Raw genomic sequence first — 114,410 nt, forward strand, 5'->3', positions numbered from 1 at the left:
GTCGGCGTGTTCGCCATCGTCATCAGGTCCACATGAGTCCAGACGGTCGTGTCGGAGAACCGGACGGTTTCGATATTGAAGGTTTCAGAATAGGCTGAATCCTCAAGTGTGACCGTGTCGCCCGTGCCGGTGATCGTAAGCACGATGTTCCGGCCGCTGTTGGTCAAGCTGACCGCAACATCTCCCGGATCAATTCCGGCCGCGAATACGAGAGAATCGGTGCCGCCACTTCCCCAGGAATAATTGCCACCGAACTCGCGGATCACGTCTTCTCCGTCACCGCGAGCGAACAGATATTGATCGTCACCGCCCGATCCGCTGAGCTGATCGTTCCCGGTGTCACCTGAGATTACGTCGTCTCCCATCCGGCCTTCAATCGTGTCGTTACCGGCCCCACCCGAAATCGTGTCGGCAGAGTTTGTGCCGATGAGATTGTCGTCACCGGATGTCGGCATCTGCAATTGCAGAATCGGGTTCCAGATGGTGCTGTCGTCGAACTCGATCTCCTCGATCGCGCTGTCTTCCAACATGCCATTTTGGATCGTGAGGCTTCCGCCACCCGCGAAAGTGAGGATGATGTCCTCGCCATCGACGGATAGGGTCACGTCGCCCGGAACGATGCTGGAGCCGAGAATGATCTTGTCGGTACCGGCATCGTCGCGAACCTGATCGACGCCGTCACCGGCGTTGTAGACGTAGCTATCGTCACCATCCACGTCCCATGCGACGTCGTTTCCGGTACCGAAGATGGTGGTGTCGTTGCCAGTGCCCCCGTAGAGACTATCGTGGCCGCTGCCTCCGTCGAGGATATCGTCGCCAGCACCGCCTTCCAGTTCATCCCCTCCGTCGCCGCCGATGAGGTGATCGTCGCCCGCCAGGCCGAACAGATAATCTGCCCTTGTCGATCCCGTGATCATGTCATTGCCGCTCGTGCCTAGCGGCGGAAGTGCCGAAACATTGATCGTTACGCTGTCTCCATCGAAATGGAGCACCTCGACATTTTCAAGCCAGTCGATGCCATCGGAGCCGTAGAGATCTTCGACAACCAGCCCACCAAACGGGCTATGGTATATCCGATAGTCCTCCGAATTGCCTGAGAAGTAAGCCGTGTCCAATCCATCGCCGCCGTCGAGGAAATCATAGCCTCCTCCGCCGCGAAGATTGTCATCACCCCCGAGGGCCCGGATGATATTTTCCGATCCATCACCGTCGATCATGGCATCGTTGCCAGCGGTTCCAGAGATGAAGATGGACAGGAGATCGGATAGCGAAAAGATCCCACCGCCCCTGAACTCGACGACTTCGACATTCGTCAGTTGCACCGAGTTCGTTCCATCGGTGATCGTCGCAACACCAAAACCGTCGACAGAATAGGTGTAATCCTCGACCGTCCCCGAAAGCAGCAGCTTATCGTATCCGTCGCCGCCATCGACGATGTCGGAGCCGCCTATAACGGCAAATCTGTCATCGCCATCATCTCCCGATAGCGTGTCGTTTCCTGCACCGCCGATGATGTCATTGTCGAGTTGATTGCCTGTCCCGACAAAGCTGCCCGAGCCGGTAAAGACCAGTCCTTCGACATGATCGCCGAGCGTATAGGACGCCAGTGATGTGCGAACCGTATCGTTGCCTTCGTCGGCATTCTCGATAACGATATCGCCGACGGAATCGACGATATAGACATCGTCGAAATCACCGCCTGACATAATGTCGTCACCTCCGCCGCCATCCAGCAGGTCCGCGCGATCAGACGATCCGGTCAGGACGTCGTTGCCGCTCGTGCCCATCGGCAAATCGATGACATTTACGATATCGCCGTCGAGGGACAGCGTTTCGACGTTGGTGATGGTATGGAAGTTATCCGGGTTGTCACGATTTTCTACAATGACTGTGCCATCAGGCTTTCGATAGACGCGCGACCAGTAGAGCGAGGTCGAGAAATAGGCCACATCGTCACCATCGCCGCCATCGATCGTGTTGCGCCCTTCCTCGCCATAGAGATGATCGTCGCCATCGCCGCCCGTGAGTGTGTCGTCGCCAGAGCCTCCATAAAGCTGATCGCTACCTGTGCCGCCGATCAAAGCATCATCGCCCTCGTTCCCCACGAGAAAATCTTCGCCTGCGCCACCGTCCAGCAGATCATCTCCCGGACCGCCGTCGAGATAGTCGTCCCCGTCATTGCCTTCGATCGTGTCATTTGCCCAGCCACCCTGGAGTTCGTCGGCTCCGGCTGTTCCGCTCAGTTCTCTGGGGCCGCTGAAATAGGCGTCCCAATCGAAGCCCTCTCCGCCGGGGATCGGACCGCCACCGCCACCATAGCCGTCGCTATTTTCGAAGGTAATACCGGCATCGCCATTGTTGAAACCGGAAATGACCAGCATGAGTTGTTCATCGGTGTCCGAAAGCGGATTGAGTTCATAGCTCCCGAAGCCGCCCCACATCGCAGAGCGGTCTCCCGGCAAGGCGGTGATGGTACGGGACGAGAAACTGAATGCGGCCAGACCAGGCTCGATTTCGTGGTAGCCGACGTCGCGAACTTCACCATCTTCATATACGGTCCCGCCAAAAGGCTTCCCGGCCCAGTTCATGCCCGCGACCTCGAACTTGGCGTTCGCGTACGTCGTTCCGTAGCTGCTGTCGCCAGTGAGACTGCCGTTAAAAGCAGGCATATCGCCATTGCGGTCCCATGTTGCGTCAGCGATCAGCGCATTATTAGAAAAGACCCGATTGCCGTCAAATAGCACACCATTGATATAGAGCAGGTCTTCGCTGCCCCAGTTTCCAATTAGGCTCGTGTTACGTTCTAGGTAGTCTTTGACCGACTCATCGGAGACAATGTCCTTCGTCGTCGAAAGCCGATAGATATCCTGAACACCCGCATGTCCGAATGCACGATCGCCAGCGCTCAAAGTAAAGTCGCCGCCTCCCGATCCGGCGACAAATACGCTGCCTTCGCCATTGCCCTTGAATGTTGTTTTCGCGGAGTTTCCGACAAAGACTTCGATGCCTTTGACTTTCGAGGTTCCGCTACCGACCGCAACGGAGGAATAGTCGCCGTCTTTTAAGCGAAGATTTATCGTTACCGAGCCCAGCGAATCTGCGACGACCAACGTGTCGATGTCTGTGCCATCACCACCTTCGATGATGTCCGCGCCGAGCGATAAAAAGACCGTATCCGCGCCACCGCCGCCCTTGATCTCGTTATCCTTATCATTTCCTTTTATGATGTCGTCGCCAGACCCGCCCCAAACCCGTTCTGCTCCCAGAATAGTGAGTGACTTATTTCCAGAGCTATCATCTCGAGCCTTAACATTGCTCGACGTCGCAGCGAGGTCAATCGAAAGGTTAGTAGAGTTGCGGGAGGCATCTATAAGATCGCCTTTTCCTGGCCCCGTCGCGTTGTCCTCCATTTTGATCTCGGCAACGCCACCGTTTCCATCTAAGCCAGCCAATTGATCGCCTTCGATGATATCAAGGCGGACGATGTCGTCTACATCAGTCAGTTTGATATGCTCGATTGAGACCAACGTGTCATTCCCGAATGACCCCGATATGCTTGAACTAATCTGATCTAGGACGAAGATTGCAGAATTCTTGTCGCCAGCATCAATCGTTCCAAACGTCCACGCCGGCGCTTCCACGGAACTAGCGGGGCCGATAAGAACGGTTAGACCTGCGCCAAGGAGATTTCTAAACCCAGCCGTCTCATATTGAACGGTATCGTCCCCATCATCCTCTAGGTCGATCCGGCCACTTCCGGTATAGTCACGAAAATCGCCTCCGTGCAGAAGGTCATCGCCGTTTCCTGCGCTCAACGTGTCGTCGCCGTCGCCACCAAAAAGTCGATCAGATGCCCACCAAAGTAACATGTCGCCATCAGAGAGCTGGTCATCACCTCCGCGGCCCAGCACGATATCCGGACGATAGGTCCCTTTCGCCGCACCTGATCCAGTGTCTGCAGTTGTTCTACCAACGATGAGGTTGGTTGGCTCCGATTCGGTAACGTCACCAGTCGCCTGCCGATACGCAAGCATGTCATTCAAAGTGTAAAATTCATGTGATGAGATGTAGCTTGAATGACTTATAGTTGAAGTATTTGAACTTACATTATTTCCAACTATAAATTGCTTCCCCTCAAATTCAATCCAGTTGCCTCCTCCACTATCCCCTGGCTGAGTGATCGCCCCAGTGTCAGTGATCGACAGCCCCACGCTACCTGTTTCAAGATACCCTGAGCTAACCTCCTTAGTTGAAGTTGTCATTCCCCAGCGCTTAAACTTTGTTCCCGATATCAATGAAAAATTCGCCAAAGTAATATCGGATGATTCGAGATAAACAGCCATCCCCGCGTCGTTTTTATCTAAACTTCCACCATATTCTACAAATATCATATCACTGCTGGTTATATGAGGTTCTATAAATTGACCGCTTACGCTAAATCCCGCTGCAGGAATTGGAAGAGGGTCGCTCAAGCCAGCGACCCGAGTAACATATTGCGAATGGTAAGAGCGAGGATCATAAAAAGACGTGGCCCCGATTAAATGACGAATTTGACGATTCGTATTGTTCTCGTTGAATTCATACATCACGTGACCTGCCGTCAGCATAATGCCGTCACCAATCATGACGCCTGAACCGTCTCCCGTGCCCGAGTTTCCGATAGGTGCTGCAAGGCTCTTGTTATCGGGCATTAAAAGCTCTCCTACGGCAGTAGATTCCGTTAATCGCGCGCGATTCCGGATTAAAGAGAACTGGTATTATCTCTTCGTCGACGGATGTTTGGCCCAGTTGACGACCATAGCCCAATCCCTCCGGCCAAGCGCACCAATCGGGCACTCTTCGTTCTGTGCAGTAAAAGCCATATCGATCTGACTTATTGCCAAATTTTTTCTTTGCCAATACTGGAGTCCATTTTGCACACCACGGATGGCGGCGCTCTTCAAGAACTAGCCCACTGAACGGCCGCGAGAGTTCCCGGCTGCAGTTGTCACCGTTAGAGCTATGCCCCGATGCCATGCGTTGACAGAAGCGCTTTTGCGACAACCGTTCAGCTTGCGAGGCGCTTGGGTCATTGTCGTCGTACGGCTGATCCGTTCTAGCAACGCAGAATGGAACTGAAGGACGGACAGGCACTGATGAAGAAATACAGTGTGTCGCACCATCGACGCCTGTCCGTGAGCACATTTTTTGCCAATTGGTCCAGAGCTGACAGCTTGGATTTTTGATGTCAAAACTGGTTAGGGCGGCGTTGGCCGCGACATCAGAATGATAAAAGATTTCGGGATTTTCTCTGGCCCCTGGCAGGAGGCAGAGAATAACGCTGGACAATATGGCAACCGACCCGATCCTCATCCGATCCCCCGATCCTGCTCAATTTCTTCCAGATACCATAATCATATAGCAGCTCAGCAATAACACCACACGTCAGGCGCCCTAGCCACACGCACTCAGGCACCACCCTGCAAAGCATTGCTTGGCATTTAACATATGGAATCAGCTAAGACTCCTTGCCCTTGAGCAGCCTAAAATGTCACAGCTCTGCGAACATGCAACTGATATTTTTAGAGCCGAACCGCCGTAGCCTCTCTTCAGATCTCTGGTAATTATAATATTAACCGAGATCTCGGATAATTTTTGAAGGCTTTTTTTCCACAAACATGGGGTAATGGAAAAAGTTCTAATAGCGCATCGAAAACGTTGCAAATTTTGGCATCAGCAATGACGGAAAATGCGTTATTTCGTCAGAAGTGGCAAGAAATAGTAGAAAATTCGCTATATACGGTCAATTATACGAATAATCACATAGTCCGACCTTCTCTCGAAGATGAACTTTATAGCATACTGCACTGCGCGCGATGACTGGTCCGGTTGCATAGTTAGTTGAAGATCGCCTCCGATGCCAGCCTGGGCGGGAGGCGGAGCGCGGCGGAGCCGAGCGGCCAGGCTGGCATCTTGATCGTTTCCGGAGCTGGTGGTCGATATCCGAGGCTGCTGTGCGGCCGGAGGCGATTGTAATGATCGCGCCACCAGCCGGTGACGCACCGGACCAGTCATCGCGGGCAGTCCATCGACCAATATTAATTGGGATAGTTCCACGAAAACTTATGACCTGTTGGCCATAATCAAATCCAGAGACGCCCAGCGTTTGATAACTGATCGCATAAAATCCCTGAGATTCCGCTAAACCAGCAGGCAAAAGGGAAATAGCGTCCTCCCCGACACGGACATGGCCAATGCGCGAATTTATCCCGCCAAGCCCATTTACTCCAGGATCGTATCCTCGATTGTAAGAGTCCATAGCGAGTAATGACATCAAAACATCTGACTGCATATTTAAATTCCCTTCATGCCCCGCTGAAGGCCTGAAATCGCTATCCTACTTTCGTATGGAAGTTTCTGCCAATACGACTGATCTTTAATCATGCTGCCGTTTATCCAGCTAATTTTATTATGCAGTCTTCTTGTGACAGGTGCCTCTGTTAATTGAACCGTGATACTATTTATGCTGGCCGGATACCCAAACCCCAATTCAAGTCGATCAGGTTCAACAATCTTCACGCCCGCCGGGTCTTTATTGTCTTCGAAAAGGATCATCATCGGGTAGTTATCGACAGATTCTCTGCCGCTTGGGCCGCCCTTTACTGTCCGCGGAATTTGCCGAGGCTGAGCGAGAAACTCGGCACGTCTTCGCCATTGCTCGTCTCGATCATGAGAATCTGCCTTAGCTGAGCGCGGCATAACAGGGCTGGACGCTAAGTAGTTAGCCAAATCCGGATCATCCTTGCCCCGCAAAAGCGCAAACAAGGTCTGCCCATCCGGCATGTCCACCGTGACGGCCTCACCACGCGCATGACATCCTGATCCACCCATGGCAGAGAGTCGAACTATCCCACATTTCACAGCGATCACGCTTGACCCCGTTCGAAGACCCTGCGGCGTTTCGATCTCGATGGTCAGGCGGTAACGGTAGTTGGGGCCTGTTTCGACAACTCCGCAGGCGCTGAGAACGGTCAATGCTATCGCAAAAAGAAGAGACCGGGGGACGAATGCGCGCCAAAAGCGCCAATTCATCTTCTCGCTCCGAGCGCGCCGCGCTCTCAAAACGATGCCGCCAAAAACAACTTGCGCCTATAGCTTGAGACTCGAAGCGTCATATCCACGACCTCTCCTTTGAGTGACTGACAGATCACCCAATTCTTTAATGATCTCTAGATGTAATCATGCCCAGATTGGCGCTTTTTGGCGTTTCCATACAATGGCTGGGGAGAATGGGTGGCTCTTTCAATTTTCTTGCCCCAGATCGGGGCAGTATCAAGTGGATGCGACCGACCAACCTTCGCGATCTCAACGCTCGCGCATCGCCTCGTCGACCGATTGGGCAATCGGAGAAAGTAGATACTGAATGATCCGCCGGTCGCCGGTCTTTATCTCGGCTTGTACTGCAAGTCCTGGCCCGATCGGCTGGTCGCGCCCGGCGACACGGATGGTACGCTTCAGCAAACGGATGCGCGTCGTATAGAAGAGCCCCGGCTGAACGACGCGACCGTTGCGGTCACGTTCCTCCGCGGTACCTGGCTCGCTAGTGTCGACCGCATCACGGCTGATGCTTTCGACGACGCCCGGCACGATGCCATAATCGGTGAAGGGATATGCTTCGAGCTTGACGCGTACCGGCTGCCCTTCGCGGATGAACCCGATGTCCTTGTTCTGAATGCGGGCTTCGACCACTGGAGCAGCGTTGTCGGGCACGATGATCATCAGCGTCTGCGCTGGCTGCACAACTCCGCCGACAGTCGAGATCGCGAGCTGCTGGATCGTCCCCGATACCGGCGCACGCAACTGAAGATAGGCCTGCCTTCTCTGGGACTTTCTGACCTCCTCCCGGGCCAAGCCCGCTCGTTCCTGATTCTCGACAAGTTCGGTCGCCGCGGACTTGCCAAAACTCCCTCGCAGCCGCGCGAGCTGCGCGTCGATACTGGCGATCGTCGCGCGGGCACGAGCGGCATTCGCTTGCTGCACCGTGATGTTCTGGACATGCTCGATCTTGAGCTGCTCATATTCGAGCAGGCGGATCTTCGAGAAATAACCCTTGTCCGCGAGCTCTCGGCGGGCCGCGAGCTGCTGCTCGACAATCGGCAGGGTTTGCTTGAGTTTCGCTATCTCGGCTTCGACGCCTGCCAGTTCGGCGGCCTTTTCGGCGCGCTGCTGCATCAGGCTCGCTCGCTCGCCTTCATATTCGGCGATGGCCGAGCGGACATATTGCGCCTGGGTCGAAGCAATGTCGGGCGGCGTGCCGGTGGGCACGGCAAAGCGCGGCGACCGCCCTTCAAGGTGCCGCAACAACGCCGCGTTTCGCGCGGCATCGACCTCGGCGCCCATCAGGCTCTTGTTCGCCTGTTCGGCTTCCGCGCCGACTACGGTGGGGTCGAGTTCAACCAGGATTTGACCCGCCTTGACGTGCTGGCCGTTCCTGACATGGATAGCCCGCACATAGCCGATTTCGATCGGCTGGATTTGCTTGACGTTCCCCGACGGGACGACTTTCCCGCTGGCCGTGGCAACGACATCGACGCGTCCCACGATCGACCAGATCAGAGCAATGACGATCAAGCCGCACAGCGAGAGCATCAGCCATCGCAGGCCGGGGCTCGGCGGCTTTACCATGATTTCGAGCGCGGCGGGCAGGAACTCATGGTCGCTACGCGGACGCGCCTGCCGGTCGGCGTCATTTTGTCGCCGCCAGCTTTCGCGCAGGATCGCCATATGCCGAGCTACATTGGGAAAGCGCTGCGACACATTTTCGCGCCAGCTCATGCGCCGCCGCCCATCTGTTTGGCGTGGAGCTGCGCATAGCGCCCGCCCGCGCGGAGCAATTCGGCATGGCTGCCCATTTCGGTGACTTCGCCCGCCTCGACGGTGATGATGCGGTGACACTGGCGCACCGCAGACAGACGGTGGGCGATGATGATGACCGTGCGGCCTTTTGCGATCCGCGCCAGATTGCGCTGGATAATCTCTTCGCTCTCGGCATCGAGCGCCGAGGTCGCCTCGTCGAGGATCAGGATGCGCGGATCGTTGATCAATGCGCGCGCAATCGCCATCCGCTGGCGCTGTCCGCCCGAAAGATTTCCGCCGCGCTCGTCGATCACCGTGTCATAACCATGGTTGAGTTCGAGAATGAACTCGTGCGCACCCGCGAGTTTCGCCGCTTCGATCACCGCGTCCATCGGCCGCGTCGGATCGCCAAGCGCGATGTTCTCACGGACCGTTCGATTGAACAGGATATTCTCCTGGAGCACGACCCCGACCTGCCGTCGCAACCACGGCGGATCGACCAGCGCGAGATCGACCCCGTCGACCAGCACGCGCCCCTGTTCGGGCACATAAAGGCGCTGCACAAGCTTGGTAAGCGTCGATTTGCCCGAACCCGAAGGGCCGACAATCCCGAGCATTTCTCCCGCCGCGACGTCGAGACTGACCCCGCGCAGCGCCTCGGGCGCGTCGGCCCTATACCGAAAGCGTACCTTGTCGAAACGGATCGCGCCGTTGATCGGCGGCAGGCTCGCCCGGTTCGGATTATATTCGGGTTCGGCCGGCGCGTTGAGTACGTCGCCGAGCCGCTCGACCGAAATGCGCACCTGCTGAAAATCCTGCCACAGCTGCGACAGTCGCAGGATCGGCGCCGCGACGCGTCCGGACAGCATGTTGAACGCAACGAGAGCGCCCACCGTCAGATCGCCTGCAATCACCGCCTTGGCCCCGAAATAAAGAATTGCCACGGTCGTCAGCTTCGACACGAGCTGGATCAGGTGACTTCCCCAGTTCGCCAGCTTGGCGACATCGAAGCCGGTGTTCGTATATCCCGCGAACAGCTTTTCCCAGCGGTCGCGCATCTGCGGTTCGACCGCCATGGCTTTCAACGTGCCGATCCCTGTCACACTTTCGACAAGGAAAGACTGATTTTCGGCGCCGCGCTGGAATTTCTCTTCCAGCTTGCTGCGCAGGCTCGGCGAGATCAGCACCGAGATCAATATGTAGCAGGGAATCGAGAGGAGCACGATCAGCGTCAACAGCGGCGAATAGAAGTACATCACCGCGAAGAAAACGATCGTGAAGAAGAGATCGATCACGACCGTCACCGCATTGGATGTCAGAAACTCTCGGATACTTTCGAGTTCGCGCACGCGTGCGATGCTGTCGCCGACACGTCGCGCTTCGAAATAGGAGAGCGGCAGGTTGAGAAGATGCCGGAACATGCGAGCCGACAATTCGCTGTCGACGCGATTGGTCGTGTGCGCGAAGAGCCAGTTACGGAGACCGGACATCAGAGTTTCGAAGACGAGCACCGTGGCAAGCCCGAACGCGAGGACGTCGAGCGTCGTCATCGATTGGTGAACGAGCACCTTGTCGATGACGAGCTGGAAGAAAATCGGCGATACCAGCCCCATCAACTGGAGGAAGAAGGAGGCGATCAGCACGTCGCGTAGCGGCCCGCGATAGCGAACGAGCGCTGGGATGAACCAGGCGATGTCGAACGGTCGCTTGTCACCGACCATTTTTTCGCGGCTGGTCATCAAGAGAAAACGGCCGGTCAGGCGCTCGGTCGCCTCGGCATGGTTCCATATTTCCGGCCGCTCGGCATCGCCGCGCTGGACGAGGTATCGCGGGTTGAGGCTTGCATCCTCGATTTTGAGCAGAATGATCGTTTCGGTGTCGGCCGTTTCCGCAAGAGCCGGCAAAGGCAGTTTTGCGAAGCCCGGCCCTGGCACCTGCCGGATGCGCGCCGACAAACCGACCTGTTTGGCAATCCGCGCTAGATCTTCGAGCAGGAACGGCGCGTCGCCCCTTCCGCGATCATGGACGATCTGTCCTGCGTCGGCAGGCACGCCGAGAAACTTTGCGAGCAGAAGAAATGACGCGAGCGACCGATCGATTCGGCCGGGCTCATCGTCTTTTTGGCCATCGGATGACGGCATATCGGCCGCTGAGTGCATGGGGCGGGGAGAACTCCCGTGAGTTTTCTTATTGTAGTTCGCACGACTATTAGGTCGCGCGGAACGGCACGCAACTCAAAAATCCATTGAAATTAAAACCAAATTGGCGGGAATAACTCAGCCAGGGTGAGGTCGAGACTGCCAGTCTCTTCGCGTTGAACGGATCGCGGCTATTGAGACGCTACCAATTGAGCTCCACGGCTTGGCCGTCACCCCCATCCTGCCTCTGCCGGCAGAGGTGGCGGGGATTCAGATTGAAACCTCAAGCGAGTTATAACAATGGTGTGCCCGGGAAGGCCGGGATGACGGAATAGACTTATCGCGCGCCACGCGGCTTCCTCCGCTCCATCGGCCCCTTCGGCATATGCGCATCCGACAGCGTCTTCGCCTCGCCCGGCGCCACGCCCAGGTCAATTAGCACGCGCTCCAGCGCCTCGGCGGGCGGCACCGCGATGTCGGGCAGCACCCCCTCGCCCTCCCAATCCTTGCCGGTCACGGGATCGTAAGTACGCCCCACCGGGATGAACGCGCCATAACCGCCGCCCAGATCCTCGCCGCGCCCGAAATGATTGGCCCCCGCGGTCGGCGCGCCGACCAATGTCCCGCGCCGCGTATGCTTCATCGCCAGCGCGAAATGCTCGGCCGCCGACGCGCTCGCGCCCGATGTCAGCACATAGACTTTCGCATCGCGCAGCCGCGTGTCGGCGTTCGGCGTCGCCCAATGCTCGCGCGCGACCATGCCTGCATCGCCCTTGACCATCCGCATCGAGGGGATGCCGGCGATCGGCGATCCGCCTTCGGCATCGACCGACGCGCGCGTCGCCATTGTGACGAGCCGCGTTTCCTTTCCGAACAGCCACGGAAAGATGACGTCCATCTGATCGAGCCCGCCGCCATTATGCGTGCGGATGTCGAAAATGATCGCTCTAGCATCGGCATGATTGGCCATGAATTTCGCCGTCTCGGCGGTCACTGCCGGGTCCATAGGAAAGACATTGAAGCGCACGAAGGCGATCCCCGGCGCGATCCAGCCCGCCTGCTCGACCGGCACCTTCGGCGACCGCCGCACCGGTCCGGCACCACCCGGCGTGGGCGCGGCGCCCGCCGCGGGTTCAGGCAGGCGCAGCCGCAAATGGCCGTCGGGCGCCACGCCGTTGATGTCGGCATCGATGGCGGCGGCCAGCGCCTCGCCCGCAAGCCCCTTGTAGCGGCCTGCGGCGATCGCAGCGCGCAGGGCAGCGGCGTAACGCGCGCCCGTTTCGGGATAGAGGTAATCGCGTTCGAGCAACGCGGCATAGTTTTCGGCGACGTCCTCGGCGCGAACCTCGTCTTCGGCGTGCGCAGCGCGCGGCGCGAGCAGCGGCACCGTGGCCAGACCGGCGAGCGCCAGCAGCGCGGGCACAGCAAGCGAATTTCGTTTCATCCTCACCTCCAACCGATCCCCGATCGGACAAGGCGTATCACATCGGCAATACGGATCAACTACATTTGTAGTCGATTACCCTTTTCGCCGCGCGAGCCAGATCAGCACAATGCCGACCACCGCGGTGACGACGCCGTTGCGCGTCCAGATCGTGTCGCCGAGCATGAAGCTGCTCGCGGGCCAGCGCACGATGTCGAGCCCCTGCAATGCCCACAGCGTCCCGACAAGCACCAACGCCACACCGACCACCGCCAATATGCCCTTTACCGCTCCCATGGCTTCTCCCCCCTATCGGCTTTGCAGCCCGATCAACGGCCGCAGCCAACCGATGCTGCGCCCGATCGCGTAGAAAAGCCAGCATCCCGTCACCGTCGCCGCGAGCAGGATCAGGAAAGCGGGCAGTGCCGCGGTCCCGGCGCCGAGCAGAACCCAGCCAACGACGACGATGATCGTCTGGTGGATAATGTAAAAGGGAAAGACCGCCTCGGCGAGCATCGCGCGCCGCGGATGGTCGCGATTGGCATAGCGGTCGGCGATCCCGACGAGCGCGACAATCGCCGCCCAGCCCTGCACCAGCCGCGCGATGTCGAACGGCAGCCGCGCCCAGTCGGACGGATAGATGCCCTGTTGCCAAAGCCACAGGATCGCCGCCACCACGCCGAATGCGCCAAGCGCGACCACCAGCGCCGCGCGCCACCAGTGCGCCACGCTGCCAAACAGCTCCGGCCGGACGCGAAGCAGCCAGCCGACGAAGAAGGGCATCAGGTAATGAAGATGCGCTGGGCCATCGTCGAAGAGCGCGTGCGTCTCGACATGACCGTCGAACGCGGCAAAGACCAGCAGCCACCATAGCAGCGGGACGATGAGCAGCCCCGCCCCGTCCAGCAGCCGCGCCGCAGCGTCGGCAATCCGGCCGCGCGCCGCCGTGGGCACCCACGCGAACACCGCGGCGGCGAGCATCGTGTAAACCCACAGATAGACGACGAACCACAGATGCTGCCAAGTCGGCAGCACGATACCGTCGAGCGTGCCGAAGCGGAAATAATCGCCGGTCCAGAAGGCGCCGAGACTCTGCGCATAACCATGCTGCGTGACCAATTCGACCCACGGCTGCGGCGGAATGACGACGACGACGCCGAACAGCAGCGGGATCAGCAATCGCGCGCTGCGCGAACGCGCAAAGGCGCCGCTGCCGCCGAGCTTGGCGAACAGCGCGGCGCTGGCATAGCCCGACACGAGGAACAGCAGCGCCAGCCGCCAGCTGTTCGTCGCCAGCATCGGGAATTCGACCCAGTCGATCGGCTGGGCAATCTTCACATGCCATCCCCATGGCACGAAAAACATGCCAATGTGATAAAGGATGAGCAGCGCGAAGGCGCCGATGCGCAGCCAGTCCATGCCATAATGCCGTGCCGTTTTCATTGCGCCAAATCTCCTTTGCCGAGCCGCGCTGCTGCCGCTAATCGACAGGCATGACGCCGGGCGACGACGGCGGGACGAACAGCGGAGCGGATGTGACGGAAATCGCGGGGTCAGGGACGAACGGCAGCGCGGCGGGGACCAACCGCTTCAGCGCCCGCACGCTGACCTGGCTTCTGCTCGGCGCCCTCATGATCCGCGGGCTTATCCGTATCACCTCGAACGTCTATTCCTATATCGCCGACCGCGGCGCGCTCGGCGATCAGGTGCGCCCGATCTATGCCTGGCTTTATGAAGGCACGAGTTTCGCGGCGTGGATGCTCGTCCTCATCCCTTGCTGGTTCGCGGTGCGCGCGCTGCGTCCGCCGCGCCTTTCCTGGGTGTGGGCGGCGGTCGTCCACCTGCTGCTGATCGTTCCGATGTCCCTCGCCCATATTGCGCTGATGGTCGCGTTCCGGATGCTCGCCTGGCAGTTGATGGGCGAGCATTATGCGTTCGATTCGCCCGACGGCACGCCGATCGCCTATGAACTGCGCAAGGATGTTGCGACCTATGTCGAGATGGTGCTGACCGTCATCCTGATCCAGTGGCTCGTGGCGCGTTACGCCGCGTCGGTGCCTGTGGCGGCCGGTATCGCAGCGCCGCCGCGAACCCTTGCGGTCGGCGACGGATCGGTCACGCATCACCTGCCGCTCGCCGAGATCGAGCATATCGCCGCCGCAGGCAATTATGTCGAAATCGCCTGGCGCGGCGAGCGCCTGCTCCACCGCGCGACGCTGACCGCGATCGAGGCCGAGCTTGCGGGCGCCGGTTTCGCGCGCATCCACCGCAGCCGCCTCGTCCGGCGCGACGCGGTGCGGCGCGTCGTTACCGACAAGAGCGGCGATTTCGAGGTCGAACTGGCCAGCGGCGACATACTGCGCGGCAGCCGCCGGTTCCGGGGGAATGTGGAGGGGTGATAAGCCTTCCGCCTCCCAACTCTTCGTCATCCCGGACTTGATCCGGGATCCATTGCGGCGCCGTGGTCATGGATCCCGGATCAAGTCCGGGATGACAATAATGGATAATCTACAAAACCCGCCACGCCAATTCGGCAAACTCGCACAGGAGCGGCCGCGTCTCGCGCGGGTCGATAATATCCTCGACCCCGAATTTCTCCGCGGTGCGGAACGGCGACCGCACCCGGTTTAATCGCTCGCGGATCGCCTCCAGATGCGCCGCCGGATCATCGGCCGCCTCGAGCTCGCTCTTATACGCGACCTCGACCCCGCCCTCGATCGGCAAGCTGCCCCAATCGCCCGACGGCCAGGCGAAACGATATTGGAAGCGCTCCGCATTCGACATCGCGCTCCCCGCGATCCCATAGGCGCGCCGCACCACGACCGAAGCCAGCGGCACGCTCGCGCGGTAGATCGCGTTCATCGCCTGCACCCCATAACGGATCGTCCCCGTTCGCTCGGCCTCGCCGCCGATCATGAAGCCAGGGTTGTCGACCAGATGCACGATCGGCAGCCGGAACTGGTCGGCCAGCTTGACGAAACGCTCGGCCTTCTCGCTCGTTTTTGCATCCCATGATCCGCCGAGGTACGACGGATCGCTCGCGAGCACCGCGACCGGCCAGCCGTCCAGTCGCGCGAACGCCGTTATGACGGCGCGGCCCCAGCGGGCGCCCATCTCGAAAAAACTGCCCTTGTCGAACACCGCGTCGGCGATCCGCCGCATCGAATAAACCTGCTTCGCCTCGCGCGGCACGACCGACAGCAGCGACTCCTCGCGCCGGTCGACCGGATCGCTGCATTCGGTGCGGGGCGCCCGATCATGGATCGACGACGGCAGATAGGACAGAAAGCGCCGTGCCGCCGCGAACGCCTCGGCCTCGCTCGCAACCTCATCATCGACGACCCCGTTGCGCGTATGCACGTCGCTGCCGCCCAGCTCTTCACGATCAAGCGTATCGCCGATCGCCGCCGCGACCGCCGGCCCCGCCGCGAACAATTGCGACAGGCCGTGCACCATGATGCTGTAATGGCTCGCGACAACCCGCGCCGCGCCCAGCCCCGCGGTCGGCCCCAGCGCGAGCGCCACCACCGGCACCGTGTCGAGGTTCGCGATGATCTCGTCCCAGCCGGGAACGTGCGGGATATAGGTATAGCCCATATCCTCCAGCGTCTTGACCGACCCGCCGCCGCCGGTGCCGTCGATCATGCGAATGAGCGGCAGGCGATATTCATGCGCCATCGCCTCGCACTGCACGAACTTGCGATGCAGCGCCGCATCGGCCGCGCCGCCGCGCACGGTGAAGTCGTCGGCGGACGCGACCACCGGCCGCCCGTCGATATTCGCGCGCCCGAAGATGAAATTGCTCGCGGCGAGGTCTTCCAGCTCGCCGTCGGGACCATAAGTGCCGCGCCCGGCAATCTTGCCGATCTCGCGAAAGCTGCCCGCATCGACGATCGCGTCGAGGCGCGCCCGCGCGTCCATCTTGCCGCGACTGTGCTGCCGCGCGACCTTTTCCGCGCCGCCCATCTTCTCGGCCATCGCGCGGCGTTGACCCAGCTCGTCGATCTCTTTTTCCCAGCTCATGGCGCGAAAGCTATCTTACGTTGACGGAAACGTCATGCCATATTCGCGAGAACGAAAATGGGAGAGGCAGATGTCCGACAGTAATCTGGCAGGGCGCGTTGCGCTCGTAACTGGCGCCTCGCGCGGGATCGGCCGCGGCATTGCGCTGGGATTGGCGGAGGCAGGCGCCGAGGTCGCGGTCAACTACACGCGCGGCGCCGAAGCCGCCGCGGAAACCGTCGCAGCGATTCAGGCGCTGGGACGCAAGGCGAAAGCCTATCAGGCGTCGGTCACCGACGAAGCCGCCTGCGCCGCGATGGTCGCGGCGGTCGAGGCCGACTTCGGTCCCATGTCGATCCTCGTCAACAACGCGGGAATCGCGAGCCGCGGGCTCTCCGTCGCCGACACCAGTCCCGAGGAGGTCGACAAACTCTTCGCCGTCCACGCCGCGGGGCCGCACCGCCTCAGCCGCCTCGCGCTGCCGCAACTGCGCACCCACGCACGCAGCGACATCATCATCATCTCGAGCATCGCGACCTATGTGAACTCGCCCAACGGCGCCCCCTACACGATGGCAAAGGCCGCGGGCGAAGCCCTCGCGCTGACGCTTGCCAAGGAGGAGCTGAAGAACGGCGTCCGCGTCAACATCGTCGCCCCCGCGCTCACCGTCAGCGACATGGGCGAAAAACTGTCGCGCGCGGTCACTGGCAACGCCGACATCCACCATCTCGACGCCAGAATGCCCTTCGGCCGCGTCGCCGTCCCCGCCGACGTCGCGGCGGCGGTGGTCTGGTTCGTCAGCGACGCCAATTCTTATTGCTCAGGCCAGAAACTCAACATCGATGGCGCCGGGCAGGCGACGTTTCGTTAGCAAATCCCCTCTCCCCTTGAGGGAGAGGGTTGCGAAAGCTTGGTGGCTTGCCGCCTAGCTGAAGCTGGGTGAGGGGTATCGACCTCGCCGACGTACTCGACGTTTGAACCCCTCATCCAACTCCGCCTAACCGCTTCGCGGCAAGGCTGCGTATCCTTCTCCCTTAAAGGGAGAAGGTAGAATAAAGCTCACTCCATGCGCCCTGATTCGCCCTCCCCCGTCATCCCCTTCCTCGTCGCCTGCGCAGGCATCGCGACCTTTTCGGCGATGGATGTGCTGATGAAGGGCCTGTCAATCGAACTCGGTGCCTATAATGCCGTGCTGTGGCGCACCGGCGCGGGAACGATCCTCAGCGGCGCCATCTATTTCGCTTCACGCCCGGCAATGCCCGACCGCGCAACGCTGCGTATCCACGCCGTCCGGTCGCTGTTCGTTACGGGGATGGCGGTCAGCTTTTTCTGGGCGCTCGCGCGGCTGCCGATGGCCGAAGCGATCGCGATCGCCTTCATCGCGCCGCTTGCGACGCTCTACATGGCGGCGATCTTCCTCGGCGAAAAGATCGGCCCGCGTTCGATCCTCGCCTCGCTGCTCGGCCTCGGCGGGGTGCTGGTCATCGTCGCGGGCAAGCTCGGCCGCGGCGATTATGCGCCCGAAGCCTTATGGGCGGTCGCCGCGGTCGTCGGCTCGGCGCTGCTCTACGCCTATAACCTCATCCTTGCGCGGCGGCAGGCGAAGATGGCCGAGCCGATGGAGATCGCCTTTTTCCAGAATGGTTTCGTCGCGCTGATCCTCGGGCTGGGCGCCCCCTGGTTCCTCGCCGTCCCCGGCGGCGATCAGGCATTGCCGATCGTCGGTGCGGCCTTCCTCGCGGTCACCTCGCTCCTGCTGCTCAGTTGGGCCTATGCCCGCGCCGAGGCGCAGATATTGGCGACCACCGAATATACCGGCTTCCTGTGGGCGATGCTGTTCGGCTGGATGTTCTTCGACGAAGCGGTCACCTGGCCGACGATCGTCGGCGCGGCGCTGATCGTCATCGGCTGCCTGATCGTCGCGCGAAAGACCCCGCAGCTCGACCCGGTCGAACCGGCAGCGGCTTGATTACCCCTCCCGCTTGCGGGAGGGGAGAAGATCACACCGCCGCGCGCAAAAGCCGATCGTTGATTGCCGCACCCAATCCCTCGGCCGGGATTGAAGCAACCGCAATCCGCTCCTTCGCGCTCGCCGCCCCCGCGTGCAGCGCGTCGAACAGCCGCGCCGCCGCCTCGGTCAGATCACCCGCCACGCTCAGCTGATAATCGCCCGCAAGCGCCCCGAACCCGATGCCAAACTCGTCGCCCCTAAAGTCCGCCGCGCCCAGCCGCACCGGCTTGCCCGGCGCATAATGGCTTGCGAGCATCCCCGGCGCGACGATTTCCGATCCCTTGACGCCTGTCACCGGCAACCCGCTCGCCGCGCCGAGCATATCGACAGTGACTGGCCCTGGCCGCAGCACTTCGACCGCACCGTCTTTCACCCGCACGATCGTGGATTCCACCCCCGCCATGCAGGGCCCATCGTCGATCACCAGCGCAATCCGCCCTTCCAGCGTCGCCAGCACATGCTCGGCGCGTGTCGGGCTCACCCCCCCGCTCGCATTGGCGCTCGGCGCCGCGAGCGGGGCTTCGGTTGCCGCCAGCAAAGCCTGCATCGCGCGATGCCCCGGCACACGCAGCGCAATCGTGTCGAGCCCCGCGGTCGCGATGCTCGCGACCGGACACCCCGCCGTCCGCGGCACGACCAACGTCAGCGGCCCCGGCCAGAAGCGCGCCGCCAGCGCCCGCTCGGCAGCGCTAAACTGCCCCAAGGTCTCGGCAACCGCCAGCGTCGGCACATGCACGATCAGCGGGTTGAAATCGGGACGTCCCTTCGCGGCATAGATCCGCGCGACCGCCGCGGCATCGCGCGCGTCGGCCGCAAGCCCGTACACCGTCTCGGTCGGCACCGCGACCGGCTGCCCCGCCGCGATCAGCGCCGCCGCTTCGGCGATAGCTTTTCTATCGAACGCGCGAACAAGTGTAGGATTTGAGGCATCGGCCATGCCGCGCTATAGCGCCCGCGCAACGAGATTCATCAAGAAAGTCGGCCATCGCATGACCTACACGCCGCCCACCACCGAACAGCTTTTCGTCCTCAATCATATCGCGCGCATCGACGCGATGGCGCAGCATGATCGGTTCGCCGCTGCCACCCCCGACATGGTGGAGGCGATCGTCGCCGGCATCGGCGAGTTCGCGGCCGACGTCTACGCACCCCTCAACCGCGTCGGCGACACGAACAATCCCAAATGGGACGATGGCAAGGTCACCATGCCCCCGGGTTTCAAACAGGCCTATAGACAGTTCGTCGAGGCCGGTTGGGGCAGCATCGACGGTCCCGGCGAATATGGCGGACAGGACCTGCCCTTCACCCTCGCGACCGTGGTGATCGAGGCGCTCGGCAGCGCCAACATGGGCTTTTCGCTGTGCAGCATCCTCACCCCCGGAGCGATCCACGCGCTGATGGCCTACGGCACCGAGAAGCAGCGGCAGACCTGGCTGCCCAAGCTGATCACCGGCGAATGGAACGGCACGATGAACCTGACCGAACCTGCCGCGGGCAGCGACGTCGGCGCGCTGCGCTCGATCGCTGAAAAGATTACTGAGGGCGAGCACGCAGGCCTCTACCGGGTCAAGGGGCAGAAAATCTTCATCACCTTCGGCGAGCATGATCTCACCGACAATATCGTCCATCTCGTCCTCGCCCGCACCCCCGGCGCGCCCGAGGGGACGCGCGGCATCTCGCTGTTCCTCGTCCCCAAATACCGCCTCGATGTCCACGGCAACCCGACGATCAGCAACGGCGTCCATTGCGCCTCGATCGAGCACAAGCTCGGCATCCACGGCTCGCCGACCGCGGTGATGGTTTATGGCGAGGACGAGGATTGCCTTGGCGAGATCGTCGGCGAGGAAATGGGCGGGATGCGCGCAATGTTCGTGATGATGAACAATGCGCGCCTGATGATCGGTTGCCAGGGCATCCAGATCGGCGAGCGCGCGACGCAGCAGGCGCAGCGCTTCGCCGCCGAGCGTGTCCAGTCGGCGCTCGCGGGCTCGCCCGACCGCAGGCCGGTGACGATCGACCGGCACCCCGACGTCAAAAGGATGCTCTGGCGGATGCGCGCGCAGACCGAAGCCGCGCGCGCGCTCGTCTATTATGCCGCCGCGCAGACCGACTTCGGCAAGCTTGGCGACGAGGCCGCGGCGATGCGCGCCGAGGTTCTGATCCCGCTCGCCAAGGCGCATGCGACCGACATCGGCTGCGAGGTCGCGAGCCTGGGGATTCAGGTCCACGGCGGCATGGGCTTCATCGAAGAAACCGGCGCCGCGCAGCATTATCGCGACGCCCGCATTGCACCGATCTACGAAGGCACTAACGGCATTCAGGCCGCCGATCTCGTCGGCCGCAAGCTCGGCATGGCGGGCGGCGACCTCGTGCGCGGCCTAATCGACGACATCGCGCACGGCGCCGCTGATTTCCCCGAATTGCAGCAGCTGGTAGACGCCTGCCGCGCGGTCACCGACTGGATGGTCGGCGCGAACACCGCCGACCGGCTCGCGGGCAGCTATCCCTATCTCACCATGCTCGCAACGGCCACATGCGGCTGGCTGATGGCGATCCAGCACCAGGCCGCGCGCGCCGCGCTCGCCGAAGGCAATGGCGACCGCGATTTCCTGGCCGCCAAGATCGCCTCGACGCGCTTTTACCTCGAGCAGATCGTCCCCGCCGCAACCGGCCTCGCCCCCTCGGCGCTGGCCGGCGATGCGGCGCTGGAAGTGCTCCCGGCGGTCGCCTGAATTGCAGCGTCGCCCCCGCGAAGGCGGGGGCCGCCAGACGTTTACATCTTCGCGGCCAAATACGCCAAAAACCGCAGGATTTTATTCATAATTAACGTGATGATAACCACTCGAGACTAGGCATTGCCGCCAATTCGGCGGAGATGTGCGTGCTGAAACTCGGGCAAAAAATGATTATCAGCTGGCGCACTTTCCTGCTGTCACTGCTGCTGAGCATTGTCGTCGGCATCAGTGGATTCGGGGAATTGCCCGACCGTGTCATCGCGATGCTGACAAGCCGCGTCGCGTACCGCGATGTATCGGGCGACATTGTGGTCGTCGGTGTGGACGATCGCACGTTGCGCCAATCGCGCGGAGGCGAGTTTACGCGCCACGATCACGCCCGTCTGATCGCGGCGATCGATCGGGCCAACCCCAAGCGTCTCTTTGTCGATTTCGACTATGAACGACCCGATAATAATGGCGGCCTGGAAAGCGTAGCCACCGCCGTCCGAAATATGGGCGACCGCGCCGTTCTTGGTGTACCCACCCGATCGGTACCGGGCACCGACCGGGTTGTGACGATTTTTCCCCACCCAAGCTTCGGCAAGCAGGCCAAACGTGCCAGCATCGCCTGGGAGTACCAGTTCTGGCAGGTCTGGGACGTGCCGCTCATGTATCTGGCCGAAGGGCGCTTATTGCCCAGTTTTGCAGCAACCCTTGCGAACAAGTCCGGGACCGCGCCGTCGCAGTTCCGGATCGATTTTTCTTACCGCACCGACAGCATTCGCCAATATAGCGCCATCGACGTTATCGACGGGTCGGTTGGCCCCCGCGAGTTGTCGGGCAAGGATGTGATCTTCGCGCCGACCGCCTCGCGCCTTCAGGACCAGCACTATCTCCCCGGCCACGATCTGGTTCCGGGCGCGTATATCCATCTGATCGCGGGGGAAACGCTTCGCCGCGGCGAACCGATAAATTTGGGCTGGTGGCCGCTTCTGGCTATTTCGGTACTCATAGTCCTGCCGCTGCTTTTGCAAAAGCGCAGTCGCTGGTTTGGCGCCGCGAGCCTTGGGGTTGCCGCATCCCTTCTTGCTCTCCAGATCCTGCTTTCAACCCAGCTGGTTACACTGTCGATCGGCGCCAGCCTGTTCTACCTCGCAGCGATCGGTGCCAACGTATCCCGCGCAAAGCGCCGCGATTCTGCGCAGCGCGAGAATCCTGTTTCGGGCCTGCCCAATTTCGAAGCGCTCCGTTCGCAACCGTCGTTCGGCAGCGCTACGGTCATCGCCGCGAAAGTGGTCAATTTCGATGATCTTGCTGCATTCATCCCCGGCGACGGCATCAGCAAGCTGGTCGAACAGGTCACCCGTCGCCTGCAGCTCGCGTCGCAAGGCACGACGCTGCACCACGACCTCGACGGCACCTTTGCCTGGCTCGTGCCCTATTATCAGCACAGTCAAATCGAAGGACAGCTTTCGGGTCTTGCCGCATTGTTCAACGCACCGCTCACGATCGGCGAGCTCCGCGTCGATGTCGCGATTGCGTTCGGGGTCAATGACGAGTTCGACGGGTCGAACGCCCAGCGGCTCGCCGCTGCGCTCGTCGCCGCCGAACGCGCAATCCGCACGCGCGCGCTGTGGACCAAATATACCCCGCGGCAGAAGGACGACGCCGGCTGGCAGCTGTCGTTCCACTCGCAGCTCGAAGACGCGCTCACCGGCGGCGACATCTGGGTCGCCTTCCAGCCGCAGTATGAAATCGCGACCGGGCAGCTCGTCGGGGTCGAGGCGCTCGCGCGCTGGACGCATCCGACGCGCGGGCCGATTCCCCCCGATGAATTCATCGTCCAGGCGGAAAAGAGCCAGGACATCTATCGCCTTACGCTGTTCGTGATGGATCAGGCGATCCGTTCGGGCGCGCAGCTGCGCGAACGCGGCATAAATATCAACATGTCGGTCAACCTGTCGGCCAGCCTGCTCGATCATAGTGACCTCGTCGGGACGATCCGCGTCATGCTCACCGCGCACCACCTGCCGCCCGAGACGCTGACGATTGAGATCACCGAAACCGCGCAGATCGAAAACAGCCGGCAGGCGCGTCAGACGCTGGCGCAGCTCCGCCGCACGGGCATCCGCCTGTCGATCGACGATTATGGCACTGGCCAGTCGAACCTCGAATATCTGACCGAGATCGAGGCCGACGAAATCAAGATCGACAAGCGATTCGTGATGACGATGCGCGATTCGCAGCGCAACCGCGAAGTCGTCAAATCGACGATCGATCTGGCGCACCGTCTTGGCGCCGTCGCGGTCGCCGAAGGCATTGAAGATGCTGAAACAATGGCGCTGCTTGGCCAACTCGGCTGCGACGTGGGCCAAGGCTATCACCTTGGAAAACCACAATTATTTTCCGAACTCGTCGCGAAGCTTTCAACCTCCCCGCACAGCCGCACGGCCTAACTGCCAGAATGGCGATAATCTTTTATAGTTAAGACTCGATTTACCTTACTAATTAAGGTATACACTCCGTTAACTGTTCTGCATGGGCAGTCTTATCAGGAGATTTGTCATGGGTTGGTTTTGGCGCTTTATGGGCGGCGGCGGCACCGGTAGCGGTGGCGGTTCGGCCTAATCGGAAACGATTTTGAGAATGGGGCCTCGGCATCGCCGGGGCCCTTTTCTTTTGCCCGCCACGCTAGCGGCTGCCCGGTGCGGGCGGCTTTGTTGGGGGTGAGCGGACTTTGCCTCGCAACGTCGCCCCCGCGAAGGCGGGGGCCGCCATCGACCTTTTCCAGCGTCGCCGCGTAAACCGACATCGGCCCCTGCCTCCGCGGGGGCGACCGCTAGCTTCGATCGCAACCGGCCAATCTTCATCCCGGCCCGTCGGCACGCTCGGCCAAGCCTGATCTGGCTCGCATCGACCCATCGCCGGATATCGCATATTTTGCCGCCGCTTCTCGCAAGCGCCCGATAGAGCCCGGAAACGCTGGCATTCTGCCCGCCGGGCTTGCAATTCTGTCGACGAGACGAATCAAATTATCGACGAGTTGAGTCCCCGATCTGTCATTTATCGTCTTGCATCGCAGCGCCGACGTGGCACTATAGGTGGTGGGTCAACCACGGGGGCACCCCAAGAAATTGTATCAGGTGAAAGTGGCGGATTTCCGTCGCCCATCGCATATGGGCCCGGAAAAACCCTGCTTGCGTCCAAAAAAGTGCCCACGCGGACAGGTAAAGATGCTAAGACCGGGGCTTCGCCCTGAGTCGAACAAGACGGGAACAGGCGCACCCTTGTGCGCCGTCAGATCGGGGGCGAACAGGATGGATTTTCGGGAAAGCGAACGAGTGGAGACGGGCGACGTGGCGACGATGGAACTGGCAAAGAATGACGCTGCGACGGTCACCGAATCGAAAGACGATTCGGCGGGCGCTAAGCTGAACGACGGCGGCGAGCCCAAGGTTCACGCGCGCCGCTTTGCCATCGTCACCGACACGAGCCGCGACGCGCTCCTCACCGATTTCGGCAAGGAAACGCTGCAGGACCGCTATCTGCTTCCTGGCGAATCCTATCAGGATCTCTTCGCGCGCGTTGCCGACGCCTATGCCGACGACCAGGAGCATGCGCAGCGCCTCTACGACTATATCTCGAAGCTGTGGTTCATGCCCGCCACCCCGGTGCTGTCGAACGGCGGCACCGGCCGCGGCCTGCCGATCAGCTGCTACCTCAATTCGGTCGACGACAGCCTCGAGGGCATCGTCGGCACCTGGAACGAGAATGTCTGGCTCGCGAGCCGCGGCGGCGGCATCGGCACCTATTGGGGCGCGGTGCGCGGCATCGGCGAACCCGTCGGCCTCAACGGCAAGACCAGCGGCATCATCCCCTTCGTCCGCGTGATGGACTCGCTCACCCTCGCCATCTCGCAGGGCAGCCTGCGCCGCGGATCGGCCGCCTGCTACCTCGACATCTCGCACCCCGAGATCGAGGAGTTTCTCGAGGTCCGCAAACCCTCGGGCGACTTCAACCGCAAGGCGCTCAACCTCCACCACGGCGTGCTCATCACCGACGAGTTCATGGAGGCCGTCCGCGACGGCAAGGAATTCGACCTCCGTTCGCCGAAGGACAACAGCGTCCGCGGCACCGTCGACGCGCGCTCGCTGTTCCAGAAACTCGTCGAAACGCGCCTCGCGACGGGCGAGCCCTACATCATCTTCATCGACCAGGTGAACCGCATGATGCCCAAGCATCACCGCGATCTCGGCCTCAAGGTCACCACCTCGAACCTCTGCTCCGAAATCACCCTGCCGACCGGCCGCGACCATCTCGGCAACGATCGCACCGCGGTCTGCTGCCTCTCGTCATTGAACCTCGAAACCTGGGACGAATGGAACGGCGACAAGCGTTTCATCGAGGACGTGATGCGGATGCTCGACAATGTCCTTCAGGATTATATCGACCGCGCCCCGCCCGAAATGGCGCGCGCCAAATATAGCGCCAGCCGCGAACGCAGCGTCGGCCTCGGCGTCATGGGCTTCCACAGCTTCCTCCAGGCGCGCGGCCTGCCCTTCGAAGGCGCGATGGCGAAATCGTCGAACCTGCGCATCTTCAAGCATATCCGTGCGCAGGTCGACGCCGCCTCGATGCTGCTCGCCAACGAGCGCGGCCCCTGCCCCGACGCCGCCGATCAGGGCGTGATGGAACGCTTCAGCTGCAAGATGGCGATCGCGCCGACCGCGTCGATCAGCATCATTTGCGGCGGCACCAGCGCGTGCATCGAGCCGATTCCGGCGAACATCTACACGCACAAGACGCTCTCGGGCAGCTTCTCGATCCGCAACCCGCACCTCGAGGCGCTGCTCGTCGACAAGGCGAAGAACAGCGACGCGGTGTGGAACTCGATCCTCGAACGCGGCGGCAGCGTCCAGCACCTCGACTTCCTGACGCAGGACGAGAAGGACTGCTACAAGACCAGCTTCGAGATCGACCAGCGCTGGCTGCTCGAACTCGCCGCCGACCGCACGCCTTATATCGATCAGGCCGCGTCGCTGAACCTCTTCATCCCCGCCGACGTCGAGAAATGGGACCTGCTCATGCTCCACTATCGCGCGTGGGAACTCGGCATCAAATCGCTCTATTATCTGCGCAGCAAGTCGGTCCAGCGCGCCGGCTTCGCGGGCGGGGTCGAGGCCGACAACACGCCCGAGGCCGCGAAGTTCGAACTCGCGACCACCGATTACGACGAGTGCCTGGCCTGCCAATAGGGCCGCACTCCCCCCCTCCTGTCGTCCCCGCGAAAGCGGGGACCCAGGGCGGGGTTACGCAACACTGGGTCCCCGCTTTCGCAGGGATGACAAAGAAAAAGCCCGAGGATAGCCGCCATGCCGTTGTTAGAAGCCCGCAAGACCTACAAGCCCTTCGAATATCCCTGGGCATTCGATTTCTGGAAGCGCCAGCAGCAGATCCACTGGGTGCCCGAGGAAGTGCCGCTGGGCGAGGATTGCCGCGACTGGGCGCAGAAGATCAGCGACCATGAACGCAATCTGCTCACGCAGATTTTCCGCTTCTTCACCCAGGCCGATATCGAGGTGCAGGATTGCTACCACGAAAAATACGGCAGCGTGTTCAAGCCGACCGAGATCAAGATGATGCTGACCGCGTTCAGCAACATGGAAACGGTGCATATCGCGGCGTACAGCCACCTGCTCGACACCATCGGCATGCCCGAGAGCGAATATGGCATGTTCCTCGAATATGACGAGATGCGCGCCAAGCACGACTATATGGGCACCTTCGGCGTCGAAACCGACGAGGACATCGCGCGCACCCTCGCGATGTTCGGCGGCTTTACCGAGGGCTTGCAGCTCTTCGCCAGCTTCGCGATGCTGATGAACTTCCCGCGCTTCAACAAGATGAAGGGCATGGGCCAGATCGTCAGCTGGTCGATCCGCGACGAAAGCCTCCACTGCGAAGGCATCATCAAGCTGTTCCACACCTTCACCAAGGAACGCGGCTGCCTGACCAAGGCGGTGAAGGAAGACATCATCGACACCTGCCAGAAAACGGTGCGGCTCGAGGATGCGTTCATCGACCTGGCGTTCGAACAGGGCCCCGTCCCCGGCATGACGCCGAAGGAGATCAAGCGCTACATCCGCTACATCGCCGACTGGCGCCTCGGCCAGCTGGGGTTCCCGCCGATTTACATGATCGACGAACATCCCCTCCCCTGGCTCGCCCCGCTGCTGAACGGCGTCGAGCACGCCAACTTCTTCGAAACCCGCGCGACCGAGTACAGCAAGGGCGCGACGCGCGGCGACTGGAACACCGTCTGGTCCAGCTTCGACAACCGCAAGAAAGCCAAGGCCAACGACGACGGCGCGGCGACCCCCGCCGCCGAAACCGACGGCGAGGATATGTTCGCGAAAGCGGGGATTGCCGCGGAGTGACATATCCCCTCCCGCAAGCGGGAGGGGCAGCGAAACTTGCGGGCTTGCCCGCTAGTTGCAGCGGGGTGGGCCGCAAGGGGACAACGATATGCCGGTCATCTCGCTCTTCTTCGGCATCATTATCCGCATGTATCACCACGATCATGCGCCGCCCCATTTCCACGCCAGCTATCAGGGTTTTGAGGCACTGATCCGCATTGCCGACGGCGGTGTCAGGGCGGGGTCGCTGCCCAAAAAGGCGCTGCGGATCGTACAGGACTGGGCCGAACGCCACCGCGACGAACTGGACGCCAATTGGCAGCGCGGTATCGATCTGTTACCCATGGAAATGATCGCGGGAGCGGATTTGGATGATTAAGATTACGGCAATCGAAGCAGCGGGCGAGCATCGTCTGAAACTGTCCTTCTCGGACGGCAGCTTCGGCATATGGGACGCCTATCCGCTGCTCGCCGGTCGCCCGACCGTGCTGACGACCCCTCTGCTCCAACCCGATCAGTTCGCCCGCGCCTTTATCGAGGCCGGCGCGCTGGCGTGGCCCAACGGCCTCGAACTCGCACCATGGACGCTTCACGAAGAATTGGCCGAAGCGGGCCTGCTGCACAGGAAAGCCGCATGACCGAAAAGAAAAAAGAGAAACTCCTGATCCTCAGCCAGCCGCAGCGCGCCTGCCTGGAAGGCCTGTCGAACCGCCGCCCCCAACTCCCCACCGATCCCGTCCGCGACGAACTCGTCACGCTGGGGCTCGTCGTCAAGCAGGGCGCGAAGTGGGCGCTGACCCCGACAGGCAAGAAGGTGCTCGCGGCCAGCTCGAACCGGCGGAACTCGGGCGGGTTTTCGGTTTGAGGATTGAAAGCAGTCCCGCCTGAACTAGACGGCAGTCAGGATGATACCGAATAGGGTAGAGCCGTCCGCCCGGTCAGGATTGCAATAAGCACTGCGCCAAGCGGACGGCCCCTATTATGCAGCTTCCTCGCGATCAAAGCGCAATCGCCGGGGGACTACGGCAAGCAAGTCATCTTCCTCGTCGATACGAAGCATCCGCATGTCGCGGACCACTTCCCAGAACCAAGGAAACTTGTCGTGCAGTTCCAGCACCGCTTTAAAGCAAGTGGAAGCGCTTGTGTCAGGCGTACCGTAAAACACGGACCCCTGCTGCCGATGAAAACCGTACTGTGTCAGAACACGGGCAATTTTATCCCATGCACCATACTTTACGGCCGCTTCGGCGTTTAGATCATACGCAATTGCGTACACTCGATTGGTCCTTCTATTGACCGGCGCCCGGTTCCTCCCCCCGGAACGCATCGGAACTAAGGTCATACGAACTCCCATCGAAAAGCGTGGATTCCCGCAATCCGACTAGACGAGTCTCGCTCTCCATGCTAGTCAGACTGCGCCGGTTTTCTCCGGCGCAGTCCTCCTAGTTGGTTAATCTAACAAAGCGGCCTGCCACATAGGGTTTCTCTCTTTCTACCCGGTGGGGGACGATTGAGGGTTTCTCCAAGGATCGGCTGGCGGTGGTGCGCCTGCCTCTCCGGCGACAGAGCCGACAGCTTCGCTAGTCGGCTCTTTCTCTTTCAGACCACTATATTGATGCGCGATCTGAATACCCTTTTCGCGATCTATAAGAGTCCAGCCCACTTTTCCGTGGCTCTGTATATCTACACTTCTGGAGAGCAGAGCACCCAGCGCGTTGATCTTGTCCTTTCCTGTGATCTCGTGGCCCATGGCTTCTATGAACTGAACCAGTTGTCGAGATTTGACGGGACCAGCAGAGGTTCCCATCGCCATCATCGCGAGAGCAACGCTTTTACGATGATAGGCACCATAGCCAGTGATCTCGACCTTTTCACGAGCAGGAGCAGCCTTCGCCGGAGCAGACTTGGGGGCTGCGGACGGATCGAGAGGGCGTTCTCCATAGGCGATCAGTACATTCCGAACGGCGCGAAGCTTCTCCATAAGAGCCGCCTCTTCTTCACGCATCCGGTTAATGATCTCCGCGTCCATCGAGATTCCCTGCTTCCTGACGTCTGCTGACGTATAGCGGAACGTAACCGGCCCGCCAACGGAAATCTGCGGCTAACGTGAATTTGGCGTCAAGTACGCATGGAATGGGAACGTAAAGGGAACATATGATGATGGCGTCAAATCCAACTACGCAGGAGGCGCAAAAGGACCGTCGCGACCCGACCTTCGTCACCCCCGGTCCGGGGTCCATCGCCGCCCTAGCCTCCACCCCATGCACGCCGACTTCCAGCCATGCGCCTATATCATGGCGAGCGCGCGGCACGGCACGCTCTACACCGGCGTCACCTCGCACCTGATCCAGCACATCTGCCAGCATCGCGACGGCAGCTTCGACGGCTTCACTAAAGGCTATGGCGTCAAAACGCTCGTCTGGTTCAAACTCGCCGGGACGATGCACGCCGCGATCACGCGCGAGACGCGAACTGGCAGCGCAAGTGGAAGATCGAGCTGATCGAGGCGGCGAACCCCGATTGGCGCGATTTGGCGGAGGAATTGGGGTTGCCGCCGCTTCCCCCTCCCTCGTCATCCCGGACTTGATCCGGGATCCATTCCAGCGGCGCCGCATAGATGCCGGATCAAGCCTGTCCTGAGCTTGTCGAAGGGTCCGGCATGACGAAGAGGGGGGATCTTCGCGCCTTTGTGTGAAATCAAAATCACCAGCGCCCGACCTTCAAACCACCCGGCACTCAAACACGCCCCCAGACCCCGATCCACCCCCCAAAAAAAAAACGCTTTCCTACTTGTTCGCTTTATGTTCCATACTGCCCAATGAGCAACACTCTCCCCACGCCCGCCCCCGAACCCACTCCCGCCCGCGACGCGCACGGCCATGATCCGGCCGCCTACGACTGGGTTCCCGTCCTCAAAAAGCCCCGCAAGGATGGCTGGTCGCCCGCCAAGCAACGCGCCTTTATCGAGGCGCTGGCCGATACCGGCTCGGTCGTCACCGCGGCGCAGCGCGTCGGCATGTCCGAATCCTCCGCCTATCGCCTGCGCCGCTCGCCCGACGCCGCGGCGTTCGACCGTGCATGGAGCGCGGCGATCGATACGGCGTCGAAGAAATTGCTCGATACCGCCTTCGAACGCGCGATCGTCGGCAGCGAAGAGCCGGTGTTCGACCGCGACGGCAACCCCGTCGGCCGCCGCCTGCGCCACAGCGACCGCTTGCTGATGTTCCTGCTCCGCGCCTACGCCCCCGACCGGTTCCGCGAACGCGACGCGGCGCCCCCGCCCGCCGCGACCCCGGTCGCCGAGGCGCTGGTCCACCTCCACCCCGCGCCGCCCGCCGCGCCCGCACCCGCGGCCGCGGCGCTGATGGCGCCGGGCGAGTTCGCGGCCGCCGCCCCGCCCCCCGGCGCCGCGGCGCGCGACGAGGCTGACCTTCGCTGAACTTTGGCAAAGCGGGGGTGCGGCCAGGGCTGACTTTCCCTGAACTTTGCCAGACAGCGGGGCGCCGACGGGCTGACCTTTACTGAACTTTGGCGCGGCGGCAGGCTCGCGATCGGGTCAGTTCATCACCGACCCCGCCGGAAAGCCCCGTACCCCGGCCACCGCGAACATCACCCCGCCGCGCACCGCCTCGGGCGTGTCGGCCAGCAGGTACAGCTTCACCAGCTCGCGCGTCACCTCGCTGTCATCGTCGACGACCAGCCGCAGCGACGCGATGCCCAGCGCATTCTCGGCCACCACAACCTCGCGGACCAGCGCCAGCGGCCAGCGCTCGCCGCCGCCGCGATACAGCGTCGCACCGTCGTGCCAGATATAGGCATCGCGCCGGCGCCACGCGCGGTGAAAGGCGGCGAGGCCGGCGAGCGCGGCGACGATCGCGGCGCTGACCAGCAGATTGCCGAACAGCAGCGCGCGCACCACCGCCCCCGCGCCGTCGTCCCACACCGGCATCGCCTGCCGCAGCACCAGCGCCGCGGCGGCGATCGCGCACAGCAATTGCCCCACCAGCAACGGCTTGGCCTTGAGCCGGCCCAGCACCACCCTTCGCGATCCCACAGGCTTCATCGCCCCGGCCATAGCAGCCCCGCCGCCGCGGGCCAGCCCCCATCGTCGCGGCCCGGCCGCCTGCCGCCCGCCGTCTGCTGTCTGCTGCCTGCCGCCGCGCCGCTCGTCGCGCCGCGCCCGCAATTCGCCGCAGCGATGCGCCGCGGCGCGCAACATCGTCGCGCGCCCGTGCGTCTCCCGCTCACCCACGTCCGGCAACGGACCGCTGAAAAAGGAGATTATCATGCACAAATCGCTCACCCTGCTGGCGGTCGGCACCGCACTTGCCGCCGCGCCTGCCCTCGCCCAGCTCGTCCCCGGCGGCGTCGCCGACGTCAACGTCGGCGGCAATGTCGCGGTCGATCCCGGCGCCACGGTCGGCACTGTCACCGACCGCGTCGGCCAGACGGTCGACCGCGTCGACGGCACCGTCAATAATGCGGTCGACTCCACCAATCTGACGCTCGCCACCCGCGAACAGGTGCGTGCGGGCGCCGAAATCCGCGACAATAAGGGCAACAGCGTCGGCACGGTGCAAAGCATCGAGGGCGACACCGCGGTCGTGGTCCGCGGCGGCAAGCTCTATAATGTGCCGCTCGCGTCCATCTACCACGGCGCGGTCGGCCGCACGCACGGGCTGGTGACCAAGCTGCCCGCGGCGTCGATCGAGGCGCGCGCCGCCGCATCGGCCGACGCGGGCTGATCCGCCGACCCCTTACACCGAGACCGCATCGCGCCTGCGATCGGGGAGGGAGCCGGGATACCGGCTCCCTTTCGCCGTTCTGGGCAACCTTTTGCGCCCTCACCCGCGTCGGCTTTGGGTTGCGGCGACCGCTCGTCGCTCGCGCGCGCCCGTCCGTCGCATCGACGCCGGGCGGCGCGAAACCATGTCCCTCAAGCCGCGTTTCCCTGTCGATCATCACCGGCTTTCCCCCGGCCCCGGCCCGACACACAGCCCCCCGCACGGGCCGGGGCAACCGGAAGGACCGGCTCCTCACTCCCCCGGAAATTTGGATCCCGCGGTGACGTCGATCGCCGCATCACCGCCGGTGGGGATCACCGTCCGTCCGAACCAAACAAAACGCGCTGTGCGCTCGGACAGATCATTGTCGTATCGCGCCGTTACCGCCGCCGCGTCATATCCCATCCAGATCAGCGTCGCGGGAAATATCTGGCTCACCGAATGCCCCCCGAGCGGCGCATCGGCATAGCGCGCCGCGATCCGCGGAGGAAGAAACGCGAGCAGCGGTACACGAAACTCGTCGGCCACCGCCTCGGCGCTACAATGCGGCAGTGCGCCGGGCGTCAGGTTTTGCCCATGGTCGGACGTATAGACGATCGCGACGCGCTCGCGGTCGATGCCGTCCAGCAGCCGTTCGAAAAACCGGCCCTTCGACCAGCGAAGCGCCGTCGCATAATGCAGCGCGACAGGGCTATCCGCCGGGATCGCGCCAGCGGGATAATGGTCGCGATACTGAAAGTGGACGCCGCGCAGGACGGCGTAAGTAAAGGTCTTTACCTCGCCTTTCAGGTCGCGGTTGATCGCATCGGCAATTTTCAGGTCGGTATCGACCCCGCCGGGCATCGGGCGATAGGCGTCGATCAATGCGCGCTCGGGCGGCAACAGCAGGTTCTGCGGCGCCCCCGACGTCTGTCCGTCGATCATCGCCGTCCGGTATCCCGCCCCCTTGGCATAAGCCCAGATCGACGGCGTGCGGCGAAGGTCGGTGCGGGGACCGACGCGGCGCACATCGACCCCCGACCGCAACGCGACCTGCGCCGGCGCACTGCAATGCCCCATCGCCGCCGCCACACCGAAGTCGACATGCGGCGTGTTCGCCAGCTTTGGCGCGATCAGCTTTCGGAAGGGCGCTTCGGCAACGCTTTCGTCGATCACCCAGACGATATGTCGCGGCGCGTTCGCCGCGCTGTTCGGCACGATCGCCACCGCGCCGCGCGGCGGCGGCGGCGGCGCGGTCGCAAGGTCGATGGCCAGCCCGTAAAGGCTGCGCTCGGTCCCCTCGGGCCACACCGCGGCGTGGCGATAAAGGATGCTCGGCGCGATCAGCAGCGCAAGCGTCACGGCGCCCCAGCGGGTGCCCCCGCGCCAGGGCACCGCGCTCCGCGCCAAGCGCCGCGCCGCGACGAACAGCGCGAGTGCGGCTGCGACCTGCACAGCGACCCACAGCAATTCGCCGCCGAACTCGCCCGCGGCATTGCCCGCCTGTCGCACTTCGGCAATCAGCCAGGCAAGCGATCCCGCGTCGAGCAGTTCGCCAACGAGCTGCGCATAACCGATGTTGACGAGCATCGAAGCACCCGCGAGCACCAGCAGCATTGCCGCCCGGCGCCGCGAAAACACAAACAGCGCCGCCAGGAACACGGCCGCCTGAAGGGCAAGAAACAGGAACGCCGTTGCCGCGCTCTGCGGGTCGCCGGCGGCGAGGCGGTAGGCGACGGTGTGGACCAGTGGGAACCGATTTGCGATCGCATAGCCCGCGCCGAACAGCAACGCAGCGGCCAGCAGCCGCACAGTGACGGCTGTACCACGCGCCGCTCGCCTTTTGGTCCTGTTTCGCCTCATTGGCGCTGCTTTAGGACGCGAGCCTTGAAAAATCACAAAGAAATGGCCCGCGCCGCGGTGGCGGGGCGCAGGCCATATCTTCTGCGGCCGAAACGCCGCCGTCGTTGAACGCGTTCGCCGCCTATTCGGCTTCCTCGAACAGATCGATCGCGTTTGCGGCGGTCGCGGACAGACGAACCGTGTCGCCTTCGACCGCGGCAACCAGCCCGGCGGGAAGGTAATGGTGCTTGCCATCGCCGCTGTCAGCCTTGGTCAGTTTGATACGTTCGCCGTCGAGGTGATCCACCGTTCCGACATGGACGCCGTCGGCGCCGATGACGGTCATATCTTCCTTGATCGCGCTATGGTCATGCTCGGCCATCATCCGTCTCCTTCTTGCTCGGGGGTAAGCCTATCGACAATAGCTTGGAACGCGAGTCGGCTCCATGCCACGCGGCGAGCCGCGCAAAAAACGTGGCGGGCGCCCGGCGCACCGCGCGGCACCTATGCGACGAGACCGAGCACCTTCTTTTCGATCACACGAATGAACACCTCGGGATCCTGTGCCCCCGGAACCAGCATCTGTCCATCAAGGATGAAAGCGGGCACCCCGGTGATATTCCGGTCGGCCCACCAGCCTTGCTCGGTCCGCACCATCTCCCCAAACTCGCCTGATGCCAGAATCGCCGCCGCGCGTTCGCGATCGAGCCCGACCGACGCCGCGACGTCGATGAGCACGGCATGGTCGCTGACGTCGCGATTGTCGGTAAAATGCGCAGCGAACAGCGCCATCTTCAGCGCGGTCTGCACGCCGGCTGCCGCTTGCTGGTCGGGCGCCTCGCTCGCCCCCGCCCAAGTCAGCAGCCGGTGCGCGTCGAAACTGTTACGCATCCGAAAGTCCGGCCCCCGGTTGAAAACGAAGCCCAGCTCACCCGCAATTGCGGCGAGACGCCCCGTATTGGCGCGGCTCTGTTCGGCGCTGACGCCGTATTTGCGCATCACATGCGCCGCCGCGTCCTCGCCCTCCGGCGGCATGTCGGGATTGAGCTCGAACGGATGCCACTGGACGCGAAAATCCAGCCGCCCCCTGAAATGATCCACCACTCGCTGGAATTTCAGCCAGCCTATAATGCACCAGGGGCACATGACGTCGGACACAATGTCAACGCTCAGACGCGGCACATGCGGCTCGGTCACTATCCTTGTCCTTTCGGTATCCGCCGCCGCTCAGTCGCGCGGCCGGCAATGAACTGTCGACCTGACGCGAGTTTCAGCTTCCTTCTATTCCTCATTCGGTACCGGCGGTGGCGTCAACCGGTCGGCGGCGGGTCGCGACAGCACCCACCAGCTGCCCACCATCAGAAGAAGCGTCAGCGCCTCGATGATCATCGCCTGCACGATAGCTGAATTCACCGGGTCACCGTTCACCATGCCGAACAATCGGCCCAGGAACGCGGTTCCATAAAGCGCAGCAGGGACCAGCAACGCGCGCACCCAACCGGGTACCAGCGCGCCGATGGCGGCGGCGCCCGACGCAACGAGGAAGAAGGCCGACAGATCGGCGCGGATCGTGTTCGTTGCAACGCCCTCGACCAATATGCCGAAAGTTTCGCCATAGCTCGCGGGATCGAACAGCCCGCGGACACCCACGATGGCAAAAAACATCGCCCAGAGCAGGACAGCGCCGCGCAAGACCCAATTGATCATCATCGTTCTCCCTTGTCGGGAAGGCTGCGCGATCGACGGGGAAAATTCAAACTATTCCGCCGCGAACGTTTCTTCGATCCAGCCGCCGCCGAGTACGCGCGATGGATTGCCAGCGTCGTAGAGTACCGCCGCCTGTCCTGGAGCGACACCATATTCAGGGGCGGCGAAGTGCAGCCGGTCGCCGATAACGCGCGCCGGAACGGGCTTTGCCATGCTGCGCACCTTGGCCAGAACTTCCCGCGCTTCAACGCTGTCCAGCCAGTTCGCTTCGCCTATCCGCGCTCCCGACACCGCAAGCGCGTGCCGCGGCCCGACGACGACCTGTTTCTTTTCCGCATCGAGCCGCACGACGTAGAGCGGCTCAGCCTGTCCGCCGATGTCGATCCCGCGTCGCTGCCCAACGGTATAATGAATGAGGCCCTTGTGCGTGCCGAGCACCGTGCCGTCGATATGAACGATGTTGCCCCGATCATCGGCGTCAGGGCGGAGCTTACGCACCAGCGTTGCATAGTCGCCATCGGGTACGAAGCAGATGTCCTGACTATCGGGCTTTCCCGCGACGCCCAAGCCAAGGTCGCGGGCGATTTCGCGGACCACGCTCTTTTCCAGCCCGCCGAGCGGAAAGCGCAGGAAGTCGAGCTGTTCCTGCGTCGTTGCGAAAAGAAAATAGCTCTGGTCGCGCGCCGGATCGATGGCGCGGTGCAGTTCGGCACCCCTAGCGCCCATGACGCGGCGGACATAATGGCCGGTTGCAAGGCAGTCCGCACCCAATTCTCTTGCGAGGTGGAACAGGTCGGTAAACTTCACCCCCATGTTGCAACGCACGCACGGAATCGGCGTCCGGCCGTTCAGATATTCGTCGGCGAACTGGTCGATCACCGTGTCGCGAAAACGGCTTTCATGGTCATGGACGTGATGTGCGAAACCCAAACGGTCGGCGACGGCGCGCGCGTCGCGAATATCCTGCCCCGCACAACAGGCACCCACGCGCTTCGCCTTGGCTCCATGATCATAGAGCTGAAGCGTCACACCGATCACTTCCGCGCCCGATCGCGCAGCAAGCGCAGCGACCACACTCGAGTCGACTCCGCCCGACATCGCGACGACGATTCGCCGGTCCTTCATGGCGCCCGCGAGCTGAAAGTCGGCCTGGGCAAGCCCGGCGGGGGAGGGCAAACTGTCGATCATGGTCGGCGCCATCTAGGGATGCAGCACGAAAAATGCCAGCTTTTCCGCCGTGCCTGTCAATATATTGACGCGGGTTAAGCTTCGCTAACAGGTGCTGAAACCGGCATTTACGGGACCTTAGGCCCTGTGGGTTAGACGAGTCCCATGAACATCGTACCCTCCGACCTTCCCCGTATCGCCGGTGCTGCCCGGCTGTCGGCGCCCGGTTTCGACATCATCCGGGCGGTGTCCAGTGCGCGGCAGGGAGCGTCGCCGACGGTGCGACATCTTCAGAATTGGGCGCAGCGCGAAAACCACGCCGCAAAGCTTAAAAGCCTCCGGCGCATTTTGTGCGGCAACCGGCCCGCAACGGAACAAAATGCCCCCCGCGTCGTTCGTTTTTTCGACTTGTCGGCCCAGGCAAACGGCTTGCCGGAAACTATGAACGCTCCGTTTACCAGAGGATTTCAGCCGATGTTGAGCCCCTCCGATCTAGAGCCGGAGACGTCGGAAACACCCCCATCCGATTTCGAAAATATGGAATGAGCATGATCGAGAATCAGAAAATCCGGCCCGCACAGGTCATCGGCCCCTTGGGCGAACCGCTCACGCTCGACTCGCTGCCCCCGTCGACGACGACCCGTTGGGTCGTTCGCCGCAAGGCAGAGGTCGTCGCGGCAGTGAACGGCGGTCTTCTGACCGTCGACGAGGCGTGCGAACGCTATGGGCTAACGCTCGAGGAATTTGCCAGCTGGCAGCGGTCGATCGATCGCAGCGGCATGCCGGGGCTGCGCGTCACGCGCATCCAACATTACCGCGATCTGTATGAGCGCCAGCAGCGCTTCTGATTTGCGGGACCGAACCAGATTACAAAAGGGCGCCACTGGGCGCCCTTTTTTTTGCGTCGCGGCCTGAACGCAACGATTTTCAAGCAATTCGATAAGAGTGTCGATTTTATTGCAACCCTCTCGTTCACCCGGCGTTAAGCCCCCGAGTCAACTTTGGGAGTCACTCAATATGCGCAAAATGTTCATCACCCTCGCCGCCACCTCGGCCCTCGCACTCGGCGCTTGCCAGAGCCCCGCGGCCGACAAGGTCGAGGATCAGGCCGAAGCCCAGGCCGAAGCGATCGACGAGCAGGCCGACGCCATGCCCGAGGGCGCTGCAAAGGAAGCCATGGAAGAAAAGGCTGACGTCGTCGAGGAAATGGGCGAGGAAAAGGCCAACGCCATGGACGACAATGGCGAGATCGCTCCGTCCGAAACCGGCGTCGGCGATACCCAGAAGAAGTAAGGGCTGCCTCCCCTAAGGGCAGGAAGGGCGCCGGTCGATTCCGGCGCCCTTTTTTCGTGCGCCTCTGTCCAGATGTGTGATCGCCATCACCGCGGCGCTCGCCGATCAGGGTTAACGCAACGCTCGGGACGGGAACACGCTTTCAGCGGTAAGTTTCGCGGACCACCCTCCCGTCGCCCTCAGCGACCCGGGGCGGCGGGAGGGACTATATTCGCGCCTCGAACGCAGCCAAAATGTCGCAAACGCCCGGCGCATCGGCGTCGGCGCGCAGCGCAGCGAGTCCCGCGGCGACGTCGAGCCGATATTCGGCAACCCCCGCCGTTTCGCCCGCCCAGCCAGCACCGAGCATTTTGACGAGGCGCCGCGCGGCGGCGTTTTCCGACAGCATATGGATCTCGAGCTCGACCAACCCCTCGGCCAGGCAATGGACGAGCAGTGCGGCCGTCATCATCCGGGCGAGCCCCTTGCCGTGAAACGCGTCGAGGACAGCCACCGAAAATTCGCCAACGGGTCCGTCGTGACGATGCCGCACCGCATGGACAGCGCCGATCGCGGGCCGGTCGGGACATGAACTGCAAATCGCGCCCCATGCGATATGGTCATGCCCGTCGACATCGACAAGGCGCTCGATCACCGCATCAGGCAGCGACGATGCAGGGGAGAAAAAGCGCAGATAACGCGATTCGGCCGACAGCTTAGCAATGCCGTCGCGGATCAGCGGGCCGTCGTCGGGGGTGATAGCGCGCAGGCAGACCGCGGTTCCGTCGTTGAGCCGGCTGTGGATCACGACATCTTCGATCCGTCGGCCGCCTCGCGCGCCGTCGGCCTGCCCAGTCACCTGCCTGCCCGTCCCGGTCATCGCAGTCTCCCGATCAGCGGGACAGAAATACCGACCCTCTGCGTTATCCGTCGTCACCCATCCGCAGCGCGGCGATAAACGCCTCCTGCGGGATGTTCACATTCCCATATTCGCGCATCCGCTTTTTGCCCTCTTTCTGCTTTTCGAGCAGCTTTTTCTTGCGGGTCGCGTCGCCGCCGTAGCATTTGGCGGTCACGTCCTTGCGCAGCGCGGCGATGGTTTCGCGAGCGATCACCTTGCCGCCGATCGCCGCCTGGATCGGGATTTTGAACATGTGGCGCGGGATCAGGTCCTTCAGCCGCTCGCACATGCCGCGACCGCGGCTTTCGGCCGAACCGCGGTGGACGATCATCGACAGCGCATCGACGGGCTCGTTGTTGACGAGGATGCTCATCTTCACAAGATCGCCGGCGCGGTGGCCGATCTGGTGATAGTCGAACGACGCATAACCGCGGCTGATGCTCTTCAGCCGATCGTAAAAGTCGAACACGACTTCGTTGAGCGGCAGTTCATAGGTGATCTGCGCGCGGCCGCCCACATAAGTCAAATTCTTCTGCACCCCGCGGCGATCCTGGCAGAGCTTGAGGATCGGGCCGAGATAGTCGTCGGGGACGTAGATCACCGCCTCGATCCACGGCTCCTCAATCTCGTCGATGCGGTTGGGGTCGGGCATGTCGGCGGGGTTGTGGAGCTCGATCTCCTTCGCCGCCTCATTCTTGGTGTGGCTGAGCTTCAGCTTATAGACCACCGACGGCGCGGTGGTGATGAGGTCGAGGTCGTACTCGCGGGTCAGCCGCTCCTGGATAATCTCCAGATGCAGCAGCCCCAAAAAGCCGCAGCGGAAGCCGAAACCGAGCGCCGCGCTGCTCTCCATCTCGAACGAGAAGCTCGCATCGTTGAGGCGGAGCTTCTGGATCGACTCGCGCAATTTCTCGAAGTCGTTCGCGTCGGTCGGGAAGAGGCCGCAAAAGACGACCGGTTGGACTTCCTTGAACCCCGGCAGCGGCGCCGCGGCGGGTTTCTTGGCGTCGGTCACTGTATCGCCGACGCGCGCCTGCGCGACGTCCTTGATCTGCGCGGTGATGAAGCCGATCTCGCCGGGGCCAATCTCGGTCAGTTCCTCGCGCTTCGGGGTGAAACAGCCGACGCGGTCGATCAAATGGGTGGTGCCCGCCTGCATGAATTTGATCTGCTGTCCTTTTTTCAAGACGCCGTCGACGACGCGGACGAGGATGACGACGCCCAGATAGGGGTCGTACCAGCTGTCGACGAGCATCGCGAGTAGCGGCGCCGCGGCGTCGCCCTTCGGCGGCGGGATCTTGGTCACGATCGCCTCGAGGCATTCCTCGATGCCGATCCCCGCCTTGGCCGACGCGAGTACGGCGTCGTCGGCGGGCAGGCCGATGATGTCCTCGATCTCGGCCTTCACCTTGTCGACGTCGGCGGCGGGCAGGTCGATCTTGTTGATCACCGGCACGATTTCATGGTCGTGCTCGATCGACTGATAGACGTTCGCCAGCGTCTGCGCCTCCACCCCCTGCGCCGCGTCGACGACGAGCAGCGCGCCCTCGCACGCCGCGAGCGACCGCGACACTTCATAGGCGAAATCGACGTGCCCCGGCGTGTCCATCAGGTTGAGCTGATAGGTCTCGCCATCCTTGGCGGTGTATTTCAGGCGCACCGTCTGCGCCTTGATCGTGATGCCGCGTTCCTTTTCGATGTCCATATTGTCGAGCACCTGCGCCGACATTTCGCGCGCGGTGAGCCCGCCGGTGAACTGGATCAGCCGGTCGGCGAGCGTCGACTTGCCATGGTCGATATGCGCGATGATCGAAAAATTGCGGATGTGGGACAAGGGCGTGGTCATGGCGCGCCGTTAGCAGGGGAAAGCGCGGCTGTCAGCAGGAACGGGCGCCCCGGCCGGCGCCGCGGGCTTAACTTGTCAAACTTGTCACCTGATTGCACTGGAAAACGGGGAGTTGGCGGTGCGGGCCGGAGCAATGTCGCGAAGGTCACCCATGCGGCGCACACGCGCTACACATCGCAAAGATCGCACGCAGGCGCGCGACGTTTGGCGCGGCGGAAAGGCAGCGGATTCAAGCGGTCAAAGAGCGAAGAGCGGCGAGGCTGGCATAGCCGGGCGAGGTAGGAAAGCGGTTTTTGAGTGGAGGCGAAAGGGAAGGAGTTGCGCCAACTGGCGAGCCTGTGCATTAAAGCCGTTCAGAAGGGGCATTCATGACATTATCGTCGGACCAACTACAGGAAATCATTACCGAGTTGGTCACAAGACCGGGCCATGAGAAAGTCCGCGGTCTGATTTACAAGCTATTGACCGATGGCCTTGGAGCAACCTCGCGCGACATTGGTTTCGAGCAACAAACCTTCGAAATTCGGGGCAGGATCGATGCGCTGCTGGGGCGCACGGTGATCGAACTGAAATCCGATCTTCGAAAAGAGGTCTTCGCCGACCAGCTTAGCGGATATCTGAAGGACCGGCGGACGGTCACGGGGCAGGACTATGTCGGCATCGTCACCGACGGCGCGACATTCTCTGTGCATGAACTCGCCGATGGCGACACGCTAATTGAACTCGGTTCTTATACCCCAAACCCCGACGAGCCGTTCGGCCTTACACGCTGGCTGGAAAGCGTCGTCGCGCTGCAAGATCAGCTGATCCCCGACATTCCGCGTATTAAAATCGAACTCGGCCGGGAATCGGTCCTATACCGGCGAGCGCTGCGCGAGCTTCGGCTCCTTTGGGCCGACATCGGCGCCGACCCCGAAGTCGCAGTCAAGCGATCACTGTGGGACCGTCTGCTCAACACCGCCTATGGCAATGAAGTCGATGCGCCGGAACTGTTCCTGCAACACACCTATCTGGTCATCGTTGCAAAAGCGATCGCGACAGCCGCGTTCGTCCGGCATCTGCCGGCAACGGGCGAGCATTTGCTCGATGGCCGCCCTTTCAGTGACCTTGGAATAGTCGGCGCGGTCGAATCCGATTTTTTCGACTGGCTGCTAAAGGCGCCCGGCGGCGATGCGCTGGTCCTGAAGATCGCGCGGCAAGCCGCACGGTTCGACCTTTCCGCGATCGAGGCCGACCTTCTGAAGGGCCTGTATGAGAGCCTGATCGACCCGGCGCAGCGCCACGAACTCGGTGAATATTACACCCCCGACTGGCTTGCCGCGCGCATTGTCGAGGCGGCCGTCGAAAAGCCTCTGTCGGATCGTGTCATCGACCCGTCCTGCGGATCAGGAACCTTCCTTTTCCACGCAGTCAGGCGGTTGGCAGCGGCGGGCAAATCGGCCGGCCTGTCGGGCGAAGAGGTGGTATCATTGGCCGCAGAAAAGATCGCCGGTATCGACATCCACCCGGTGGCGGTGATTTTCGCCCGCGCGACATGGCTGCTCGCCATCGCGCCGACATTGAGCGATGGGCGTCCCGAACGCTTTGCCGTCCCGGTCTATCTCGGCGACGCCCTGCAATGGCACGGCGGCGATCTGGCGAGCGAAGATTTCGAAATCACCGTTCCCGCCGTTCCCGATTACACGGGCGAGGATGCACGCTTCGGGCGCCAATTATTGCGTTTCCCGAAAGGCGTAGCAACCAATCCCGATGCGCTCGACCAGCTGCTCCAACAGATGTTAGGCATGGCCGAACGCGAGCGGCCGCTGGCGGAGTTTCAGCGCTGGATGGAATCCAGTCCGTTGATCGACACCTCTGATCGGAAAATCTTGGCGGCGACCTATAAAACGCTGGCCATGCTCCACCAGCAGGGACGCAACCATATCTGGGGTTATATCGCGCGCAATATGTCGCGCCCGGTGTGGTTGGCGGGCGAAGCGCAAAAAGCCGATGTGGTGGTCGGCAATCCGCCATGGGTCGCCTATTCGCGCATGGACAAGGCGCTGAAGGCGCGTTTCAAGTCGGCGATGGAACAATTCGAACTGTGGGGCGGAACCGGCAGCGTTTCAGGTTTCGACCTCAGCGCCTATTTCTTCGCGCGTGCGATGCAGCTCTATATGCGCCGCGATGGACGAATCGCCTTCATCCTGCCCTATGCCTCGATGTTCAAACAGCCCTATGCGAAGTTCCGCACCGGGCGATTCCGACTGGCGGGGTCGATTCAATATATGAAGGTCGATGCCGGGTGGGATCTGACCGGGGTCGATTGTCGGCCCGACGCGCTGTTCCCCGTGCCGTCAAGCGTCTGGTTCGGCCGCTTCGCCAGTTCGAAGCAAGCGCTGCCTGAAAAAGCCACGGCATTTTTAGGCCATCTGGCGCGGCGCGATGCCGGGGTTGAGGAGGCCGCCAATTCGATAACGGCCGAGGAAATCGACTGGCCCGACGCCGATACGGGCAAGGGTGGATCGGCTTATCGCAATGCGTTCCGATCGGGCGCGTTGCTCTATCCACGACGGCTGGTGCTCGTCGAGCGAATGCCGGCTGGCCGCCTGGGCGAGAATCCCCACGCCCCGCGCGTGCGCGGCCGTATCGGAAGCCAGGACAAAAAGCCTTGGAAAGACATTGAGCCACCGCAAGGGCCGGTCGAATCGGGCTTTATCAGCCGCGTCTATCTGGGGGAGAATGTCTTTCCCTATCGCCTCGGCACGCCGCTGGAGGGCGTCGTCCCCGTGAAGAGCGGGCACGTCCTGACGAGCTCGTCCGCGATCAACGCCGGGGCCATGCACCTGTCGCAATGGTTGGAACAATGCGAGAAGCTGTGGACGGGTCATGGGGAAGGGACACGTAGTTTCGCCAATCATCTCAACTATTTCGACCAGCTTCTGTCGCAGTTCCCGCTCCGCAAATTGAGAGTGGTCTATGCAAAGTCCGGCACCCAGCCGGCCGCAGCAATCATCGAAGACGATACGGCTGTCTTTGATCACAAGCTTTATTGGGCTGAGTGCCTAACGCGCCAACAAGCTCAATATCTCATTGCCATCCTCAACAGTGAAACGGCTCGATCGCGTGCCGAAAAATGGCAAGCCGAGGGACAGTGGGGCAAACGTGACTTTGACAAGGTCATGTTCAACCTGCCGATTCCGACCTTCGACTCGCGCATCGCGCTGCATCGCGAACTTGCGGCCGTCGCTGCCAAGGCAGAAGTCGCCGCCGCCGTGGTCACCATCAACCAAGGCGATTATTTTGTCACCGTGCGCAATCGTATCCGCAAACATCTGACCGAGGTCGGACTGGCGCCCGCCATCGACAAACTTGTGGAAAAGCTGCTCGACGGCGGATGAGGCGTTGACCCGGTCATCGGCCGAGCTAGAATCGACGCCATGGGTGATCGTTACGGACATCAGGGCGACCTGTTTGATGCGTCGGTGCCGGCGGAGGCCGAACCGCCCACCGAGAGCGAATTGCAATGGTTTCATTTCCCGCCCAAGTCACCGCCGATTTTCCAACACACCAAAGAATCGATCCGTGAGTTGATGCTGGCCACCATCGCGGAATTGCGCGCGACGGATGTCATGCCGTGGGACGCGGCCGATTACCGTTATCACATCGGAAATTTCCGGATGTGCGCGACTTGGTTCCAGCACGACGAAATCGCAGAGACTGTGCGGGCGCTGGAGGAGGAGCTTGACCGGCTCGGACGGGCGCCGGCTCCCTGACGCTTCGCCGCTCTCCGACCCTCTCCTGTAAGGGAGAACGAGTCAGCTTTACGCCAGCCACCGCCGGCAATCATCCCTGACCCGCGCGTCCGGATCGCGCAGGCCGCGTTCGAGGACCGCCGCCCTGCCCTCGCCCGCCTTCGCCGCGGCGAGGGCGGCGAGGGCGTGGGCGCGGACGCGGGGGACGGGGTGGGCTTTTGCGAAATGGTCGGCGATGTCGTGGGCGTTTTCGTGGAGGTCGACGGCGGCGCGGAGCAGCAATTCGGTGCTGGTGAGCGTCGGGCGCTGCGCGATCGTCGCCGGGGCGTGCGGTGCGGCGCCGACGGAGCCGAGGTCGACGATATATTGGTCGCGCCAGGGGATATGTTCGCCCTCATCCATGATGTTGAGGCTGACCGACAGGCCGGGCGGCGGGTGCTGGCTGTGGACGTCGCGGTGGGCGCGGTAGAGCATCATCTTGCCTTCGCAAAGCTGGCTCTGCCCCATGGCGCGCAGCGCGAGCGGTTCGCCGAGGCGGCCGTCGATGGCTTCCGGGTCAACCTCATAATCGTCGCTGATGTAACCGGGGCCGAAATAGCCGATGGTGAGGAAGTGGAAATTATGGTCGTGCGGCAGGGCGTAGGCAAAGGCCTGCGTGCCGCTGGCGGTGGTGACGGCGTCGGTCGCGGCGGGCCAGAGGTTTGCGCGCAGATAATAGCCGCGCGCGCCGCGGTGGAGCAGGAAGACCTGCGCCGAATGGCGGTTGATCGCGACCTGGTCGGCGCAGCCCTGCTTGAGCGCGGCGATGACGCGGTCGGCGAGGAAGTCGCGGTTGCGCGCGAGGCCGGCGAGGAGCGCGGTGCAGTGCGCGACGCTGGCGTCGTCGGACAGGTCCATCCCGCTTTCGTCGAGGCGCGCGGTGACTTCGGCGAGGTCGAGTTCGGTCGCGGGCGGCGGGTCGATGGTCAGGGGCATGGGGGTTCCTTTGGGGCCCTCCGCTTGCGGGAGGGGTTGGGGGGCGGGTCACGGGCAGTGCGGTCGTGCCCACCCCGCTGCGACTAGCGAGCAAGCTCGCAAGTCTCGCTGCCCCTCCCGCTTGCGGGAGGGGGTTGGAGGAGCGCGAGCGTTGCCTGTGCGGCGCGGCGGACTTCCGGGTGCGGGTCGGTTGCCGCCATCGCGGCGAGGCGCGGGAGCGCGGCGGCGGGGGCGAGCGCGATCAGCTCGCGCATCGCGTGCCAGCGGAGGGCGAAATCGTCGGCCTGCGTTTCGGCGAGGAACAGCGGCGCGGCGTCGGGGCGGCCGAGGTGGCGGAGCAGGGTCAGCGCCATGGTGCGAAAGCTGGCGTCGCGCTGTGACGCGCTGACATGCGCGAGGCGGCCGGTCGCGAGGTCGTAGCTGCGGAACGGGAGGGGCGCGGGCGGCTGGACCGCGAGTTCGAGGAGCAGCACGTCGCCGTGCGCGCAGGCGAGGTGGTAGCTTTGCCGTGCGGTGTCGTGGTGGAAGATTTCGCCGTCCACGAGTTTGCGCGGCGGGATGCTGCGGCACGCCGCGGCGGCCGACGCGGTGAAGCCGCCCGCTTCCTCGGCCGCGCTGACCGCGACTTCGTGCAGGCAAAGCGACGCGCCCGCGGCGGCGAGCACACGGATCGCGGCGCGGCCGGGGACGAAGACCGCGTGCGTCGGCGCCGCGGCCGCAGCGGGGTGGATATGGAGCGCCACGCGCACCGGGCCGCGCTCGGCGATGATCAGGCCGCCGCTGCCGTCGTCGCCGCCGCCGACGGGGCGGAGTGGCGGGCGGGCAAACGGATCGGCGGCGAGCAGGGCCAGCGCCTCGCCCAGCCGGTCGTGCAGCCAGCTGGTGTCGGTGAGCCAGGGGAGGAGGCGCGCGATCGCGTGGTCGGGCGGCTCCCCCGCCACGGCTTCGATCGCCGCGAGCAGTCCGCCGCGCGAAGTGTCGGTGGGCGCCGTATCGGCGGGCGCGCTATCGACTTTGCGCCAATGTGCATCAAGATCGGCGACCGCTTCGCGGATGCGCCGGCAGCGGGCGGCGTCATCGCGCGGATAATGGTCGTGACGCGAGCGGGGTGCGGGCATGGTCTGGCGGATGAGGCGGGGACGGCGCGCCGCCCCCGCGCCGGATCAATTATGGACGATCAGCGCGATGGTGACCGCGATTTCAAACACCGATTTCGACGGCGTGCCGCTGGCGACCAGCGAGCCGAACAGCCCGACCGCGGTGTCGAGCAAGGGCAGCGCGTCGATGTCGATGGGCGGTAGTTCCATAATCCCCCTCCTGTCCTGAAAAAACCGGCGGCGCGAGCTGCCGCCGCGGGCAGGGGTAAGGCCGCGGGGCCGCGGGGGTGAGTTAACTTATCGTAATGTGGGCCATGTCGCTCGTCGAACGCGGCTTGTCGGGGCGGGAGCGCGGGATAGGGTGATGGGATAACCGGGAGATTGCCATGCGTCCTGTCATTGCCGCCGCGCTTGCCGCGCTGATCCTGACCGCGCCCGCCACGGCCGAAACGCTGCTGATTGGAAACAAGGGCGAAGATAGTCTGAGCCTGGTCGACCTGGCGTCGGGCGAGGAGCTCGCGCGGCTGCCCACGGGGCGGATGCCGCACGAGATTGCGGTGTCGCCCGACGGCAGCAAGGCGGCGGTCGTTGCCTATGGCGGCAGCACGATCGACCTGTTCGACGTCGCGGCGCGCACGAAGATCAAGACGATCGACCTCAGCCCGAACGAGCGGCCACACGGGCTGCTGTGGCTGGCCGACGGGCGGCTGGTGGCGACTACCGAGAAGAGCGAATCGGTCGCGGTGGTGGCGCCGGACGGCGCGGTCACGTCGATTTCGACGGGGCAAAAGGGCACGCATATGATCGTCGTCGCGCCCGGCAGCCGCACCGCCTATACCGCCAATATCGGGTCGGGGACGGTGAGCGTGCTCGACCTGAACGCGGGAGTGAAGCTGCGCGACCTGACCATCGGCGGCAAGCCCGAAGGGCTGGCGCTGGCGAAGCATGGGCGCGAGCTGTGGGTCGGCGACCTCGACGCGCCGCGGGTGTCGGTGTGGGACACGGCATCGGGTGCAAAGCTGGCCGAGTTGCCGGTCGATCCGGTCGCGATCCGCGTGCTGGCGAGCCCCGACGGCAAGCTGATCGCGACGAGCAATATCGGCAAGGGGACGATCACGCTGTTCGACGCAGAGACACGCGCGCCGCTGAAAACGATCAACGGGTCGGAGGGTGATGCGGCGCAGCAGGTGACCCTGCTGTTCAGCGCCGATTCGCAGCGGCTGTATGCGGCCGAAACGGGGCACGACAGGGTCGCGGAGATCGATGTGGCGAGCGGGAAAGTGCTGCGCCGGATCGCCGCGGGGAAGCAGGGGGACGGGCTGGCGATCGCGCCCTGACGGCAGTCAGCCCAGCGCGACGGTGCGCCACCGGCTCCTCCGGCCGCGCTTCGCTCGCCGCTTTTCCGCGCCTCCGCCGCAGGGAGGGTTTATGCGCGGACGTCCAGCCAGAGCGAAAGGCCCGCAGGCGGATCGGCGGGGGGCACGGCGGCGATGTGGCGCACGGCGTCGGCGCGCGCGCGGTCGAGGATCGCGGCGGGGACGTGCCGCGGGTGAAAGATATGGTCGGCCTCGCCCAGCAGGCGCGCGGCGCGGAGGGTGAGGTCGTCGGGGTCAGAGCCGGTCAGGCGGATGGTTTCGAGGCGGGACGGTTGGGCGGCGGTGTCGCTGGCCAGCCAGGCATCGAGCTTGTCCGCCGCGTCGTCATCGAGCGGGTCGAGCGCGCCGCCGGGTGCCAGCGCAGCGTCGATCGCGCGGCGGCGGTCGGCGGCGGCGGGCCAGCGCGCCTTCATGGCGGCGCGGGCGGCATAGAGTGCGGTCGCAAGCGCGCCGAGGCGGGCGGGTAGGAAGGCCTCGATCCGCTGGCGGACGGCCTTGGCCAGACCAGCGGACGCGCCGCCGGTGCCGACGGCGATGGTGACGGGGGCGCGGTCGATGATCGCGGGCGTGGTGAAATCGCAAAGGTCGGGGCGGTCGACGACATTGACGAGCAGGCCGCGCGCGCGGAGCGCAGCGGCGACAGTGCGCGCTTCGTCTTTGTCGTCGAGCGCGACGAAGGCGATGGTCGCGCCTTCCTCCCACGCGGCGACGATGTGGCCGCCGGCGCGCCGGATGAGACGCGCCTTGGCGTCGGCGGCCTCCCCTTCGCCGACCAGCACGACGGTGCGGTCGGCGAGGTTCAGGAAGATGGGGAGCTGGTGCATGAATTCGCCCTCTTTCTCGTCATGCCGGACTTGATCCGGCATCCATGATCCCTACCGCGCCGTTGGATCATGGACCCCGGATCAAGTCCGGGGTGACGAAGAAAAGATAGCGCCGCTGCGTATTCTCGCAACCGCGCCGTATCAATCAATCCAGTCGGGCACCCGCTCCGCCGCCATGATCGTACCCGCGGCGATGCGGTCGGCGACGATGACGTAGCGATCCCCGTCGACCAGCACCTCGGGAACGAGGCTGCGGCTGTTGTAGGTCGAGGCCATGGTCGCGCCATAGGCCCCCGCACTTCGGAACACCGCGAGATCGCCCGATTCCACCCGGTCGGTCACGCGGTCGCGGGCAAAGGTGTCGCCGGTCTCGCACACCGGGCCGACGATTGACGCGGTCATTTTTTCACCCGTCGGCTTCACCGCGACGAAATCGTGATAGGCATCGTAGAGCGCAGGGCGCGCGAGGTCGTTCATCGCGGCGTCGACGATGACGAAGGGGTTGGTCGCGCCGGGCTTGACCCACAGGACTTCGGTCAAAAGCACGCCGGTGTTGCCCGCGATGACTCGGCCCGGTTCGAACATCAGCGTGACGTCCCAATCCTTTGTCACGCGCGCAACCATCGCGCCATAATCGGCCATGCTGGGCGGATTATCCCCCGGCCGGTACGACACACCGAGCCCGCCGCCGAGATCGACGTGGGTGATGCTGTGCCCCGCGGCGCGCAGGTCGGCGACGAGGCGGCCGAGCCGTTCGAACGCGGCCTCGAGTGGATCGAGACTGGTCAGCTGGCTGCCGATATGCACTGCAATGCCGCGCATATTGAGCCCCGGCAGCGCCGCCAGCCGCGCGAAGATTTCAGGCGCGACATCGATGCCGACGCCGAACTTGCTGTCGGCCTTGCCGGTCGAAATCTTGGCATGGGTGCCGGCGTCGACATCGGGATTGACGCGCAGCACGGCGGGCGCCGTCATCTCCTTTTTCAGCGCGATTTCGGAGAGTGCGACGCCTTCGGGTTCATGTTCGATGTTGAACTGCCCGATGCCGCGGTCGAGCCCCTGCGCGAGTTCGGCGCGGGTCTTGCCGACGCCCGAAAAGACGATGTCTCCGGGCGCCATTCCCGAGGCGAGCGCGCGTTCGAGCTCGCCGCCCGAGACGACGTCGGCGCCATAACCCTGCCGCGCGAGAACGCGCAGGACGCCGAGGTTGGGGTTGCTCTTGATCGCGAAGGCGAGATGCTTGCGCGGCACGTCCTTCAGCGCGGCGCGAAATTCCTGCGCATGGGCTTCGAGCATTGCGCGCGAATAGACATAGGCGGGGGTGCCGACTTCCTCGGCGATTTGCGACAGCGGGATGTCTTCGGCGTGGAGGACGCCGTTACGAAGGGCAAAATGATCCATTGAATGCAGTCCTAGTCATATTTTTTTCCCGTTCGCATCGAGCGAAGTCGAGATGCCCCTCGGAACGGAGCTACACCGATGGGTGTCTCGACTTCGCTCGACACGAACGGATCAGATAAGTTCGGTTTGACTCAGCCCGGAGGCGGCAGGTCGAAATCGTCGGGTTCGCGTTGTTCGGATCGTTTGAGAAGTTCGTCGCTGCGCGCGGGCCGGGCCTGCGCGTCAGGCGTCGTAAGCTCCTCGGTAGTCGGGGCGCGGTTGGCGCCGATGGGAACGACGGCGGCCGGCTGATTCGCCGGCGGCTTCAGATCTTCCTTGGCCCCGCACGCGCCGAGCAGCGCGGGGGCGGTCAGCATGGCTAGGATATGGTGGCGGTTCGGCATCAATCCTGTCCCTGGAGTGCGGCGCGCGCCGCGGCGATGGCCTGCCTTACCCGCTCGGGAGCGGTTCCGCCATAGCTGGTGCGGCTGGCGACCGACGCCTCGACCGTGAGCGCGGCGAGAACGTCGGGGGTCACGGCGGCGTGGATCGCGGCCGCGTCGGCGGCGGGCAGCGCGGGCAGCTCGACGCCCAGCTCCTCGGCGCGCTTGACGCAGGCGCCGACGACATGATGCGCCTCGCGGAACGGCAGCCCCGCCTCGCGCACCAGCCAGTCGGCAAGGTCGGTCGCGGTCGAATAGCCCGACGCGGCGAGCGCGCGCATCCGGTCGGTGCGAAAGGTCAAGGTTTCGACCATGCCGGTCATTGCCGCGAGCGACAGCGCAAGCGCGTCGAACGCGCCGAAGAGCGTTTCCTTGTCGTCCTGCAAATCCTTTGAGTAAGTGAGCGGCAACCCCTTCACGATCACGGCGAGCCGCTGGAAAGCACCGAGCAGCAGACCCGCGCGCCCGCGCACCAGTTCGGCGGCGTCGGGGTTGCGCTTTTGCGGCATGATCGAGCTGCCCGTCGACCAAGCGTCGGGGAGCGCGACGAAACCGAAGGGCTGGCTGGCCCAGATGACGATTTCCTCGGCGAGGCGCGACAGATGGATAGCGGCGATCGACGCGGCGGCGCAAAATTCCAGCGCGAAGTCGCGGTCCGAAACCGCGTCGATGCTGTTCGCCATCGGGCGGTCGAAGCCGAGCGCGGCGGCGGTGGCATCGCGGTCGAGCGGGAAGCTGGTGCCCGCGAGCGCCGCGGCGCCGAGCGGCGATTCGTTGAGCCGCGCGCGCGCGTCGGCGAAACGGCCGCGGTCGCGGCGCGCCATTTCGACATAGGCGAGCAGATGGTGGCCGAGCGTCACTGGCTGCGCGACCTGCAAATGCGTGAAGCCCGGCATGATGCTGTCGGCATATTCGTCGGCGCGCCGAAGCAGCCCCGCCTGAAGCGCGGCGAGCCAGGCGTCGATGCGATCGCACGCGGTGCGCGTCCACAGGCGGAAATCGGTCGCGACCTGGTCGTTACGCGACCGCGCCGTGTGGAGCCGCCCGGCGGGTTCGCCGATCAGCTCCTTCAGCCGCGCCTCGACGGTCATGTGGATGTCCTCGAGGCTGAGGTCGACGGGCACGCCGTTCGCGGCAAATTCTTCGGCGATCTGGGCAAGGCCGCGGTCGATCGCTGCCGCATCGTCCGCGGTGATGATTCCAGTTGCCCCGAGCATCGCGGCGTGGGCGCGGCTGGCGGCGATATCCTCTTCCCAAAGCCGCTTGTCGATCGGGATCGAGGCGTTAATCTCTTGCATGATCGCCGCAGGACCGCCACCGAAGCGGCCGCCCCACATGCTGTTGCTGTCCGGAGTATTCGCCATCCGCCGCGTTCCAAATCCGTCGCTGTTGATCCTGGGCCTGTTGCTGGCCGGATCGGTCGCGGGCTGCGATAGGGAAAAGGCGGGCGGCGGGCAAGCCGCGCAAGGCGAAGCAAATGTTTCCACAAGCCAAGCGAAGGGCGTCGGCGCGTTCGAATATATGATCGACCGCAGCCACAAGGGCGCGGCGGCGCCGACGGCGGCCTTCACCGGCCCCGACGATGCGCCCGTGACGCTGGCGGCCTTTCGCGGAAAGCCCTTGCTCGTCAATCTGTGGGCGACGTGGTGCGCGCCGTGCATCGCCGAAATGCCGACGCTCGATGCGCTTGCAGCGGCGCGCCGCGACGACATGCAAGTGATCGCGGTCGCACAGGATTTGCAGGGGGCCGAGGTCGTCGATCCCTGGTTCCAGAAGGCAGGGCTGACGGCGCTGCAACCCTATCTCGATCCCGAGAACGGCCTGCTCGATGCCGCGAACAGCGCGTTGCCGACGAGTATTTTTTACGATGGCGAGGGGCGCGAACTGTGGCGCGTGGTCGGCGCGATCGACTGGCAGGGGGATGAGGCGAAGGCGTTGCTGGCGGAGGGCGGGGTTTAGGATAATCGTCGTCCCCGCGAAGGCGGGGGCCGCCGTCGTTCTACGCAACCACGCAGGAATAGGCCGATTGCGGCCCCCGCCTTCGCGGGGGCGATGGCCTGCTTATCCCGGATGCGCCTCGTCGCCGACGCTCGATTTGAGGAGCCCGCGGAAGACGTCCATCGCCGTCCGCTTGCCCTGCGTCACGTCGAACACGTCGCGCGCGATCGGCATCGCGATGCCGTGGCGGTCGGCGAGCGCCATCACCGTCGGCGCGCTTTTGACGCCCTCCGCGACCATGTTCATACCCGCGATGATGTCGTCGATCGGGCGCCCCTTGCCGAGTTCGACCCCGACGTGGCGGTTGCGCGACAGGGGGCTGGTGCAAGTGGCGATGAGGTCGCCCATGCCGGTGAGCCCGGCAAAGGTTTCGGGGCGCCCGCCCATCGCGAAACCAAGGCGCGTGATTTCGGCGAGGCCGCGCGTCATCAGCCCGGCGCGCGTATTGTCCCCTGCCCCCAGCCCGTCGCCCATGCCGACCGCGATCGCGATTATATTCTTGAGCACCCCGCCAAGCTCGCAGCCGAGCAGGTCGGTGTTGGTGTAGACGCGGAACAGGCCCGAATGGAACAGCGGCTGAAGCGCGCGGACGACGATCTCATCCTCCATCGACAGCACGCTCGCCGCCGCCTGTCCGGTCATGATTTCGCGCGCGAGATTCGGCCCGGTGAGAACGCCGACGGGGTGGCCGGGCAGCACCTCCTCGATCAATTCGGTCATGCGCTTGCCCGAGGCGAGTTCGAGCCCTTTGGTGAGGCTGATGACGGGCACCCAGGGGCGAAGGTGGTCGCGGGCTTCCTCCAGCACGCTGCGGAAACTGTGCGAGGGCACGCCCATGACGAGAACATCGGCTCCGGCGACGACTTCGGCGATGTCGCTCGTCGCGGCGAGCGCGGGGGGCAGCTTGATGCCGGGCAGATATTTATGATTTTCGTGATCGCGGTTGATGCCATCGACCGTTTCGGCATCGCGCGCCCAGAGCTGTATCGGCGCGTTGCGCGACACCACCGCGGCGACCGTCGTCCCCCAGCTGCCCCCTCCGAGCAAGCCCACTTTGAGGCGCATATGTCTCTCCCCTGTTTTCAGGGGAGAGTGGCGCGCGATCGGGAGGTTGGCAAGCGGGCTATCTTCTTCCTCATGCCGGACTTGATCAGGCATCCATTCCTTCGGCGCTGTCATGGACCCCGGATCAAGTCCGGGGTGAAGAGGCGGGGCTAGTGCTCCGCCAGGAACGCCCGCTGGATTTCCGCCGTCGCCTTCGGATCCTCGATCATCGGGACGTGCGCGACATGGTCGAAGATGTGGGCGCGGCTGTTCGCAATGCCCGATTCCAGCACCGCGACGCAGCTGACGTCGATCAGCTTGTCGTGGCGCCCCCAGAGGATCAGCGTCGGCACTTTCACCTTGTGCAGGTCGTCGTTGAGCGGCGCCTGCTCCATCTCGTCGGCGATGGTCCAGAATATCTTGTCGAGCAGGTCGCGGTGGCGCAGCGCGTCCGCGTAGATCACCGGCTTCAGCCGCGCGGGGACGTAGGTCGGCTTGCGTACGACGAAGGCCATGAGGCGATCGGCGTCCTCCAGATTGGCGAGGACGAGCGGGTTATAGTCGCGGTTGGCAGCCAGCTTTTGCAGCTCGCTTTCGTCGGCGCCGACGACGCCAGCATTGTTCATCAGCGTCAGCGTGCGCAGGCGATCGGGATAGTCGATCGCAAAACGCAGCGCGATCCAGCCGCCCATGCTGTTGCCGCCCAGATGCGGGCGCTCGATGCCGAGCGCATCGAGGAAGGCCTTGAGCCGCGCGGCCTGGCTCGAAACGTCGAAGGGCAATTCGCCGTCGCGGTCATTTTCGCCGAACCCCGGCAGGTCGGGGGCGATCAGGCGGTAATCGCGCGTCATCCACGGCGCGTAGAAGGCCCAGTGATCCTTGTCGGCGCCGAAGCCGTGGACCATCACGAGGGTGGGCTTCGCCGGATCGCCGCCCTCCAGATAGGGCCAGGTGCGGCCATCGACGATGATGCTTTTGCGCACCAGCCGCGCGCGGCGGCGCATCACCGTGCGCATCATCTGCACCAGCTGTTCGGGAAAGAGGAAATAGAAGAGCGCGAGGGCGATGAGCGGCGCGAAGATCAGGGTGAGGAGAATTTTCATGGGCAGCGCGCCATCGTCGATGTCCTTGTTCCGAAGCCGCGATGATAGGGGCAAGAAAATCGCCTTGTCACCTCCCTTTACGCGCGCGCCCGATTGACCGCTGCGCCAACGCTTGCAAAGATCGTTGCGATTTCCGGGGGGAAGCGAAAGATGATCAGAGACTTGCTGCAATGGGTGCTTAAAAATCTGGGCTTCGAAGCCAATTTTCAGGCTGAGATATTTCCGTTCATCGCGCAGGCGCTGTTCGGTATTCTGGCGGCGATCGCCGCCTGGTACCTGATCCATCGCGGGCAACAGAAATCGGCCGAGGAAAACCGCCGGATCGAACGCGCGCGGATGCTGCACGATCTGGACCGCGAATATGAAACGATCATGGCGACCCGGTGCATCATCGTGGACCAAGGCGACTATCATCTGCCCGAACTGCACGCCGCCAAGGACGCACGATCAGGGTTCAAGGCGCTGAACAACAACAAGGTCGCCGACGACGACAAATGCCTGTTCGAGCTGGTGCTGACGCGCCACGTCCCCTGGCGCGCGCTCCCCGATCGCGGCAGCGACAATGGCCCCAACCGTTATCTTTATATCAACGGGGCGCGGCACGTGCTGGTGGCGGACGGTTATTTCACCGACACGCTGACGCTGCACAAGGTCATTTCCTGGTCCAAGCGGGTCGCCAGCGGCATTCACGCGCAAATCATCGACACGAGCGACGTGTGCGACATGTGGCGGCACATATTGCCTTGGGCCAAGGACAATCGCTTTGCCTTTATGGCGGCGTTTTTCGGAGCATCGACGCAGGTCGTCCTGAAAGAGGAAAGCGAGGAGAAGGACTGGCTGAGCCGGACGCTGGTTCGCGCGGGCCGCCACGTTGGCGCATCCGACGAAACGCCGAGCCCGTTCAACCAGGCCATCCCGCGGAACTGGTCAGGCGACGTCGGGCCGCTTTATTTCCTGATCCGCACCGTGCTGGAACAGGCGTTCGCAAACGAACGGGTAGAGATTCTGCACTATGTCGGGCTCGACCAGCGGCTGTTGCCCGATCTGGTGGTCGGCGACGGGAATGGTGCGGCGTCAGGCCTGGACCCCGTCGTCGAGAAAGTCCTGTTCGGCGCCGCCCGCTGATCGGGAAGCGCGACCGTCAGCGTCGCTCGAGAGGCGCGACGTGCGCGTCGAACCAGCCGATCAGGTCACCCAGCACCGCGGCCTGTTCGGGCTCGTTGTAGATTTCGTGGAACAGGCCGGGATAGATTTCGAGGCGCTTGTCGACCGAGCCGACATGGTCGAACAGGTACCGCGAACCTGCGGGGGCGGTCAGGCGGTCGGCCCCGCCGTGCTGGATAAGGATCGGCAGGCGGATTTTCGGCGCGTCGGCCTGCGCGACCGCCATCGCGTCCATGAATTCCTTGCCCAATCGCGCGCCGATCTTGCCGTCGTATACGAGCGGATCGGCCTTGTAGGCCTCGACGACGGCAGGGTCGCGGCTGACGCCGTTCGCATCGAGTGACAGGACGCCCAAACGCGGAAAGAAGCGCGACAGGAAGCGGCTGATCCAGACGGTGAAGCGCGACGGCGGCTCGGCGGGCAGGATTGCGGGGCCCGAGAGCGCGGCGGCAACGAACGCCTGCTGGCGCTCGATCAGGAACAGCGTCGCGATCAGCCCGCCCATGCTGTGCCCCAGGAGCAGGCGCGGCGTATCGCCATGGTTGATCCCGGCCAAGGCGAGCAGCTCGGCCATGCCGTCGAGATAGGCCGAGAAGCGCGGGACATAACCGCCCTCGCCATCCGAACGGCCGTGCCCCCAATGATCGACGGCGTAGACCGCATAGCCCGCGTCGGTCAGCCGCTTTGCGACATGGGCATAGCGCCCGGCATGTTCGGCATAGCCGTGTGCGAGAAGCACGATCGCTTTGGGCAGGCTTTCGGGTAGCCAGCGGGTGACGCGGAGCTTCGCGCCTGCGCCCGCAGATTCGGCCGGAAGGATCACCGCACCGGCCGCCATGCTTAGCGCACCGCCTTCTTGAGCGCGGCGCTGCGGTGGCCGGGGCCGTCGTCGCCGGTCTTGTCGATCTTTGCCAGGATGCCCTCCAGCGCGCGGCTGATCGCGGTCTGGGTGCGGACCATTTCGATTTTGGGCCAGGCGGTGCGCATCCCGGTGTCGATCAGTTCGTCGATGTCGTCCTGGCCGAGGTCGCTCAAAATCTTCGTCGGCGACCAGAATTTGGGCGGGCGGATGATGTTGATGTCGCCCGTATATTCCTGGTTGATCACAGATCGCGCCATATTGGCGATGCTGTTCAAGGGCGGGATCAGTTCGAGCGGTTTCTGGAAGATCACCATGTTCGCGTTGAGCCACGCCTTGAAGGTCGTCATCGACGCATGTTGAATCGCCTCGATCGGCGCCATCTGCTTGCGCGTGTCGGTCGCGAAGGGCAGCGCAATGGGGTTTGCCTGGCTGACGATGTGATGATTGACGCCATAGAGGCGTTCGAGCCGCTTGGTCGGAATGTCATGCGTCACCGATCCGTCGACCCAGCGCCGGTCGGGCTGATAGGGAATGCGCGCTCCATCGTCGCCCCGCGCCATCAGCATGACAGGCGGAAAGACGCCGGGGACCGCGCACGAGGCGAGGACGGCTTCGCGGATCAGCACATTAGGCGCGGTAATCGCGTTCAATAGCCGGCCGTTCTGATGCTTTTCGGCGGGCGCGACCGAGACGTTGAGGTGACGGCCGCTGATTTCATAGGCCTCCTGAAAGGTCAGGTCGGGGATCAGCCCCGCGAGCCGTTCGCGTACCTCGTCGGGCGCGAGCCGCCGGCCGTCGCGGGCGCGGTCGGGGTTGGCGAGGCGCTCGCTTTCGAGGAAGGCGCCGATGTCGGCGTCCCTGCGCGTGCAGACGATTGCAGCGACGATCGACCCGCCGCTCGCGCCCGACATGATCGACGGAAGCACGCCTTCGGACCAGAGCGCTTTCACGACGCCGATGTGGAAGAAGAGGAAGCTGCCCGAACCCGACAGCAGCAGCGCCGAGCGGCCGTAGCAATGCTGGGCACGGCGAAAGAAATCGCGCTTTTCCTCGCGGCCGATGCTGCGCGCGGCGGCGATCATGTCGAGCGAGGCGACGACCTCGGCGACATAATCCTCGACCAGCTTTTTCGTGCCGAAGCGTGCCTTTTGATAGAGGCGTTCGTGCCCCATGCCGTCGATATTGCCGTGAATGCCTTCGTTGAGCACGAAGAGCAGTCCCTTGACGTCGCCCGCCGCCGACAGCTTGCGCAATTTTTCGAGGCGGGCGCGGATCGCCTTGTAATCGAAATGCTTGCTTTCGTCGGCGTCGCGCCACGCCTGAAGCCCCGATTTTTTATCATGCTCGCGCGCCGCTTTGGACCAGGCGGCATAATCGGGCGCGGTCACCAGATCGCGGTCGGCGCTGAGCGTCGGGGTGAAAAGCATTCGGTAATCCTGCGAGAGCATCGTTATTTTTTCCGAGTCTTGCGGGTTACGTTGTCTTTGGCAACTGTTTTGACAGGCTCGTCGCCCCCGCGGAGGCGGGGGCCGTCGTCGTCCTTACCCTTCGGCGCCGCGTCAACCTCCAGCGGCCCCCGCCTTCGCGGGGGCGACGATAAGGGGGTCGTCTTTTTTCCCTTGGCCGCCCTTTTCGATTTGACTTTGGCCGCCTTGGGCTTGGCCGTTACGGCTTTTGGCTTTTCGGCCTTTGGCACCGCCGCCATCAGGTCGGCGAAACTTTCGTCGATGCACTCACGGAAAAAGGCGATGTCGGGCATGATCGCGCGTTCGGAGATGATCGAAAAGGCGATGCGGCCGTTGTAACTGGGGGTCGCGACGAACAGCCCCATATTGTTCGCGAGCGGCGCCATGCCGTGCTGCTGCACGAGCCTGGCGCCGGCGAGATAGAGCGGCACCTGCGCGCCGGGGACGTTGGAGATGAAGAGGTTGGTGCCGCGCACCGCGAAACGCTCGCTGGTGACGAGCCGCGCGACCGCGGCCATCGTCGCACCGGGAATATGCTGCGACAGGTCGGTCATGATCCGCGCGCTGACGCCGGCCTTCGCTTCCTTTGCCTCGACCGTATAGTCGCGCACCGCGGCGAGCCGTTCGAGCGGATCGGCGATGTCGGTGCGGATCGGCACGCTCATCGCCGACACCTGGTTGCCCGGCGTTGCCGCCTTGCCGCCCTTGCCGCGCAGATTGACCGGCGCGACCGCAACGAGGCTTTCCTTCGGCAATTCCTTGTGCTTCGCGAGATATTTGCGGAGCGCGCCGCCGACGGTCGTCAGCACCACATCGTTGACCGTCGCGCCGGGCACTTTCTTGCGGATTTCCGCGACGTCGGCGAGGGCGACCGTGGTCGCGTCGAACATCTTGTGCGGGCCCACGGGCACGTTGAAGCGCGTTTCGGGCACGCCCGCGGTCATCCCGCCCTCAATAGCCTTGCGCGCCGAGGAGACGATGGCGGGGGACATTTTCATCAGCGCGTTCATGAACTTGACCGGCGATTGCAGCGACGCAGCCCAGGCGCGCGAGACGATCTCGGCGCTCGACGGCGGATCGCCCAGCTCCTCGACCGGCGGCGGTTCGGGAATTGCGGGCGTGCCGTGCGCGTCGATGTCGCTCATCGCGATGAAGGCGTGCGCGCCCGATGCGCCATCGACCGCGGCGTGGTGGACGCGGTGGAGCATCGCGAAGCTGCCCTTGGGAATGCCAGGAAGCCGGTCCAGCCCTTCTATGATATAAATGTCCCATAGCGGGCGGTTCATATCCATCGGCTTCGAGAACCAGCGCGCCACCGCGATGCAGAATTGCCGCCAGTCGGCGGGCTCGGGAAGCCGCGCATGGCTCATATGCGCCTCGATATCGAAATGCTCGTCCTCGACCCAATAGGGATGGTCCATGTCGAAAGGCAGGCGGTGCAGGCGGCGTTTGAAGAGCGGCGAGGTGTGGACGCGGCTTTCGACGTGGGCGATGATGTCCTTGAAGCGTACGAAGCCGCCCGGCGCGGTCGACGGGTCGTAGATATAGACGCCCATGATATGCGTGAGGTTGTTCGCGGTCTGGGTGTAGAGGAACTGGGCGTCCTGTGCGCTGAGCTGTTTGAGCATGTCTCTTTCTTTCTACCCTACCGTCATTGCGAGGACCCTCGGACTTGATCCGGGGCGACGCGGCAATCTCCAGCTTTCGAGGGTGCGCGACTTTGAAGGCTGGAGATTGCTTCGCTTCGCTCGCAATGACGAAGGGGGGTGCTGCATCGTCACTCCCCCGCCCCCACCAGCCGGTCCGCCAGCGCCACGGTCGACAGCCGCATCGTTTCCATGACGTTGGCGAGCCCGCGCAGTTCGGCGAGCAGCGCGCGGCGTTGGGCAAGACCATCGGGCGTTGCTTCCTCGGCCAGCCCCATATGGCGCATCAGCGACAGGCCGTTGGCGAACAGCAATTTGCCGATTGCCGCTTCGCTGCTGATCCGGCGCAGCAGATAGGCCTGCTTGCCCTCGGTCAGCGCGGCGTCGAGCAAGGCCTTTTCATCGACCGCCTCGCCCGGTTTCGCGCGCGCGAGCAGGTCGGCGACGACCGAATAGGCCTCGGCAAAAGGCAAAAGGATCGCGTGGCCGACGACGGGCTGGCAGCGGCGCAGCAGTTGCGCGATGCCGCGGTCGCCGCTGGCGAGGCGGCGATCCCAGACCGGATCGATGCGTTCGAGTTCGGCGCGGAGCGCGGCCATATGCTCATCGCGCGGCGGGTAGAAAAATTCGAATTTGAACAGGTCGCGCAAACGATCGATCTTTGCCCAGAAGGCGGCGGTCGCGTCGCCGCTGTCGGCGTCGCGCAGCTCGAACAGCGCGAGCTCGATCATCGCGCGGTCGAGGAAATGATGCGCGATGATGTTGCGGTAATAGCTCGCCATCGGATGCTTGGCGGGGTCAATCGAATAGATGGTCTCGCTGCCCGCTTCGTAGCACGTGAGCAGCCCGCTGGTAACGAGCGTGTCGATGGTGGTGGACAGCGCGGCATCGTCGCCGCTTTCGAGTTCGCTGCTGAGCCTGACGCCGCGCGCCCGCGCCCAGCCGGTCACCGCGCCGATCGCGCCGAGAAGTTCGGCCGAGGTTGCGCCGCGTGGCGCCATGCCGAGCAGGATCAGGCACATCACCGAGGTGACGGTGAGCGGGGTCACCCGATTTGCTTCGACCGCGACGGCGAAGGCGATCTTTTCGAGCGCGCGCTTGTCGTCGGGACCGGGCGCGGCATCGATGACCACAGGGTCGCCGATGTCGAGGCGGATGCGGCCCGACGGCTCCTTCAGGCTTTTCATATAGCCGATGAACCACGACAGGCTTTCGGGTTTCTTGCTGCGGCCGGTCTGTTCGGCGGCATATTCCTCGACATCGCGGATGAGGTCGAAGCTGGTGACGAAGGGAACAAAATGCACGCCGCGCGTGCCCGTCGCGTGCGCCGCGTCGAGGACATATTTCATCAGCCCATATTTGGGCGGCATCAGCTTGCCGAGTCGCGAGCGCGTCCCCTCGAACGCCCAGCTCAGCGGGAAACGCTTGGCGAGCAGCCAGGCGATATAGTGGCGCAGCACGAGCTTGTAGACCGGCTGGTCCTGAAAGCTGCGGCGGATGAAGATCATCCCCGAACGGCGGAAAAATTCGCCCATGACCGCGAAGTCGAGGTTCGCGCCGCCGAAGCTGTGGAGCATCGGCAGGTCGTTTTCATAGGCAAGGCGGCTGGGCGTCGCGCCGTCGATATAGGTTTTGTGCGTGAAGAGGATCGCGGTCGGATGCTCGCGCAAGATCGCGCGCAGCCGCGCCAGTTCGGCGGCGTCGATCTCCATTTCGGGTGCGTAGCCGCCGAACATCATGCGATCGAGGCGCGCGCGAAGATCGAGGAAGAGCGCCGACGGTCGCGCGATCACCTCCTTCATCAGCGGTCGAGCCTCGCGGTAGAGATCGGCGACGGGGCGGCCGGTCGCGGCCGCAAGCTCGGCAAGCGCGGCGCGGAACTTGGGGCTGGTGCGGAGGCCATCGGCGACGAAGCGCGGCACCTTGTAGCGTGTCCCGCGAACGCCGCGTTCGGCGACGTCGAGCGCGAGCGCGGCCTGCCGCGCGACGAAGCGCGCAAATTCGGGGCTGTCGGCGCCCTCGCCATCGCCACCGCCGGTCTGCGCGCAGAAGCGGGTGCGGAGCGTATCGAGGGTCGCCGCTTCGCCGACCAGAATCTGCGCGCGGCGGCGGTCACGGAGCAGGATCAGCCGCGCGCGCAGCGGGCCCGGATGGCGCGGATCGCCGAAGATCAGGTGGCGGAATTTGAGCGCGCGGCCCTTATCGAACCCGGGGATGCGCCAGGCGACGCGCAGCGGCACGACGTGCCGCGACGGCGCGGCGCCGAGCCGCGCCTGCAACGCCTCGACTGGCAGCGCATGGTCGCCGTCCTCAATGTCGAGGCTGGCCCAGCCGGGTTCGTCGTCACCGCCCGAATCGTTGGAGGTTGCGTGAATCCAGTCGAGCAGGATGCGGCGCTCGACCCCGTGCCGCGCGTCGATGATGTAGAGCCGGTCGGCCGCCGCGTCCGTCACGATCGGAGTGCGGGGCGAGCCGTCGGCCATGGCCTAGCCTTGCCCCGTCGATGAGTGACTCGTACCGCGCCATTCTGCGACACCCAAGTCCGCTTGCCCTGAGCTTGTCGAAGGGCCGTTCTTCCTGTCAAACCGCGCAGAAGAAAAGAACGGCCCTTCGACAAGCTCAGGGCGAACGGAGGAAGATGTCATCGTCTAAACCGCCCCTCCCTTTTGGGGGGAGATTTTCTTGGCGGACGCCTTTTTCTTAGGCGCGGGTTTCTTCGCCGCCGCTTTTTTCGGCTTGGCCTTTTCGGCCTTAACCTCGGCCGCAGGCTCCTTCGCCACCGACTCCGCCACGCTCTCCTCCGGCTGCCCCAGCGTGCGCAGGAACATATTCCGCACGTCGCGGACATGCGAATTGATCGTCTTCACGCTCCACCCCGATGTATCGACCGGCGGCAGCACGGTGACGCGCACGGTTGCGGGGCGCATTACAAACTCGTTCTTCGGCGCGACGTCGGTGGCGTTATGAATCACGATCGGGATGATCGGCACACCCGCCTGCATCGCGAGATGGAAGGCCCCCTTTTTGAAGGGTTCGAGCTTGGGCGTCAGGCTGCGCGTGCCTTCGGGGGCGATGCAGATCGATTTGCCCTCTTCGCGGATCGCCGCGACGAGCGGTCCCATCGCCTTGATCGCGCTCTTGCCGTCGGCGCGGTCGACGAAGACGGTGCCGCCCCATTCCATCAGCTTGCCGAGGACGGGGATGTCCTTGATCTCCTTCTTCCCCACCCCGCCCATGTCACGGCGGATGAGCTTGGCGAGGATCATCACGTCGGCCTTGCTCTGGTGGTTGAAGATGAAGACGCAGGGGCGCGACGACCAAAGATGGCGCTCATCTTCGACCTCGAGCTCGACGCCGGTGATCGCGGTCGCGAAATCGCCAAACAGCCCGATCGAGAAATTCGCCGCCTCGCGCTGTGAGCGGGTCAGCGCCCAGATCGGCAGGCCCGCAGCGAAGGCGCCGACGAGCGAACCGGTGGCATAGATCGTGCGCGTATAGTCGATCCACGATGGCGTGCCGCGGCTGGCGAAGCGCTGTACCGGCCAGCCTCGCTCGTCGGCGATGACCTTGAGCTTCATGTTCGGGTTGAGTGGGCGCGGCTTGCCGACGCGTTCGAGCAGCTCGATGTCGTCGTCGCTGTCCGAATAGAAATAGCTCTGGTCGAGGTCGAGGCCATATTCGGCGGCAAGTTCCTCGGCCGCCAGCACCTTGCCCTCGCCAAAACAGAGCGGGCGGATGATTTCGCCGGTGAACACCCCGTCCTCGATCTCATAGGCCGAGCATTTGATGTCGGTGATGCCAAGGTCGCGCGCGGTGGGTTCGATCTGGTAGATCGTCGCCGACGAGATGATCGCGACGCGGTGCCCCTTTGCCTGATGCGCTTCGATGATCGCGCGGGTTTCGGGGTAAATCTTGCGCGCGATATGTTTCTTGTAAAGTTCTTCGCCGAATTCGATGAAGCTTTGCTCCTCGACACCCTTCATGAATTTGGCGGCGCCCGACATCAGCCCGGAAAAGCCGATGGTGCCGAGGCTGTGCTGCGCGATGACCTGCGCGGTCTCGGCGATTTCCTCGACCGACATTTCGCGGCGCTGGAACTTCTCGCGCAGCATCGCGGTGGCGGAATAGCCTGAGATGATCGTGCCGTCGAAATCGAAGAGCGCGGCGATATGCGACCCGGGCTCGGACGCGAGCACTTCATCCAGATGCGGCTGCGGTCTTGGCACGCACATCTCCCCACAGGCGGTTATCCTACTGCTTTATCGCTGCACGATGGCAGTAAAGATGGCGTTTATCAATGCGTCCAATTCGTCGCCCCCGCGGAGGCGGGGGCCGGTGGCAAGGTGGCGCAAGGCCGATAGCGGCCCCCGCCTTCGCGGGGGCGACGATCAAGGGCGAAGCGCAGCCGCCTCGCGCGCCAGCGCCTCAATGCGCACCACGTCGAGTGGCCCGGCGGGCACCACCCAGCTGCCGCCGACGCAGCGCACGGGGCCGAGCGCAAGCCATTCGGGCGCGGTCGCGGCGCTGATGCCGCCGGTGGGGCAGAAATTGATGCCGCCGAAGGGGCCCGCGAGCGCCTTCAGCGCCGGGATGCCGCCGCTCGTCGCGGCGGGGAAAAATTTGAAGCTGTCGAGGCCCATGTCGAGCCCCATCATGATGTTCGACGCATTGGCGACGCCGGGCAGGAAGGGAATGCCGCTTGCCACCGCCGCTTCGCCGAGGCTGTCGGTGAGGCCGGGCGAGACGATGAATTCGGAGCCCGCGTCGAGCGCGTCCCTGAGCATATGCGGGTTGAGCACCGTGCCCGCGCCGACGACCGCGCCCGGCACCGCCTTCATCGCGCGGATCGCGTCGAGCGCGGCGGGGGTGCGCATCGTCACCTCGAGCGCGCGGAGCCCGCCCGCGACGAGCGCTTCCGCCATCGGCACGGCATCCTCGACGCGGTCGATGACGATCACCGGGATCACCGGCGCGAGGGTCATGATCTGCTCGATACCTAAATTCGACATTTTCCACTCCGTTCGAAACTTCAAACACCGCTTGCCCTGAGCTTGTCGAAGGGCCGTACTTTCTTTGCGACGTCCAAAGAAAAGAACGGTGCTTCGACAAGCTCAGCACGAACGGATCATGGGTTAGCCGGTAACCGCCTCCATCGCCGCGAGCACCGCCGATCCGCCCTTTTCGGCCTCGTCGGCATGGTGGCGGAACAGCGCGAAAAGTTCACGGCCGACGCCGAGCGCGGGCGGCGGGGCGACGGCGGGGGTGCGCGAAGCCCATTCAGCCGCATCAACCAGCGCAATGACTTCGCCCTTTACCGCGCAGACGCGCACGATGTCGCCGTCCTCAAGATAGGCGAGCGGGCCGCTGACGCCGTCGGGGCCGGGCAGCGCCTCGGGCGACAAATGGATCACCGCGGGCACCTTGCCGCTGGCGCCCGACATGCGACCGTCGGTGAGCAGTGCGACGCGATAGCCCTTGTCCTGCAACACACCCAGCGCCGGCGTCAGCTTGTGGAGTTCGGGCATACCGTTGGCGCGCGGGCCTTGGAAACGGACGACGACGACGACGTCGCGATCGAGTTCGCCCGCCTTGAACGCGGCGAGCACCTGATTCTGGTCGTCGAAAATCCGGCACGGCGCCTCGATCGTCCAGCGATCCTCGGCGACCGCGCTGGTCTTGATGATCGCACGGCCGAGGTTGCCCGCGAGCAGGCGCATACCGCCGTCGGGCGAGAAAGGCGCGGCGACGGGGCGCAGCATCGTATCGTCGCGCGACGTTTCAGGCGCGGCCTGCCAGTGAAGTTCGTCGTCAACCAGCACAGGCTCGGCGGCATAATCGGCCATCGTTCCGCCGACGGTGAGGATGTCACCGTGGAGCAGTCCCGCGCCGAGCAGTTCCTTGACGACAAAGCCGATGCCGCCCGCGGCGTGGAAGTGGTTCACGTCGCCCGCGCCGTTCGGATAGACGCGCGCGAGCAGCGGCACCGCGTGGCTGAGTTCGTCGAAATCCTGCCAGTCGATCACGATCCCCGCCGCGCGTGCGATCGCGGGCAGGTGGATCGCATGGTTGGTCGATCCGCCGGTCGCGAGCAGGCCGATCGCCGCGTTGACAATCGCCTTTTCGTCGATGCACCGGCCGAGCGGGCGATAGTCGTCGCCGTCCCAGCCGATCGCGGCGATCCGGTGCGTCGCGGCGCGCGTCAGCTCCTGACGCAGCTTGGTGCCGGGGTTGGTGAAGGCGCTGCCGGGGATGTGCAGCCCCATCAGCTCCATCATCATCTGGTTCGAGTTCGCGGTGCCGTAGAAGGTGCAGGTGCCCGCGCCATGATAGGACGCCGCTTCGGCTTCGAGCAGCTCGTCGCGGGTAGCCTTGCCCTCGGCATAAAGCTGACGGATGCGCTGCTTTTCCTTGTTCGCGAGGCCCGAAGGCATCGGCCCCGCGGGGACGAGAATCTGCGGCAGATGGCCAAAGCGCAGCGCGCCGATCAGGAGGCCGGGCACGATCTTGTCGCAGATGCCGAGCAGCAGCACGCCCTCGAACATCGCGTGGCTTAGGGCGATCACCGTGCCCTGCGCGATATTGTCGCGGCTGAACAGCGACAGGTCCATGCCCGCCTGCCCCTGCGTCACGCCGTCGCACATCGCCGGAACGCCGCCCGCGACCTGCGCGGTGACCCCGACCTCGCGCGCGAAGAGTTTGATCTGTTCGGGATAGCGGCCGTACGGCTGATGCGCCGAAAGCATGTCGTTGTAGCTGGTGACGATGCCGATGTTCATCGCGGCGCCGGTGCGGATGATGGGCTTGTCGTCGCCCGCAGCGGCGAAGCCGTGCGCGAGGTTGCCGCAAGAGAGGTTGCCCCGGTTGGTGCCCGCGTCGCGCTGGCGCTCCATGAGGTCGAGGTAGGCGGCGCGGCGCGGCGCGCTGCGGGCGATGATGCGGTCGGTGACGGCGGCGATGGTGGGGTGGAGATCAGTCATAAGAAAATCCGATCCCCTCTCCCCTTGAGGGAGAGGGTTGCGCAGACTTGGCAGCTTGCTGCCTAGTCGAAGCTGGGTGAGGGGTTCGGACGTGGCGTGCGCAAGCGACGGTGGAACCCCTCATCCAACTGCGCCTAGTCGCCATGCGACAAGGCTTCGTATCCTTCTCCCTCAAGGGGAGAAGGAAATGGGGCCGCTCAATCATGCCAGCTCGCTCCGTCGCGTTCGATCAGCGCGATTGCCGAACTCGGCCCCCAACTTCCCGCGGTGTAGCTTTGCGGCGCCATATCGACCTGGTCCCAGGCGTCGCGGATCGCGTCGATCCACTCCCATTGTGCCTCGACCTCGTCGCGGCGCACGAAGAGGGTCTGGTCGCCCTCGATGAAGTCGAGCAGCAGGCGTTCGTAGGCGATGCGTCGCCGCTCGCCCGCAAAGCTGTGCGAGAGCGAGACGTCCATCGTCACTTCTTTGAGCTTCACCCCGTCGCGGCCGAGCCCCGGCTGTTTTGCCATCACCTTGACCCGGATATTTTCCTCGGGCTGCAAGTTGATGATCATCATATTGGCGTCGAGCTTGCCCGCGCCGACGCGCGCGAAGATATTGTGCGGCACCGGCTTGAACTGGATCAGCACCTCGGACTTGCGCTGCGGCATCCGTTTGCCGGTGCGCAGGTAAAAGGGCACGCCCTTCCACCGCCAATTATCGATAAAGGCCTTCAAAGCGACGAAGGTTTCGGTGTTCGAGGGATTGCCGAGTTCATCGGCATAGCCCGCGACCGCGGCGCCGTTCACCGCGCCGCTGCTGTACTGCCCCTTGACGCTGTGCGCCTTCACATCCTCGGCACGCATCTTGCGAAGCGAGCGCAGCAGCTTGACCTTTTCATCGCGCACCGCAGTTGCGCTGACGCTCGACGGCGGCTCCATCGCGATGATCGCGAGCAATTGCAGCATATGGTTCTGGACCATGTCCTTGAGTGCGCCAACGCCGTCATAATAGGATACGCGGCCTTCAAGGCCGACGGTTTCGGCGACGGTGATCTGGACATGGTCGATCGCCTGCGCATTCCACAGCGGTTCGAACAACATGTTGGCAAAGCGCAGCGCGAGCAGATTCTGCACCGTTTCCTTGCCGAGATAATGGTCGATGCGGAACACCCGCTCCTCGGCAAAGGCGTCGCCGACCTGGGCGTTGACTTCGCGCGACGAAGCAAGGTCGTGGCCGATCGGCTTTTCCATCGCGATCCGGCATTCGGCGCAGGCGATGTTCGCGGCCTTCAATCCTTGCGCGATCGGGCCGAACATCGACGGCGGGGTCGAAAGGTAGACACCGATCGGGCGGTTCATGCGGTCGCCCAGCAACACCGCGAGTTCGTCATAGCCGGTGCCCGCGCCGGCATCGATCGCGCAATAGTCGATGCGCGCGAGGAAGGTGTCGACGGTTGCGGAATCGATACGGTCGGCGGGCAGATGCTCGGTCAAGGCGGTGCGGACCTGCGTGCAAAAGGCGTCACGATCCATAACCGAGCGACCCGATCCGACGATCGTCAGCGCGTCCGCAAGCAGGCCGTCCATGTGGAGATTGTAGAGCGAGGGGAAGAGCATGCGCTGCGCGAGGTCGCCCGTCGCCCCGAACAAAACCAATGTTTCGACTTTGACGCTCACATTCGTCCCCTTGGATAACAGACAGAGAATTGGAGGATGCGCCCCGCGAATGCAACGCGCATACGTAAGCCGCTTTACGCCCCTCCCCTTCAGGGGAGGGGTTGGGGTGGGGGCTGCCGAGCTAGCGCAAGGCCGATGGCCCCCACCCCGCTCGACTAAGGCCCGGCTACGCCGGACCATGTCTCACTGCCCCTCCCCTGAAGGGGAGGGGTGAAAATGGTTCAAAGCTGCGACGAACGATTCTAAGACCCGACCCCATGCCCGACACGCCCCTCCCCTATGACATCATCGTCGTTGGCGGCGGCGTCAACGGCGCGGGGGTCGCGCGCGATGCGGCGGGGCGCGGGGCGCGGGTGTTGCTGCTCGAGGCGGGCGACCTCGCCGAGGGCACATCGTCGAAATCGACCAAGCTGATCCACGGCGGGCTGCGATACCTCGAACATTATGAGTTCGGCCTGGTGCGCGAGGCGCTGAAGGAACGCGAGCTTTTGTGGGGCATTGCGCCGCACATCATCCATCCGCTGCGTTTCGTCCTGCCCTATCGCGACGGGCTGCGCCCGCGCTGGCTGTTGCGGCTGGGGCTGTTCCTCTACGACCATATCGGCGGCCGCAAGAAGCTGCCGGCGACGCGCTCGGTCGACCTCAGGCGTCATGCGGCGGGGGCGCCGTTGCAATCGCACTATGTCCACGGGTTCGAATATTCGGACGGCTGGGTCGACGATGCGCGGCTGGTCATGCTCAACGCGCGCGACGCCGCCGACCGCGGCGCGCGGGTCCGCACGCACACGCGCGCCGAGATGCTGCGCTGCGACGGCGGACTGTGGGTCGTCGATGCGGCGGACGATCAGGGGCATCGCTATCGTTTCACCGGCCGCAGCGTCGTCAATGCCGCGGGGCCGGCGGTGCTCGACCTTTTGAAACGCGCCGATGCCGAGCCCGACCATCAGATGCGGCTGGTGCGCGGGTCGCACATCGTCGTGCGCCGCCTGTTCGAGCATGATTATGCCTATTTTTTCCAGCTGCCCGACGGGCGCATCTTTTTCGCCATTCCTTATGAACAGGACTTCACGCTGATCGGCACGACCGATGTGGACCATGACGGACCCGCGAGCGAGGCAAAGGCGAGCGACGACGAAATCGCCTATCTGTGCGAAGGCGCCAGCCTCTATTTTCGCGTGCCTGTTACCCCCGCCGATGTGGTGTGGAGCTTTTCAGGCGTGCGGCCGCTGGTCGAGGACGGGTCGGGGCGGCCCGAGGCGGCGACGCGCGGATACCGCATCGACCTCGACCTCGAAGAAGGCGCGCCCTTGCTCACCATCTACGGCGGCAAGATCACCAGCTATCGCCATGTCGCCGAAGAGGCGGTCGATGCACTGGCGCGTCATGTGCCGGCGCTGAGCGTCCGGCACTGGACCGCGAAGGCGGCGCTGCCCGGGGGTGATTTTCCGGTGACGGGCGCCGCGGCGCTCGTTGCGGAATATCGGCTGGCCCACCCTTTCCTCTCCGCCACGACCGCGCAGCGGATCGCGCGCGCCTATGGCACCGATGCGCGGCGCTGGCTGGGCGAGGCGGACAGCTGGGACGCGCTGGGCGGCGAGATCGCGCACGGGCTGAGCGTCGCCGAGTTGCGATGGATGGTCGAACAGGAATGGGCGCGCACGGCGGACGATATTTTGTGGCGGCGAAGCAAGCTTGGGCTGGTCTTCGACGAAGAGGACAAGGCGCGGCTTGCCGACGCACTGGACATGCTGCGCTAGATTGTTGGCGCCTGGCCGCTCAAGTCTTGCTCGTCCCGCCGCTCGTGTCGAGCAAAGACGAAACGCCGATCGGCATGGCGCGTGCGCGTCGCAAGAACGATCGCGAGCCCGGCGAGCGCCATCAACGCCCCCGCGATCGACACCGCCGGATAGCCGAGCCCCAGGCCGATCACGCCGCCGCCAACCGCCGCGCCGACCGCATTGCCGAGGTTGAACGCGCCGATGTTGACCGCCGAGGCGAGGTTGGGCGCATCGCTCGCCGCTTCCATCACGCGCATCTGAAGCGGCGGGACGATCGCGAAGGTCGCGACGCCCCACACGAAGATGGTGATCGCCGCGGCGAATGGGTGAAACATCGCGCCGGCGAAGACGACCAGCGTCGCCGCCAGCCCGCCGAGCGAGACGATCAGCGTGCGGTCGATCGAGCGATCGGCAAAGCGGCCGCCGAGCCAGTTGCCGGCGGTAAGTCCGAGCCCGTAGACGACGAGCATCGCGGTCACGAACAGCGTCCCTGCTCCCGTCGCGCCCTTCAGGATCGGCGCGATATAGGTGAAGACCGCGAACATCGCCGACGAGCCGAGCGCTGTCAGCGCCAGCGCGAGGAGCACTTCGCGCCGCTTCAGCACGCCGAGTTCGGCGAGCATATTGCCGCCTTCGGCGCGCGGGATGTCGGGGAGCGCAAAGCGCAGCGCGGCCATGGTGAAAAGGCCCCAAACGGCGATCAGCCCGAACGCGGTGCGCCAGCCGAACGTCTCGCCGATCCACGGCGCGAGCGGCACGCCGACGACATTGGCGAGCGTCAGCCCCATGAACATCGCCGCGACGGCGCTGGCGCGCTTGTCGGGCGGGACGATGCTGGCGGCAACGACCGACCCGACGCCGAAAAAGGCGCCGTGGTTCAAGGAGGTGATGACGCGCGCAGCCATCAGCGTCGCATAATCGCCCGCGATCGCCGACAGAAAGTTGCCGAGCGTGAAGATCGCCATCAGCGCAATGAGCAAGGTGCGCCGGTTCATGCGCGCGGTGGTGAGCGTCATCAACGGCGCGCCGAGCATGACGCCGAGCGCATAGGCCGAAACGAGGAGCCCCGCAGCGGGGATCGAGACGCCGAGCCCCGCCGCCATGTCGGGCAGCAGACCCATCGGCGCGAATTCGGTGATCCCGATCCCGAACGCGCCCGTCGCAAGCGCAAGGAGGGGAAAGTTGATTTTCATGGGCGTAAGTCCGGTCAGACGAGCGGCGGGTTCAGGAGGGCAAAGCCCTCCTGCTGGCGATAGGGCGTGTGCGGATAGGGCGGCAGCGCGTCGCTCGCGGCGTCGAGCAGCGCGACCTGTTCGGCGGTGAGCGCCCAGCCGACCGCGCCGAGATTTTGCCGCAGCTGCTCCTCATTGCGCGCGCCGATGATCACGGAGGAAACGGTCGGGCGCCGGAGCAGCCAGTTGATCGCGACCTGCGGCACTGTCTTGCCGGTTTCGGCGGCGACAACCTCCAGCGCGTCGATAACGCGGTAAAGCAGCTCTTCAGTCACCGGCGGCGCGAACTGTTCGGTTTCGTGGAGGCGGCTGCCGGCCGGGAGCGGGCGCCCGCGTCCGATCTTGCCCGTGAGCCGACCCCAGCCGAGCGGGCTCCACACGAGCGCGCCAACGCCCTGATCGGCGGCGAGCGGCATCAGGTCGGCCTCATAGGCGCGGCCGATCAGCGAATAATAGACCTGGTGCGCGACGAAGCGCGGGGTGCCGAGGCGGTCGGCCGCCGCCTGCGCCTTCATCAATTGCCAGCCCGGATAGTTGGAGACGCCCGCATAGCGCAGCTTCCCCGCGGCGATCAGCGTCGCCAGCGTGTCCATCAGCTCGTCGACCGGAGTCGACGCGTCGAAAGCGTGGAGCTGGAGCAGGTCGATATGGTCGGTGCCGAGACGGCGGAGCGCATCCTCGACCGCGCCGATCAGCCGGCTGCGCGAGACGCCCCAGTCCTGCGGCCCGTCGCCCATCGGCAGGCCGGTCTTGGTCGAGATGAGCACCGCGTCGCGGCGGCCCTTGATCGCGGCGCCCAAAATTTCCTCCGACGCGCCGTTCGAATAAACGTCGGCGGTGTCGAACAGGGTCACCCCGGCGTCGAGGCTGATGTCGATCAGGCGCCGCGCCTCGGCGGCATCGCTCGTGCCCCACGCGCTGAACAGCGGTCCCTGCCCGCCGAACGTCCCCGTGCCAAAGCTCAACGCCGGGACGCGAAGCCCCGACGATCCCAATTGACGATATTCCATGACCCATCCTTTCGATTGCGTTGAGCGCATAGATGGACGCCGACATGCGGCTGGTGTAGCGCCGCAAGAAGCGAAGGATTTTTGATATGAACGCAAAGATGGACGGCGGCGGCGATCGGGCGCGGTCGATGGAAGTGTTTGTCGCGACCGTCGCCGAGGGCAGTTTTTCCGCCGCGGGACGCTGCCTCGGCCTTACCCCGTCAGCGGTCAGCCGCACGATAGACCGGATCGAGGCGCGGCTGGGTGTGCGCCTGATGCTGCGGTCGACGCGCGCGCTTGCGCTCACGCCCGAGGGCGAGGCCTATCTGCGCGCCGCGCGGCGGATTCTAGCCGACCTGGGCGACGCCGAACAGGCGATCGCCGATCAGGGGGCGCCGCGCGGGCGGCTGCGCGTCAGCGCGGCGCAAGCGCATGGCAGGCTGTGCATCGTCCCATTGCTCGGCGACTTCGTGCGGCTTTATCCGCATATATTGGTCGACATCAGCCTCGCCGACCGGCTCGTCGACCTCGCGGCGGGGCAAGCCGACGTCGCGATCCGTTTCGGCCCGCTGGCCGACAGTCCGCTGACCGCACGCAAGCTGGGCGAAAGCCGCCGCGTGATCGTCGCGTCGCCCGCCTATCTGGCGGCGCACGGCACGCCGCGCCGCCCCGAGGACCTGCACGATCACAACTGCCTGAATTTCAACTTCCGCCGCGCCGAACCAACCTGGCCCTTTCGCGACGGCGCGCGCGACTATGCGCTGGCGGTGCAGGGCAATATCGAGGCGAACAATGGCGAAACGCTGGGGCAGCTCGCCGCCGCCGGGGTCGGCATCGCGCGCGTTGGCGCTTTCAGCATCGCCGACCAGATCGCGAGCGGCGCGCTGATCCCGATCCTGGAAGATTATAACCCCGGCGATGTCGAGGTGATCCACGCGGTCTTCGCGGGCGGCGCAAACACCCCCGCACGGGTGCGCGTGTTCGTCGATTTCCTCGTCGACCGGCTGGGGCGCGCGAATTGACCTCGCCTTAGCGGCCGGGGGCGATCCGCATCGCAGCGCCGCCGCCGGGAGCCAGCCAGAGCTTGTAGGTGTCGCCCTTTTTCACCTTGATCGTGTCATAGGCGATGTTGCGGCGCGCGTCGGTCAGATAGGTCGCGCCCGCGCCATCCTTCCAGATCGTCGCGGTATAGGTCTTGCCGGGTTCCAGGAAATCGAAATTCAGCGTCAGCGTGCGCGGCGTGCCGTCGTTGACACCGCCGACATACCAGTCGGCGCTGCCCCGGTCCTTGCGCGCGAAGATCGCATAGTCGCCGACCGCGCCCGCGATCAGGCGGCTTTCGGCCCAGTCGGTCGGCACCTGTTTCACGAAATCGAGCTCGCGCGGATGCGCCTCCAGATTTTCAATGAAGTCGGCCGCCATCTGGATCGGCGAATAGATGGCAAGGTAAAGGCCGAGCTGCTTGGCGAGCGTTGAGGCCATCGGCACACCCTGCGCGCCCTGCAAGCTGAACACCCCCGGCGTATAGTCCATCGGTCCCGACAGCATCCGCGTGTAGACGAGCGTCGGTTCATGATCCGGGCCGTTGGCGAAGGCGCCCCAGGCATTATATTCCATGCCGCGGGCGCCTTCGCGGGCGACCCAGTTGGGATAAGTGCGGCGAAGGCCCGTGTCCTTCACCGGTTCGTGCGGATTGACCGCGACCTTATATTTGGCCGCGGTCTGTACGACTTTCAGATGATGCTGCACCTGACGCTGGCCGTCGTGCCATTCCATCACCTTTTCGTCGGCGCTCGCGCCCGGCGCGATGATGCCGCCGGCATCGGCGACATAGCCGGTCTTGACCGCCTTGACCCCAAGCTTGCCGTAAAGCTTCATCGCGTCGTCGAGTTGCGCTTCATAAACTGCGATATTGCCCCCGGTTTCGTGGTGGCCGATCAAGGTCACGCCTTTCTTGCGCGCATGGTCGGTGACGGCCTTCAGATCGAAATCGGGATAGGCTTCGGTGAAGCTATATTGATCGCCGTGGCCGAACCAGTTGCCGTTCCAGCCCTTGTTCCAGCCCTCGACCAGCACGCCGCCGAAGCCATGCTTTGCCGCGAAGTCGATATATTGCTTGGTGCGTTCGGTCGTCGCGCCATGGTTGGGTCCTTCGGCCCAGCTCCAGTCGCCGCGGATCATGCCCCACCAGATGCCGATATATTTCATCGGCTTGACCCAGCTGACGTCGCCCAGCTTGTTGGGTTCGTTGAGGTTGAGTTCGAGGTCGCTTTCGACCACTCCCGCGGCGTCATCGGTGATGCGGATCGTCCGCCACGGCGTCGCGAACGGCAGGTCGCGCACCACGCGCGGCCCGCTCGACGAGGGCGACAGCGTCGCGCGGAACTTGCGCCCCTCGACGCGCTTCAGCCACATGCCGGCATAATCGACGAGCGCGGCTTCGTGGAAGGCCAGGTGCGTGCCGTCGGCGAGGCGCATCGTGATCGGCGTGTGCGCGGTCGATACCGCATCGATCGGCGTTTGCTGATAGACCTGCTCGTAGCGGTTCCACTCGCCGCCCGCGATCCACCATGCGGTGCCTTCGGGCGCGATGTCGAATTCGGTGATCTCGTCGGCGATCTTCGCGGTTTTCAGGCCGTCCTGTTCGGGCAATTCATAACGGAATCCGATGCCGTCGTCGAACAGGCGGAAGCGCACATTCATCGCATGGCCGCCCCAGCTTTCGTCCTGGCGAAAGCGGACGAGGAGTTCGTTATGGTGGTCTCGCACGAAGCGGCGCTCGCCCCACGGCTGTTCCCAGCGGCTGTCGGCGCTCGCGCGCTCGACGCTCTCGATTTTGAAACCGCGCTGCAGGCCGATGCGGTCGGTCATGATGAAGCCGAGCTTCGACGGCGCGATGAGCAGCTTGCCCTTGCGCGACAGCGACCAGGTCGGGCGGGCATCATTGTCGGTCGCGACGGTCAGCGTGAGGGCACCATCGGGCGATGTCGCGGTGACCGGCGCAGGCGCCTGCTGCGCGGCGGCGGGCGCCACAGCCGCGAGGAGAGCGAGGGGGGCGAGACGGAGCATGATCATCCTTCCATTTTTATCCAGAGCGCACCGCACGGCGGCAGCGCCGCGGCGCCGGCATCGTTCAGCTGGACGAGCGGGGTGCCGCCGTCCGCGAGTGCTGAAATGTCGATCGTGCCGCGACCAAGATTGAACAGGCAGCGAATGCGCTGGTCTCCGGCGATGCGGTCGAAGGCGAGCAGGTCGCCCTCGGCGACCCAGTTGGCGTTGCGACCGACTCGAAGCGCAGGGTGGCCGGCGCGCAGCGCGACGAGGCGGCGCGTCAGGTTGAGCAGCGAGGCCGGATCATCCTGTTGCCGGTCGACCGCGAGGTCGCGGTGCGCGGGTCCCAGCGGCAGCCAGGGGTCGGCGTCCGAAAAGCCCGCGTTCGCCGCCGCCGCCGCCCACGGCAGCGGGGTGCGCGCGCCGTCGCGCGACAGGGTGAGCGGCCAGTTCTTGCGCGCTTCGGGATCCTTGACCTGATCGAAGGGAATATCGACCTGATCGAGCCCCAGTTCCTCGCCATTATAGATGATGATATTGCCGCGCAGCGCGCAGAGCAGCGCCATCTTCATGCGCGCAAAGGCATCGCGGCCGACGCCTTCGGGCGTCCAGCGCGAAAGTGCGCGCGGCGCGTCGTGATTTTCGAACGCCCAGCTGGGCCAGCCAATGCCCGGCGCGTCGGGCCAGGCTTCGGCCGCCTCGCGTACCAGCTGCGGCGTCAGCCGGTCGGCGTAGAGAAAGTCGAAGCCATAGGCACTGTTAAGCCGCGCCTCGCCCGCGGTAAACAGCTTCATCTCGCGCATCGCATCGTCGCCGCCGACCTCAGCAACGGTAAAGCGGCCCGCGCGCTCATCGGTGAGCGCGCGGATGCGTTCGAGGAAAAGCACGATGTCGGGGTGCGACTGGTTATAGATTTTCTGCTGAAAATCGAACGGACGCGTCCGCAGCTTGTTCGATGGCGGCGCGGGCGGATTGTCGCGCAGGTCCGGGTCGTGCATCGAAAAATTGATCGCGTCGATGCGAAAGCCGTCGACGCCGCGGTCGAGCCAGAAGCGCACGACATCGAGCAGCGCGTCCTGCACGGCGCGGTTGTGGACGTTGAGCTGCGGCTGCGAGCTTAAAAAATTATGCATATAATATTGGCCGCGGCGCGCGTCCCACGTCCACGCCGGACCGCCGAACACCGACTGCCAGTTGGTCGGCGGCGAGCCGTCGGGTTTGGCATCGGCCCAGACATACCAGTCGGCGCGGTCATTATCCGTGCTCGCGCGGCTCTCCGCAAACCAGGCGTGCCGGTCGGAGGTGTGCGCGAAGACGAGGTCGGTCGTGACCTTCAGTCCCAGCGCGTGGGCACGTGCCACCAGTTCGTCGAAATCGGCGAGCGTGCCGAAGATCGGATCGACGCCGCAATAATCGGCGATGTCGTATCCGAAATCGTCCATCGGCGAGGGATAGAAGGGCGACAGCCAGATCGCATCGACGCCGAGGCTGGCGATATGGTCGAGCCGCGCGGTGACCCCGGCGAGATCGCCGACGCCGTCGCCGTTCGAATCGGCGAAGCTGCGCGGATAGACCTGATAGATCGCCGCACCCTTCCACCACGGAATATTGGCGGCGATGGCGGGGATTGTCTGGTCCTGAACGAGAGGCTGGTTCGATGTCACGCGGGTTCGCTTATTCAGTGGCTTGGCAGATGAGGGTGCCGAAGGCGGGGAGAGAGAGGCGGAGGCTGCCCGGCGCCGCAGGGCGGGCCGGACAATCGCCATGGAGCGCGCTGAAGCCCGCGCTTTTCATATCCACGGCAATCGTCGCCGACACCGGGGCCGCAGACGTATTGAAGGCGAGCAGCACCTCGCGCCCCGTGTCGGGGTCGAAACGCGACACCGCGAGCAGGCCGGGCTTATCGGAAAAGGTGCGCAGCTTTGTCGCGCCGCGTGTCAGCGCCGGCGTGTCGCGGCGGATCGCCGCGAGCGCCGCGATATGCCGATAGAGCGGGTGCGCGGTGTCGAAATTGGCGTCGGCGGTGGTCGCATCGGTGCCGATGAGGTCATTGTCGTTATAGACCGCTACCTTTGACGCGAACATATTCTCGCGCGCGAGCTGGTCGTGGCCGTCGGAGACGAAGCCCTGCTCGTCGCCATAATAGATGGTCGGCACTCCGCGCAGCGTCAGCAGCATCGAATGGCCGAGCATCGTCCGCGCAAGCAGCTCGGCGTCGTCGGCTTGCGGGTTCGCCTGTTTCACGAACATCGCGAAGCGGCCCATGTCGTGATTGCCGAGGAAGGTCGGCAGCTGGAGCGCGGCGTCGGCGCCGCCCTTGTACAGCACATCGCCGTCGAACAGGCGCGCGAACAGGTCGGTGCCCTTCGTGCCGCTCACGCTGTCGATCACCGCGCGCGCGAAGCTGAAATCGAGCACCGACGGCAGGCCCGCGCTATGCGTATAGGCGGCGAGCGACCCCGGATCGACGCCGTCGATATAGACTTCGCCGAAAATGTGAAAATTGGGGATGCCGCGCGCCTTCGCCCGCGCCTGCATCGCAGGGACGAAGGCTTGCCAGAATTCGGGGTTCACATGCTTGGCGGTGTCGATGCGGAAGCCGTCGATGCCAAATTCGTCGATCCAGCGGCCAAAGATGTCGATGAAGCCCTGCACCACGCGCGGATTTTCGGTCGCCAGATCGTCGAGCCCGGCAAAATCGCCATAGAACGCGGATTCGCCAACCCAGTCGCTGTTGCCGCGGTTGTGGTAATAGATCGGGTCGTTGAGCCATGCCGGCACCTTCACCCGCTCCTCGCCCTTGGGCACCACGGGCGTATAGGCGAAGGACGGGTCGGTCAGCTTCGCCCAGTTTTCCGGCGTCGCGACATGATCGCCCGCAAAACCGGGGTTGATCGCCGGACCATCGACGCCCCCGCGGCGCGACCAGGAATAGTCGGCGAGGCTGCGGTAACGAAAATCCTCCGCCGCGCCTTCCTTGTATGTAATGACGTCGGCGGTGTGGTTGGCGATGATGTCCATATAGACCTTCATCCCGCGGGCGTGCGCCGCGTCGACGAAGGCCTTGAACTCCGCATTGGTGCCGAAATGCGGATCGACCTGGGTGAAGTCGGTCACCCAATAGCCGTGATAGCCCGCGCTCTCCTGCCCCGGCGCGCCCTGCACCGGCTTGTTCTTGAAAATCGGCGCAAACCAGATCGCCGTGGCGCCGAGCCCCTGGATATAATCGAGCCGCTTCGTCAGGCCCGCGAGGTCGCCGCCGTGGAAAAAGCCCTTGTCCGTGGGGTCGTAGCCGGTGGCGAGACGATCACCCTTGAGGCCGCCGCGATCGTTCTTCGGGTTGCCATTTTCGAAGCGGTCGGGGAGGACGAAATAGATCACCTCGTCCCCGGGCGGCCGCTGCCGATAGTCGGCGGCGGGCGCGGCCCCCGCCATGCTCAGCGCGATGATCGATGCGAGCAAGCTCATGCGGGCACTCCTGCCGCGCAATGCTGCGCGATGAAATCCTGTTGAGTGGGAAGATGCGAAGCGGTGCGCGCGACGATCGTTTCGATGTCGGCGAAAAAGCCCGCCAGTTCGTCGCGCGTCAGCTGATCGGCCATCGGGTGATAGCCCCGCGGCGTCACATGCTGCCCCGTCATGACCTGAAACCAGCCGATCTCGACAAACAGCTCGTCGCTTTCGCGCACGATCTGTCCCTGGCTGCGGAACAGCTCGATCTTTTGCGCGAGCGTGTCGGGAATGCCCATCTCGCGGCAACGGATCCAGAAAGGCGAATCGGTGCGCTGGTTCGCGTGATAATGTAGGATCACGAAATCGCGGATGCGTTCGTAATCGAAGCGGACGCGGCGGTTGTAGGCGTCGATATTGACGCGATCGAAATCGCGATCGGGGAAATGCGCGATCAGCTTGGCGATGCCGTTCTGGATCAGATGGATGCTGGTCGATTCGAGCGGTTCGAGAAAGCCCGAGGCGAGCCCCAGCGCGATGACGTTCGCATTCCAGGCCCGACGCCGCATCCCGGTGCGGAAGCACAGCGTCCGGGGTTCGGCGAGCGCGCGTCCCTCGATATTCGCGAGCAATACGGCGGTGGCCTCATCCTCGCTGATGAAATCGCTGCAAAAGACATGGCCGTTGCCCGTGCGGTGCTGGAGCGGGATGCGCCATTGCCAGCCGGCGCGATGCGCGATCGCCTGCGTATAGGGGCGCGGCGGACCGGCATTTTCGCTGGGCACCGCAATCGCCCGGTCGCAGGGAAGCCAGTGCGTCCAGTCCTCAAAGCCGGTTTCGAGCGCTTCCTCGATCAGCAACGCGCGGAAGCCGGAGCAGTCGATGAAAAGCTCGCCCTCGATCGCCTCGCCATTTTCGAGCACGACCGCCTCGACATGGTCGCTCCCGCCATTTCGCCGGACCGTCGCGATCTTGCCCTCGGTGCGCCGGACCCCCGCCGCTTCGGCGACCTTGCGCAGATAGGCGGCGTAGAGCGCGGCATCGAAATGAAAGGCATAGGCGATGCCGTCGAGACTGGTATCGGGAATCCGCGGCAATCGCGCGAAGCGGTTCTGGCGGCCCGCGGTTTCGCCCAGCGAATAGCCGCCCAACCGCCCCGCGACGCCCTCCGCGCGGCCGCGCAGCCAATATTGCTGGAACGGCAACATGCCGAGACTGCGGCCGATCTGGCCAAAGGCGTGCATGTAAACGTCGCCGATCCGGCCCCAGTCGTGAAACTGGATGCCGAGCTTGAACGTCCCCTGCGTTTCGCGGACGAATTCATCCTCATCGATACCGACAAGCGCGTTGAACAGGCGGATCGCGGGGATTGTCGCCTCACCGACGCCGACCGTTCCGATCGCATCGCTTTCGACCAGCCGGATCGACAGATTTTCCATCGTCCGCGACAGCGCCGCAGCGGCCATCCAGCCCGCGGTCCCGCCGCCGACGATGACGACCTTCGTGATGCGGCTATCGCCCACCCTGTTCATTCCTCTCGTTCGGCGACGGCGGAACAGGTCCGTCCGCGCTTGCACGCAGGCCGGCGTTGCCACCGGCCCGCGCGCCAGCTCAGAACTTGTATGTGATCCCCGCCATGAAGTTGCGACCGTAATTCTGATAGTCGCGGATCTGGCGGGGATCGTCGTTGTAATAGGTCACGAACGGCTCGTTCGTCAGGTTCGACGCCTGGAGCAGAATGCCCAGTCCTTCGAGCGTACCGCTCTGGAACGTATAGCCGATCTGGGCGTCGACGACGAACTCGCTCTTGGCCATGAACATGTCGCGCGCGAGGCTGATCGTCGATACTTCGGCGAGGAATTTCGAGCGGTAACGACCCGATGCGCGGACCTGGAACCCGTCCTTTTCAAAGTAAGCCGTGCCGTTCACGACCCATTTAGACAGACCGGGCATCGAAATCGGATCCTCGCCGCCTTCGCGCACGCGGCTCTTGGTGAATGAGGCGCTGCCGAGCACGCCGAAACCGTCGAGCGACTGGCTGAAGTTCGCGAAAGGCAGGGAGAAGGACGCCTCTGCGCCATAGACGCGGCCCGCATTGCCGTTCAGCCATTGCTTGCTGAGCCCTGCGCGCGTGCCAACGGTCCCGCCGTCGGGAACTTCGAAGTCGGAGAAGTCGAAGGGGTTGATCTGGCGATAAATGTAATTCTCGAGATATTTGTAGAAGCCGCCGATCGAGACATAGCCGCCCTGCCCGAAATATTTTTCGAGTCCGACATCGATCGTGTCCGCCATCAGCGGCCGCAGCTTCGCATTGCCAAGGTCGAGCGACCAGGGTGACGCGTTAACGTCGGTGTTGTTGCGCTTCGCCGTGTCGAAATTGACGCCGCCGCCGGGTTTCAGCTGATCCATGCGCGCACGCGCGAGCATCCGGGCCGCACCGAAGCGCAGGAAGGTATTGTCGGCGAATTCGACCGACAGGTTGATGCTCGGCAGGATGTCGGTGTATTTGTCGCCATCGGTGACCGGCGTCGTCTGCGTGACGCCGCCGACGACCTGGCCATAGAAGCTCGACCCTTCCTGATCCGAATGGACGATCTGGACGCCGACGTTGCCGCGGATCGGCGTGCTGCCCGCATCGGCGTCGAAATTCGCCTGGATGAAGCCGGTGAGCACCTTTTCGCGGATCGTATAGTCGTTGAAAACGCGCGCCGGGTCGAAGCCGGCCGCATCGGTCAGCACATAATTGCCGTCATTGTAGAAGCGCCAGCTGTCGAACGCGACCATGCCGGGAATGCCGATAAAGTCCAGCGACACCGGATCGTAAAGATACTCGGCGGGAACCGGCGTATCGGCCGGATAATTTTCGCTCGTCAGCACGAAGCCGCGATCGTCGAGGCTTTTCTTGCGATCCGAATAATTGGCGCCGACGCGAAGGCTGCTGATGACGCCGTCGAGTTCCTGCGTCGCCTGCAGGCGCAGCGATTTCAGCTCGTCCTTGATCCGCGGCGTGTTGACGAAGCCGTCCTGGCAATTGGGCACCGCGCCGCCGCAGCTGTTCCAGCCCTGCGGATCGGTGATGACGAAGAGATTGGGGTCGGCATAGTCGAGCGACGGATCGAAAATAATCCCGCCCTTCTTGCGCAGCGTAAAGCCCAGCGCGGTTTCGCGCGCGCCGGCATTCTGACCGCGGCCGGTGCCCAGATAGATTTCGAGATTTTCCTCGGTCTTCTTGATCCGCGAATAGCCAAGGTCGAGTTCGAGCGTCAGCCTGTCATTGGGTTTGAACTGGCTGTTCCACCCGCCCGCGATGATCGTCGCGGTGCGGTGAACGACGTCGTTGCGCATCACCGCTTCGGTGCCGGTCCATGTGCCCGACGTCACCAGGCCGTCTTCGATGGTGAAATCGGGTTGCAGCGTCGAATTGCCCCAGGCTAGCGGGAACTCGATGCCGCGCAGCCGCTGTTCGTCCTTGAATTTCGACCAATAGCCGTCGAGCGTCATGTGGAACCGGTCGCTGGGCTGCCATTCGACGACCGCCATCACGCCGTCGCGCTTGAGCTCGTTCGACTTCACATAGGGCTTGGCTCCGCCGATGAGGAAAGCCGAGTTGGTTCCATCGGTGACCTCGGGATAACCCCATGCGTTGAAGCGCTCCTCGGCGGTCGGCGACTGCATCCGCGCATAGCCGATCGCCCAGCCGAGCGTGCCATCGGCATTCTGGTCAATATAGGATATATTGGCGCGATAGCCCTTGTCCGAAATATCGGGATTAAGCTTGCCCAGATCGTTGATTTCGAAACGGGCGCCGGCCGCGATCGTGCGTTTGCCATGCGCGAGCGGGCGCACCGTACGCATGTCGATCGTGCCGCCCAGCGCCTGTCCGATCAGCGATGCGTCGGGGGTTTTATAAACGATCGCACCGTTCAGCAATTCGGACGGATATTGGTCGAGCTCGACGCCGCGATTGTTGCTCGCCGACACCTGTTCGCGGCCGTTCAGAAGCGTCGTGGTGAAATCGGGCGCAAGACCGCGGATCGACACCACATTGGCGCGGCCGTCGAGGCGCTGCGTCGCGAGACCCGGCAGACGCGAGAGCGATTCGGCGATCGAAAGGTCGGGCAGCTTGCCGATGTCTTCGGCCGAGACGACCTCGACGATCGAGGTGCTGTTCTTTTTCGCCTGAACCGAATTGTTGATCGCGCCGCGAATACCGCTGACGACGATTTCGTCCTCGGCGCCCGCGTCGGCAGCGACGGGATCGGTGTCCTGCGCCATGGCGGCGACGGGCAGGAAGGCGGTGAAGGCAACGCCCATCGCGATGGCGCTGGCGCTGCGGCGGAGGCTGGCTGGCATGGTCATAGTGATTCCCCTGGTACAGACGGGCGTCGATGACCGCGCATCGGACCGGGGACGGGATCGTCCTTCAGCTTCCTCTCCGACGCGTGGGCTTGACCCATCTTGAGCCTCGCAATTGAAACCAATCGCGCCGTGCCGCCATAGGGTATACGTATACGCATAATATGCGGAAGAAGCGCTTGTCGCCAAAATGTCACAGCGACGATGCCGCTGCCGCGCCGGTCCGCCAAGCCATTGCGCCGTCCCGGCCAGCCGCTAAATCATGCGCAACAGACGGCCGCCACCGGGCGGCCGTGGCAGGAGAGGAACATGGGGCGTCCGCCCTCCGCCAAGCCGACCAGTTTCGACATCGCCTATCTGGCGGGTGTGTCGCAGCCCACCGTGTCGCGCGCGCTGCGCGGCAGCAAATCGGTGAGCGCCGCGACGCGCGCGAACATCGAACGCATCGCGCGAGAGCTCAACTATACGGTCGACAAGAACGCCTCGAGCCTGCGGTCGCAGCGCACGCACACGCTCGCCCTGCTCTTTTTCGAGGATCCCACGCCCGACGAATCGATGATCAACCCCTTTTTCCTGTCGATGCTGGGGTCGATCACGCGCCAATGCGCGCTGCGCGGTTATGATCTGCTCATCAGTTTCCAGCAGATGCACAACGACTGGCACGTCGCCTATCAGGACAGCCACCGGTCGGACGGCATCATCCTGCTGGGCTATGGCGACTATCAGCTTTACCGCGAAAAGCTGGAACATCTGGTCGAGATGGACACGAAATTCGTGCGCTGGGGATCGGTGTCAAAGGGCGACATCGGCCTGACCGTCGGGTCGGACAATATCGGCGCGGGCGAGCAGGCGGGCGCACACCTGATCGAGATCGGGCGGCGGCATATCGCCTTCCTGGGCGACGCATCGGATCACGCGCCCGAGTTTCACGATCGCTATCGCGGGCTTTGCCAAGCCATGCGCGCTGCGGGGATCGAACCCGACCCCGCGCTGCAGCGCGATGCCGTGTCGTCGGAAGCGTCGGGCTATGCCGCGGCGACCTCGCTGCTGGCGGGCGGCGCGCGCTTCGACGCGATCTTTGCCGCGAGCGACCTGATTGCGATCGGCGCGATGCGCGCGCTCGCCGAAGCGAGGATGGCGATGCCGCAGGACGTCGCGATCATCGGCTTCGACGACATCCCCGCCGCCAACCTGACCTCACCGACGCTGACGACGGTGATGCAGGACATGAAAGGCGCGGGCGAGCTGCTTGTCGATGCGCTGCTCCGCCGCATCGACGGCGAGGACGCCGAGCGGCGGGTTTTGCCGACGCGGCTGGTGAAGAGGCAGAGCACGGCGGTTTGAGGGGGGTCTGATGGGCGGGCATAAAATCCTCCCTGTCGCGCAGCGATGGGGAGGGGGACCGCTCGCAGCGAGTGGTGGAGGGGCCGCGACGGCGGTGCCAAAGCCCCTCCGTCAGCGCTTCGCGCTGCCACCTCCCCATGGCTTCGCCACAGGGAGGATTCATGGCCCTCACGTATTCGTATACGTAAACCACCAAGCCGCTTGCCCTGCCCGGTCCGCGCTGCAACACCGGCACGTCAGAAGCCGCGCGCGCGGCCCGACGGGGAGAGACGCATGGACAAGCCGCGGCAGGGCTTTGCCGGCCTGTGGAACATCAGCTTTGGCTTTTTCGGCATCCAGATCGGCTTTGCGCTGCAAAATGCGAATATGAGCCGCATCTTCCAATCGCTTGGCGAGGACATCGAGCGGCTGCCCGGCCTGTGGGTCGCCGCGCCGCTGACCGGGCTGCTTGTCCAGCCGATCGTCGGGCATCTGAGCGACAAGACCTGGCTCGGCCGCCTCGGCCGGCGCCGTCCCTATTTTCTCGCGGGTGCGATCCTTGCCGCGATCGCGCTGTTCGCGATGCCCGAAAGCCCGGCCATCTGGTTCGCCGCGGCGATGCTGTGGCTGCTCGACGCCTCGCTCAATATTTCGATGGAGCCCTTCCGCGCCTTTGTCGGCGACATGCTGCGGAAGGACCAGCATAGCGCCGGCTATGCAGTGCAGACCGCGTTCATCGGCGCGGGCGCGGTCGTCGGATCGCTGTTTCCCGCGGCGATGGAGGCGATGGGCGTCGCCAATGTCGCGCCGCCCGGACAGATTCCCGACACCGTCAAATATGCCTTCTGGTTCGGCGGCGCCGCGCTGTTCCTGTCGGTGCTGTGGACGATCGTGACGACGCGCGAATATGATCCGGCGCAAATGGCAAGTTTTGCCGCGAGCGAGCCGGCGTCCGCGCCGCCGCCCGCGCACAATCTTGCCGACCGTGGCTTTGGCGCCGGCCTTGTCTGGATCGCCGCGGGCGCCGCGGTCGCCGCGGTCCAGCAGCATTTTGCGCTGCTGCGCGAGGTGCTGCTGCTCGGCGCGCTGCTCATCGCCTATGGGCTGGCGAACATCGCCGCCATCATGCTGGCCCGACGCGGGCGGACGACCAACATACTGGCGAGCATCATCGGCGATTTCGCGGGAATGCCGCTGCTGATGAAGCGGCTTGCGCTCGTGCAATTCTTCAGTTGGTCGGCGCTGTTCATCATGTGGATCAACACGACGCCGATCGTCGCGCAATATCATTATGGCGCGGTCGATGCCGCGAGCGCCGACTATCAGGCGGCGGCGAACTGGGTCGGCCAGCTGTTCGCCGTGTACAACGGCGTCGCCGCGGTGGCGGCGCTGACGCTGCTCCCCTGGCTTTCGCGGCGGCTGGGGCAGGCGCCGACGCATATGATCGGCCTTGGTTGCGGCGCGATCGGCTTTGCGAGCTTCTTCGTGCTGCGCGATCCGATGCTGCTGATCCTCAGCGAAATCTTCATCGGCATCTTCTGGGCCTCGGTGCTCGCGATGCCCTATGCGATCCTCGCATCGAGCCTGCCGCAGGCCAAGCTCGGCATCTATATGGGGCTGTTCAACGTCTTCGTCGTGATCCCGCAGCTGCTCGTCGCGTCGCTGATGGGATCGGCGATGCAGGCGTTTTTCCCCGGCGAGCCCATCTACACGATGGCGTTCGCGGCGGCGACGCTGTTGCTCGCGATCGCAGCCATGGCGCGCATCGTCCCGATGCTTTCGCCCAAGCGCACCTGAGCCGGCGAGGTCAGATCTGGACCTGGCTGCCGAGCTCGACGACGCGGTTCGTCGGGATCTTGAAAAACTCCATCGCGCTTTCGGAGCTTTTGCTCATCCACGCGAACAGCCGCTCGCGCCACAATGCCATCCCCGGCTTGGCGGTCGAGGCGACCAGCTTTTGCCTCCCCAGGAAAAAGCTCGTCGTCATCATGTCGAACGGATCGCCGATCGCGTCGAGCCGCGCAAGGTCGCGCGGGACGTCGACTTCCTCCATGAAACCATAGCGCAGAATCACGCGGAAAAAGCCACGCCCGGCGTCCTGTGCCTCGAGCCGCGTTGCGGGATCGGCGTAGGGCACATCCTCGACCAGCACCGTGAGAATCAGCACGCGTTCGTGCAGCACCTGATTATGCTTCAGATTATGGAGCAGCGCCGGAGGAATGCCCTCGGCCGATGCCGACATGAACACCGCGGTGTTGCGGACGCGGTGCGCAGAGGCGGCGGCGGATTCGATAAACAGCGGTAGCGGCATACTCGCCTCCTCCAGCCGCGCGCGCATCAGGCGGCGGCCGGTGGCCCAGGTGGTGAGTATGGTGAACAGCGCCGCCGCGACGACCAGCGGGAACCAGCCGCCGTCGGGAATCTTGGTAATGTTGGAAGCAAAATAGACGCCGTCGACGAGCAGGAACAGGCCGATCGTTCCCGTCGCCAGCCAGCCATTCCAACGCCAGACCTTGAAGATCAGGACGGCGAGCATCAGCGTGGTGATGAGCATCGTGCCGATAACCGAAATGCCATAGGCGGACGCCAGCCGGGTCGATTCGCCGAAGCCCAGCACGAGCAGCAGCACCATCGCCAGCAAGCCCCAGTTGATCGCGGGAATATAGATCTGCCCCGCCGCCTTTTCGCTGGTGTGCAGCGTGCGCAGGCGCGGCAGGAAGCCCAGCTGGATCGCCTGATGCGTCACCGAAAAGGCGCCCGAGATCACCGCCTGGCTGGCGATGATCGTCGCCGCGGTGGCGATGAACACCAGCGGCAGTCGCGCCCATTCAGGCGCCATCAGATAGAAAGGATTCTCGACGGCTTCGGGGGTGCCGAGCAACAGCGCGCCCTGCCCCATATAGTTCAGCATCAGGCACGGATAGGCAAGCGTCAGCCAGCTGAGCCCCACAGCCTTGCGCCCGAAATGGCCCATATCGGCATAGAGCGTTTCGGCGCCCGTCACCGCGAGGAACACCGACCCCATCGCGAGGAAAGCGAGCCGCGTGTCATAGAGAAAAAACTCGACCGCCCACCAGGGATTGAGAATCCCCAGGATCTCGGGGTGCGCGGCGATGTTGACCACGCCGAGCGTCGCCAGCGTCGCGAAATAGACGAGGACGATCGGCCCGAACAACGCCCCCACCCGCGCCGTCCCGCGCGACTGGATCAGGAACAGCGCGATCAGGATCACCACCGCGATCGGCAGCACGAGCGGCTGCAAGCCCGCCTCGACCACCATCAGCCCCTCGACCGCAGAGAGAACCGAGATCGCCGGGGTCAGCATCGCGTCGCCATAGAACATGGCAGCCGCGAGCACGCCGAGCACCACCAACGTCCCGCTCCATCGGCTAGCTGCGAGATGGCGCGACACCAGGGCGAGCAATGCGAAGGAGCCGCCCTCGCCGCGGTTGTGCGCGCGCATCGCCACGAACACATATTTGACGGTGACGATCAGCATCAGCGACCAGAAGATGAGGCTGAGCACGCCAAAGATGTGCAGGCGGTCGACCGCCAGCGGATGCGGCCCGATAAAACTTTCCTTCAGCGCATAGAGCGGCGAGGTGCCGATGTCGCCAAAGACGACGCCAATGGCGCCGAGCATCAGCACGGGCAAGCGATCCTTGGGCGCGTGGGGGAGCGAAGCCGCGTCGCCGGCTGACGATGATGTGTTCGGATGATTTTCCATGCCCGCGATGTGGCGTTGGACGGCATAAAGATTCCATGTGGATTTTACTCGCGCCTCTCGACGCCGCGGCGCGGGAAGCGCATTTATGTGCGCATGGACACGACTGCGACAAGCCGGGCGATCCGGCAGAATGAAATGGCAAAACGCCTTGGCGGCTATGCGGCCACCTTGCTTCTGATCGCCGGCGCGACGCTTGCCGGATTATTGATCGCCGATCGGTGGGGCAACGCCCCGGTCGCGCTGCTCTATATTCCGCCGGTGCTCGTCGCCGCGGTCAGCTGCGGGCAATGGCCGGCGATTGCCGCCGCCGTCCTCTCGACACTCACCTATAATTACTATTTCACCGCGCCCTATCGCACCTTCGCCATCCACAGCCCTGCCGACATCGTGACGGTGGCCGCGCTGTTCCTGGTCGCCGTGGTCACCAGCCGTCTGGCCGCGTCGCTGCGCGAACAGAGTCGGCGCGCCGACGCGCACGCCGCGCGCAACGCGACAATCGCCGGCCTCGCACGCCGCCTCCTCTCCTGCACCGACGAACAGTCGATCGCCGACGTCGCGGTCCATGAGCTCGCGCGGCTCTTCGGCAGCCATGTGGTGCTTGTCACTGGAAGCGAGGCACCGCAAATCGCCGCCGCCGCCCCGGCCAGCGTCGCACTCGGCCCCAGCGATCTTGCCGCCGCCGCGCTGACCCTCGCCACCGGCGAACCATCGGGCCGCGGCGTTTCGCGTCGCGATACCGCCGACTGGCAATTCCACCCGATCGCCTCGGGCGACGCTGTCCTCGCCGCCGCAGGTCTCGCGCGCGAGGATGGTTTGCCGCCGGTCGCCGCAAATCAGCGCCAGCTGCTCGGCAACCTGCTCGATCAGGTCGCCCTCGCGCTGGAACGCGCGCGGCTCGAGGGCGAGGCGCGCGAAGTGGCCGCGCTGCGCGAGCGCGACCGGCTGAGCGCGGCGCTGCTCATGTCGATTGGCGAGGACGTCAAGCCGCGCCTCAACGCCATCGCCGCCGCGGCGCGCGCACTGCGGCGGGCCGAGGGCGGCGACAAGGCGCTCGCCGCGGCCGTCGCCGCCGAAACCGCGCAGCTCGATCGCTATATCGACAGCCTCGTCGACCTTAGCCCCGGTGCTGCGCAGGAGCCACTGGTCATCGGTTCGCTAGCGATCGACCTGCACCGGCGCAGCGTCCGGCGCGACGGGGAAACGGTGCATCTGACGCCCAAGGAATATGCGGTGCTCGCCGAGCTCGCCAAGCACGCCGGCCGTGTTCTTACCCACGCCCATCTCCTGCGATCGGTGTGGGGACCGGCGCAGCAGGACCATATCGACTATCTGCGAGTCGCGGTGCGAAGCCTGCGCCAGAAAATCGAGCGCGACCCGGTGCGGCCGGCGCTGATCATCAACGAACCGGCCGTGGGTTATCGATTGGCGGTTGGATGATGGCGCGCCCGGCAGGATTCGAACCTGCGGCCACCCGCTTAGAAGGCGGGTGCTCTATCCAGCTGAGCTACGGGCGCGTGGAGCCGGTTAAGGACGGCTGCGCGAATAGCGTGGTTTGCGTCGGCTGCAAAGCGCGTTAAGCAGCGCGTCGATGACCGACACACCGCCTCCGCCGATGCCGCCCGTGCATGTGAACGCCGCGAGCGTCCGCCACTTCCGCTATTACGACCTGCTGATGGCGGCCTTTGTCGCCATCCTGCTCCTGTCGAACATCATCGGCGCGTCGAAGCCAAGCTATGTCGTGTTGCCGGACGGCAGCGAATGGGCTTTCGGCGCCGGGGTGCTCTTTTTCCCGATCAGCTACATCATCGGCGATGTCCTCACCGAAGTTTATGGCTACGCCCGCGCGCGGCGGGTGATCTGGACGGGCTTTGCCGCACTGGCCTTCATGGCCTTCATGGCGTGGGCGGTCGTGTCGCTGCCGCCCGCCGACGGCTGGCCGGGTCAGGAGGCCTATGAGTTCGTGTTCGGCAACAGCTGGCGCATCGTCCTCGCCTCGATGACCGCCTTCTGGGTCGGCGAGTTCGCCAACTCCTATGTCCTGGCGCGGATGAAGCTGTGGACCGGCGGGCGCTTCCTGTGGATGCGCACCATTGGCTCTACGGTCGTCGGTCAGGGGCTGGACAGCCTGATTTTCTATCCCCTCGCCTTTTACGGCCTTGCCGGCTGGCCGCCCGAACAGCTTTATCAGGTCGTGCTGTCGCAATGGCTGATCAAGACTTTGTGGGAGGCGGCGCTGACGCCGGTAACCTATGTCGTGGTTGGCGCGTTGAAGCGGCGCGAAGGTGTCGACGTGTTCGACGAAGGCACCGATTTCACCCCCTTTGCCGCCAAGGTTTGACCCCACATGACGCTGATCGAGATTGCCGTTCTGTTCGAAACGCGCAAAATGTCCGTTATCGAGGCGACGGGCCTCGGCAAGGACGCGCTGCACGTCTATTTCGGCCTGGCGCTGTTTCTGGTCGTGCGCCTCGCATGGCGCGGGCGCGGCGGCTGGATCGCCGCATGGCTGGCGGTGCTGGCGATGGCATGCGGCGGCGAATGGCTCGACCTCACCGCCGAATATAGCCGCTCGACGATCCAGCCCGACGCCGAGCACTGGCACGATATCTGGAACACGATGCTCTGGCCGACGGTGCTGCTGATCGTCGGCCCCTGGTTGCCGCGGAGCGAAGGCGCCGCCGAAGCGTCGCCGCCGCGCCGATCAGGCGAGGACGCCGAGCGCCGCCTCGAACAGGCGTAGCCCGTCGGTGCCGCCGTGCGCGCGGTCGATCGCGCGTTCGGGGTGCGGCATCATGCCGAGCACATTGCCCGCGTCGTTCAGAATACCCGCGATGTCGCGTGCCGACCCGTTGACGCTGTCCAGATAGCGAAATGCGACGCGGCCTTCGCCCTCGATCCGGTCGAGCGTGTCCGCATCGGCGAAATAATTGCCGTCGTGGTGTGCGACCGGAATATGGATTTGCTCGCCGGCGCTATAGCTCGCGGTAAACAACGACTGGCTGTTTTCGACTTTCAGCGGGACGTTGCGGCAGACGAAATTCAGCCCCGCGTTGCGCATCAGCGCGCCGGGGAGCAGACCGGCCTCGGTCAGCACCTGAAAGCCGTTGCAAATTCCGAGCAGCGGAACGCCTCGCGCCGCGGCGTCGGCGACCGCACGCAGGATCGGCGAACGCGCCGCCATCGCGCCCGAGCGCAGATAATCGCCATAGGAAAAGCCGCCGGGCAGCGCGATGAAATCGGTGCCATCGGGCAGCTCGGTCTCGCGGTGCCATACCATCGCGGGGGCGCGGCCGGTGACCGTCTCCAGCGCGACGGCCATGTCGCGGTCGCAGTTGGAGCCGGGAAAGACGATGACGGCGGTCTTCATGGGGCAGGCTCCTTAAATGCGGGTCAGGCGCGTTCGATGCGGTAGTTCTCGATCACCGTGTTGGCGAGCAGCTTGGCGCACATGGCGTCGAGGTCGGCATCGCTCGTGCTGTCAGCCACGTCGAGTTCGATGAAGCGGCCCGCGCGCACGTCGGCAACGCCTGCAAAGCCCAATCCCTCGAGCGCATGATGGATCGCCTTGCCCTGCGGATCGAGCACCCCCGGCTTGAGCGTGACGTAGACATTCACTTTCATGGGGCGGACCTTTGTGTGGGAGGGCGTGAAGATGCGCGCGCCTATGCCCGCGAATCACTTTTCGGGCAAGGCCATGCCGATGAAAAATAGGCTTCTTCGGACTGCGAACCACTCGCATCTTTCCTGTTGCGAATCTCTCGCACTATCCCTAGATCAGGGTTGTTGAGAAGGATTCGCACATGGTCGTCTGTGTCTGCAACGCAATAAGGGAAAGCCAGCTGCGCGATGTTGCGCGGAGCGGCCAGTTGCGGTGTGCCAAGGCCGCTTATGCGCAACTGGGTCGCAAACCCAAGTGCGGCCAGTGCCTGTCATTCGCTCGCAATATCATCAGCGACGCGACCGCAGCCGCCTGATTTTTAGCAGATTTCTGCCATTTTTACCCTTGGCCTGATGGGGTCCGGGGCGGTATGATGCCGCCATCCCCGCACAACGAAAATGACAGGACTGACATCATGAAGGGCGACGAAAAGGTCATCGACTTCCTCAACGAAGCGCTGAAGAACGAGCTGACCGCGATCAATCAATATTGGCTGCATTACCGGATGCTCGACAATTGGGGCGTCGCGCGCCTCGCGCATTTCGAGCGTGAAGAGTCGATCGACGAGATGAAGCATGCCGACAAGCTGGCGGATCGCATCCTCTTCCTGGGCGGCCTTCCCAACTTTCAGTTGCTCGGCCGCCTGCGCGTCGGAGAGACGGTCGAGGAAATATTGAAGGCCGACCTCGCGCTTGAGGAGGAAGCGATCCCGCTGCTCAAGGATGCGATCGCCCATTCGGAAAGCGTGCGCGACTATGTGAGCCGCGACCTGTTCGCCGACATCCTCGAAAGCGAGGAACATCATGTCGACGAGCTGGAAAAGCAGTTCGAGATGATCGAGCGCATGGGCATCGAAAATTATATCCAGCTTCAGTCGAAGCCTGCGGGCGACGATTGAGAATGAAAATGTCGCCCCCGCGAAGGCGGGGGCCGCATGCGGCCTTTTCCCGCTTCGTCGTATGAATTGACAGCGGCCCCCGCCTTCGCGGGGGCGACGAGATAGAAAACCGCAGATCCCAGAGGCGCTTTCGGGCGCCTCTTTTTTCACTTGTAATTGCGATTAATTCTCAATAGCACAGTCAGGCAGTCCCCTCCTGCCGGCCGCTGCATCTTCAAGCTGCGACAAGGCGGCCGGCATCTTTTTCCGCTGCGATGCAGCGGACCGGCGGATTGCACCGGGTCGGGAGAGAGGATGTCATGCAAAGCCGCACAGTGATCCGCCAGCTTACCGAACAGCCGCTGGTGCGCGGCCTGTCAGTGGAGGCCGCACAGGCGGTGCTCGCCTTGCGCTATTCGATCCTCTGCCGCCGCAGCGGCCACGATCCGATGCCCGAGCTTGAAAGGCGCTGGGGTAATATCCTGGCGGCGCGCCGCTTTCGTCTGGTGGTTGAGGCAATCGCGCATGTCTGGCCGGACCCTTTTGCCGTCGCGCCGCCTTGCTGCCCGCGGCTCAGTTTCGACGAGGCGCTGCTCGCCGCGATGGTCGGAGCCGCGGCGCGCGGCGACCGCGTCGATTTCGACGGGCGAACCGCCGAAATGCTGGGCAGCGACGCGCGCGAGATGCTCTTCGCCGCGCTGGAAAATTTCATTCGGGCAAAGGCACCGGGGCGGGTTTAGCTTTTGACCGTTTTGGGGTGGTGAGCGGACCTTCCCCTCTTTCCGTTCGTGTCGAGCGAAGTCGAGACACCCATCGGCGCTAGGCCTAGCCCGAGGGGCATCTCGACTTCGCTCGATGCGAACGGGTTAGGTAAGGACGGCAACGTCCGCAATCGGTCGTCATTGGACACCAGCGCGCTATTTCCCCGCCTTGTCGCTCACCGCATTGATGATCAGCGCCTTGTCGTCGGTCAGATAACGCTGCGCCAGCGCCTGCAACTCGGCGGGTGTCGCGGCCTCGACCTCGGCGATGCCGTTGCGGCTCCGGTCGAGGCGATCGGCCTGGCTCGTCGCTTCGGCGACATAGTTCAGCCAATAGACGTTCTCGCGCCGTGCCTTGGTCATCGCCTCGACCAGCGGGCGCCGCGCGCGGTCGAGCAGGTCGGGGTCGGCGGGCGTATCGCGCAGATCCTTTGCGATAGCAAAGATCGCCGCACGCGTCGTCGCCAGATCTTTGTAATCGACATTGCTCGCGGCGAAGAGGTGGCCATAACCCGGAAACTCGTCGGACAGGCTGGCGGCGGCGCCAGGGCTGTAGCTTTCGCCGAGCCGCTCGCGCAGTTCCTCGGTCAGCTTCAATTGCATCACCCGCGCGAGCAGGTGAAGCCGCATCGCCTCGGCCAGATCGCTGTCGTCGCGCGCGGGCCAATAGACGCGCAGCTCCGCCTGTTCGGCCGGCCCCTTATGGATCAGCGTGCGCTCACTGCGGTCAATCGCAAATTCACGGATACGCGCATCGCTGCGCGGGTCGAAGGCGTCGCGGCGCGGCGTCAGCGCGCCGAAGGTCGCCGCGATCGCGTCGATCGCCGCCTGCTCGCTGATGTCGCCGACGACGCCGATCTCGATCGCGCCATTCGCGAGGCTGTCGGCAATGACGGGTTTGAGCTGCGCCCAGTCGAGCGCCATCACCTTATCGAGCGGCGGGGTCTGCGCGCGCGGATCGTCGTTCGCGAGGATGCCGCCCGCATCGCGCGCGATGACGGCGGCGGGAGTCGCGTCGTTCGCGGCATATTGCTGCGGCAGCACGCGGCGGATGAGCGCGAGCCCATCGGCGCGATAGCCGGGATGCGTCAGATAGGCCGCGAGCAGCTGCGCCTGAAGCCTGAAATCCTCGGGCGAGGTCGTCGCCGAGCCGCCGAACGCATCGATCGCGGCGCCAAAGGCGGGGCTGACTGTTCTGCCCGCAAGCACGCTCCGCAGATCGTCGACGCTATGCGCCTCCAGCCCGCCGAGCATGAACGAGCTGGCGAGCGAAACGCGCGTCGGATCGTCGCGCGTCGCAAGCAACGTCCCGCCGTCGACGCGCAGCGACAGCATCACGCGGTCCTTCTGGAAATCGGTCGTCTTGATGTTGAGCATCACATTATTGGCAAAGCGGACGCGGCGGATGCCCAGGTCCTCGATCCGGTCGTCGGCGACAATCGTCCCGGGCGCGCCGAAATCATCATAAGCAAAGGCGGCGCTCGCAGCCTCGGCGGGCGGCGCGACGGAAACCTTCATCGACGCTTGCAGGCCGGCGAGGATCGCGTCGGCGCCGCCCGCGATCGGCGCCTTCGCCGTTACGCGCACGAGCGGTGCGCTCAGCCCCTCCATGCGTTTGCGGAACGCGGCGGTGACCGCGGCGGCGTCGAGCGAGGGCGCCACCGCCTCGAACAATGCCAGGCGCGCTTCGGGGCGGGTGAAGACCGCCTCGCCCTTTGCCGCGACAACGAGTGCATCGGCAAGCGCCTCGCTGCGGCGCGTCGCCGCGCCGGCGACGGCGTTGCGCAGCGCGGTGCGCTGGTTGGCGAGCTGTTCGGCGACCTCGGCCGCGGTAAACCCATGCTCGATCGCACGCCGCCGCTCCTGCTCGACGAGCGCCAGCGCCTCCTGCCACGCGCCCTCCTTCGCCACCGCACCGATCGTCACCTGATCGAAGATTTTCCAGCCGTTCGCGTCGGACAGCGATCCGCCAAGGATCGGCGAATCCTCATCGAGCGCGATCTTGGCAAGGCGGCGGCTGACGATCGCCTCGCCGATATTTTCGGCGATCAGGCGCGCGCGTTTCGCCTGGGTATCGGGTTCGTCGATCCACGGGCGGAACGCGGCGAGCGTCACCGAATCCTGGATTGCGGGATCGATAAAATCGTCGGCGGCCGCGGCGCGGGCATAGTCGATCGTGCCGATGTCGGGATCCGCGCCTGCCGCGCCCTTCCCCGTCCAGTCGGCAAAGCACGCCTTGATCTTCGCCTCGATCGCCGCGGGGTCGAAATCGCCGACCATGACCAATGTCGCGCGCTCGGGACGGTAATAATGATCGTACAGGTCGCGCAGCCGCGACGCGGGCGCGGTGCGGATCACCTTTTCGGTACCGATGGGCAGGCGGTTCGCGACCGTCATCCCCTGCATCTGAAAATCGAGCTGGTCGATGAGGTTGCGCAGCTGATAGGTGTCGCGCGCGCGCCGCTCGGACAGGATGATACCGCGTTCGCGGTCGACCGCGGTGGGATCGATCGTCAGCTCGCTCGCCGTCTCGCGCATCAGCATCAGCCCGGTATCGATCAGATCGTCCGACGCATTCGGCAGGTCGAGCTTGTATATCGTCTCGTCGAAACCGGTCGAGGCGTTGGTGTCGGCGCCGAACGCCAGCCCCTTGCGCTCGAGCAGCTTGATCATCTCGCCCTCGGGCACATTCGTCGACCCGTTGAACGCCATATGTTCGAGGAAATGGGCAAGACCGCGCTGATCGTCGGCCTCGGCAAAGCTGCCAACGTCGAAGCGCATCCGGATGACGACGCTGTTCTGGGGCGTGCTGTTTTTCAGCAGCGCATATTTCATGCCGTTGGGAAGAACGCCGAAAATCGTTTCGGGATCGACCGGCACGTCGCTGGTGGCGAAATTCCACGCCCTTGCGGCGTCGTTCTGCGGATTGACCGCGGCGGCGGCGGGCGTTTCGACTTCTTTGGCAAGCAGCGGCGGCGAGCAGAGGGCGAGAAGCGCAAACGGCGACAGCGCGATGGCGGCGCGCCGGAGGATGAGGCTGGTCATCGGGCCGTTCTGGCGATCATTGCGTCCGCGTCAAGGCGGAGCCGCCGTGGACGGGCGGCAGCGATGATTTGTTAAGCGCTGCGACTCGACCCGCCAAGCTCAACCAAGACCGAAGGGCCGAAACTAATCCTCCCTGCGGCGTAGCCGTGGGGAGGGGGACCGCTCGCGCAGCGAGTGGTGGAGGGGCCGCGACGTTGGCGCCATTAGCCCCTCCGTCAGCGCTTCGCACTGCCACCTCCCCATCGCTGCGCGACAGGGAGGATTTAACGTCCGCTCAGCCCTTTTTCTTGCGGTGGCTTTCGAGGTCGAGCACGGCATTGTCGCCGCCCTCGGGCAACAGCCCCAGCCGGCGCGCGACTTCCTGATAGGCTTCGACTTCGCCGCCGAGGTCGCGGCGGAAACGGTCCTTGTCGAGCTTCTCGTTCGTCGTCATGTCCCACAGACGACAACCATCCGGGCTGATCTCGTCGGCCAGGATGATGCGGCTGAAATCGCCGTCGTACAGCCGCCCGAACTCGAGCTTGAAATCGACGAGGCGGATGCCGACCGCAGCGAACATGCCGCTCATGAAGTCGTTGATGCGGATCGCCATGTCCTGAATGTCGTGAAGCTCGTCCTGGCTGCACCAGTTGAAGCAGGCGATATGCTCCTCGGCCACCAGCGGATCGCCGAGCGCGTCGTCCTTGTAGCAATATTCGATCAGCGTGCGGGGAAGCTGCGTCCCTTCCTCGATCCCCAGCCGCTTCGACAGCGTGCCCGCGGCGACATTGCGGACGATCACCTCGATCGGGACGATTTCGACCTGACGGATCAGCTGCTCGCGCATGTTGAGGCGGCGGATGAAGTGCGTCGGCACGCCGATGTTACCCAGCAGCGTGAACACATGCTCCGAAATCCGGTTGTTGAGCACGCCCTTGCCGTTGATCGTCCCGCGCTTCTGCGCATTGAACGCGGTCGCATCGTCCTTGAAATACTGGATCAGCGTGCCCGGTTCGGGGCCTTCGTACAGAATCTTGGCTTTGCCTTCGTAAATCTGGCGGCGACGGGCCATAGTGGTCAACTTTCTGTCGGAACCAAATGAATGACCCCGGCGGTGGCGACTCACGAGGGAGACGCGGCGCCGGGGCGGTTCGGGCGCCTATAGCGGCAAAGGTGCGGCGCGTCACCAGTCACGTCGCCCCCGCGAAGGCGGGGGCCGCTGGCAACCTTGTGCTGCGCCGATAGCGGCCCCCGCGTTCGCGGGGGCGACGTTGAGTTTACGTTTACGTAAAGGGCTTGCCATCGTCGGCATCGCTTGCAACGATGGCCCAAACCCAAGGGAGAGAGACATGAGCTTCGACCAGATTCGCCTCGATCGCCACGAAGGCATCGCGCTGCTGACCTTGCACCGCCCCGACCGGATGAACGCCTTCACCACCGAAATGATGCTGGAAATCGTCGCGGCGCTCGACGAATGCGACGACGACGACGGTGTGCGCGCTGTGATCTTCACCGGTTCGGGCGAGAAGGCCTATTGCGCGGGTGCCGATCTGGGCCAAGGCGCGGCGACCTTCGATTATGACAAGCGCACCGACAAGCAGGCGATCCTGCCCGACGGCATGTCGGCGAGCCCGGTCGCCGCCGACGGGACGATTGACTGGTCGCACCCGCTGATTCGCGATTCGGGCGGGCGCGTGTCGATGCGCATTTTCGACTGCAAGAAACCCGTCCTCGGCGCGATCAACGGCGCCGCGGTCGGCATCGGCGCGACGATGACCCTGTCGATGGACGCGCGGCTCGCGAGCGAAACCGCGCGCTATGGCTTTGTCTTTGCGCGCCGCGGGATCGTCCCCGAAGCGGCGTCGAGCTGGTTCCTGCCGCGCCTCGTCGGCATCCAGACCGCGGTCGACTGGTGTTTTTCGGGGCGGCTGATCCCGGCCGAGGAAGCACATGAAAAGGGCCTCGTCCAATCGGTTCACGCCCCCGGCGAACTGGTCGACGCCGCGATTGCCAAGGCGCGCGAACTGACCGACCACAGCGCGCCCGTGTCGGTCGCGCTCACCCGCCACATGCTGTGGCGGATGCTGGGCGCCCCGCACCCGATGAGCGCGCATCGTTGGGACAGCCGCGCAATCTTCGCCCGCGGGCGCAGCCCCGACGCCGCCGAAGGCGTGTCGAGCTTCCTCGAAAAGCGGCCCGCAAACTTCACCGCCAGCGTCGCAAACGATTACCCCTGGTTCGCCGAGTTCGAGGATACACCGCCGTATAGCTGAACCGCCACTCTGCCGGGCCATCCGCCGATCGGGCGCTGGAGCCATGCGCGAAAAGCCGTCTAGCTGCGCCGATGGATCGACCCGCCCTTCCCGACGCCTCGGCGCTGAACATCTCGCGACGAGGGCTTTGCGCCGGGGCGCTGGCCGGATTGATCCTCCCCTCCTCCGGCAAAGCGAGACCCATCATGCCCAATCGAGCAATCAATCCCACCGGCGTTTCCTATGCGCAGGCGCATCTGGTCGAGGCACCGAGACGCTGGCTGTTCGTCAGCGGTCAGGTTCCGGTCGACGAGGCAAACAATGTTCCTGCGCACTTCGAATCGCAATGCCGGATCGTGTGGCGCAACATCGAAACGCAGCTTCGCGCGGGCGGGATGGCGCTGCAAGACCTGGTCAAGGTCACCGTCTTTCTGTCCGACCGCCAATATCGCGAAGCGAACTACCGGGTCCGCCACGAGATTCTCGGCGATCATTCGCCCGCGCTGACGATCATCATCGCCGACATCTACGACGAGGCCTGGTTGCTCGAAATCGAGGCGATTGCCGCCGCCTAGCGATCCTTGTCGCGCTTCAGGATCAGCGCGGTCGTCGTGTCATCGACTCCCGCGATCGTCGCGATCCGGTCGCGCGTGGCGTTAAGCTGCGCCCCATCGGCGGCCTCGATCTCGACGAGAAGGTCGATGTCGCCGCTCAGCGAATAGCAACGCACAACCTCCGCCATGTCGGTGATCGCCCCGACGATCTCGGGCGACGGCGTGCGCGCAAGCCGCAGCTGCAGGATCGCCGCGATCCCGCCTTGATCGACGATGCGCGCATGATAGCCGCCGATCGTTCCCGCCGCCTCGAGCTTCGACAGGCGCGCGCGCACCGAACTGCGTGCCAGCCCGACGGTCGCGGCGATCGACTTGAGGGGCAGGCGGGCATTGGCGCGCAGCATCGCCAAAATCTGCCGGTCGATCGCGTCCATAATCCCCCCTTGCCGCCATAGTGACGCCCGCGCCGCCCATCGGACGCTGGCGTTGCATCCGCGGCTCGGCAAAACAAGCCGCGCGCCTGCTAGCGTCTTGCCGGAGAAAAAGTCCATGATGTTTATCGACCGTGCCGCGACCCTGCTTGGCACCGCCGCGCTGTCCGCATGCAGCGCCGTCGCCGACACACCGACAACGGGCACCGCAACGCTCTGGACCCCCGCCGCGATCGCCAGCGACGGCTATGAATCCTCACCCACCTTCACCCCCGACGGGCGGACGATGATCTATCTTGCGGCGGACAAGGATTTCGGCACCTATCGCCTGATGCAATCGCGCTGCACCCAAGGTGCGTGGGGGCCGCCGACGCCGCCATCCTTTGCAAAGCGGCTGCCGACCGTCGAAGCCGATGTCTTCGTCACGCCCGATGGGAAGCGGCTCTATTATATTTCGACGCGCCATGCCCCCGAAAAGGAGGATTTCGACATCTGGTATGTCGAGCGCGCGGACGATGGCGGGTGGGGCGAGCCGCAGCATATGCCCGAACCCGTCAACTCGCCTGCCGCCGAGCTTCTGCCGCGAACCGACGCCGCCGGGCGGCTCTATTTCGGATCAAGCCGGAAGGGCAGCGCGGGTGGCGGCGACATCTATGTCGCGACCGAGGTCCGGCCGGGCGAATGGACCGTCGCCAACGTCGGCCCGCCGGTCAGCACCGCGGGCCATGATTATGAAGCGGAGATTTCGCGCGACGGGCGGACGATGGTCACCGTATCGGACCGCGGCGACCGGTCGCACCTCTATCGCTATCGCCGCGAGGGCGACCGCTGGATCGAGGTCGGCCGCATCCCCGCCGATCCCGACCAGTTTCAGGTCGGACCGCTCTTGTCGCCCAAGGGCGACCGGCTGCTCTTTGCCCAGCGCCATGGCGCACGGTCGGGCGAGATATTCCTGATCGATCTTGTCACCAACCCCGACCGGTCGTGGCCGCCCGACTGCCGCGATCAGGCCGCATCATAAGCACGGCGCCCGCGTGTCGCGGTCATGCTGTGTGAGCCCTTCAGCGCGGGCGAGCGGGTGCGGATCGTTTCGACATTGTGCCAGTTCGCGGTCACGCGCTCACGCGTCAATTGCACGGTCACATAGCCGCGGTCCTGCGTATTCGCCCATTTGAGCTGCGGCGACGAGCGGCGGAGCGCCGCAACGCGCACCGCGTCGCTGACCCCGGGGATATAGGCTTCGAACCCCGGCGAGGTGACACTTTGCCCGGCGATTTCGATGCCTGCTGCGCGGCCATCGGCTTCGAGGTCAAACGCCCAGGCATTGTGCGAGTCGCCGGTAAGCGTAACCAGATCGGCATCGGCGCGCTGTGCGGCGGCGAGCAGGCGCGACCGCGCGGCCGGATAGCCATCCCACGCGTCGAGGTTGAGCGGCAGGCCGGCCTTCGCCGCGAGCTGGCCAGCCTCGACGCGGCGGCGGACATAGTCAGGCTGGTCGCCCGCGAACCAGTCGCGCGTTTCGGGCGGGGTGAAGAGGCTGGCCATCACAACCTGCTGCGCGCAAACCTGCCAGCGCGTTCCGGCCTTGGTCGATCGCGCAAATCCGTCGAACAGCCAATTTTCCTGTTCGGCGCCGAGCATCTGGCGCGCCGGATCTCGATAGGCGGTTTCGGCAAACGTCTTGAGGCGCGCCGCCGGGTCGCCGTCGCCCGCGATGATTTCGCCGATATCGAACTGCCGGTCGCGGCCGTTGATGCGCGTTTCGGGGAGGAAGATCGTCGCGAGGTCGCCGACCTGATAATCGCGCCAGCGCGTGTCGGCGACCGGCATCCATTCGCGATAGACGCGCTCCGCCACTGCGGCGCGTGCGGCCCATTCGCCTTCGCCCGCATTGTGGTTTTCGGCCCCGCCCTTCCACGGATCATTGGTGAATTCATGATCGTCCCACTGCGCGATCATCGGGAAAAGCGCGTGGAGCCGCTGAAGGTCGGGATCGGCGCGATAGGAGGCGTAGCGGAGCCGATAGTCGGCAAGGCTGACCATCTCGTGCGTCGGCTGGATCTCGCGGCCCGGCAGCGCCTGCTTGAGCGACGGATAGTTACCGACCGGATATTCATACAGATAGTCGCCCGCATGGACCACAAGGTCGATGTCCTGCCGCGCCGCGGCGTGGGCATAGGCGTTGAACCAGCCGAACGGCAGGTTCGAGCAGGAAAAAAGCGCGAGCGTGAAGGCGCTGGTCGGCCCCGCGGGCAGCGTGCGCGTGCGTCCCGTCACCGACTTGCTGCCATCGGGCGCGACAAAGCGGTAATAATACCAGCGCCCCGGTTCGAGTCCGTCGACGGTGATTTTCGCGGTGTGATCGCGCGCGGCCGCCGCCGTCACGCTGCCGCCTCCGGCTATGCGCCCGAAATCGGCGCTTTCGGACAATTCGGCGGTGAGCGCGGTATCGTTCGCGGCGGCATAGCGCGTCCACAGCAGCACCGAATGCGCGCTTGGTTCGCCGCTCGCGACGCCGTGCGTAAAGCCCTGGGCCATCGCCGCACGCGCCGCCCCGGGCAGCGCCAGCGCGGCGAGCCCCGCGGTGCCGAGCTGGATCAACAGGCGCCGGTCGATCGCGCTCCAATGGGGATGCATGGCGTCCTTCTCCTGCTTGCCGCGCGTGGTATCCGCGGGCCTCTGCCCGCGCATTGTTGCAGCTTTGCGCCGACGCGCAAGTTCAGCCGCTGACCCCGACCGCAAGCAGCAGGAACAGGAATGTAATCACCGCAAAAAGGCTGAAATAAAGCAGCAGATTGGCGCGCACGAAGGCGCCGAATCGCGACGAGCGATAGGCGCCGCGCAGTTGGCGATACATATGGAACGGCGCGTACAGCATCGCGAAAAAGATCGCGAGGTCGCCGAAAATCGTCAGGTTCAAAAGCCGCACGGCGACGAACAGCAGCAGCATGAACGAGATCGAATAGGTGACGAAGACGAAATGGTCATAGGTGTGAAAGCGGCGGCTGAAGGGATAGAGCAGCCACATGAAGGGCAGCGACAGCGGGATCAGCGCCCAGGCGAATTTATAGGCGTTTGCCTGCAGCTTGTAGAGCACCAGCGCGGGGTTCGCGAACGCCTTTTTGAAGCCATTGTCGATGAACGCAATGCCCGTATCGATATTGTTGCGCGACATGAAATCGAAGCTCGTTGCCACCTGGTCGCGCGGATCGTCGAGCACGGGCGGCCCCGCGGCACGATCGGCCGTTCGTTCGCTCTGGCTGCGCGCGCGCGCAACGCCGAGATAGGTGGCGCTTTGCTGAAGGACATCGCGTTCCTCTTCGAGCGCGCGGCGCCGCGCATCCGCAAGATCAGGCTTTGCGAGCTCGCTGTCGACGCGGTCGACCTCCAGCTGGAGGCTGTCCTTGATCGCCGTGATGCGCGTCTGCTCGTCCGCCGCCTTGCTCAGCGCGGTGCCGAATTCGCCCCCGCTGCCAACCATCGCAAGCACCGCATAGGTCAGGAAAACCGCGAACAGGAACAGCGCAAGCGGCGAGATGAAACGTGCGCGCTCGCCGTGGATATAGCGGCGCGTGAGGTCGCCCGGCCGCCATGCCAGCAGCGGCAGCGTGTTCCAGATCTTGCCTTCGAAATGGAAAATCGCGTGAACCAGATCGTGCCCGATCGCGCCGAAGCTGCGGTGAACGTCGGCGCGCTGCCCGCAATGGTGGCAATGCGGCCCGGCGAGGCTGGTCCCGCAATTGAGGCAGCGCAGCGGCGCGTCGCCATGCGCAGCGCCGCCATGCGCCGACTCCACCGCGCGCGCCGCCAGTCCCGCGGTCACCGCCGCCCCGATGCCTTCGATGTCCCCGCTCATATCCCCTGACTAATGACCCGAACCGAACCGCGCAACGGGGCTTTCGGCGGGTCGGCGAAACATGATAGGGCGACTGCATGAACGCCGAAGCCCTGACCGCTCCTCCTCTGCCCGGCGATGCCGCCGCACTGATCGCCGATATGGGCGCGCGCGCGCGCGCCGCCGCGAAACGGCTCGCCCAGACGCCGACCGCCGAAAAGGCGGCCGCGCTGAAGGCTGCGGCGGCCGCGATCCGCGCGCGCTCGGCGGCGATATTGGCGGCCAATTCAGAGGATATGGCCGCGGGCCGGACAAACGGTCTGTCAGGCGCGATGCTCGATCGGCTGCGGCTCGACGAGGGGCGCCTTCAGGGGATCGCAGATGCGATCGACGCGGTCGCGGCGCTCCCCGATCCCGTAGGCGGCGAGATCGATCGCGCGACGCGGCCCAACGGGTTGGAACTGAGCCGCGTGCGCGTGCCGCTTGGCGTCGTCGGCATCATCTATGAAAGCCGCCCCAATGTCACTGCCGACGCCGCCGCGCTCGGGCTGATGTCGGGCAATGCCGTGATCCTGCGCGGCGGCAGCGAAGCGGCGCAGTCAAACCGCGCCATTCACGCAGCGTTTGCGGCGGGACTCGTCGATGCAGGTCTTCCCGCTGATGCGGTGCAGCTGGTCCCGACTCAGGACCGCGCTGCGGTCGGGGCAATGCTCCGCGCGCAGGGCCTGATCGACATCATCATTCCGCGCGGCGGCAAGGGGCTGGTCGCGCGCGTGCAGGACGAGGCGCGCGTGCCGGTGCTCGCACATCTCGACGGCATCAATCACCTCTATGTGGACCGCGCTGCCGATCCTGCGAAGGCTGTCGAGCTGGCGGTCAACGCCAAGATGCGGCGCACCGGCATCTGCGGCGCGACCGAGACAATATTGATCGACCGCGCCTATGGCGCGCCGCTCGCGATTGTCGACGCACTGATTGCGGCGGGCTGTGAAGTTCGCGGCGACCGGGATGTCGCGGCGCTCAGCCCCCATGTCGATGCGGCATCGGCGACCGACTGGGACACCGAATATCTCGACGCGATCGTCTCGATCGCCATGGTCGACGGCGTCGAAGGCGCGCTCGCGCACATCGACGCGCATTCGAGCCGCCACACCGACGCGATCGTCACCGAGGATGCGGCCATCGCCGAGCGTTTCCTCACGGGCGTCGACAGCGCGATCGTGATGCATAATGCCTCGACGCAGTTCGCCGACGGCGGCGAATTCGGCCTCGGTGCCGAAATCGGCATCGCAACGGGGCGGCTGCACGCGCGCGGGCCGGTCGCGCTCGAAGGGTTGACGACGTATAAGTGGCTCGTGCGCGGGAGCGGTCAGACGCGACCTTGAATCATTTGTATACAAGTGATATACTTTCGTTCATGGATGCAACTTCACCTATTTCTGCCAGGATCGATGCGGGGATTTTAAATGGTCTAGATCAGCTCGCCGAACAATATGACCGGTCGCGGTCCTGGCTGGTAGCGCAGGCCGTGCGCGAATATGTCGAACGGGAAACCGAATTCCTGGCATTCATCAAGGCTGGCGAAGACGATATCGCGGCCGGACGTGTTCACACGCAAGAAGATATGGAAGCGTGGATTGAGGAGCGGATCGCAAGACGAAGCGCGCTATCGTCCTAAACGTGTCACCGGCGATCATCTGGACAACCAGCGCACGGATCGACCTGGCGCGCATTGACGATTATTACTGCGGCCTGGATCTGGAGTTCGCAAACAGGATCGCCAGAAACGCCGTCGCTGCGGCGCATTTTCTGGTCGAAAACCCTTTCGCTGGACCGATCGTGACCGGGACGTCCTACCGCAAATGGCGGGTGGAAAATTCGCCCTTCCTTCTTTTCTATCGCATTGAAAAGGCTGCGGTCAGAATCGTCAGGGTCCGCCACGTTCGCGAGGATTGGCGACCGATGCCATGATCCCCACCGGCCTTCTCGGCGGCAGCTTTAACCCTGCGCATGGCGGGCATCGCGCGATCAGCCTGAACGCGATCGAAGCGCTGGATCTCGATGAGCTGTGGTGGCTGGTTTCGCCGGGCAATCCCTTAAAGCCTCGGGCAGGCATGGCTCCCCTGCCCGCGCGGCTCGCCTCGGCGCGGCGGATAGCGCAGCGCGCACCGATCCGTGCGACGGGAATCGAGGCCGAACTCGGCACCCGCTACACGATCGACACGCTTAAAAAACTCGTCCGCCGCTATCCCGACCGGCAGTTCATCTGGATCATGGGCGCCGACAATCTGGTCCAGCTGCCCCAATGGCGCGACTGGCGGGGAATTGCACGATTGATGCCGATTGCGGTTATCGCGCGTCCGGGCTATAATGACCGCGCCCATGCAAGACGTGCGATGGGATGGCTGCGGCGATTTGTCCGGCCCGCAGACCAGAAGAAGCATTGGACAGACTGGAGACCGCCCGCCCTCGTGTTCTTGCGATTTTCGCCCGATGTGCGATCCGCGACTGCGATACGGCAGGCCAACCCCCGCTGGTTCGAACGCTATGAAGGCCGCGCGCTGCGCGACCCGATCACGCGTTCATGGCTGGCGGAACCGACCAAGAAAGGACGCATTTGATCTCCGCCACCCAGGGGGCCGCGCCGGGCGCCGCTCCTGCCAATGACAGCGTGGACGCGCTCCACGCGTTGATCCTCCACCAGCTCGACGAGGATCAGGCCCAGGAAACCATTTCGATCCCGCTTGCCGGCAAGAGCAGCATCGCCGACCATATGGTGATCGCGAGCGGCCGCTCGACGCGCCACGTCTCGGCGATCGCCGAAAAGCTGGCTCAGCGGATCAAGCAGGAAGCGGGCCGCAGCGTCCGCGTCGAAGGGCTGCCCAACGCCGATTGGGTGCTGCTCGATGCGGGCGACGTCATCGTCCACCTGTTCCGCCCCGAGGTGCGCAGCTTCTATAACCTCGAGCGCATGTGGTCGTTCGGCGACGCGCCGCCGGTCGCAGCAGCAAATTGACGTCCGTCCCGCCTACCGGCTAGGCGGACGTTTATGTTACTGCACATCATCGCGCGCGGGCGCATCGGGCGTGGGCCCGAGGCCGAGCTGGTCGAGCGCTATATGAAGCGCGTGACCTGGGCGCAGAAGATTTCCGAACTCCCCGATACCGGCGGGCGCGTTCCCGCCGCGGTCGAAAATAGCCGCACGATCCTCCTCGACGAGGGCGGCGAACAAATGTCGTCGCTCGAATTTGCAAAACTGCTCGAACACTGGCGCGACGGCGGGGTGCGCGAGACGCGCTTCTGCCTTGGCGCAGCCGACGGCTTCACCCCCGATGAGCGCAAGGGCGCCGACAAGGTCATCGCCTTTGGCCGCGCGACCTGGCCACACCTGATGGCGCGCGCGATGCTCGCCGAACAATTGTGGCGCGCCACCAGCATCGTCGCGGGCCATCCCTATCACCGCGAAGGACGGCAGTGAAACGCTCGCGGGCCGGATTGGCGGTCGCCGCACTGATGACGGGCAGCGCATTTGCGCTGGCGCAGAGCGACATTTTTGATCCGCAGGTGATTGCGACGCGCGAACGCGCACAACTGATCGATGCCCGCGACCAATCGGCCGCGGCAATGGCGCGCAGCGCGCTGCTCGAAAAACAGGCCGACGCCGCGGTCAGCGAAGCCGACCGGCTGCAAAAGCGCAGCGCAGCGCTCGCAGCGCGCATCCAGTCGGCCGAAGCCGATATCAGCGCGGGCGAGGCGCGCGTCGCGCTGGTCACCCGCCGTCTCTCCGCGCAGCGCGCGCGGCTGGCCGAACAGCAGCAGCCCTTGCTCGAGCTCGCCGCCTCGCTCCAGCAATTGAGCCGCCAGCCACCGGTCAGCGTGCTGGCGCAGCCGGGGTCGCTCCGCGACATGGTCCACGCCCGTGCGGTGCTCGACGCCGCGATGCCGGTGATCGCGGCGCGCACCGTCGGGGTGCGCCGCGAACTGACGCTGCTCGACACCACGCGGCGGCAACAGGCGATCGCGCTCGACGCGCTGGCAGCCAGCCGGGCACAACTCGCTGCGCGCCGCGACGCGCTGACGCGGCTGGAAAATGAGGGACGGCTGCGTTCGCGCGAACTGATGAGCAGCGCGCGACTCGAGGCCGACCGCGCGCTGGGACTGGGCGAGAAAGCCCGCGACATCGTCGATCTGATGGACGCGCTCGAAGCGGATGGGCTGGTGCGCGCCGAACTGGAGCAGCTCGCGGGGCCGCTGCCGCGCCCGCGCAACCCTGCCGCCGGCCCGGTCGGCCCCGCCACCCCGCCCGCCGCCCCCGAAGCCGGCATCACCGCCAGCGCCTACCGCCTGCCCGTCGTCGGGCGCATCGTCGCGGGGCTGGGCGAGGTGAACGAAAGCGGCGTGCGGTCGCGCGGCATCACCATCGCGGCGCAGCCGGGCGGCCAGGTCGTCGCCCCCGCCCCCGGCCGCATCAGCTTTGCCGGCGATTACCGCGGTTATGGCAAGATCGCCATCATCGACCATGGCGGCGGCTGGGTGTCGTTGCTCACCGGCATGATCGCGCTGTCGGTCGGGGTCGGCGATACGGTGGGGCCCGGCACGCCGCTCGGCCGCGCAGGGTCGGACGACAGCCGCATCACCGTCGAGCTGCGTCGCGGTGGCCGCCCCGTCGACATTGTCGCGATGATCGGCTGATTTCCCCGGTTCATTGTCCGCTCGCGCGCTGTCCCCGATCGGGATGACGTGCTTGACGATTGCATAAATGCATAGGAGGATGGCGCGCCGGGAATTATAAGGCGCATTTCCTGCGCCTGAGCGAAAGATTGTGATGACCGACTCGACCACGCACGCCGCCCGCCCGTCCGCTTCGCCGCGCCGCCGCTTCGCGCTGTGGCAGGGCGCCGCCGCGCTTTCGACGCTGGCACTCGTGCCGCTCGCAACCGGGGCGATGGCCAGCGTCGATTCGAAGACGCAGCAAGAAATCGCGCGTTTCATGGACGTCTATCTCGAAGTGAAGTCCAATTATGTCGAGCCGGTCGAGGATTCGAAACTGATCGAAGGCGCGATCAACGGGATGCTCGCCAGCCTCGACCCGCATTCGGGCTATCTCGACGCGCGCGGCTTTACCAACCTCCGCACCCAGACCGACGGCGAATATGGCGGCCTCGGCCTCTCGGTGACGATGGAGGACGGCGTCGTAAAGGTTATCGCCCCGACCGCCGACACCCCGGCCGCCAAGGCGGGGATCAAGGCGGGCGATTATATCACCCACATCAACAAGGAGCTGATCTTCGGGCTGACGCTGGACGAGGCGGTCGAACAGATGCGCGGACGGCCTGGCACGCCGATCGGCATCACAGTCGTTCGCGAAGGGCAGGACAAGCCGATCGAAATGACGCTGACGCGTGAGATTATCGACCTGAAACCCGTCAAATGGGAAGTCAGCGGCGATGTCGGCGTGCTCACCGTCACCAGCTTTTCGGTCGATGCCACGACCGACGTCAAGGCTGCGATGATGGCGGTCGAAAAATCACTGGGCAAGAAACCGCGCGGCTGGGTACTTGATCTGCGGTCGAACCCCGGCGGGCTGCTCGACGAAGCCGTCGGGATCAGCGACCTGTTCCTCGAACGCGGGGAGATCGTGTCGCAGCGCGGACGCCGCAAAGGCGACATCGAACGTTACTTCGCCGAACCCGGCGATCTGGCGGGCGGCGCCCCGGTCGTCGTGCTGATCGACTCGGGCTCGGCGTCGGCGTCCGAAATCGTCGCAGGCGCGCTGCAGGACCAGCGCCGCGCGATCGTTATGGGCGAGCGCAGCTTCGGCAAGGGATCGGTGCAGACGATCTTGCCGCTCAGCGACGCGACCGCGCTCCGCCTGACCACCGCGCGCTATTACACGCCCTCGGGCCGCAGCGTGCAGGAAGGCGGGATCGATCCCGACATCCAGGTGCCGCAACTCAGCGACCCCGATTATGCGTCGCGGCCGAAATTCCGCGAAAGCGACCTGCGCCGTCACCTGATCAACGAGAAAAAGGTCGACGATGGCCTGCTCGAAAAGGACGAAAAACCCGACCCGCGCTTCACCGCGACCCCCGCCGAGCTGAAAGCCAAGGGGATCGAGGATTTCCAGCTTCACTATGCGCTGCAGACGATCGGACGCATCGGTCCGGGGACGCAGCGCATGGCCGCGGCGAACAAGCCTGCCGCGAAGCCGGCGCGGCGCAACTGATAACATGATTCTTCCCGTCATCCCGGCGCAGGCCGGGATATCACCGGCGCGTCACCATCGTACGGCGAGATCCCGGCCTGCGCCGGGATGACCGTTTGACTTCAAGGTCGGACTTATGAAATCGCGCCTTGCCGCCCCCCTCGTCGCATTCCTGGCGCCGCTGTTCCTCTACGGCGGCGCGCTGGTATCGCAATATGGCTTTGGCCTGCACCCGTGCGAAATGTGTTACTGGCAGCGGTGGCCGCATCAGGCGGCCATCGTGCTGGCGCTGCTCGCGCTGCTGCTGCGCCGCAACGACGCGGCGATGCGCGCGCTGACGATGCTCGCCGCCGCCGCGATCGCGGTGAGCGGCGCGATCGGCGTCTTCCACGCCGGCGTCGAATATGGCTTCTGGGAAGGTCTCACGACCTGTGCAACCGGCGCGGGCGGGCCGATTACGCTCGAATCGATCATGAACGCGCCGCTTGTCCGCTGCGACGCGGTGCAATGGTCGCTGTTCGGCATATCGCTCGCCGGTTTCAACGCGATCTTCTCCTTCGCTGCCGCCATCCTCGTCTTGACCTTGCTGCGCGCCAAGCGCACATCTGCGGCATGACACAGGACAGGCCCGGCAAGCGCACCGCATCGATGATCCGCGTCGATCAGGCGGGCGAATATGGCGCAACGCGCATCTATGCCGGCCAGCTCGCGGTGATGGGCGACCGGCATCCGATGGCGCGCGAAATCGCGCACATGGCCGAACAGGAAGAGCGTCACCGCAAATTCTTCGACGCGATGATCGCAAAACGCGGCGTGCGTCCAACCGCGCTCCAGCCCGTCTGGAACGTCGCGGGCTTTGCGCTGGGCGCGGTGACCGCCGCGATGGGGCCGCGCGCCGCAATGGCGTGCACCGCCGCGGTCGAGACCGAAATCGACCGCCATTACCGGGATCAGCTGGGCGAACTGGGCGACAGCGACCCCGAACTCAGCGCCGCGGTCGCCGATTTCCGCGCCGAAGAGCTGGAGCATATGGATGCGGCGCTCAAGGCGGGAGCGGAGAGCGCGCCCGGCTATCCGCTCCTCAGCCTGGCGATCCGCGCCGGATGCCGTGCAGCCATCGCGCTGTCGAAACGTATCTGATACAGGAAACCGGCGTCGTTCATGGCCGATGCAGGGTTGCAATGCCAAGCCGCGCTTAGTTGATAAAGGATGATCCGATGACCCGCCCCGCTCTTTTCGCGCTGATCCTCGCCGGGGGCGCTGCCGTCATGCCCGCCGCGGCGCAGGAAGCCGCGCCCGACGCCGAAAAAATCAATCAGGTCATCGTCTACGGCGAGGACAAGTGCGAGCAGTCGAGCCCCGACGAAATCGTCGTGTGTAACCGCCTGCCCGAAAGCGAGCGCTATCGCGTGCCGCCGATGCTGCGCGGCAACCCGCTCGATGTGCGCAACGAAGCATGGGCGAACAAGGTCATCGCGCTTGAGCGCGTCGGCCGCTTCGGCACCGACAGCTGTTCGCCGGTCGGCCTCGGCGGCTTCACCGGCTGCACGCAGGCGCTGCTTGCGGGCGCCAAGGCCGAACGCCAGGCCGCAGACAAGACCGACTGGCAGGCGATGATCGCGGACGAACGCGCCAAGCGCCTCGCCGGCATCGACGCCGCCGCCGATCAGGTCGAGGCTGCTGTCGTCGCCGAGGAACGGGCGCTCGCCGAGCGCCAGCGGGCGGCCGAAGAACTGGAACGCCAGGCCAACGGTGAGGCGCCGATGCAGTCGGCCCCGGACGAAGCCGACGCCGAACCCCTGCCGACGCCGCCGCAAGGCTGACGCCGCGCCAGGCGCGCTCGCGCCTTCCTGACTCGCTGGAAACCACTTATGCTGCTAATCTGGCAGTATTATCTGCGCTTTGGCGCAGTTTGGTTCCGTTTTCGCGTCGAATTGAGGGAAAAATTTAACGAATCGATGCCAAGCTGTCTTGACTTGGGAATTTTTGGGGCAAATCGTGGCGTTTCTGGGAATCGCCGGCCGGGGAGGCTGACAACATGGCATCGACTTACGGACCGCGCCTCTGGCGCCGCGCGACTGCAAGCGTTCCACCGGCACGCAGCCTCGGTCGCCGAATGACCTGGCACGCCGCCGCCGCTCTCCTCGCTTTCGCTGCAATTCAGATATGGCTCGTGACGAGTGCGGTCGCCGCGGGGGCACCCTCGGCCTTCATCGTCGTCGCGCTGGTCATGCTGCTTGCCCTTGCGGTTCCGGTCGCGCGCTCGACCGAACGCCGCTGGTATCATCTCAGCCGTCAGGCGCTCGCAAGCTGGGGGCTCCATGCCCGGTTCCGCCGCGACGTCCGCCGCCTGTGGATCGCCGCGCTGACCCTGCCCTTCCTGTGGATCAGCGGTGCGATGGCTGCGGTCGCCGCGGTCGCGGGCTGAATTCACGCGCGTCTTCGCCGTTGCGGACGCGATCCGCACGATGCTGGCTAAAGACTTTTTTTGACCCCCGCGCGCGCGCCGTATAGAGCGCGGCCATGCTCTCCGTTTCCGAAGCCCTCGACCGCGCACAAATGCTGTGCGTCGCCGCGACCAAGGCGGGCGCCGACGCCGCCGACGCGCTCTATTATTGCAACGCCGCGACGTCGGTGACGATGCGCCTCGGCGCGCTTGAGGATGTCGAGCGGTCGGAGGGGCAGGATATTTCGCTGCGCGTCTTCGTCGGGCAGCGCAGCGCGAGCGTTTCGACCGCCGACATGGACGCGGGCGAACTCGCCAAGCTGGTCGAACGCTGCGTCGCGATGGCGTGCGAAGCGCCCGAGGATCCCTATGCGGGCCTCGCACCTGAGGATTTGCTGTTCAAGGGGGCGGTGCCCGACCTCGACCTCGACGATCAGAGCGAGGCCGACCCCGCGGCGCTGCGCGAAGCTGCGCTCGCCGTCGAGGACGCCGCGCGCGCCGTCGCGGGCGTGACGAACAGCGAAGGCGGCAGCGCGAGCCACAGCCGCACGCGCTTTGCCCTCGCAACCAGCCACGGCTTTGCCGGCGGCTATGGATCGAGCGGCCACAGCCTGTCGGCAAGCGTGATCGCGGGCGAAGGCGCGGCGATGCAGCGCGACTATGCGTGGCACAGCGCCCACCACCTGACCGACCTCGAAAGCACCGCCGCCATCGGTGCGCGCGCGGGGGCGCGCGCCGTCGCGCGGCTGAACCCCGGCAAGGCGCCGAACGGCAAGCTGCCCGTATTCCTCGATCCGCGCGTCAGTGGCGGGATCGTCGGTCATCTGCTCGCCGCAATCGCCGGACCCGCGATCGCGCGCGGGACGAGCTTCCTGCTCGGCAAGGAGGATCGGGCACTGTTCGACAGCAGCATTATCGTGCGCGACGAACCGCACCGCTTGCGCGGCCTGCGCAGCCGCGCTTTCGATGGCGAAGGACTGCCGACCGCGGCGCGCGACATCGTTGCGGGCGGGCGGATCACCGGCTGGCTGCTCGACACTGCCTCGGCACGCCAGCTTGGCCTGACGCCGACCGGCCACGCGAGCCGCGGCGGCGGCGCATCGGGCGTCGCGGCGAGCAACTTGCATCTCGCTGCCGGAACGCAGAGCCCGGCCGAGCTGATGGCCGGTGTCGCCGAGGGTATTTATGTCACCGAGCTGATCGGCCACGGCGTCAACCCCGTGACGGGCGACTACAGCCGCGGCGCGTCCGGCTTCCTGATCCGCGACGGCGCGATTGCCGAGCCGATCGCCGAATTCACGGTGGCGGGCAATCTGATCGACATGTTCGCCGCGCTGATTCCGGCAAACGACCTCCAGTTCCGCCATGCCACCAATGCCCCGACGCTGCGCATCGACGGCATGACCGTCGCGTCGAGCTGAAGCCCGATGCCTGGCCGCAATCTCGAAGCCGTGATCGCCGCGACCCGCGAGGTCGGCGACATGGCGATGGCGCGCTGGCGCGGCGAAGGGCGGCCGGTCGATGTCTGGCACAAATCGCACGACAATCCGGTGTGCGATGTCGACCTCGCGGTCGACGCACGGCTGAAGGCGGTGCTGGGGGCGATGGTGCCCGAAGCGGGCTGGCTTTCCGAAGAGACAGCCGATAATGAAGACCGGCTGGCGTGCCGCG

At 64.5% G+C, this 114,410-nt stretch carries 99 protein-coding genes, 1 tRNA gene and 1 pseudogene (2 of these 101 cut by a window edge); 48 read left to right on the forward strand and 53 right to left on the reverse strand.

From position 1 onward, the window contains the following. The 8 genes and pseudogenes from VSX77_RS04075 to VSX77_RS04110 all read right to left on the reverse strand — a co-directional run. Window positions 1-4,691, reverse strand: the 5' portion of a protein-coding gene (locus VSX77_RS04075) for a calcium-binding protein (protein ID WP_338426389.1). The gene continues 1,624 nt to the left of window position 1, outside the view; 4,691 of the gene's 6,315 nt are visible here — the first part of the coding sequence; it begins with the start codon at window positions 4,689-4,691; its stop codon lies off the left edge, out of view. Between the two features lie 1,185 nt (window positions 4,692-5,876). Continuing rightward, a pseudogene (locus VSX77_RS04080) lies at window positions 5,877-6,026 on the reverse strand (integrase core domain-containing protein); the annotation flags it as partial. 307 nt (window positions 6,027-6,333) lie between these two features. Then, on the reverse strand, window positions 6,334-7,071 hold the full coding sequence (locus VSX77_RS04085) for a hypothetical protein (protein WP_338426390.1): 738 nt from the start codon (window positions 7,069-7,071) through the stop codon (window positions 6,334-6,336). A 273-nt stretch (window positions 7,072-7,344) separates the two neighbouring features. Then, a complete protein-coding gene (locus tag VSX77_RS04090) occupies window positions 7,345-8,814 on the reverse strand; it encodes an HlyD family type I secretion periplasmic adaptor subunit (protein ID WP_422397277.1) in 1,470 nt (489 codons plus the stop codon). Next, the gene (locus VSX77_RS04095) at window positions 8,811-10,994 is read right to left on the reverse strand and encodes a type I secretion system permease/ATPase (protein ID WP_422397278.1); all 2,184 of its coding nucleotides are present in this window, start codon (window positions 10,992-10,994) and stop codon (window positions 8,811-8,813) included. Before VSX77_RS04095 ends, VSX77_RS04090 begins: the two co-directional genes overlap by 4 nt. Window positions 10,995-11,310: 316 nt before the next feature. Continuing rightward, window positions 11,311-12,417, reverse strand: coding sequence for a S41 family peptidase (locus tag VSX77_RS04100; RefSeq protein ID WP_338426393.1), 1,107 nt, complete (start codon window positions 12,415-12,417; stop codon window positions 11,311-11,313). A gap of 75 nt (window positions 12,418-12,492) precedes the next feature. Then, entirely contained in the window at window positions 12,493-12,693 is a 201-nt protein-coding gene (locus VSX77_RS04105; RefSeq protein WP_338426394.1) for a hypothetical protein, read from the reverse strand. Window positions 12,694-12,705: 12 nt separating this feature from the next. Next, complete coding sequence (locus tag VSX77_RS04110; RefSeq protein ID WP_338426395.1) at window positions 12,706-13,839, reverse strand: acyltransferase family protein; 1,134 nt, start codon at window positions 13,837-13,839, stop codon at window positions 12,706-12,708. A 50-nt stretch (window positions 13,840-13,889) separates the two neighbouring features. Between VSX77_RS04110 and VSX77_RS04115 the strand changes: the two genes are divergently transcribed. Continuing rightward, entirely contained in the window at window positions 13,890-14,795 is a 906-nt protein-coding gene (locus tag VSX77_RS04115) for a LytTR family DNA-binding domain-containing protein (protein WP_338426396.1), read from the forward strand. Window positions 14,796-14,904: 109 nt separating this feature from the next. On the opposite strand, the gene VSX77_RS04120 is transcribed toward VSX77_RS04115, so the two are convergent. Then, on the reverse strand, window positions 14,905-16,419 hold the full coding sequence (locus tag VSX77_RS04120) for an acyl-CoA carboxylase subunit beta (RefSeq protein ID WP_338426397.1): 1,515 nt from the start codon (window positions 16,417-16,419) through the stop codon (window positions 14,905-14,907). A 70-nt stretch (window positions 16,420-16,489) separates the two neighbouring features. Here VSX77_RS04120 and VSX77_RS04125 point away from each other — a divergent pair, with 70 nt between their 5' ends. Then, entirely contained in the window at window positions 16,490-17,269 is a 780-nt protein-coding gene (locus VSX77_RS04125) for an SDR family NAD(P)-dependent oxidoreductase (RefSeq protein WP_338426398.1), read from the forward strand. Between the two features lie 195 nt (window positions 17,270-17,464). Then, a complete protein-coding gene (locus tag VSX77_RS04130) occupies window positions 17,465-18,367 on the forward strand; it encodes a DMT family transporter (RefSeq protein WP_338426399.1) in 903 nt (300 codons plus the stop codon). A gap of 31 nt (window positions 18,368-18,398) precedes the next feature. Here the strand turns inward: VSX77_RS04130 and VSX77_RS04135 are convergent, their stop codons facing one another. Beyond that, window positions 18,399-19,346 (reverse strand): L-threonylcarbamoyladenylate synthase, encoded by a 948-nt coding sequence (locus VSX77_RS04135; protein WP_338426400.1) that lies wholly within the window; start codon window positions 19,344-19,346, stop codon window positions 18,399-18,401. Between the two features lie 52 nt (window positions 19,347-19,398). Here VSX77_RS04135 and VSX77_RS04140 point away from each other — a divergent pair, with 52 nt between their 5' ends. The 7 genes from VSX77_RS04140 (at window position 19,399) to VSX77_RS04170 (ending at window position 28,407) form a co-directional block, all read left to right on the forward strand. After that, on the forward strand, window positions 19,399-21,141 hold the full coding sequence (locus VSX77_RS04140) for an acyl-CoA dehydrogenase (protein WP_338426401.1): 1,743 nt from the start codon (window positions 19,399-19,401) through the stop codon (window positions 21,139-21,141). A 170-nt stretch (window positions 21,142-21,311) separates the two neighbouring features. Beyond that, on the forward strand, window positions 21,312-23,582 hold the full coding sequence (locus VSX77_RS04145) for an EAL domain-containing protein (RefSeq protein WP_338426402.1): 2,271 nt from the start codon (window positions 21,312-21,314) through the stop codon (window positions 23,580-23,582). Between the two features lie 861 nt (window positions 23,583-24,443). Continuing rightward, window positions 24,444-26,381, forward strand: a complete 1,938-nt coding sequence (locus tag VSX77_RS04150) for a ribonucleoside-diphosphate reductase subunit alpha (protein WP_338426403.1) — start codon at window positions 24,444-24,446, stop codon at window positions 26,379-26,381. 117 nt (window positions 26,382-26,498) lie between these two features. Beyond that, complete coding sequence (locus VSX77_RS04155) at window positions 26,499-27,563, forward strand: ribonucleotide-diphosphate reductase subunit beta (protein ID WP_338426404.1); 1,065 nt, start codon at window positions 26,499-26,501, stop codon at window positions 27,561-27,563. Window positions 27,564-27,651: 88 nt separating this feature from the next. After that, complete coding sequence (locus tag VSX77_RS04160; protein WP_338426405.1) at window positions 27,652-27,921, forward strand: DUF4160 domain-containing protein; 270 nt, start codon at window positions 27,652-27,654, stop codon at window positions 27,919-27,921. Next, window positions 27,914-28,180 carry a hypothetical protein gene (locus VSX77_RS04165; protein WP_338426406.1) on the forward strand — a complete coding sequence of 89 codons (267 nt, stop codon included), beginning with the start codon at window positions 27,914-27,916 and terminating at the stop codon, window positions 28,178-28,180. The genes VSX77_RS04160 and VSX77_RS04165 overlap by 8 nt, the downstream gene beginning before the upstream one ends. After that, a complete protein-coding gene (locus tag VSX77_RS04170; protein ID WP_338426407.1) occupies window positions 28,177-28,407 on the forward strand; it encodes a hypothetical protein in 231 nt (76 codons plus the stop codon). The genes VSX77_RS04165 and VSX77_RS04170 overlap by 4 nt, the downstream gene beginning before the upstream one ends. 114 nt (window positions 28,408-28,521) lie before the next feature. Here VSX77_RS04170 and VSX77_RS04175 read toward each other — a convergent pair whose 3' ends face one another. Next, the gene (locus VSX77_RS04175; protein ID WP_338426408.1) at window positions 28,522-28,818 is read right to left on the reverse strand and encodes a hypothetical protein; all 297 of its coding nucleotides are present in this window, start codon (window positions 28,816-28,818) and stop codon (window positions 28,522-28,524) included. A gap of 216 nt (window positions 28,819-29,034) precedes the next feature. After that, window positions 29,035-29,571 carry a hypothetical protein gene (locus VSX77_RS04180; protein WP_338426409.1) on the reverse strand — a complete coding sequence of 179 codons (537 nt, stop codon included), beginning with the start codon at window positions 29,569-29,571 and terminating at the stop codon, window positions 29,035-29,037. 232 nt (window positions 29,572-29,803) lie between these two features. On the opposite strand from VSX77_RS04180, the gene VSX77_RS04185 reads away from it, so the two are divergent. Beyond that, window positions 29,804-30,043, forward strand: a complete 240-nt coding sequence (locus VSX77_RS04185) for a GIY-YIG nuclease family protein (RefSeq protein ID WP_422397279.1) — start codon at window positions 29,804-29,806, stop codon at window positions 30,041-30,043. 317 nt (window positions 30,044-30,360) lie between these two features. Beyond that, a complete protein-coding gene (locus tag VSX77_RS04190) occupies window positions 30,361-30,981 on the forward strand; it encodes a hypothetical protein (protein ID WP_338426410.1) in 621 nt (206 codons plus the stop codon). A gap of 117 nt (window positions 30,982-31,098) precedes the next feature. On the opposite strand, the gene VSX77_RS04195 is transcribed toward VSX77_RS04190, so the two are convergent. Then, on the reverse strand, window positions 31,099-31,830 hold the full coding sequence (locus tag VSX77_RS04195) for a hypothetical protein (protein WP_338426411.1): 732 nt from the start codon (window positions 31,828-31,830) through the stop codon (window positions 31,099-31,101). Here VSX77_RS04195 and VSX77_RS04200 point away from each other — a divergent pair. After that, window positions 31,829-32,287, forward strand: coding sequence for a hypothetical protein (locus VSX77_RS04200; RefSeq protein ID WP_338426412.1), 459 nt, complete (start codon window positions 31,829-31,831; stop codon window positions 32,285-32,287). The genes VSX77_RS04195 and VSX77_RS04200 overlap by 2 nt on opposite strands. 291 nt (window positions 32,288-32,578) lie before the next feature. Here VSX77_RS04200 and VSX77_RS04205 read toward each other — a convergent pair whose 3' ends face one another. From VSX77_RS04205 to mnmA, 5 genes are all read right to left on the reverse strand, one after another. Continuing rightward, on the reverse strand, window positions 32,579-34,168 hold the full coding sequence (locus tag VSX77_RS04205) for a sulfatase-like hydrolase/transferase (RefSeq protein ID WP_338426413.1): 1,590 nt from the start codon (window positions 34,166-34,168) through the stop codon (window positions 32,579-32,581). Between the two features lie 121 nt (window positions 34,169-34,289). Then, window positions 34,290-34,529, reverse strand: a complete 240-nt coding sequence (locus VSX77_RS04210; protein ID WP_338426414.1) for a DUF2171 domain-containing protein — start codon at window positions 34,527-34,529, stop codon at window positions 34,290-34,292. Window positions 34,530-34,651: 122 nt separating this feature from the next. Beyond that, window positions 34,652-35,344: a DsbA family oxidoreductase gene (locus VSX77_RS04215; RefSeq protein WP_338426415.1), complete on the reverse strand. Its 693-nt coding sequence runs from the start codon at window positions 35,342-35,344 to the stop codon at window positions 34,652-34,654. Window positions 35,345-35,428: 84 nt separating this feature from the next. Further along, complete coding sequence (locus VSX77_RS04220) at window positions 35,429-35,854, reverse strand: hypothetical protein (RefSeq protein ID WP_338426416.1); 426 nt, start codon at window positions 35,852-35,854, stop codon at window positions 35,429-35,431. A gap of 51 nt (window positions 35,855-35,905) precedes the next feature. Continuing rightward, window positions 35,906-37,054 carry a tRNA 2-thiouridine(34) synthase MnmA gene (gene mnmA / locus VSX77_RS04225; protein ID WP_422397280.1) on the reverse strand — a complete coding sequence of 383 codons (1,149 nt, stop codon included), beginning with the start codon at window positions 37,052-37,054 and terminating at the stop codon, window positions 35,906-35,908. 132 nt (window positions 37,055-37,186) lie between these two features. On the opposite strand from mnmA, the gene VSX77_RS04230 reads away from it, so the two are divergent. The 3 genes from VSX77_RS04230 (at window position 37,187) to VSX77_RS04240 (ending at window position 38,314) form a co-directional block, all read left to right on the forward strand. Next, on the forward strand, window positions 37,187-37,567 hold the full coding sequence (locus VSX77_RS04230) for a hypothetical protein (RefSeq protein WP_338426417.1): 381 nt from the start codon (window positions 37,187-37,189) through the stop codon (window positions 37,565-37,567). A gap of 2 nt (window positions 37,568-37,569) precedes the next feature. Then, window positions 37,570-37,869, forward strand: coding sequence for a DUF1153 domain-containing protein (locus tag VSX77_RS04235; protein WP_338426418.1), 300 nt, complete (start codon window positions 37,570-37,572; stop codon window positions 37,867-37,869). A 169-nt stretch (window positions 37,870-38,038) separates the two neighbouring features. Beyond that, entirely contained in the window at window positions 38,039-38,314 is a 276-nt protein-coding gene (locus VSX77_RS04240) for a hypothetical protein (RefSeq protein WP_338426419.1), read from the forward strand. A gap of 205 nt (window positions 38,315-38,519) precedes the next feature. Here the strand turns inward: VSX77_RS04240 and VSX77_RS04245 are convergent, their stop codons facing one another. Both VSX77_RS04245 and lepA read right to left on the reverse strand, forming a co-directional pair. After that, the gene (locus VSX77_RS04245; protein WP_338426420.1) at window positions 38,520-39,173 is read right to left on the reverse strand and encodes a GNAT family N-acetyltransferase; all 654 of its coding nucleotides are present in this window, start codon (window positions 39,171-39,173) and stop codon (window positions 38,520-38,522) included. Between the two features lie 43 nt (window positions 39,174-39,216). Further along, window positions 39,217-41,040 (reverse strand): translation elongation factor 4, encoded by a 1,824-nt coding sequence (gene lepA / locus VSX77_RS04250; protein WP_338426421.1) that lies wholly within the window; start codon window positions 41,038-41,040, stop codon window positions 39,217-39,219. A 368-nt stretch (window positions 41,041-41,408) separates the two neighbouring features. On the opposite strand from lepA, the gene VSX77_RS04255 reads away from it, so the two are divergent. Both VSX77_RS04255 and VSX77_RS04260 read left to right on the forward strand, forming a co-directional pair. Continuing rightward, a complete protein-coding gene (locus VSX77_RS04255; protein WP_338426422.1) occupies window positions 41,409-44,420 on the forward strand; it encodes an Eco57I restriction-modification methylase domain-containing protein in 3,012 nt (1,003 codons plus the stop codon). Window positions 44,421-44,459: 39 nt separating this feature from the next. Next, a complete protein-coding gene (locus VSX77_RS04260) occupies window positions 44,460-44,795 on the forward strand; it encodes a hypothetical protein (RefSeq protein WP_338426423.1) in 336 nt (111 codons plus the stop codon). A 48-nt stretch (window positions 44,796-44,843) separates the two neighbouring features. Here VSX77_RS04260 and VSX77_RS04265 read toward each other — a convergent pair whose 3' ends face one another. The 3 genes from VSX77_RS04265 to VSX77_RS04275 all read right to left on the reverse strand — a co-directional run bounded on the left by VSX77_RS04265 (window position 44,844) and on the right by VSX77_RS04275 (window position 47,056). Then, a complete protein-coding gene (locus VSX77_RS04265; protein ID WP_338426424.1) occupies window positions 44,844-45,749 on the reverse strand; it encodes a transposase in 906 nt (301 codons plus the stop codon). 83 nt (window positions 45,750-45,832) lie between these two features. Then, window positions 45,833-46,867, reverse strand: a complete 1,035-nt coding sequence (locus VSX77_RS04270; protein WP_338426425.1) for a HEAT repeat domain-containing protein — start codon at window positions 46,865-46,867, stop codon at window positions 45,833-45,835. Window positions 46,868-46,912: 45 nt separating this feature from the next. Next, on the reverse strand, window positions 46,913-47,056 hold the full coding sequence (locus VSX77_RS04275; protein WP_338426426.1) for a hypothetical protein: 144 nt from the start codon (window positions 47,054-47,056) through the stop codon (window positions 46,913-46,915). A gap of 176 nt (window positions 47,057-47,232) precedes the next feature. Here VSX77_RS04275 and VSX77_RS04280 point away from each other — a divergent pair, with 176 nt between their 5' ends. Next, window positions 47,233-48,183 (forward strand): WD40 repeat domain-containing protein, encoded by a 951-nt coding sequence (locus tag VSX77_RS04280; RefSeq protein ID WP_338426427.1) that lies wholly within the window; start codon window positions 47,233-47,235, stop codon window positions 48,181-48,183. A gap of 89 nt (window positions 48,184-48,272) precedes the next feature. Here VSX77_RS04280 and VSX77_RS04285 read toward each other — a convergent pair whose 3' ends face one another. The 4 genes from VSX77_RS04285 to argH form a co-directional block, all read right to left on the reverse strand. Next, window positions 48,273-49,046 (reverse strand): precorrin-2 dehydrogenase/sirohydrochlorin ferrochelatase family protein, encoded by a 774-nt coding sequence (locus VSX77_RS04285; protein ID WP_338427211.1) that lies wholly within the window; start codon window positions 49,044-49,046, stop codon window positions 48,273-48,275. A 141-nt stretch (window positions 49,047-49,187) separates the two neighbouring features. Beyond that, a complete protein-coding gene (gene lysA, locus VSX77_RS04290) occupies window positions 49,188-50,447 on the reverse strand; it encodes a diaminopimelate decarboxylase (protein WP_338426428.1) in 1,260 nt (419 codons plus the stop codon). Window positions 50,448-50,578: 131 nt separating this feature from the next. Next, a complete protein-coding gene (locus tag VSX77_RS04295) occupies window positions 50,579-50,830 on the reverse strand; it encodes a hypothetical protein (RefSeq protein WP_338426429.1) in 252 nt (83 codons plus the stop codon). After that, complete coding sequence (gene argH, locus VSX77_RS04300) at window positions 50,830-52,206, reverse strand: argininosuccinate lyase (protein WP_422397303.1); 1,377 nt, start codon at window positions 52,204-52,206, stop codon at window positions 50,830-50,832. The genes VSX77_RS04295 and argH overlap by 1 nt, the downstream gene beginning before the upstream one ends. On the opposite strand from argH, the gene VSX77_RS04305 reads away from it, so the two are divergent. After that, window positions 52,205-52,828, forward strand: a complete 624-nt coding sequence (locus tag VSX77_RS04305; RefSeq protein ID WP_338426431.1) for a TlpA family protein disulfide reductase — start codon at window positions 52,205-52,207, stop codon at window positions 52,826-52,828. The two genes, argH and VSX77_RS04305, sit on opposite strands and share 2 nt — an antisense overlap. Window positions 52,829-52,930: 102 nt before the next feature. Here the strand turns inward: VSX77_RS04305 and VSX77_RS04310 are convergent, their stop codons facing one another. Further along, window positions 52,931-53,932, reverse strand: a complete 1,002-nt coding sequence (locus VSX77_RS04310) for an NAD(P)H-dependent glycerol-3-phosphate dehydrogenase (protein WP_338426432.1) — start codon at window positions 53,930-53,932, stop codon at window positions 52,931-52,933. Between the two features lie 149 nt (window positions 53,933-54,081). Further along, window positions 54,082-55,014: an alpha/beta fold hydrolase gene (locus tag VSX77_RS04315; protein ID WP_338426433.1), complete on the reverse strand. Its 933-nt coding sequence runs from the start codon at window positions 55,012-55,014 to the stop codon at window positions 54,082-54,084. A 150-nt stretch (window positions 55,015-55,164) separates the two neighbouring features. On the opposite strand from VSX77_RS04315, the gene VSX77_RS04320 reads away from it, so the two are divergent. Then, window positions 55,165-56,139, forward strand: a complete 975-nt coding sequence (locus tag VSX77_RS04320) for a hypothetical protein (RefSeq protein WP_338426434.1) — start codon at window positions 55,165-55,167, stop codon at window positions 56,137-56,139. 16 nt (window positions 56,140-56,155) lie between these two features. On the opposite strand, the gene VSX77_RS04325 is transcribed toward VSX77_RS04320, so the two are convergent. The 8 genes from VSX77_RS04325 to zwf all read right to left on the reverse strand — a co-directional run bounded on the left by VSX77_RS04325 (window position 56,156) and on the right by zwf (window position 68,790). Continuing rightward, the gene (locus VSX77_RS04325) at window positions 56,156-57,016 is read right to left on the reverse strand and encodes an alpha/beta hydrolase (protein ID WP_338426435.1); all 861 of its coding nucleotides are present in this window, start codon (window positions 57,014-57,016) and stop codon (window positions 56,156-56,158) included. 2 nt (window positions 57,017-57,018) lie between these two features. After that, window positions 57,019-58,467, reverse strand: coding sequence for a DUF3336 domain-containing protein (locus tag VSX77_RS04330; protein WP_338426436.1), 1,449 nt, complete (start codon window positions 58,465-58,467; stop codon window positions 57,019-57,021). 23 nt (window positions 58,468-58,490) lie between these two features. Further along, entirely contained in the window at window positions 58,491-60,134 is a 1,644-nt protein-coding gene (locus VSX77_RS04335; RefSeq protein ID WP_338426437.1) for a WS/DGAT/MGAT family O-acyltransferase, read from the reverse strand. 149 nt (window positions 60,135-60,283) lie between these two features. Next, window positions 60,284-62,635, reverse strand: a complete 2,352-nt coding sequence (locus VSX77_RS04340) for a glycerol-3-phosphate 1-O-acyltransferase (protein WP_338426438.1) — start codon at window positions 62,633-62,635, stop codon at window positions 60,284-60,286. A 165-nt stretch (window positions 62,636-62,800) separates the two neighbouring features. Then, the gene (locus VSX77_RS04345) at window positions 62,801-64,384 is read right to left on the reverse strand and encodes an HAD-IB family hydrolase (protein WP_338426439.1); all 1,584 of its coding nucleotides are present in this window, start codon (window positions 64,382-64,384) and stop codon (window positions 62,801-62,803) included. A 156-nt stretch (window positions 64,385-64,540) separates the two neighbouring features. Further along, window positions 64,541-65,161 carry a bifunctional 4-hydroxy-2-oxoglutarate aldolase/2-dehydro-3-deoxy-phosphogluconate aldolase gene (gene eda, locus VSX77_RS04350; RefSeq protein WP_338426440.1) on the reverse strand — a complete coding sequence of 207 codons (621 nt, stop codon included), beginning with the start codon at window positions 65,159-65,161 and terminating at the stop codon, window positions 64,541-64,543. Between the two features lie 123 nt (window positions 65,162-65,284). Further along, on the reverse strand, window positions 65,285-67,129 hold the full coding sequence (edd, locus tag VSX77_RS04355) for a phosphogluconate dehydratase (RefSeq protein ID WP_338426441.1): 1,845 nt from the start codon (window positions 67,127-67,129) through the stop codon (window positions 65,285-65,287). A 197-nt stretch (window positions 67,130-67,326) separates the two neighbouring features. Continuing rightward, on the reverse strand, window positions 67,327-68,790 hold the full coding sequence (zwf, locus tag VSX77_RS04360; protein ID WP_422397281.1) for a glucose-6-phosphate dehydrogenase: 1,464 nt from the start codon (window positions 68,788-68,790) through the stop codon (window positions 67,327-67,329). Window positions 68,791-69,047: 257 nt separating this feature from the next. On the opposite strand from zwf, the gene glpD reads away from it, so the two are divergent. After that, window positions 69,048-70,547: a glycerol-3-phosphate dehydrogenase gene (gene glpD / locus VSX77_RS04365; RefSeq protein WP_338426442.1), complete on the forward strand. Its 1,500-nt coding sequence runs from the start codon at window positions 69,048-69,050 to the stop codon at window positions 70,545-70,547. Here the strand turns inward: glpD and VSX77_RS04370 are convergent. After that, window positions 70,544-71,761 (reverse strand): MFS transporter, encoded by a 1,218-nt coding sequence (locus VSX77_RS04370; protein WP_338426443.1) that lies wholly within the window; start codon window positions 71,759-71,761, stop codon window positions 70,544-70,546. The genes glpD and VSX77_RS04370 overlap by 4 nt on opposite strands. Window positions 71,762-71,775: 14 nt before the next feature. Beyond that, window positions 71,776-72,810, reverse strand: a complete 1,035-nt coding sequence (locus VSX77_RS04375) for an aldo/keto reductase (RefSeq protein ID WP_338426444.1) — start codon at window positions 72,808-72,810, stop codon at window positions 71,776-71,778. An 86-nt stretch (window positions 72,811-72,896) separates the two neighbouring features. Between VSX77_RS04375 and VSX77_RS04380 the strand changes: the two genes are divergently transcribed. Beyond that, complete coding sequence (locus VSX77_RS04380) at window positions 72,897-73,811, forward strand: LysR family transcriptional regulator (RefSeq protein WP_338426445.1); 915 nt, start codon at window positions 72,897-72,899, stop codon at window positions 73,809-73,811. A gap of 7 nt (window positions 73,812-73,818) precedes the next feature. On the opposite strand, the gene VSX77_RS04385 is transcribed toward VSX77_RS04380, so the two are convergent. The 5 genes from VSX77_RS04385 to VSX77_RS04405 all read right to left on the reverse strand — a co-directional run bounded on the left by VSX77_RS04385 (window position 73,819) and on the right by VSX77_RS04405 (window position 83,649). Then, window positions 73,819-75,858, reverse strand: a complete 2,040-nt coding sequence (locus VSX77_RS04385) for a glycoside hydrolase family 97 protein (RefSeq protein ID WP_338426446.1) — start codon at window positions 75,856-75,858, stop codon at window positions 73,819-73,821. 2 nt (window positions 75,859-75,860) lie between these two features. After that, window positions 75,861-77,504, reverse strand: a complete 1,644-nt coding sequence (locus tag VSX77_RS04390) for an alpha-amylase family glycosyl hydrolase (RefSeq protein ID WP_338426447.1) — start codon at window positions 77,502-77,504, stop codon at window positions 75,861-75,863. Window positions 77,505-77,514: 10 nt separating this feature from the next. Continuing rightward, a complete protein-coding gene (locus tag VSX77_RS04395; RefSeq protein WP_338426448.1) occupies window positions 77,515-79,308 on the reverse strand; it encodes an alpha-amylase family glycosyl hydrolase in 1,794 nt (597 codons plus the stop codon). Beyond that, complete coding sequence (locus VSX77_RS04400) at window positions 79,305-80,813, reverse strand: tryptophan halogenase family protein (protein WP_338426449.1); 1,509 nt, start codon at window positions 80,811-80,813, stop codon at window positions 79,305-79,307. Before VSX77_RS04400 ends, VSX77_RS04395 begins: the two co-directional genes overlap by 4 nt. An 88-nt stretch (window positions 80,814-80,901) precedes the next feature. Next, on the reverse strand, window positions 80,902-83,649 hold the full coding sequence (locus VSX77_RS04405; protein ID WP_338426450.1) for a TonB-dependent receptor: 2,748 nt from the start codon (window positions 83,647-83,649) through the stop codon (window positions 80,902-80,904). Between the two features lie 306 nt (window positions 83,650-83,955). Here VSX77_RS04405 and VSX77_RS04410 point away from each other — a divergent pair, with 306 nt between their 5' ends. Both VSX77_RS04410 and VSX77_RS04415 read left to right on the forward strand, forming a co-directional pair. Beyond that, entirely contained in the window at window positions 83,956-84,990 is a 1,035-nt protein-coding gene (locus VSX77_RS04410) for a LacI family DNA-binding transcriptional regulator (RefSeq protein WP_338426451.1), read from the forward strand. A 273-nt stretch (window positions 84,991-85,263) separates the two neighbouring features. Then, complete coding sequence (locus VSX77_RS04415; RefSeq protein WP_338426452.1) at window positions 85,264-86,766, forward strand: MFS transporter; 1,503 nt, start codon at window positions 85,264-85,266, stop codon at window positions 86,764-86,766. A 10-nt stretch (window positions 86,767-86,776) separates the two neighbouring features. On the opposite strand, the gene VSX77_RS04420 is transcribed toward VSX77_RS04415, so the two are convergent. Then, a complete protein-coding gene (locus VSX77_RS04420; RefSeq protein ID WP_422397282.1) occupies window positions 86,777-88,696 on the reverse strand; it encodes a potassium transporter Kup in 1,920 nt (639 codons plus the stop codon). Between the two features lie 135 nt (window positions 88,697-88,831). Between VSX77_RS04420 and VSX77_RS04425 the strand changes: the two genes are divergently transcribed. Next, window positions 88,832-90,133, forward strand: coding sequence for a DUF4118 domain-containing protein (locus VSX77_RS04425; RefSeq protein WP_338426453.1), 1,302 nt, complete (start codon window positions 88,832-88,834; stop codon window positions 90,131-90,133). Here VSX77_RS04425 and VSX77_RS04430 read toward each other — a convergent pair. Beyond that, window positions 90,134-90,210 (reverse strand) — tRNA-Arg (locus tag VSX77_RS04430). A 74-nt stretch (window positions 90,211-90,284) separates the two neighbouring features. Here VSX77_RS04430 and VSX77_RS04435 point away from each other — a divergent pair. Further along, window positions 90,285-91,034, forward strand: a complete 750-nt coding sequence (locus VSX77_RS04435; RefSeq protein WP_338426454.1) for a queuosine precursor transporter — start codon at window positions 90,285-90,287, stop codon at window positions 91,032-91,034. A 6-nt stretch (window positions 91,035-91,040) separates the two neighbouring features. Then, entirely contained in the window at window positions 91,041-91,436 is a 396-nt protein-coding gene (locus VSX77_RS04440) for a hypothetical protein (protein ID WP_338426455.1), read from the forward strand. Here VSX77_RS04440 and purQ read toward each other — a convergent pair. Together purQ and purS are read right to left on the reverse strand one after the other, a co-directional pair. Further along, on the reverse strand, window positions 91,398-92,063 hold the full coding sequence (purQ, locus tag VSX77_RS04445; protein WP_338426456.1) for a phosphoribosylformylglycinamidine synthase subunit PurQ: 666 nt from the start codon (window positions 92,061-92,063) through the stop codon (window positions 91,398-91,400). The genes VSX77_RS04440 and purQ overlap by 39 nt on opposite strands. Before the next feature lie 23 nt (window positions 92,064-92,086). Then, window positions 92,087-92,317 (reverse strand): phosphoribosylformylglycinamidine synthase subunit PurS, encoded by a 231-nt coding sequence (purS, locus tag VSX77_RS04450; RefSeq protein WP_338426457.1) that lies wholly within the window; start codon window positions 92,315-92,317, stop codon window positions 92,087-92,089. A gap of 179 nt (window positions 92,318-92,496) precedes the next feature. Between purS and VSX77_RS04455 the strand changes: the two genes are divergently transcribed. From VSX77_RS04455 to VSX77_RS04465, 3 genes are all read left to right on the forward strand, one after another. Next, window positions 92,497-92,670, forward strand: coding sequence for a (2Fe-2S)-binding protein (locus tag VSX77_RS04455; protein ID WP_338426458.1), 174 nt, complete (start codon window positions 92,497-92,499; stop codon window positions 92,668-92,670). A gap of 99 nt (window positions 92,671-92,769) precedes the next feature. Further along, complete coding sequence (bfr, locus tag VSX77_RS04460; RefSeq protein ID WP_011540899.1) at window positions 92,770-93,252, forward strand: bacterioferritin; 483 nt, start codon at window positions 92,770-92,772, stop codon at window positions 93,250-93,252. Window positions 93,253-93,551: 299 nt separating this feature from the next. Further along, window positions 93,552-93,971, forward strand: coding sequence for an addiction module antidote protein (locus tag VSX77_RS04465; protein WP_338426459.1), 420 nt, complete (start codon window positions 93,552-93,554; stop codon window positions 93,969-93,971). A 177-nt stretch (window positions 93,972-94,148) separates the two neighbouring features. On the opposite strand, the gene VSX77_RS04470 is transcribed toward VSX77_RS04465, so the two are convergent. Further along, window positions 94,149-97,037, reverse strand: a complete 2,889-nt coding sequence (locus VSX77_RS04470; RefSeq protein ID WP_338426460.1) for a M16 family metallopeptidase — start codon at window positions 97,035-97,037, stop codon at window positions 94,149-94,151. Between the two features lie 274 nt (window positions 97,038-97,311). Beyond that, the gene (gene purC / locus VSX77_RS04475; protein ID WP_338426461.1) at window positions 97,312-98,088 is read right to left on the reverse strand and encodes a phosphoribosylaminoimidazolesuccinocarboxamide synthase; all 777 of its coding nucleotides are present in this window, start codon (window positions 98,086-98,088) and stop codon (window positions 97,312-97,314) included. 277 nt (window positions 98,089-98,365) lie between these two features. Here purC and VSX77_RS04480 point away from each other — a divergent pair, with 277 nt between their 5' ends. Beyond that, window positions 98,366-99,289, forward strand: coding sequence for a crotonase/enoyl-CoA hydratase family protein (locus tag VSX77_RS04480; RefSeq protein WP_338426462.1), 924 nt, complete (start codon window positions 98,366-98,368; stop codon window positions 99,287-99,289). A gap of 185 nt (window positions 99,290-99,474) precedes the next feature. Next, a complete protein-coding gene (locus VSX77_RS04485) occupies window positions 99,475-99,843 on the forward strand; it encodes a RidA family protein (RefSeq protein ID WP_338426463.1) in 369 nt (122 codons plus the stop codon). On the opposite strand, the gene VSX77_RS04490 is transcribed toward VSX77_RS04485, so the two are convergent. Next, window positions 99,840-100,256, reverse strand: a complete 417-nt coding sequence (locus tag VSX77_RS04490; RefSeq protein WP_338426464.1) for an Lrp/AsnC family transcriptional regulator — start codon at window positions 100,254-100,256, stop codon at window positions 99,840-99,842. The two genes, VSX77_RS04485 and VSX77_RS04490, sit on opposite strands and share 4 nt — an antisense overlap. 115 nt (window positions 100,257-100,371) lie before the next feature. On the opposite strand from VSX77_RS04490, the gene VSX77_RS04495 reads away from it, so the two are divergent. Continuing rightward, on the forward strand, window positions 100,372-101,274 hold the full coding sequence (locus tag VSX77_RS04495; RefSeq protein ID WP_338426465.1) for a hypothetical protein: 903 nt from the start codon (window positions 100,372-100,374) through the stop codon (window positions 101,272-101,274). Here the strand turns inward: VSX77_RS04495 and VSX77_RS04500 are convergent. Together VSX77_RS04500 and VSX77_RS04505 are read right to left on the reverse strand one after the other, a co-directional pair. Beyond that, window positions 101,259-102,890, reverse strand: a complete 1,632-nt coding sequence (locus tag VSX77_RS04500) for an alkaline phosphatase D family protein (RefSeq protein ID WP_338426466.1) — start codon at window positions 102,888-102,890, stop codon at window positions 101,259-101,261. The genes VSX77_RS04495 and VSX77_RS04500 overlap by 16 nt on opposite strands. A gap of 82 nt (window positions 102,891-102,972) precedes the next feature. After that, entirely contained in the window at window positions 102,973-104,109 is a 1,137-nt protein-coding gene (locus VSX77_RS04505) for a DUF3667 domain-containing protein (protein ID WP_338426467.1), read from the reverse strand. A gap of 77 nt (window positions 104,110-104,186) precedes the next feature. Between VSX77_RS04505 and VSX77_RS04510 the strand changes: the two genes are divergently transcribed. The 14 genes from VSX77_RS04510 to VSX77_RS04575 form a co-directional block, all read left to right on the forward strand. Next, window positions 104,187-105,473: a glutamate-5-semialdehyde dehydrogenase gene (locus VSX77_RS04510; protein ID WP_338426468.1), complete on the forward strand. Its 1,287-nt coding sequence runs from the start codon at window positions 104,187-104,189 to the stop codon at window positions 105,471-105,473. Between the two features lie 32 nt (window positions 105,474-105,505). Next, complete coding sequence (locus VSX77_RS04515) at window positions 105,506-105,766, forward strand: CopG family ribbon-helix-helix protein (protein WP_338426469.1); 261 nt, start codon at window positions 105,506-105,508, stop codon at window positions 105,764-105,766. A 2-nt stretch (window positions 105,767-105,768) separates the two neighbouring features. Next, window positions 105,769-106,059, forward strand: coding sequence for a type II toxin-antitoxin system RelE/ParE family toxin (locus VSX77_RS04520; RefSeq protein ID WP_338426470.1), 291 nt, complete (start codon window positions 105,769-105,771; stop codon window positions 106,057-106,059). After that, entirely contained in the window at window positions 106,056-106,709 is a 654-nt protein-coding gene (locus tag VSX77_RS04525) for a nicotinate-nucleotide adenylyltransferase (RefSeq protein WP_338426471.1), read from the forward strand. Before VSX77_RS04520 ends, VSX77_RS04525 begins: the two co-directional genes overlap by 4 nt. Continuing rightward, window positions 106,673-107,104: a ribosome silencing factor gene (gene rsfS / locus VSX77_RS04530; RefSeq protein ID WP_422397283.1), complete on the forward strand. Its 432-nt coding sequence runs from the start codon at window positions 106,673-106,675 to the stop codon at window positions 107,102-107,104. The genes VSX77_RS04525 and rsfS overlap by 37 nt, the downstream gene beginning before the upstream one ends. Window positions 107,105-107,137: 33 nt before the next feature. After that, window positions 107,138-107,566 carry a 23S rRNA (pseudouridine(1915)-N(3))-methyltransferase RlmH gene (locus VSX77_RS04535; RefSeq protein WP_338426473.1) on the forward strand — a complete coding sequence of 143 codons (429 nt, stop codon included), beginning with the start codon at window positions 107,138-107,140 and terminating at the stop codon, window positions 107,564-107,566. Then, on the forward strand, window positions 107,563-108,780 hold the full coding sequence (locus VSX77_RS04540) for a murein hydrolase activator EnvC family protein (protein ID WP_338426474.1): 1,218 nt from the start codon (window positions 107,563-107,565) through the stop codon (window positions 108,778-108,780). The genes VSX77_RS04535 and VSX77_RS04540 overlap by 4 nt, the downstream gene beginning before the upstream one ends. Before the next feature lie 253 nt (window positions 108,781-109,033). After that, window positions 109,034-110,314: a S41 family peptidase gene (locus VSX77_RS04545; protein ID WP_338427214.1), complete on the forward strand. Its 1,281-nt coding sequence runs from the start codon at window positions 109,034-109,036 to the stop codon at window positions 110,312-110,314. Window positions 110,315-110,429: 115 nt separating this feature from the next. Continuing rightward, complete coding sequence (locus VSX77_RS04550; protein WP_338426475.1) at window positions 110,430-110,909, forward strand: disulfide bond formation protein B; 480 nt, start codon at window positions 110,430-110,432, stop codon at window positions 110,907-110,909. Continuing rightward, the gene (locus VSX77_RS04555; protein ID WP_338426476.1) at window positions 110,906-111,433 is read left to right on the forward strand and encodes a demethoxyubiquinone hydroxylase family protein; all 528 of its coding nucleotides are present in this window, start codon (window positions 110,906-110,908) and stop codon (window positions 111,431-111,433) included. Before VSX77_RS04550 ends, VSX77_RS04555 begins: the two co-directional genes overlap by 4 nt. A 77-nt stretch (window positions 111,434-111,510) precedes the next feature. After that, complete coding sequence (locus VSX77_RS04560) at window positions 111,511-112,116, forward strand: hypothetical protein (protein WP_338426477.1); 606 nt, start codon at window positions 111,511-111,513, stop codon at window positions 112,114-112,116. 215 nt (window positions 112,117-112,331) lie between these two features. Next, entirely contained in the window at window positions 112,332-112,721 is a 390-nt protein-coding gene (locus VSX77_RS04565; RefSeq protein WP_338426478.1) for a hypothetical protein, read from the forward strand. Between the two features lie 95 nt (window positions 112,722-112,816). Further along, window positions 112,817-114,160 (forward strand): TldD/PmbA family protein, encoded by a 1,344-nt coding sequence (locus VSX77_RS04570; RefSeq protein WP_338426479.1) that lies wholly within the window; start codon window positions 112,817-112,819, stop codon window positions 114,158-114,160. A 6-nt stretch (window positions 114,161-114,166) separates the two neighbouring features. Next, a protein-coding gene (locus VSX77_RS04575; RefSeq protein ID WP_338426480.1) for an inositol monophosphatase family protein crosses the window boundary here: on the forward strand, window positions 114,167-114,410 show its 5' end (the start). 548 nt of this gene lie beyond the right edge of the window; only the first 244 of its 792 coding nucleotides appear in the window; its start codon is at window positions 114,167-114,169; its stop codon lies off the right edge, out of view.

The sequence above is a fragment of the Sphingopyxis sp. TUF1 genome, from assembly GCF_036687315.1.
Classification (GTDB): domain Bacteria; phylum Pseudomonadota; class Alphaproteobacteria; order Sphingomonadales; family Sphingomonadaceae; genus Sphingopyxis; species Sphingopyxis kveilinensis.

What these genes read in the sequence shown, in the direction of transcription:
- VSX77_RS04555 (WP_338426476.1), top strand. Translation starts at nt 110,906, where the DNA reads ATGACACAGGACAGGCCCGGCAAGCGCACCGCATCGATGATCCGCGTC.
- VSX77_RS04200 (WP_338426412.1), top strand. Translation starts at nt 31,829, where the DNA reads ATGCACAAATCGCTCACCCTGCTGGCGGTCGGCACCGCACTTGCCGCC.
- VSX77_RS04415 (WP_338426452.1), top strand. Translation starts at nt 85,264, where the DNA reads ATGGACAAGCCGCGGCAGGGCTTTGCCGGCCTGTGGAACATCAGCTTT.
- VSX77_RS04370 (WP_338426443.1), bottom strand. Translation starts at nt 71,761, where the DNA reads ATGAAAATCAACTTTCCCCTCCTTGCGCTTGCGACGGGCGCGTTCGGG.
- glpD (WP_338426442.1), top strand. Translation starts at nt 69,048, where the DNA reads ATGCCCGACACGCCCCTCCCCTATGACATCATCGTCGTTGGCGGCGGC.
- VSX77_RS04285 (WP_338427211.1), bottom strand. Translation starts at nt 49,046, where the DNA reads ATGCACCAGCTCCCCATCTTCCTGAACCTCGCCGACCGCACCGTCGTG.
- rsfS (WP_422397283.1), top strand. Translation starts at nt 106,673, where the DNA reads ATGGCTGGCGGAACCGACCAAGAAAGGACGCATTTGATCTCCGCCACC.
- VSX77_RS04140 (WP_338426401.1), top strand. Translation starts at nt 19,399, where the DNA reads ATGACCTACACGCCGCCCACCACCGAACAGCTTTTCGTCCTCAATCAT.
- VSX77_RS04525 (WP_338426471.1), top strand. Translation starts at nt 106,056, where the DNA reads ATGATCCCCACCGGCCTTCTCGGCGGCAGCTTTAACCCTGCGCATGGC.
- VSX77_RS04160 (WP_338426405.1), top strand. Translation starts at nt 27,652, where the DNA reads ATGCCGGTCATCTCGCTCTTCTTCGGCATCATTATCCGCATGTATCAC.
- VSX77_RS04560 (WP_338426477.1), top strand. Translation starts at nt 111,511, where the DNA reads ATGACCCGCCCCGCTCTTTTCGCGCTGATCCTCGCCGGGGGCGCTGCC.
- VSX77_RS04195 (WP_338426411.1), bottom strand. Translation starts at nt 31,830, where the DNA reads ATGATAATCTCCTTTTTCAGCGGTCCGTTGCCGGACGTGGGTGAGCGG.
- VSX77_RS04375 (WP_338426444.1), bottom strand. Translation starts at nt 72,810, where the DNA reads ATGGAATATCGTCAATTGGGATCGTCGGGGCTTCGCGTCCCGGCGTTG.
- VSX77_RS04100 (WP_338426393.1), bottom strand. Translation starts at nt 12,417, where the DNA reads ATGAAACGAAATTCGCTTGCTGTGCCCGCGCTGCTGGCGCTCGCCGGT.
- VSX77_RS04170 (WP_338426407.1), top strand. Translation starts at nt 28,177, where the DNA reads ATGACCGAAAAGAAAAAAGAGAAACTCCTGATCCTCAGCCAGCCGCAG.
- VSX77_RS04320 (WP_338426434.1), top strand. Translation starts at nt 55,165, where the DNA reads ATGATCAGAGACTTGCTGCAATGGGTGCTTAAAAATCTGGGCTTCGAA.
- VSX77_RS04410 (WP_338426451.1), top strand. Translation starts at nt 83,956, where the DNA reads ATGGGGCGTCCGCCCTCCGCCAAGCCGACCAGTTTCGACATCGCCTAT.
- VSX77_RS04425 (WP_338426453.1), top strand. Translation starts at nt 88,832, where the DNA reads ATGGCAAAACGCCTTGGCGGCTATGCGGCCACCTTGCTTCTGATCGCC.
- purQ (WP_338426456.1), bottom strand. Translation starts at nt 92,063, where the DNA reads ATGAAGACCGCCGTCATCGTCTTTCCCGGCTCCAACTGCGACCGCGAC.
- eda (WP_338426440.1), bottom strand. Translation starts at nt 65,161, where the DNA reads ATGTCGAATTTAGGTATCGAGCAGATCATGACCCTCGCGCCGGTGATC.
- VSX77_RS04545 (WP_338427214.1), top strand. Translation starts at nt 109,034, where the DNA reads ATGGCCAGCGTCGATTCGAAGACGCAGCAAGAAATCGCGCGTTTCATG.
- VSX77_RS04550 (WP_338426475.1), top strand. Translation starts at nt 110,430, where the DNA reads ATGAAATCGCGCCTTGCCGCCCCCCTCGTCGCATTCCTGGCGCCGCTG.
- VSX77_RS04255 (WP_338426422.1), top strand. Translation starts at nt 41,409, where the DNA reads ATGACATTATCGTCGGACCAACTACAGGAAATCATTACCGAGTTGGTC.
- VSX77_RS04090 (WP_422397277.1), bottom strand. Translation starts at nt 8,814, where the DNA reads ATGAGCTGGCGCGAAAATGTGTCGCAGCGCTTTCCCAATGTAGCTCGG.
- VSX77_RS04155 (WP_338426404.1), top strand. Translation starts at nt 26,499, where the DNA reads ATGCCGTTGTTAGAAGCCCGCAAGACCTACAAGCCCTTCGAATATCCC.
- VSX77_RS04220 (WP_338426416.1), bottom strand. Translation starts at nt 35,854, where the DNA reads ATGATCAATTGGGTCTTGCGCGGCGCTGTCCTGCTCTGGGCGATGTTT.
- VSX77_RS04265 (WP_338426424.1), bottom strand. Translation starts at nt 45,749, where the DNA reads ATGCCCCTGACCATCGACCCGCCGCCCGCGACCGAACTCGACCTCGCC.
- VSX77_RS04315 (WP_338426433.1), bottom strand. Translation starts at nt 55,014, where the DNA reads ATGAAAATTCTCCTCACCCTGATCTTCGCGCCGCTCATCGCCCTCGCG.
- VSX77_RS04280 (WP_338426427.1), top strand. Translation starts at nt 47,233, where the DNA reads ATGCGTCCTGTCATTGCCGCCGCGCTTGCCGCGCTGATCCTGACCGCG.
- purS (WP_338426457.1), bottom strand. Translation starts at nt 92,317, where the DNA reads ATGAAAGTGAATGTCTACGTCACGCTCAAGCCGGGGGTGCTCGATCCG.
- VSX77_RS04260 (WP_338426423.1), top strand. Translation starts at nt 44,460, where the DNA reads ATGGGTGATCGTTACGGACATCAGGGCGACCTGTTTGATGCGTCGGTG.
- VSX77_RS04505 (WP_338426467.1), bottom strand. Translation starts at nt 104,109, where the DNA reads ATGAGCGGGGACATCGAAGGCATCGGGGCGGCGGTGACCGCGGGACTG.
- VSX77_RS04125 (WP_338426398.1), top strand. Translation starts at nt 16,490, where the DNA reads ATGTCCGACAGTAATCTGGCAGGGCGCGTTGCGCTCGTAACTGGCGCC.
- argH (WP_422397303.1), bottom strand. Translation starts at nt 52,206, where the DNA reads ATGTGGGGCGGCCGCTTCGGTGGCGGTCCTGCGGCGATCATGCAAGAG.
- VSX77_RS04380 (WP_338426445.1), top strand. Translation starts at nt 72,897, where the DNA reads ATGAACGCAAAGATGGACGGCGGCGGCGATCGGGCGCGGTCGATGGAA.
- edd (WP_338426441.1), bottom strand. Translation starts at nt 67,129, where the DNA reads ATGACTGATCTCCACCCCACCATCGCCGCCGTCACCGACCGCATCATC.
- VSX77_RS04270 (WP_338426425.1), bottom strand. Translation starts at nt 46,867, where the DNA reads ATGCCCGCACCCCGCTCGCGTCACGACCATTATCCGCGCGATGACGCC.
- VSX77_RS04465 (WP_338426459.1), top strand. Translation starts at nt 93,552, where the DNA reads ATGCAAAGCCGCACAGTGATCCGCCAGCTTACCGAACAGCCGCTGGTG.
- VSX77_RS04305 (WP_338426431.1), top strand. Translation starts at nt 52,205, where the DNA reads ATGCTGTTGCTGTCCGGAGTATTCGCCATCCGCCGCGTTCCAAATCCG.
- VSX77_RS04435 (WP_338426454.1), top strand. Translation starts at nt 90,285, where the DNA reads ATGACCGACACACCGCCTCCGCCGATGCCGCCCGTGCATGTGAACGCC.
- VSX77_RS04135 (WP_338426400.1), bottom strand. Translation starts at nt 19,346, where the DNA reads ATGGCCGATGCCTCAAATCCTACACTTGTTCGCGCGTTCGATAGAAAA.
- VSX77_RS04535 (WP_338426473.1), top strand. Translation starts at nt 107,138, where the DNA reads ATGTTACTGCACATCATCGCGCGCGGGCGCATCGGGCGTGGGCCCGAG.
- VSX77_RS04210 (WP_338426414.1), bottom strand. Translation starts at nt 34,529, where the DNA reads ATGGCCGAGCATGACCATAGCGCGATCAAGGAAGATATGACCGTCATC.
- VSX77_RS04440 (WP_338426455.1), top strand. Translation starts at nt 91,041, where the DNA reads ATGACGCTGATCGAGATTGCCGTTCTGTTCGAAACGCGCAAAATGTCC.
- bfr (WP_011540899.1), top strand. Translation starts at nt 92,770, where the DNA reads ATGAAGGGCGACGAAAAGGTCATCGACTTCCTCAACGAAGCGCTGAAG.
- VSX77_RS04230 (WP_338426417.1), top strand. Translation starts at nt 37,187, where the DNA reads ATGAACATCGTACCCTCCGACCTTCCCCGTATCGCCGGTGCTGCCCGG.
- VSX77_RS04165 (WP_338426406.1), top strand. Translation starts at nt 27,914, where the DNA reads ATGATTAAGATTACGGCAATCGAAGCAGCGGGCGAGCATCGTCTGAAA.
- VSX77_RS04150 (WP_338426403.1), top strand. Translation starts at nt 24,444, where the DNA reads ATGGATTTTCGGGAAAGCGAACGAGTGGAGACGGGCGACGTGGCGACG.
- lysA (WP_338426428.1), bottom strand. Translation starts at nt 50,447, where the DNA reads ATGGATCATTTTGCCCTTCGTAACGGCGTCCTCCACGCCGAAGACATC.
- VSX77_RS04495 (WP_338426465.1), top strand. Translation starts at nt 100,372, where the DNA reads ATGATGTTTATCGACCGTGCCGCGACCCTGCTTGGCACCGCCGCGCTG.
- VSX77_RS04340 (WP_338426438.1), bottom strand. Translation starts at nt 62,635, where the DNA reads ATGGCCGACGGCTCGCCCCGCACTCCGATCGTGACGGACGCGGCGGCC.
- VSX77_RS04115 (WP_338426396.1), top strand. Translation starts at nt 13,890, where the DNA reads ATGACGCCGGGCGACGACGGCGGGACGAACAGCGGAGCGGATGTGACG.
- VSX77_RS04190 (WP_338426410.1), top strand. Translation starts at nt 30,361, where the DNA reads ATGAGCAACACTCTCCCCACGCCCGCCCCCGAACCCACTCCCGCCCGC.
- VSX77_RS04275 (WP_338426426.1), bottom strand. Translation starts at nt 47,056, where the DNA reads ATGGAACTACCGCCCATCGACATCGACGCGCTGCCCTTGCTCGACACC.
- VSX77_RS04500 (WP_338426466.1), bottom strand. Translation starts at nt 102,890, where the DNA reads ATGCATCCCCATTGGAGCGCGATCGACCGGCGCCTGTTGATCCAGCTC.
- VSX77_RS04485 (WP_338426463.1), top strand. Translation starts at nt 99,475, where the DNA reads ATGCCCAATCGAGCAATCAATCCCACCGGCGTTTCCTATGCGCAGGCG.
- mnmA (WP_422397280.1), bottom strand. Translation starts at nt 37,054, where the DNA reads ATGGCGCCGACCATGATCGACAGTTTGCCCTCCCCCGCCGGGCTTGCC.
- VSX77_RS04490 (WP_338426464.1), bottom strand. Translation starts at nt 100,256, where the DNA reads ATGGACGCGATCGACCGGCAGATTTTGGCGATGCTGCGCGCCAATGCC.
- VSX77_RS04385 (WP_338426446.1), bottom strand. Translation starts at nt 75,858, where the DNA reads ATGCTCCGTCTCGCCCCCCTCGCTCTCCTCGCGGCTGTGGCGCCCGCC.
- VSX77_RS04345 (WP_338426439.1), bottom strand. Translation starts at nt 64,384, where the DNA reads ATGTGCGTGCCAAGACCGCAGCCGCATCTGGATGAAGTGCTCGCGTCC.
- VSX77_RS04395 (WP_338426448.1), bottom strand. Translation starts at nt 79,308, where the DNA reads ATGAGCTTGCTCGCATCGATCATCGCGCTGAGCATGGCGGGGGCCGCG.
- VSX77_RS04335 (WP_338426437.1), bottom strand. Translation starts at nt 60,134, where the DNA reads ATGCTCAAACAGCTCAGCGCACAGGACGCCCAGTTCCTCTACACCCAG.
- VSX77_RS04565 (WP_338426478.1), top strand. Translation starts at nt 112,332, where the DNA reads ATGGCATCGACTTACGGACCGCGCCTCTGGCGCCGCGCGACTGCAAGC.
- VSX77_RS04470 (WP_338426460.1), bottom strand. Translation starts at nt 97,037, where the DNA reads ATGACCAGCCTCATCCTCCGGCGCGCCGCCATCGCGCTGTCGCCGTTT.
- VSX77_RS04325 (WP_338426435.1), bottom strand. Translation starts at nt 57,016, where the DNA reads ATGGCGGCCGGTGCGGTGATCCTTCCGGCCGAATCTGCGGGCGCAGGC.
- VSX77_RS04120 (WP_338426397.1), bottom strand. Translation starts at nt 16,419, where the DNA reads ATGAGCTGGGAAAAAGAGATCGACGAGCTGGGTCAACGCCGCGCGATG.
- VSX77_RS04240 (WP_338426419.1), top strand. Translation starts at nt 38,039, where the DNA reads ATGCGCAAAATGTTCATCACCCTCGCCGCCACCTCGGCCCTCGCACTC.
- VSX77_RS04085 (WP_338426390.1), bottom strand. Translation starts at nt 7,071, where the DNA reads ATGAATTGGCGCTTTTGGCGCGCATTCGTCCCCCGGTCTCTTCTTTTT.
- VSX77_RS04245 (WP_338426420.1), bottom strand. Translation starts at nt 39,173, where the DNA reads ATGACCGGGACGGGCAGGCAGGTGACTGGGCAGGCCGACGGCGCGCGA.
- VSX77_RS04235 (WP_338426418.1), top strand. Translation starts at nt 37,570, where the DNA reads ATGATCGAGAATCAGAAAATCCGGCCCGCACAGGTCATCGGCCCCTTG.
- purC (WP_338426461.1), bottom strand. Translation starts at nt 98,088, where the DNA reads ATGGCCCGTCGCCGCCAGATTTACGAAGGCAAAGCCAAGATTCTGTAC.
- VSX77_RS04145 (WP_338426402.1), top strand. Translation starts at nt 21,312, where the DNA reads ATGATTATCAGCTGGCGCACTTTCCTGCTGTCACTGCTGCTGAGCATT.
- VSX77_RS04480 (WP_338426462.1), top strand. Translation starts at nt 98,366, where the DNA reads ATGAGCTTCGACCAGATTCGCCTCGATCGCCACGAAGGCATCGCGCTG.
- VSX77_RS04405 (WP_338426450.1), bottom strand. Translation starts at nt 83,649, where the DNA reads ATGACCATGCCAGCCAGCCTCCGCCGCAGCGCCAGCGCCATCGCGATG.
- VSX77_RS04110 (WP_338426395.1), bottom strand. Translation starts at nt 13,839, where the DNA reads ATGAAAACGGCACGGCATTATGGCATGGACTGGCTGCGCATCGGCGCC.
- VSX77_RS04515 (WP_338426469.1), top strand. Translation starts at nt 105,506, where the DNA reads ATGGATGCAACTTCACCTATTTCTGCCAGGATCGATGCGGGGATTTTA.
- VSX77_RS04570 (WP_338426479.1), top strand. Translation starts at nt 112,817, where the DNA reads ATGCTCTCCGTTTCCGAAGCCCTCGACCGCGCACAAATGCTGTGCGTC.
- VSX77_RS04330 (WP_338426436.1), bottom strand. Translation starts at nt 58,467, where the DNA reads ATGCTTTTCACCCCGACGCTCAGCGCCGACCGCGATCTGGTGACCGCG.
- VSX77_RS04205 (WP_338426413.1), bottom strand. Translation starts at nt 34,168, where the DNA reads ATGAGGCGAAACAGGACCAAAAGGCGAGCGGCGCGTGGTACAGCCGTC.
- VSX77_RS04095 (WP_422397278.1), bottom strand. Translation starts at nt 10,994, where the DNA reads ATGCACTCAGCGGCCGATATGCCGTCATCCGATGGCCAAAAAGACGAT.
- VSX77_RS04180 (WP_338426409.1), bottom strand. Translation starts at nt 29,571, where the DNA reads ATGGACGCGGAGATCATTAACCGGATGCGTGAAGAAGAGGCGGCTCTT.
- VSX77_RS04295 (WP_338426429.1), bottom strand. Translation starts at nt 50,830, where the DNA reads ATGCCGAACCGCCACCATATCCTAGCCATGCTGACCGCCCCCGCGCTG.
- VSX77_RS04310 (WP_338426432.1), bottom strand. Translation starts at nt 53,932, where the DNA reads ATGCGCCTCAAAGTGGGCTTGCTCGGAGGGGGCAGCTGGGGGACGACG.
- VSX77_RS04130 (WP_338426399.1), top strand. Translation starts at nt 17,465, where the DNA reads ATGCGCCCTGATTCGCCCTCCCCCGTCATCCCCTTCCTCGTCGCCTGC.
- VSX77_RS04185 (WP_422397279.1), top strand. Translation starts at nt 29,804, where the DNA reads ATGCACGCCGACTTCCAGCCATGCGCCTATATCATGGCGAGCGCGCGG.
- VSX77_RS04510 (WP_338426468.1), top strand. Translation starts at nt 104,187, where the DNA reads ATGAACGCCGAAGCCCTGACCGCTCCTCCTCTGCCCGGCGATGCCGCC.
- lepA (WP_338426421.1), bottom strand. Translation starts at nt 41,040, where the DNA reads ATGACCACGCCCTTGTCCCACATCCGCAATTTTTCGATCATCGCGCAT.
- VSX77_RS04105 (WP_338426394.1), bottom strand. Translation starts at nt 12,693, where the DNA reads ATGGGAGCGGTAAAGGGCATATTGGCGGTGGTCGGTGTGGCGTTGGTG.
- VSX77_RS04455 (WP_338426458.1), top strand. Translation starts at nt 92,497, where the DNA reads ATGGTCGTCTGTGTCTGCAACGCAATAAGGGAAAGCCAGCTGCGCGAT.
- VSX77_RS04420 (WP_422397282.1), bottom strand. Translation starts at nt 88,696, where the DNA reads ATGGAAAATCATCCGAACACATCATCGTCAGCCGGCGACGCGGCTTCG.